This window comes from Paenibacillus sp. FSL R7-269, from assembly GCF_000517865.1.
Classification (GTDB): domain Bacteria; phylum Bacillota; class Bacilli; order Paenibacillales; family Paenibacillaceae; genus Paenibacillus_AQ.
Window position 1 is genome coordinate 1 of sequence record NZ_ASPS01000030.1, and the last position, 115,343, is coordinate 115,343.

Here is a 115,343-nt window from a genome sequence, read left to right on the forward strand (position 1 = left end):
CAGGCATTATTTTGACGATCCCTACGCTGTTCATCACACTGCTTGGTTTATATATAACATTGACCCTATTTTAAACTCGAAGGAGATTGAGACTTATGGATAAGAAGACCATTTACTTTTTGTGTACAGGAAACTCCTGCCGGAGCCAGATGGCGGAAGGGTGGGCCAAGAAATATTTGAGCAATGACTGGAATGTTTACAGTGCCGGCATTGAGGCTCATGGTTTGAATCCGAAAGCCGTTCAGGCGATGAGTGAAGTAGGTATAGATATCTCAGGTCAAACATCAGATATTATTGATCCGCAGCTGCTGAATAGCTCTGATCTCGTCATTACATTATGTGGAGATGCAGCAGATAAATGCCCGGTTACTCCGCCACAGGTGAAACGGGAGCATTGGGGATTCGACGATCCGGCGAAAGCTCAAGGAACAGATGAGGAGAAGTGGGCGGTCTTCCAGCGGGTTCGTGATCAAGTGGGCGAGCGCATCAAACAATTCGCTGAAACGGGTGAATAGTCACGATGGTGGAGTAACTGCTGCTAATGAGATAGGAGAGAATTATAATGGTAAATTATCATGAACTGATTGAAGGTAAAGTATATATTGGCGGGGAGAATGCACTGCTTGATACCCTCTATGAGCAAGAGATTTCAGATGTGTTTGATTTAAGAGACACCGGCACCAAAGCAGACGGTTTCCCTGAGCAAGTAACACGTCACCATTGTCCAATTGTAGAGGATGAGAGCGGCCAAGAAGGTTCTGTACAAGCAGCGATCCAAGCGGTAACAGCAGCAGTGAATAACGGGAAGACAGTCTATTTCCATTGCGCTGGCGGACGGAATCGTACAGGTACGGTTGCTACTGGCTTATTGCTTGAATTAGGTCTTGCTGCAACTGTAGAAGAGGCTGAGGCTTTGGCCAAGGAAAAGCGTCCGGATATTAACATTAAGTCGGATATGCGTGAGATGCTGAGGGGCTTTTATCCATCCAAGTAAATTCCGTAGAGATTAGTATGTAAAACGATCAGTTCTTGACTACATGGTCAATAACTGATATATTAATCCCATGAGCAGACCAAGAGAATTTGATGTCGATCGTGTATTACACCAGTCTATGGAAGTGTTCTGGAATCAAGGCTTCAAAGCAACTTCTTATGAGGACCTTACTCGTACCACAGGAGTCAAAAAGCAAAGTTTGTACTGTGTTTTTAAAGACAAGCGATCGTTGTTCCTGAAGGCGATGGCACTTTACCGTGAACAGGTTGTATCGAAACTGAAAGATATTGAAGCCCTGGATTCGTCTCCCGGTGATAAACTGGATGCCTTACAACATTCCCTTTTAGACGATGAAACTGGCTGCAAAGGGTGTCTAATTGTAAATGCATCACTCGAATTCGGAACAGATGACGAGCAGGTCACACGCGAAGCTAAACTCATGGTAGAAGAGATTCAACTAGTATTAGAGAAGATCATAAGTAGTGGCCAGAAACAACAGTTAATTTCCAACCGGTATACGAGTATAGAGCTTGCATCTTACCTAAATAACACCATCCTGGGTGTGAGAGTTATGCAAAAATCAGGTTTATCCCGTGAACAGATCGAGACGGTTCTGCGTACTTCATTTGGCATGATCGTGTCTTGATCTTTTTTTTGTGTAATTCTTGACTACGAAGTCAAGAATATTTAATTCGGATTAATACACCACGAACCCTTGAAAGAGGTGGGGCTTTTCGTTAAAAAATCGTGGATTGATTCATTTGGAAGCAAGTGAACAGATGTATAAATTAAAAAACAAAATTTAGGAGGAATATCAATGAAATTATTAACGAATCGAGTTGCCTTGGTGACAGGTGCAGGAACGGGTTTGGGCAGAGCAACAGCAATACAATTGGCAACCGAAGGAGCCCAGCTTGTATTGGTAGGAAGACGCGAGAACAAATTAAAAGAAGTCGCTACTATAATATCTGAAAACAATGGTGCTTCATCTGTAATCATTAGTGCTGATGTTACAAATTTGGAAGATGTCAACAGAATTCGTGAACAGGTCATTGCAGAACTTGGGAAGCTAGATATTATTATCAACAATGCTGGAAGAACTGGCGAATTCAGTCCAATACATGATATGACTTACGATACCTGGGATCATACAATTAAACTTAACTTGTATAGTCAATTTTTGATGACTAATGCTTTTCTTCCATTAATGAGAAATCAACAATATGGACGAATAGTATCAATATCTTCAGTAGCGGCTAATGCTGCACTTGAAGGATTAGGAGCATATTCTGCTGCAAAAGCAGGATTAGAAGGGTTAATGAGAACCGTTGCCTTGGAAGAAGAAAAACACAATATATTAGTTAACATGTTTGATCCAGGCGTTCTAAAGACAGAACAACACCCTCTTGGAGAAACAGACCCCGCAACAGTAGTACATAAAATTATCAAGTTGGCATCGTTACCGGAAAATAGTGAAAGTGGACAAGTCATTAGAGCTTGAATTAAAGCATCAATGGATGTTTATCATTCGTTCATTTCACATCCATTTCTCCCGATAGGGTAGCTAGTAAAGCTTGTGATCCATCGAATATCCAAAAAAATATGAACTGATTAATTACGTTAGTTCATATATAGAGAAGCATGATTATTAAACAACTCACTCGAGTTGTTTTTTTGTGGCCGAAATAGGGGATTAATCGCCAATGGGACCAAGTACTTGTCCTACAAAGGACTATGTTCTTGTCCTGCGACAACAGACCAAGAACATAGTCTCACATGAACTTAGCCTGCTTATGACATATGTACAAAATACGGGTTTTGTGAAGAAGTTAAAGGTAACTTTATAATTGCTTACAAAAATAACTACCGCGGCTTCATCAGCGGTAGTTTCATTTTAGTTATTTTGAATTTGTGACCTTGTCTAATTTAAACTGAGATAATTGGTAACCATTTTTTAATAAATACAGATATCCATCTCCAGCATAATAATATTCCAATTGTTTCTCATCATCATCATATGGAATATGATACATAATGTTGAGTGTAATTGGATCTAGAATATCCATCCAATTCTCAGAGTGAACTCTGATTTTATTATCTGTAGTATTTAAGACTACATTCATAGGATCACCTAATTGAATTGGCTTTTTTACAATGAGTCCTTTTGCTCCAAAAACACTTAACTCATTATTCTCATATATGGCATAATTCTCGCCTATGGATTGAACCGAAGCATCTCCAGCTATATTTTTTCCCCACAAAGTCTTGCCTTTTGAATCTATCGCGATTAATCGATTCCCTGTTTTTGGTAAGTTCATACGCAGGAGTATATTACTTTTATTTATACGCCAGGACATTTCGTCAACGTATAACCCTGCTCCTGCAGGAGGCGTATAAGTAAACAATCGATTTAACGTTGGGCCAAACACTTCAAGTTTGGATTTTCCAAATGGCCCTGTCTGCGTGACAAGATATTGGCCGTCTATAACCGAGTACATTTGTGTTAGTGATTTCTCCCCCGTCTTTTTTCCGTTTTGACTATATGCATAAGCCCATGGTGTGCGGTTACCTTTTGAATCTACTTTATCGGAGTTTATTAACTACACTGTACCATTGTTCATTGCGTATAGGTTCTGGGCATCCGGAACGTTTATCACCCAATTTTGCTTTCCGTAGGAGTTAACAGAATATAATCTTGACCCACCCCCGTCTTTCACCAAGGCATAGATAGAACCGCTCTGACTGTAGGTGAAATCAGAAGTAGTCCATGGATAAGGTATCCCTTTTTTATAAAAATCAAATGACCATTTTTTCTTACCTGTAGTCTTATCTACGGCTGAAACTACACTAACCATCCAGCTTTTTGTCTCAGAATTCACAAAGGTATTGGTATGAATATAAACTGTATTGGTATTAGGCACATGGTACGGTGCTTGTAGGAACATATCCAGTTCAGATTCATTTGAGATGTTCCATAATGGTTTCAAGTCACTACTTGGTGAGATGCTGTTAGCAGCCGATACTCCACTAAATAAATAGAATACTGCAAAAATAGTGATTAAAAAGGTGCTGGTTACTCTCTGTTTGCGCAATTGCTTTTCCTCCAATTAATTTGATAAAGTTAACATTATCATTATTATCCAACTTTTCTCTTGTTTCAATCTTTAATTTTAATGAGTTATACTAAATCCAATAACCAAATTGGATATCGGAGGATTAATGAAGATGAGAAAACTCGTTCTATTTCTGCACGCTTCGCTTGACGGTTTTGTAGAAGGCCCGAACGGCCCAATGGATATTAGCTGGGTTGCCTATGATGCTGATCTGGAGAGCCACGCGAGGGAAATTCTGAGTACTGCGGACACGGTCATTTGGGGTCGTGGTACATATCAAATGATGTATAGTTATTGGCCTTCCGTCCCAGCAGATCCCTCCGCTTCGCAGCACGAACGGGATCATGCGGAATGGATTGAGAAGACAGCCAAAGTGGTCTTTTCCACAACCCTGGAGAACGTTGAATGGAATAATTCCAGACTGGTCAAAGAGAACGTCGAGGAAGAGATCCAGCGTCTCAAAGAGCAGCCAGGTCAGGATATCGTCATTCTCGGCAGTCCCCGGTTCGCACACACTCTTATGCAGCTTGGCTTAATCGATGAGTATAAAATTACGGTCTCCCCCGTCGTGATCGGCAGCGGCTTACCGTTATTCCAAGGTATCCGGGAGAAGACTAATCTGAAGCTTATCGAAAATAAGACGTTTGATTCTGGTGCCATAGGCCTCGTATACCAGACCATTAAATGACCTCGTCACTATTCTGGTTCAGGCAAATGTACTATCCAGCTTCACCAATCGCTCCACGAACACCTCGTTCGCTCTGCTGGGAACATGACCGGTCAGCCGCACAATCGAGAAGTCTCTTTCAAGGCTCAGGCCTTGCACAGGAATTTCTATGAGCTTACCGGTCTCGATCTCCCTGCGGACCACCCACTTCGAGAGAATAGAAATCCCCAGTCCGTTAGCGACAGCCTCCTTCACTCCCTGACTGCTGTTGATCTCATACGAGCGCTTCATTCTTAGACCAGCCTGTGCCAAAAAATGATTGCTGAACGAACGCGTCCCCGAACCGCTCTCACGCAGCACCCATATCTGATCCTGGAGTACGCCCACCTCCACCGCGCCGGTTCGTGAGAGCGGGTGATTCTCAGCAGCGACGATAATCAGTTCGTCTTTCATAAAATGAACAACCTGCAGATCCGCCGCCTCGATGCTTCCTTCAATCAGCCCCACTTCAATCTTATTCTCCCGCAAGGCAGAGACAATCTCCGTTGAATTCGCAATCGTCATCCCCATGTCCACATCGGGATATTGCTTGGCGAAGGATGAGAACAGCCGGGGCAACACATATTCGCCAATCGTAAAGCTTGCCCCGATATGTAAGCTTCCGCTCACGGTATCATGCAGCCGGGCCAGATCGAGCTTAACAGACTCATAGAGATTCAGCATTTCCTTCGCCCGTCTATAGAACAGCTCCCCTGCTTCCGTCAGCTTCACCCATTTGGGCGAACGGTTCATGAGCTTTACGCCGAGTTCCTTCTCCAGATTACGGATCTGCAGACTGACCCCAGGCTGTGACAGATGCAGAAGCTCTGCCGCCCTGGAGAAGTTCCGCTGCTCCACAACCGTTACATAGACCACCAAGGATTCAAGCATGATCGTTCGCGCGCCCCTTTAAGATAACATTTTATTATGATATACATTTAAAATCCGTATTTCCCTAATCAATCATAACTGAATATAGTGTTTAAAGGAACTAAATTCAACCTATTGGACGTGACTTCGATGAATCTACACTTAGCTGTGCACATGGAAGAAAAGAAGAAGCTGGGCTTTGCGCTCGGTATCGCCTTGCCTCTAATGCTGGCCCTGTTCGCCAAATACGTATCCGCCTTCCCCTTCCTGTGCATTATGGGGCAATTAGTCATAGCTATTCTGCTCGGAATGATCTGGAGAGCCACGCTAGGCGTTCCAAGTTATTTAACACCCGGAATCTCCTTTACCTCCAAAAAGCTTTTGCGGTATGGCATCATCCTGCTGGGCATGAGACTTAGCCTGAAGGATATCCTTCAGGCTGGTCCCAAGGTGGTGCTAATCGCCTTGGTGTGTATCGGGTTCACGATCTGTACGGTGCTTGGTCTGGCGAGATGGTTCAAGGTAGAATCCAGACTGGGGCTGCTGACGGCCTGCGGCACGGCGATCTGCGGAGCAGCAGCGGTAATAGCCATCGCTCCGCAGCTCAAAGCCAGTGACGAGGAGACGGCGATCAGCGCGGCAACCGTTGCAATCTTAGGCACCATTTTTACACTGACGTATACCCTTCTCTACCCTTTCCTTACCCTGACTCCACTGGGCTACGGCATCTTCTCAGGGGCCACACTCCATGAAATCGCTCATGTCATTGCAGCAACCGGGCCGGCCGGCAAGCAGGCGGTTGACCTGGCCATCATCGTCAAATTAACCCGTGTCACCATGCTGGTGCCGATCGCTGTAATCATAGGAATCTGGGCCAAGCGCAAAGAGCGGCAGGAGAACCCGGAGTCCGGACCATCCAATTGGAAGTCTGTACCGGTTCCGTGGTTCATCCTGGGGTTCCTGCTAATGAGCACCGTCAATACTTTGCAGATCATTCCTGAAGCAATCACGGATAAGCTTATACTTGCTGCGTATTTCCTCATTGCAATGGCTATGGCAGGCCTGGGTCTGAACGTAGATTTGGCTGCTTTTAGACGCATGGGCCTAAAGGCCTTCGGAGCCGGATTCATTGGATCTGTTCTGCTATCCGTGTTAGGCTTCCTGCTGGTGAAGGTCTTGAAATTGGGTTAATCATTAACCCTCTTACAATATACAAATAGCAATAACAAACCGCCCAATACTGCACAGATATAGTACGTCCAAGCATAGGATAACCAGTCAGCAACGGGGCCCATCACTACTCCGCCAAGCGATACGCCGAGATCCGCCATAGCAATAAACAGGCCGATCAACACGTTACGGTTAAGCTCCGGGAGTACAAATGTCAAGTAGGTCGTTAAGGTAGGGTACAGCAACGCCTGGGCAAGTCCCATGAATAAGGCGCCGCAATAAAACACGGCAAATCCGCTGATAGAAGACAGGCCTGTGCATAAAGACGCTGCCGTGAGTGCAGTCATAATCCATGCCACAAATGCAGGATGCCATTGTCCGTCCGAGGGGATCTTTTTGCGCAAAAAAAATCGTGCGGCAACAATCATGGCTGCCTGCAGCATTAAATATACGGCAGCACTGCCATGATCAATCTGGGCTGCATACAAAGGGATGAAGGTGGTCACTGCGCCAAATACAATGGATGCCGCCAGCATCAGCACGCTGCAACGGAATAAATCCGGATTCGTCAATAGCTGCCCAAACGACCCCCGCATGCCGGATTTCTGAACAATGGGCCGATGATCTGCCCCCGTCTGTATCGTGGCGCTGAATCCTACAGCTCCTGTGAGTACAGCGATTCCAATCAACACCACTGTGAAAGTGCTCATCTCCCCCGCTTCCCAGATGTTCACTGCGAGTAAAGGGCCTATTACACCGGGCATTGATGCACAAAGCGAATACATAGAAATACCTTGTGAGCGATCCTTCTCCGGCAGAACATCAATGATGCCCAACTGCAGGGACATCGAGAAAAAAGCTGTGCACACCCCTTGCAGCATCCGGGCGAGAAAAAAGCCGCCTAAGCCGGTAAAGGTATATAACGATAAGGCTAGTGCGTTAATCACCAGAATGACACGCAGTACTTTAACAGGCCCCCACTGATGAATAACCTGGCCCGCCCAGGGACGGAGGAACATGGTGGTGAATAAATACGCCCCCATCACGATACCAATGGCCGAATTGCTGGCCCCCAGGGATTCTCCTTTTAAGGGAATGATTACGTTCAGAATGGAGTTCGCACTGAAATACAAGAGTGTTAATGCATATAAGCGCAGAAAGGGCCAAGCGAGGGCTCCCTTCACCATATTCTCTCCTTCCGTTTCTCCCCGCCGGCATTGCAGCCTTCATCCTGGCCTGCCAGTTCTAATGCCATGTGCAGCATGATTGAGGCGTATTCCGAGCGGACTTCAGTTAACTGCCCGGCAGACACGATCTCTTCAATCTGCCCGTCACGGATAAACATCAAGCGGTCACACAAATAGACGGCTGCCTGGATATCATGTGTGATGAAGATGTAGCTCATGCCGTAGGATGCCTTCAGCTCCTTCAGCAGCTCCAGCACCTGAAATTGGACGGAGGCGTCAAGCGAACTGACGGCTTCATCCAGCACAATGCACTTCGGTTCTGTGGAAATGGCTCTGGCAATACACACCCGCTGCGCTTCTCCCCCGGACAATTCATGAGGATACTTGCTGCGGTAAGAGGAATCCAGTCCAACCTGGCGCAGCAGGAAGTCTATTCTCAGCCTGATGTCCCCGTCCTTCCACCCGTACAGCTTAAGCGGCTCGGCCAGGGCTTTCTCTACCGTATAGTAGGGATGAATAGAAGAAGTATAGTCCTGAAATACTGCACTAATCCTCCTCCTTCGGCCTGAGCGCTCTGCTATATCTCTGTCTTCGAAATGAAGGCTTCCCTTATCCGGCTTCTCGATGCCAAGCAGCAGCCTTCCCAAGGTTGATTTGCCGCTGCCGCTCTCCCCGATAATGCCCAGCACCTCATCCTTCTCCAAGACAAAGCTGATATTATGTAACACCTTCTTGGGGCTGCGGGATGACCTTCTCCCGCCTCCATAGGATTTCTCCACCTGACTAACGGTCAACATGCTGATGCCCTCCCATCCTGTGCCTGAAATGCCGGTTCAGCCTCTGCTTCGCATCCAGGAGATGTCTGGTATATTCATGCCTGGTCCCCGAGAAAATGTCAGCCGTTGTTCCGCACTCCAGAATTTCGCCGTCTCTCATCACCACGATATCGTCAGCGATCCGCTGCACAATGCCCAGATCATGGGAGACGAAGATCATGGCGCAGCCTGTCTCCTCCCGCAGGGCTATCAGCTGCTCAAGCACTTCAAACTGCGACAGCGTGTCCAGCGCCGAGGTGGGCTCATCGGCAATAATCAGCGTGGGCTCAAGAACAATCGCCAGCGCAATCATCATCCGCTGCAGCATTCCTCCGGATAGCTGATGCGGGTATTTGTTCATTAGCGCAACCGGATCATGCAGCCTGACGCTCTCCATGGCCTTGGCCATTCTGGACGTGATCTCAGTCCGGCCCCAGCCATAATGCTGCCGAAGTGTATCTCTGAAATGGCTTCCGACCGGGCTTGAAGGATCGAACGCCCGCATGCCTTGCTGCATAATCAGACACAAGTGCTTGCCTCTGTGCCTGCGCATATCCGCTTCGGACAGCTCTGCGAGGTCAACCCCGTTCAGCCGAATACTCCCTGACTGTCTCATGTTGAAGGTATTCAATCTCATGATCGCCCGGCAGGTGACAGACTTGCCGCTGCCGCTCTCTCCGACAATAGCCAGACAGCGCCCCTGCCTCACCTGAAAGGAGCTGTCAGAGACCACCACCTTGCCCGTCGTATCGTCCCATATCCGCAAATTCGAAACATCTAGTATGTTCACTATCGTTATGCCACCTCTTCTCCCTTCGGTTTGGCCGGGAACAACCCCAGGCCACGGAGTGATTTGCGGGTGCTGCTTTGCAGCTTGGGGTCGAGTGCTGCTTGAAGGGCGTCGGAGCAGAAATTAACCGCCGACACCACGATTACGATCGCAAGTCCCGGGGCCAGCATCAGCTCAGGCCGGGAGAACATGACCCCTCTTGCTTCATTCAGCATCATCCCCCACTCCGCGTGAGGTGCCTGAATGCCCAGACCGAGAAAGGACAGCCCGGAAATCTGCAGGATCATGGTTCCAAAAGCACTGCTGGAGATCACTGCAATATCCGGCAGCGCTACAGGCAGGATGTGCCTCCATATGATCTTAACGTTGCCCATCCCTATTGCCTTAGCAAATCTGACATAATCAGCTTCAGCAAACTGCATCACGGAGGTGCGGATGACGCGGGCAAACCAAGCCCATTTCATGATCACGAAGGCAATCAGAATATTCTGGATTCCCGGCCCCAATATACCGACTACAGCCAGCGACATGACGTATCCGGGAAAGGAAAGCATGATGTCGCAGACTCTCATGATCATGTGATCCGTCTTCCCCCGGAAGTAGCCTGCCAGAATTCCGAGAACGCCCCCGAAGGACAAGGAGACCAGAAGCGCGGCAAAAACCCAAAGCACACTGGGACGAATACCATAGATTAATCTGGACAGCACACAGCGTCCGAGATGATCATTGCCCAGCAGGTACTGCCACGATGGGGATGCGTAGCGCAGCTCCATATGGACTTGTTCCGGGCTGTGAGGAGCAAACCAAGGAGCGCAAATGCCAAGGATTGCGACCATTGCAGTGACCGTCAGTGATAAGGCGGCCAGCTTGTCGCTCCACATTTTACGATAGACAGTCATCTAGAACTCCTTCCTCAGCCTTGGATTCAGCGCTGCATTGATAAGATCTGACAAGGTGTTGAACAGCACGAAGGACGCTGCGAGCACCAGGACATAAGCCTGAATAACCGGGAAATCCCGCCCCAGTATGGAGTTCACGGTTAAGGCTCCAAGCCCCGGCCAGGCGAAGATGCTCTCTACCACAACGGTGCTTCCCAGGATAACCGGAACTGCCATGCAGAACACCGATACCGCGACCTGCATGGAATTCTTAAGCATGCGAAGTGTAATCTTCCGCTCAGGCAAACCGCATGCCCTTGCATATAGCGTATAGTCCTCATGTAGCTGGCTCAGCATGGAGCTGCGGATGATACGGAAGTAGATTCCCGCATAACTGACAGTCAGCACCGTCACGGGCAGGATATAGCCGGCGGATGAATCCATGCCGCTGGTCGGAAGCCAGTCCAGCTTGACGGAGAAATACCAGATCATCATGGCTGCAAGCCAGGCAGACGGCATAGATGTCAGGAAGAAGGAGACACCGCGGACCGAGCGGTCCAGCAGCCGGCCTTCTTTCAGCGCACAGAGAATTCCCAGACCCACAGATAATGCCAGGATGACAATAACGGATACCATCGTCAGCTTCAGCGTATTAAGCAGAGCCGGGCCCAGCAAAGACCACACCGGAGTCCCCGTAATATAGGAATCGCCGAAATCCAGCCGCAGGCAGGAGACCAGCCAATCCGCATAACGGATCAGAAACGGCCTGTCCATCCCGAGTGCTGCTTCAGTCTCCGCAATTAACGTCTCCGTAATCTGCGGCACCCCCTGAGAGCGCAGAACCACCTCAGCCGGATTCAGCGGGGACAGATGATTCAGCGCAAAGGTCAGGAACGAAATAATGATCAGCAGCGGCGCTGCCAGCAGTGTCCTTTTGAGAATATATCCGCTCATACAGACCTTCCTTTCCGCCTCCGGCTTATTTGAAGCTCATACGCTCGAAGGGAAGCTCAAATTGCGTTTGCTTGAAGCTGATGCCCTGCAGGTTGCCGGGAGCGACTACGGTAAGATTGCCGTTCGTTAACGGAATGAATAGGGCCTCTTCATGAACCGTTGTCAAAATATCTGCATACAGAGCTTTGCGCTTCTCCTCATCCGAGGTTACCATGACTTCTTCAATTTTGCCCTTGAGCTGCTCGGCCCGGCCGATGCCTTTGATGGCATGGTAATACGCGGTTTCCGAAGTGAATGCAGAGACTGTGCTTTGCGGGTCATAAGCAAGCCCCCAGGTCTGGTTGAACAGGAGGTCATAGTTCCCCGCTGCTCTGCGGCTTGCAATGGAGGAGGAGTCCTCACCCAACAGCTCCAGCTTCATGCCTATGCTTTTGACGGTATTCTGGATCAGCTCGGCCTCCGTCTTCTGGGATAACGAAGCGGCATCATAATATAATGTCATGGACAGAGGTTTGCCCCCCTTCGTGCGGGTCTCTTCGCCGGAGCGGGTCCAGCCGGCTTCTTCCAGGAGACGCTCTGCTTCCTGCAAATCGTAGGCCCGCGGTTTCAGTCCGATATCCGCATAGTTCACATTGGAAGAGAACAAGGTCCCGGCGGGAGTTTCCTTGCCGCTGAAGATTTGCCCGGCGATCGTATCCCGGTCAATGGCGTGCCAGACCGCTTCGCGGACGGCTCTATCCTGCACGGGACTGTCTGCTTTGCCGCTATTGGCCACAATCATTTTCGTATTCATCGGCTCACTTCTCACGACCTGATAGACTCCGGATTCGGCCAGCCGGTCCATAGCCTCCGTATCGATACTGTCCGTTCCGCGGTCATCGGTGAACACAAAGTTGACTTCCCCCTTTTGCAGGGCCAGGAAGGTTGTTTCCCCGGTCGGCAGCACCTTGGCCGTGATTTTGGAGATGGCAGGTGTACCGTTCCAATACTTAGTATTCGCTTCAAACACCGCATATTGGTCCGTCCGGTGTTCAGCAAGACGGTAAGGGCCCGTTCCATGATAGCCTTTCACCCCATCCTTGGTTTCTCCATTCAGGAAGTCCTGCGGGGACAGGAAGACATACGGTCTTGTCATGGATAGCTCAAGCAATGTCGGGTAATACGGCTCTGACAAGGTCAACTCAAAGGTATGCTCACCGGTCACCTTCGTTTCTTTGATTTTGTCTGACAGCTTGATCCAGGTATGCTTAGCGGCATTATGCTGCACCGCATCTATATTCTGCTTCACCGCTTCGGCATTAAACGGCTGCCCGTCGTGGAAAGTCACACCCTGTCTCAGATGGAACGTATAGACGGTCCCGTCCGGGGAGATCTCCCAGGATTCTGCAAGCAGGGGCTGGATACCACCCGGTGTATTCTCAACCAGCGATTCGTAGACCATTCCTTGAGCCGGCATGGAGCCGGGATACAAATGCGGATTCATATCGTTGATATCCTTCACCGTGGCGTATACCAGCTCCTGACCGGGCTTACCCGCTTCCGTCTGCCTGTTCTCTGCCGCGCCGCATCCGGCGAGCAGCATCACTATCGTAACTGCTGCCACAAAAATAGTAGATCTCTTTCTCATCTGAACTCCCCCAAGTTGAATGATTAGTATAGTTTTGTATTGCTGCAGATCCGCTCAATATCGCCGGCAAATGACTGGACATGGAACGCTTCGGAAACGGGCTGTCCCTGGAGCACCTTGGCTGAACGCTTCAGTTGTTGCTCATACCGTTCAATAAATGTATCAATCGTGGGACAACTCACCTTCACATGCTCTGCGATGCCCTGAATGATCTTAATGCGGTAATAATCCTCCTTGGGCATCCGCGGGATATCCCATGCTCCATCCTTGTTCATGAATACAGATTGAATGGGGACAGCGGAGAAGTCATAGTATCTTCCCTCCGGGTCCGGATCCGAGAACGGGTCAATCAGGAGAGAGGCGTAACGGACATATACGAGGTATTCCTGATGGATCGGCTCCAGCGACTCGAAGCTTTCAATCATGTGCTGCGGCAGACTCTCCGCTCTGACCGGATAATTGTCGACCGTCATGAACTTCAGCAGATTGACGCTTGGCAGGTCGAGGGCATCAAGCAGCGCTGACAACTCTCTCCAGCACTCCACCATTTCGTGAATTAACTGGGGAGTAATTGGCCCCTCCGGGAATAACTTGTATACATACTTCCGGCTGTGATCTTGGCCAAATATGGCCTTAAGCGAGAATGAATTCATGAAGAGCGGCGGATGAACGAATAAGGAGATGTTCCTGCTCTCCGCCTCCAGCGGAGACTTCATGACAACCAGAGCAATTCCCAGACGTTCGTAGAGCTGCTTCAGCAGGTGGAGATGATGGGACGCGGGCTGTGATGAACCAATGAAAACTTTTTTCTTAACCCCGGTAGTTATCGCACGGTTGGAAGGTACACCGTCAATCCAGCGTGTATCACCCAGATAAGTGGAACAGCTTATAATTTCGGCCTTGGAGCCCGTCTCCTGTATGTAATGGTGAACCAGACGGTTGGAACCCAGCGTCGGAGACACCAGAATGACGCATTTCACATGCGTGAGCAGTTGTGTATCCAGGCTGCGCAGTACCTCCAGATAGGCATCGGCGGTGACGGATACAATGAGGGTATCCCATGTCCCCTTTACCGCCCTATAGTCCTGAAAAACCTGATCTGCACGGCATTCACCTGCCATCCTGCGGTGTGAATCATTCTGTGCGGTAGTGAACAACCGATTACCGTCTGCGTGAAGCGCGGCCATCAATGACTCAGACCTGCGGGAGATTCTCCCGGCGATGCCTAGATAGGAGTCGAAATGCTTCTTGAACAAGACCGCCAGCTGAAGGGTCACCGGTCCGGTCCCGAGTAATAATACACGTCTGAATTCGTCCACATGAAGCCTCCTCTCTTACAATGTTGGCTGAGCCTTGCAATATAGCGCGACATCAAAGACCTGATCAGGACACAGAATTTGTTCAGATAGCTTCCACTTGGTCTCATCCACAGCTTCCATCGGGTAATTAAACAGTGACTTTAGGTGGTTACCATACCTAATAGCTACTACCACTTGCCCGCTGGTTAATGCATACAACCGGTCCAGCAGATCGTACTTCTCCGCCACAGTGGAGCTGAATATGATGTGTGTCGCTTGCTTCAACTCAGCCTTGAACTGAATAACTTCCCCTGTTAAAAGACGTAATGGCGAATGATTCCCTATCTTCTTCAGCACTTCATTGCTCAATTGCACAGCTTCCTTGTCAATGTCTATTCCCAGAACTTCGGCATTCGTACGCCTGCCTATCAGCATGGGCGTCATCGGGAAAGCTCCCGAGCCAACCATCACTACCCTGGATGTGGATTCCACCTGAAAGCTGCCGAATTCACGCTCAATGCTGGATTCAATATTAGTGAAATATCCGTTTCGCTCTTCCACGCCGTTCAAGACGTGTAGGGCACGACACTTCTCCATGATGGCAACACACCGTGCCGATACTTCTCTTAATTCTGCTGTTAGCTGCGTCACCTCCTTGGAATCTTGTTGTTCTATCTCTGCCCAGATTTCCTGATGGCGGGGATTCATAATGAATCCGGTGTAGTCGTCTATGATCTTCGTGAGCTCCAGATTTTCAGCGGAAGTACCATCATACGCATCAGCGATTCTCCGGAACCTGGCTGCAAATCCATAGAGTGTAGTTAGAAGCATGTTCAAACCTCCCCTTCTCTTCTACAATGATTACAGGTCGATATAGGCTGTTCCTTCCGCCACGATGTTGACATGGCCTGAAATACTTAAGCCGACAAGTTGTTCTTGCTCCAGCTGTGCCGATACACTGATGATACCTCCGGGCTGCTGAATGGCCCCTTCGAAGGAGGACTTGTTCTTCCAAGCCATATAGGCACCAAGAGAAGCGGTCCCCGAACCGCAGCCTCTCTCCCAGATCATACTATCCAGCGCTGGGATATAAATCAGCGGCAGAAGCTCGCTTGAGCTTGGCTTAAACAGCAGGATGCCAATCAGCTGATTGGACGATGTAATTTCAAGCAGCTTGGCTAAGCTATGAGCCATTCTTTTGAACGGGTTCGTAAACTGACGGACCTCGACTACCACATGAAGGAAATCGGAGTACTGGATCAGACCCACCAAATATTCATTGCCGCTATACTTGAATACCTTGGTTTCCAGCTTCAGCGGGATGGGCATCCTGGCCTGACACAGGTAACTCTCTGCTGTTCTCGTCACCACGCAATCAACCAGTTGATCTGTGCCTGAAGCCTCCAGTGTGATAGATTGGCAGCCGGAGGGGTGAAGGTCCTGCTGGTTCGCCATCAGTACAGCCAAGGCCATACAGGCATTTCCGCAAAACTCGCCGCCGGCCATTTGGAGCGAAGCATCTGCATCCGGACGGGCTTTCTTCTGAATGAACCCCACCTGCTCGGCATTTACGTTGTCGTAAGACATCATTCTTACCGCGATCGGAGCGTATTCATCTTCCTCATGGCTGCTCTTAACCAAGATCGTCATGTTTTGAGTAGGGCTTACTTTAACAAAGGAGATTTCTCTGCGCATCGCTCACACCCTTGCAGTTTTGAATTTTATTTGTAATGATTACGATTATCAATGTAAATTATAATCAACCTGCCTAGTCTGGTCAACACATTTTTGTTCAGTCTCTGAGAATTATTAGAAGCAGCAAAAAGAGCCTGCCCATCGGCAGACTCCCTTGTCAGAACGCCCCTGCATCAATCCCACTCAAAAGCTCCCGTATACAACTGATAATATATCCCCTTCTCTGAGATTAACTGTTTGTGATCCCCCCGCTCCTTAATCCGCCCCATGTCCATCACCATGATGGCATCGGAATTCCGTACCGTGGACAGGCGGTGGGCGATGACGAACACAGTTCTGTGATCCATTAGATTATCCATCCCCTTCTGTACCAGGGCTTCCGTCCGCGTATCGATGGATGAGGTCGCTTCATCAAGAATCATCACCGGCGGATTGGCAATGGCTGACCTGGCAATCGCCAGCAACTGGCTCTGGCCCTGTGACAGCCCATTCCCGTTCCCGTCCAGCTGAGTCTGGTATCCGTCCGGCAAGCGTTCGATGAAGCTCGCGGCATAAGACAGCTTAGCTGCCTGCATAACCTCCTCGTCACTGGCCTCCAGCCGTCCATAGCGGATATTATCGGCCACCGTGCCGGAGAACAGATGCGTGTCTTGCAGAACGATACCAAGGGACCGGCGCAGGTCCGCTTTGCGGATACGCTGTATATTGATGCCGTCATAGATGATCTCGCCTTGCGTGATATCGTAGAAACGGTTCAGCAGGTTGGCCACGGTCGTTTTTCCGGCACCTGTAGCGCCTACAAAAGCAAGCTTTTGCCCAGGCTCCGCAGATAAAGTAATCTCCTGCAGCACCTGCTTCTTCCCGTCATACGTGAAGCCTACCTCCTTGAATTCCACCTTCCCGGCAAGCGGCACTGTGGAACCATCCTCCAGCCTCCATGCCCATCCGGTGCCTTGCGGGTCTTGCTCCAGGGTAACGCGGCCCTGATCTTCTTCCGGCTGTTCGTCCATTAGGTTGAAGATCCGCTGTGCGCCTGCAAGCGCCACTACAAACATATTGATCTGGGAGGAGATTTCAGCAATCGGCATCGTGAAGTTACGGGACAGGCTCAGGAACGCCGCAATACTTCCCAGCGTCAAGCCTTCATTCCAGCCGGAGATCGACATGGCCCCGCCCGCTATTGCCACCAGCACATAGATTAGGGTAGCAAGATTGGCGTTCACCGGCATCAGAATATTCGAATATTTGTTGGCTGTCGTGGAGCTATCGAACAATTCTCGGTTCAGGTGCGCGAACTGTTCGATGGATCGCTCTTCACGGCCGAACACCTGCACTACCTTTTGCCCGTGAATCATTTCTTCAATATATCCGTCCAGTGCGCCAATAGATTCCTGCTGCCGGAAAAAGTGGTGTGTCGCCTTCCCTCCAACCTTCTTGGTAATCCATAGCATCACCAGTGCGCCTAATACCACTACAATCGTCAGCGGGACATCCAGATACAGCATCGTGCCAAGCACCACTATAACCGTCACAACCGTAGAGAGCAATTGCGGCAATCCGTCTGTGAGCATCATATTGAGTGTATCTACGTCATTCGTGTAGTGACTCATAATGTCTCCGTGCTCCTTGCGGTCGAAGTACTTAACCGGCAGCTTCTGCATATGAGCGAACAGATGGTCACGGATTCTTTTCATAATGAGCTGTGAGACCGTAATCATCAGCCGCTTGGAGATAAATGTGCTGATGACACCGGCGGCATAAATGACAGCCAGAATGGCCAGTGCCTGGAACAAAGCGTCAAATACCGGATGCTGATCGCCCAGCAGCGGTGTGATGAAGTCATCGATGAGCAGTCTCAGGAACGTAGCGGAAGCTACAGATACCGCAGAACTTACCAGCACCAGCAGAAGGGCCAGTGAGGTTCTGAACTTGAAGAGCTTGAAGTAGGCCAGGAGCCGCTTAATCGTTCTGCCATAATTAATGTTGTTCATGCTGTGCTTCCTCTCCCTTCGTCTGTGTGTTGTAAGCTTCCTGATAGATCGTACTCCGGCTCAAAAGCTCCTGATGCGTCCCGATATCCGCCAGCTCCCCGTCATCCAGCACAATAATCTGATCTGCATCTTCCACAGACGCGATGCGCTGGGCAATGATGATCTTGGTCGTATCCGGAATACTCTCCTTGAATACAGTTCGGATTAATGCATCTGTACGTGTATCCACTGCACTGGTCGAATCATCCAGAATCAGGATTTTGGGCTTCTTCAGTAGAGCTCTGGCAATACATAACCGCTGCTTCTGCCCGCCGGATACATTCGTCCCCCCTTGATCCAGCCGGGTATCATATCCGTCAGGGAAGGACGTGATGAACTCATGGGCTTGTGCGGCCTTGCAGGCGTCGATCAGCTCTTCGTCGGTAGCTGCTTCATTCCCCCAGCGCAGATTGTCCTTGATGGAGCCGCCGAACAGTACATTTTTCTGGAGCACCATAGCGACCTGACTCCGCAGCACATGCAGATCATAGTCCTTCACATTCGTTCCGCTAACGAGTACTTCACCTTCGGTAACATCATAGAGACGCGGAATGAGCTGCACCAATGTAGACTTGGCACTGCCCGACCCGCCGATCATGCCAATCGTCTGTCCCGGGCGAATATGCAGGTTGATCCCGGATAATGCATCCTTCTTGGCCTTACTGGAGTAACGGAAGGACACGTTACGGAACTCCACCTCGCCTGTATGCAGTTCAGTTACCGGGGAACCCGGACTTGTGATGTCCGGCTGTTCATCCAGCAGGTCATGAATACGTCCGGCAGACGCGCGGGCAATAGCAACCATTACTACAACGATCCCCAGCGTCATCAGGCTCATCAGAATTTGCATGGAGTAAGCGAACACACTGGTCAGTTCTCCGGTTGTCATATTGCCGCCCACCACCAGCTTGGCTCCTACCCAGGAGATGATTAGCATCACCCCATACAGAATCACCTGCATAAGCGGCAGCTCATAGGCGAGGATGCGTTCGGCTTTGGCCATCTGTGCGAAGATCCTCAGCGACACTGCCTGGAACTTGGAGATCTCATGCTCCTCCCGCACATAAGACTTGACCACCCGAATGCCGCGGACATTCTCCTGAACGACCTTGTTGAGCGAATCATAGCTGTCGAAGGCCCGTTCAAAGAGCGGAAAGGCATACTTCAAGATGAGCATCATCCCTGCCGCAAGCACCGGAACAACGACGATGAACCAGGTAGCAATAGTTGGACTGACCCGGTAGGTCATAATCGTGGCAAATATAATCATTACGGGGCTGCGGAACGCAATCCGTATAATCATCAGAAATGCATTCTGCACATGCGTGATATCCGTAGTCAGCCGGGTGACGATCCCTGAGGTCGAGAATTTATCCATATTGGAAAAAGACAGCCGCTGCACATGACGGAACAGGTCTTCCCGCAGATTTCGCCCGAAGCCGGACATCGCAGTGGCTGAGTGTTTACCGGCAAGTGCGCCGAATACCAGGGAGACCAGAGCGAACAGGATAAGAATCAGACCATACTTCACGATCTGGTTCATCTGCCCCCCGGTAATGCCCTGGTCAATTAACTCAGCCATGAGCAAGGGAATCAGCACCTCCATGGCAACCTCTCCAAGCAAGAATATAGGAGTCAACCATGTATCCTTCTTATACTCCCGCACACTTTGCAGTAACTTCCTGATCATAAGCATTCTCCTTCTTTGTAACGAACAAGTTGATTAACCGTAAGAACAGAGGTTATTATAAACTGTATAGTAACTATACAGTCAACCCGTCATTTAGAAGGAGATGAAGATGGCTAAACCTAAGAATGATTTGATGTCTATTAGCGCCTTTTCCAAGCTGTCCCGTGTTCCGCGCAAAACGCTCATTTTCTATGATCAGATCGGCTTATTTAAGCCTGCCTTCGTGGCTGACAACGGCTACCGGTACTACATCCGCACCCAGTTGGATACCATTGGTGTCATTTATCTCTTCAAGGAGCTGGGCATGTCTCTGGAGGATATCCGGGAGTATCTGGAGCACCGTTCTCCGTCAAGCACCCTGGAGCTGCTGCGGAAGCAGGAGGAGATTGTGAAGCTACAGATTGCGAAGCTCACACAGGCTAGACAGATGATCCTCCAGCGCGCGGATAATATCGATCACTCTCTGAATGTGGACACCAGCCGGATATCTGTCATCCACCAGGCCCGCAAGCCGATTCTGCGAAGCCGCCGTGTCCATGACTCGAGGCGGGAATTAAACGAGGAGCTGTGGGATGATTACCAGGAACGTCTGCATCTCGAACATGCACCTGCCGGATATCCGGGTGGAGCGATTATCTGTAAGGAGGATCTGCTAAGGAGGGACGGGGATATGATCTCCTATATGTTCTGCTTCATCACAACAGAGCATCACGAACAAGAATATATGCCGGAAGGCTACTATCTTGTGTCTTACACCCGGGCTGATTATGAGGATAGCGAGAAAATTTATCCGCAGATTTTTGATTACATGGACAAGAATCATTATGTTATTAAAGGAGATGCTTACGAGGAATTCCTGCTGGATGAGATCGTTATGAAGCATCCTGAGGACTATCTGGTGCGGGTGATGGTGCATATCGAGGAGCCAGCCAAGTCATAAACCCCTACCAAAAACGGCGACCCGCCCCGGTAGATTCCAGGGCAACGTCACCGTTTGTTTATAATATAAGGATTAGTGATCGAATTAATTGCCAGTCATCTTCTGATACGTGCTCTCCGAAATGGTTCTTCTGGCGGTTACGTATCTATCCTTGTAGTAGCTCGAAGACAGCTTGGTGATGGACACTCCGTTATTGCTGGAGGAATGTGCAAATTTGTTGTCGCCCACATAGATGCCTGCATGCGAGATGCCGTTGCCTCCGGTGTCGAAAAAGACAAGATCTCCCGGACGTAAATCGGACTTGGCTACATATTCGCCTGCACTTGCCTGCGACTTGGATGTTCTCGGAAGATCTAAGTTGAACTTGCCAAATATGTATATTATAAATCCGGAACAGTCAAACCCTTCAGATGCCTTGGTGCCCCCCCATTTATATGGAGTTCCCATAACATCATTAACCTCTTGGTCAAGCCTGGTGCTGTCATCCGCAGATGCTTTTTCAGATCCAAACGATAGCAATAGTACAATACTCAGTAGCCACACGATTCCTTTTTTCAAAAAGAACTCAGTCTCCTTTCTTGCCGGCTAATGCTGCCTGACAGTTATTAATTTTTTGTAACTATTATGAATGATAGTGTAATATTCTCCGTTCGTCAACCCCTTCGGTGTTTTTTGAAAGAGTTTACATTCCCAGGCGCAGGTTAATCTCGCGTATCCGCGCAAGTGGAACCTTCGGCTCGCGCTCCGCAGTCATTAACCCGTTGACCTCATCCTGAACGTCCGTAACCTGCGTATAACAGTACCCGGAGATGAATGGAATGGCCTGAATCGCACGGGTTAAGCTGCCGAACCGCTCCAGAAAAGCTTCCTCGCTATCCACCTGATGTCCATACCCCCAGCCGTGCTCACTCTGGAAGGCAATCCCCCCATACTCGCTGATGATAACTGGCTGCCCCTTATAGCTATACCCTTCTGCAAAAGCAAACTTCCATTCGTTATACGTGCCGCTGCTGCCGGTAATAGAGTCTTTATCCTTGTAAGTTGCATATAGCGCTTCACCCCGCTCCACATAATCATGCAGCGTCAGAATGTCAGACACGGTATGCTCCCAGCCGTCATTCGTAATCACCGGGCGATAAGGATCAATAGATTTGGTCAAATGATAGATCCCTTCCGTGAATGTCTGCTGCCGGACGTCATGAAGGATATTCTGCACTCCCCACGATTCGTTAAAAGGCACCCAGGTGATAATGCACGGATGGTTATACTTCTGCTGCACGACCTCCAGCCATTCGTTGGTGAAACGCTCCAGCGCCTCGTCGTTATATTCGTAAGCAGCCGCCATCTCTGACCAGACCAGTAGGCCTTTGACATCGCACCAGTACAGGAACCGGGCGTCCTCCACCTTCATATGTTTACGCAAACCGTTGTAGCCCATCTCCAGAATTGCCTCAATATCTTGAATCAGCGCTTCTTCAGACGGCGGAGTCAGATGGCTGTCGGTCCAGTAGCCCTGATCCAGGATCAGTCTTTGATACAGAGGGATGTTGTTCAGCAGGATCTGGCTGCCCTTGATTGAGATGCTGCGCATGCCGGCATACGAGCCAACCCGGTCAAGCTCCTGCTCACCCGCATACAGCACGAATTCGATGTCAAAAAGGTTCGGGTTCCCCGGTGACCACAGGTTCTGCAGCCAAGGCCCGTTAATGCCTTCCATCATGCTGACTTCCACCGTCATCCAAGCTCTGTCCACCGACAGGCTAAGCTTATTTACCCGCTCCCCTTGATACGTAATTTCGGTCTCCAGCCTGAGATTCCGGGCTTCTGTCAGGCCGTGTACACGGTAATCCAGCCGGAGCATTTGGCGGTTAATGTCGGGTGTCATTTTCACGGAATCCAGCCGGGTAGCGTGGACATGCTCCAGCCAGACGCTTTTCCAGATACCGGTGGTCTGAACATAGAACGAATCATGGTTTCGGCCCGCCCAGCGCTGCTTCCCCCGGGGCTGTAGACAGCTGTCGCTGTCGGTCACCATCAGCACAATCTCGTTCATGCCATCCTGACTGAGCAGATCGGTAATATCGAAGGAGAACCGCACATACGCCCCCTCATGCTCTCCTGCGTACCCGCCGTTCACCCAGCAGACCGCTTTATAATCCACGCCTTCAAAATGCAGCACCGTCTGCTTCCCTTCTAGCGCATGGGACAGAACCAGATGCTTGCGGTACCAGATCCGGGGGTGAAAGGTCTCCTCACCGATGCCGCTGGCCGCTGTCTCGCAGGTGAATGGAACGTTAATGGTATGTGTGGCCGGAAAATGGTCCATCCAGCGCGCCGCAACGCCTGCATTGTCATCATCGAAGCTAAAGTCCCATTCTCCGTTCAAATCCAGCCACTGGCTGCGGACAAATTGGGGTCGCGGGTAGCCCAGGGTATAGAATTTCGTCGCTGCTTTCATCGTTGTTCCAGTCATCTTAGAATTAACCCTCTCTCTCGTTACTGAAGTATTCTCCATATTCACTACCACAGAGTACTCCCTTGTCCCGGGAAAGAAAATGATTTATCCTATCTATTGACTGATCTATCCTTCAAAAAGGCGGAAATGTATATGTTCATCCTAAAACGGTGCGGTTCGAATGTAATTCATCCGGAGGGCATGACAATTGACCGCCCGGAAGGCTCCGGCGATTATGTCTTCGTATTCTTTCGGAGCAAGATGGAGCTGAGGCTTCAGACGCGGAGCGTGTATGCTGAACCGAATACTTACATCATCTATAACAGAGATAGCCATTACTTCTACAGAGACGCTGAGCTGCCGCTGGTGCATGACTGGTTCCATTTTGAGCTGGAGGGGGCGGATGCTTGGTTTGACCGCTTGAAGCTGCCGCTGGACACCTTAATGAAGGCCCATGACCCGCTCTATATCACCAGAAAAGTGAATGAGCTGCACTGGGAGAATCTGCAGAACGGCAGCTTCCGCCTGGAGATCATCGACTCCATTGTTCGTTGCCTGTTCATGAAGCTTAGCGATATGCGCCATCACGTGGAGGCCAGCCAGCCGGTCAGCAAATACTATGATGCGTTCCTGAACCTGAGAAATGAAGTGCTCAGCTCCCCCTCCACCTGGTATTCTGTCGAACAGCTGGCGGAGCGGATGAACATGAGCCCGTCCTATTTTCAGCAGATCTATAAGCAAATCTTCGGCATTCCGGCCGTCAGCGACATCATCCTTAATCGTGTGGGCCATGCCTCCTATTTACTGAAGAACACCACGTATACCGTCAGCCAGATCTCTGCGAGTTGCGGTTATGAGAATGATGTCCATTTCATGCGGCAGTTCAAGAAGTTCACCGGCCAAACGCCGAGTGAATATCGGGGGAAGGGCTGATGGCGAAGGAAGAGTGGCTCGGAGTTATCGGAGTTAGAGGCTCTTATGCAGTTTTTGAGCTAATGCCAAGCTCCGGTTACTTCGGGTCTCCTCCTTTTTCGCCAGCTCAATATAATTAATCTGTTCCCGCTTCAGGTAATCGGGCTGATCCAGGAATGTGCTGAGCATCTGATGTTCTTCAAGAACCTCCTTAATGTATGCGGGTACAACAATTGCACGGGGTTCCACGCTCTGTGTGAGTGTGACATGCAGCATGTCGCCCAGCTCTTTACGGACCGCCCTCCGGATGAACTCATTGTACACAAAATAATGCCCGTTCCTGGACGGCAACAGCGTATGCTCGAACTCATGCCCGCCTACGTCGATATGTACAGGTATTCTGCTATTAGTATGGAATGCCTCTTGGACGGAATACGGAAAATACACGACCTTCCATTTCATTTTACCTTCCAGCAGCTTAATCTCACCTTCGAATTCATAGACCATTAGGCGAAGCCTCCTCCGTATTCACAATTCCGTAATACACCAAATCCTCATAGGCATGAATCTTATGTACTTGATCTTTCAGTGTACCTTCATAGGTCATTCCGCATTTCTGCATAATTCTTCCTGAAGCCGGATTGGAAGCGAAATGCCGTGCATAGACCTTGTGATACTTCTTCTCTGCAAAAGCAAATTCAATAACCGCCCTGGCAGCCTCTGTTCCGTAACCGTGCCCCCAATGGGCTTCGCCAATCCAATACCCGATTTCACCGTTATGGTGGGACTGATGATTGGATAACCCAATCGCTCCATATAGCTGGCCGTCTGCTTTGTCAGTGATTGCGAAGTCATACATCTTGTCCAGGTCAAAGTTCTGTTCATGATTCGCGATCCAGTCCACCGCACACTCTATTGGATAAGGATACGGAAGGGTCAAAGTACTCTTGTATATATTGTAATTGTTACAATGATAGCTGACATCTGTTGCATCCGTTGGTTTGAATAGGCGCAGCAGTAACCGTTCAGTTTCAATCGCCCGTTCGGCCCGGTGATATATCATTTAACTTCTCTCCCTATCAATTCATTTGGAGTTGTTATGTAAGATGCAATTAAGAAGTTAACAAAAAAGCAAAAGAAGTGGAGGGGAAATTTGGAACTGTAGGAGCGATAGCGTACGCCTGAAAGCTTTCCGCAGGAAAGCTCGCATCGTAAGCATAGGCTGTATTTGGATTTCTACCGCGAGAAGCGGTTGTAATCAAGGAAATCCAAATACAACAGCGGCCGGAGGGCCAAACATTCTCTGGAGTCACGGCAGTCCCATAGCAGAAAAAACATAAGTTCAATCTATTCGGTTAAGAAATCCACATGATCACAACAATAATCAAAGCAATTACACCCACCGCAATAACCATATCAGAGATCTGCCGCCATAATCCCAAAGGCCCTTCACGATGAAGCTTCTGTTCATTGACGTCATGGTTGGCTTTGTGCCCGCCGGGGTCATTCGAATAGATAGGGGGTCCACCGCCATTAGAGAATTCAGTCATAAGAATCGCCTCCCTTTCCCCCAATTATACACCATTTAATCTCATTTATGGTAACCCGAAAGACTTTGGCATAGCTTACATTTGAATTTTGGTTGGAAATATCCTATTTTAAAAAGATAGAGTTTCAGCAGTTAACGGAAGAGGCGAACACAGTATGGGCGATATACATGAGAGGATGTCAGCGGGAACCCGGGCTTTAATCGAGGATACTTTCCTCCAGCTCATGGAGCAGGAAGGATTTCACAAGGTGAGCGTACGCCAGCTGGCGCTTAGAACACATATTAACAGGGGAACGTTCTATCTGCATTTTACGGATAAATACGATCTGCTGGAGCAGCTTCAGCTGGAAATACTGACAGGTCTGGAGCAGGTGATGGTTGTCAAAATCGTACGTGAAGAGATGTCCGAGCATTATCTGAAGGGCTTGCCCTATCCGCCCCTGGTGCAGATCCTTGAGTATCTGCAGCAGCACGGCGAGCGAATCCGCTTATTTCTCGGGGCTAAAGGGGGTGCGGCATTTCCGGGGCAATTCAAGGACGTTATTAAGCGCAGCTTCTACCGGAAGCTGGAGATGAATGGCGTATTTGCCGACCACCCGGGGGTTCCTCCAGAGTATCTCGCTGCGCATTCCGCGTCTATTTTTCTGGGAATTACGGAAGAATGGCTGCACAGCGGGATGCCTTATACTCCGAAGGAGCTGGCGGTGATCTATAATGAGGTCTTATTTATGCAGTCGACTCTGATCGCGAAGGCTTAAATTGTAATCAATACCTTACCACGGAGCTTACTTGCCTCGCTCATAGCATGGGAGGCAGCCAGCTCGGCCAGCGGCAGTCGCTCAGTAATCCACAGCTTCAGCTTGCCCGCATCCACCAGCTCTGCAACCCGTGTCAGCAGCGTACGATCCTCTCGTGCAAACAGCTGATGTGCCTTAACGCCAAGCTGCGCTGCCAGCGCTTCGTCCGCAGGATTCACCGCCGAGATCAGCGCTCCTCCCTCTTTTAGCAGCGGCAGCCATGTGTTGAGCACCTCGGTATTCTCAGGGGACAGATTGAGGATCAGATCCACCTTGTCCTTCAGCTTGTCCGCGACGCTATCCTTGGTGTAATCAATAATCTCGTCAATCCCCAGCTCCCGAAGCTTTGGCATACTGGCCGCAGAGGATGTCCCTATGACATACGCCCCATGCTGCTTGGCGAATTGCACTGCGTAGCTGCCTACCCCGCCAGCGGCTCCGGCAATCAGCACACGCCCACCCTGCGGCAGGTTGCCATGATCGAATAACCCCTGCCATGCGGTTAAGACGCCAATCGGCAGCGCGGCAGCATCGGATAACTCCAGGGAGACTGGCGCCAGCGCAACATACTGCGCTTTGGTGACCACATACTCTGCGGCAGCGCCGTCACGGGACATATCCAGCGCAGCATAGACTCTGTCCCCCGGCTGAAAGTCCGTAACCTCTGCTCCTGCTGCCTCCACCGTACCCGACACCTCAATGTTAGGAATGTACGGGAATTCATGCGGGAAAACGGCTTGCAGGTAGCCCTTGCGGATTTTGACATCTGCTGCATTGAACGCTGTCCCTGCCACCTTAATCAGAATCTCGTCCGCTGCGGGAGAGGGGACCTGTGCATCTTCATACCTTAGCTCTTCTAGCCCTCCAAATTGATGTATCCGAATCGCCTTCATATGTCTAGCTTCGTTCATTTCCGATCACTCCTATAGATGAATTGGGAATCCGCGTACCGTTGAAGCAATAAGTGTACTGTTCCTGTAACTCATTGTAGGCTCCCGCCCAGGGGGATACAATCAACAATCAGGCCTGAAGTGTTCATTCTTCGCTCTGGCGGGTAGTAGATAATTAGGGAAGGAGCAATGCCTATGGAACATATGGATACGATCGATCTCATCGCCATTCTGGCTCTGGTGCTGGCGCTACTGCTTATGCTCAGTGTGTTCAGTCTGAAGAGACGTGTGAACGAGCTTGAGTCCCGGTTAGCGCAAAGAGATGCTTACGGCGGAATGTCCTCTCCCCCAGCGAGCAGTAGAGCTACTGACATCCCGGCTCCCCTGTTCGTGCAGAACCCGGAGCTGGCACCGGACCTGGAGCGGAGAATCCGCCTGCTGATGGCCGAAGGCAAGAAGATCCAGGCGATCAAGGTCATGCGCGAAGCGCGGAATCTGGGCCTGAAGGAAGCCAAGGACTTCGTAGATAACCTGGAACAAGGCGGAAACTTCCGCTAGGTGTATTATGTATGAATAATCAAGAATGACCTCAGACTGCCACTGGAGTGTGGAAGTTGAGGTCATTCTTGTGATGAAGCTTATACCGGCAATGTAGCTAGATATCTTTGTGCATATAAATCCGCAGAGAGACTAAATAAGAAGCATAGATAATCACGAGATAGGCCAGGACGCTGATGGCAACAAGCAAGACATTATCCAATCTGCCAGTGCTAATCCATTCGGCAAGTGCCGGAAACCGTTTAGACAAGCTGGTAATTGCCGTGAAATTCAGCATGATCACCATTATAAAGATGAAGTTGACGATCTGCATCCCTTTTTGTCCCAGCCAGTAATACAGCGGCAGATAAAATGAGGCCAATAAAGGGAACGCGGCAGTAGCTATTCCCAGCTCTCTCCAGCGCAGCGGTTCATCCAGCTTGCCCATCGTAAAAGCAACCAGATACAGCAGAATCGTACAGGTCAGGCTGAACAAGGAGAATGGAATCAGCGTCATATATTTAGCCTGAATCAGCCGCTGTCTCGGGACCGGGAGCGTAACCAGAAACTTCTGATTGTTATGCTGCATATCGATGGTACAGGAGTTAATGAGCAGCAGCATAGCCGGAAACAGCGAGAACACCGTATAGGATTCAGCGTTCATATAACCCATAATCAGATAATAGGGAATCAGCAGGAGGATAAACTTCCGGGTAAGCATGAAGTCTTTACGGATCAGAGCTATGGAGTTATACATGTGCTTCACTTCCTTTTACCGTATAGTACATAATCTCTTCCAGTGTAGGTGTCTCGCAGATTGCAGTGTCCCTGAAATAACGTTCCCCTTCCGCACGGTTGCTGATCAGCCCTTCGAAGCCCAGCCCGTTCTCCCGCAGCCCCACGAACCACCGCCGGACATCCCGGTCCAGCAGTTCCTTCCCGCCTTTGACCAGCAGATAGCGTTCGCCCAGACTCTCCTTCATCTCATTGAAAATAATCCGTCCTTCGTTAATGAATGCAATATAGTCGGCAATCCGGTCCAGATCCGTAGTGTTGTGGGTCGAGAACAGAATCGACTTGTGCTCATCCTGGATATGCTCACTGAGCAGCTCCAGCATCTCCCGGCGAAAAATCGGATCAAGTCCCGAGGTCGGCTCATCCATAATCAGCAGATCGGCACCATGGGACAGGGCGATAGCGAGGGAGAATTTGATCTTCATCCCCTTGGACAGATCCTTGATCTTCTTACCCGGCGGAAGCTTGAACAGCTCCTGAAACTTCACATATGTATCATTATTCCACCCGGGATAGAACGGGGCGATGATACTCTTCATCTGCTTAACGGTCAAGTGCTCATAATAGATATTCTCATCCGAGACGTAACCGATACGCGCCTTAATAGCCGCCAGGTCCTGCTGGTTGTTCTGGCCGAACATCAGAATGTTGCCTTGGTCCGGGTAAATTAACCCCATCATCAACTTGATCATTGAGGTCTTACCTGCACCATTCGGGCCGATCAGCCCGGTAATGTAACCCTCCTTGATAGGTAGCGAAATATCCCGCAGCTCAAAACGGTCGTAGCGCTTGGTCACATGGTCCAGCTCAATTACATTACTCATTCCTGTTCCTCCTCATAGAGCAGCTTAAGCATCTCCGCGAGTTCAGCGTATTCCATGCCCAGCTGTCTGCTCTCGTCAATAATTTCCTTCAGCTTGCCCTCCACCATCCGCAGCCGCTGTTCCCGGATATATTCCTGATCGGCCCCGGAGACAAAAGATCCCTTGCCGACAATCGAGTTGATCAGCCCCTCCCGCTCCAGCTCCTCATAAGCCCGCTTCGTGGTAATGACGCTAATCTGCAGCTCTTTCGCCAGTAAGCGGATCGATGGCAGCGGCGTACCCGAGACCAGCTCGCCTTGGAGAATCATCTGGCGGACCTGTCCCACAATCTGGGCGTAGATCGGTTCGCCAGATGTACTTGATATCACGATATTCATGCAGCAGCATCAGCTTCCTTTGTGTATTATGTATTTAGTGTATATAATTAATATATACACTATGCGCAGTTGTGTCAATCCTTTAGTGTCATCCCCTTAATTAGCCAATCATCCCCTGAGACCGCAGGAAGTGACAGACGATCTCGCTCTGCAGCCTTACTCTTAAGGCATAATCCAGGCTCCAGCAGGTCTCTACGGTCACCGCCCGGGCGCCGAGCAGACGCTGGAAGGCCATCCGGGAAGTCCCTGCACGCTCCCTATGCCGTATGTTGAAGCGGTAAGCTCTATTCGTGATCGTCTGATTCATCCGCATCACAATTTGCTTCGCCAATCCATGCGCCCGGCTGACCGGGCTGATGAGCAGAGTCTGACCGACCCGCTTCGGATTCAGCTCAGACAGCCCGTTTGCCTCATGCAGATCCAGTACCCACGAGGGACGGTAGCGCAAGGCAAGCTGCCATACGGCTGCCGACAACGGATGACGGGCCGGGGCACCTTGTCCTCGCGGGAAGGTACGGTTCAGGTCAGGATTCCCGCGAATCCCCTTGCGCCGTGCGATTTGGTTCACCAGCGGGACGATAATCAGCTTCCCTGAGCGCAGCATCAGATTCCCCCGGCTGAGCCGGCTGGCAATGCCCTGCGCTGCGCGGCTGCTCGCCGGCTCATTGCCGTGAACACCGGAGATTATCATGAATACAGGTCCGGGTACACCGCTGCTAATGACATAATAAGGTGTGGCATAGGGCGTTCCTGCCGCCAGCGTATGCTTCTCTACAGACACTGTGGTTCACCTCGCTCTGGATGATGTGGATCATGTGGATGATGGTATACAAGATTTTGGACATTACCAACGGTTACTCTGTAATGTAATGTATGCGGATTACCTGCGGAGGATTGGACGAATAGGACAGCAAAATAACCCCACAAAGTGGAGCTTTAGCGTAGGTGATAGCTCAGGAACCTTGCGGGGCCCCCCCAAAAAAAGCCGGACAAGTCCAATATGGACGCATCCGGCTTCTTCTCTGGATGCACCATAGTACTAGCGGGTGTCAAGTAGAAACGGCTTCGTAGTCCTTTTAAAGGATGGTACCGTTTCAGCGAGAAATAGAAGGGTAAGTTATCGTGTGAAACATATAAATTCTTATATTTTAATAAAATACGACCTGGTTCTTCCCGGCAGACTTCGCCTCATAGAGAGCCTTTTCCGCCTTGGCAATGAAGTCAGACGGACGGTCAGAGGGAACCGGTACCTTCAACAGGCCGCCTATGCTTACAGTGACCACACCTTCCTCTTCAAACCGATCACGGGGAATCTGCAGATCAGAGATGCCTTGACGGACGGATTCGGCTAATTGCTCTGCCTGGGAGGTCGACGCCCCCACCATCGTAAGGATGAAGTTCGCCCCGCTGAAGCGGGCCACGAAGGTGCCGTGCGTTATGCTGATAATATTCAGCACATCCGCTACCGATTGAATACAGAGATCGCCGCCTTTCAGCCCGTGTACAGCATTGTAAGCATGAAAATCATCGATATCAATCGACAGCAGCAGCAAAGGTTCCCGGGTATTCAGTGTATCCTCCAAGCGCTGATCCAGCTCATGCTCAAGCGCCTGCCGGTTCGGCAGATCGGTCAGGGAATCCGTGGTCAGATAGCTTTGCATCTGGTTGGCCGCATCGACATAGGCTTCGCCCTTCGCCTCTGTACCTGTTCCGGTGTTAAGCACTGCCATAATGGACGGTCTGCCGCCATGAATAACCGAAGCCAGACTCAAGCTTACCTCCAGCGGTTGCCCGTCTCCGCTCAGGAATTGGCCCTGATCAGATACGAACTGGGTTACATTCTGGCTCAGGTCTGAGAAGTGCTGCTTCAGGGCTGGCCGGTAGGACTCCTGCACATAGTTCAGGAACGGCTGCCCGATCAGCGATTCGCCCTTCTCTTCACCCATCAGCTCCACTGCACGGTTATTGCAGTAAGCAATCACATCATCGGTAATCATGAAGAAGGCTACCGGAGACAGATCCATCAACTGCAGATACCGCTGTTCATTATGACGCAGACTGCGGGCGTTCTGCAGGGCCTGCTCTTCCGCCTGACGCAGCTGGTTCTCGGTCTGTCCGCGCAGAATAGATTTGAGCTGCGGCAGAATGTTAAGATGCTGCTCTCTCCACGGAAGTGAGGTGGACTGAACAACCTGCCGCCATTTCTCAAAGGATTTGCGGGGAGACAGGCGTTGTCCGTCATTCTCCTGAATGACAGCCTTAGCCGGATCTCCGGCCCAGTCCACAATCTCCACCACCTCAGGCCTGAACCAAATCATGTAATTCTGATGTCCTGGAGTGAGGGCGAGATAGATGGAACCAGAGGCCTTGTTCTTGTAAGCTTTGGCTGATTCATATTCCAGACTGAGCCTGGAGGTGCAGTAGGTGTAATCCTTCGACTTCCCTGCCAGCCAACCGGCAAGCTCCCGCACCTGCTCCTGGGAAGGCGTGGCTCCGAACAGCATCAGCTTGTCCTGATAACATACGGCTGCACCGGAAGCCTCCATCATACCCAGCAGTGTCTGTTCTTCATCGCCGAGCTGTTCAATCATCCGGGAAGAGCTGACGTTACTTGTGAAAATATCGACAATTCTCATCGCCTTGGTCCGCAGTTCGAGCTCCGTCTGATAGTTGTCGAGTTGTTGACGCTGGTACAGTTCACTAGAGAAGAAGGCCCCGAGGAAATTACACAGATTACGGATACGGTGCGGGACATACTTGGGGGAATAGTGATGACAGGTGATGAGTCCCCAGAGCTTGTTATTATTGATCAGCGAGATGGTGGTTGTTGCGCCTACCCCCATATTCTGCAAATACTCGATATGGAGCGGAGACACACTACGGAGGATGGACAAGCTGAGGTTCAAGGGCTTACCGGTAAGCGGCTGCAGCACCGGGGTGATTGGAACCGGAACATAGTTCACATCCACGATCGTCCGCAGCCAGTTGCGCAGATACAGCTCACGCGCCTGCTTCGGAATGTCAGAGGCGGGATAATGATGGCCCAGGAACGGCTCCAGCCCCGCTTCCCGGGCTTCGGCAATCACCTTGCCGTTCCACTGCTCATCGAACTCGTAGATCATGACCCGGTCATAGCCAAGCATCTCCTTCACCTGCTCTGCGGCGGCCTGGCTGGCTTCCAGCCGGTTCGCCGCATGCTTCAGCCGTCCGAAGAAGGTGCGAATCCAGTCGAAGTCGTTGGTGCTGTCGCTCTGATCGATAGAGGCAGGCTCCAGTTCAACGATCATCAACCCTTCACTTTCGTGAAGGATGCAGAAGAAGTCCTGCGGCTCACCCGCGACTTCAATCTGTATTACAATATATTGCAAATCAGCAGTTTCTTTCGCATTCACGCTGCGTGTAAGCAGCATCTCCAGCTGATCCGGGCCTACCAGGTCAGCCATAGGCGTGCCTAACAGGGCTTCGGAATCTTTTCCTAGTAACGCATCCGTATTCAGACTGGCCTGGACAATCTTATGGGCTGTGTCCTGAGTTACGGCCAGCAATACGCCATGCGGCTGAATAAGCCCGGGAATATGGATCGGCTCCTTCTCGCAGTTATTAAGATCTACGGGTTCCTTAGGGTCCAATCCTGCTTCGTTCAGCAGGGTCCGGTTCAGCGGCTGATTCTCATGCTCTGTATTAAAATCTGACATATGTGTAAAGCCTCCATTGAAGTAAATGATTTCTAAGCTGTTATGGCGTAGGTTCATTCTATCTTACTTTGGGCAGCAATAACAAACATAAGCTTGGTCTCCACAGCCTGTTTTGGCTTCTATTACAGTCTTGGTATAATTATGTATAATATGGATAGATCAAGCATAACCTTTGACGGCTAATCCATTCCTATACCCCGAGGTGACCATAATGCGGCGAACTAAACGTTCTGGGAGGGAGATTGTTTCTTTTCTGCTAAGCGCCTTCTCCATAATGATCATTGCCTTCTTCATCATCCGTTATGTGCTTCAGACGGTTTCATTCGCACCTTAATATCTGCGCAACGCAAAAAGGAGCATTTGGGGGAAATGCTCCTCTTCGGCTTGCATATACCATGTATTAGGTTACACTTCCGGATGAACTTTAATCCGAAAGTCTTACCAATAATTTACCTTAAAAACCTCAATAATACAAGTATTTCCTTCTAAACCAGTGAAAATGCGTCTAATTCATAACTGCGTTTCGCCGCTTGGCTGCGCATCCGGGGATTTGAGGCGCAGCGGGCTTTGCCGCCTGATCTATACGCCCCTTATAATGAACCTACTCTTGCGCAGAGAATAACGAAAAAGAAGGAACATTCACATGGATGCTAATCCCCTGTTACAGCGTAAGACCGCACAATTTACACATCTCGTTACCGAAGGCACTCATTATGAGGTCGGACGCGCCTTGGGCGCCCATCATAAGAATAATTCCGCCATGCTATCCTTCTTGTCCTCACCCTTCATGGGAGGCTCCCCGCTGACACCGAATGCAGCGGACAAAGCCATGGAGAGCTTCGAGCGCTACTGCCCTGGCTTGAATGAAGAAATTCAGGGCTTCGCCGATGAGACCGGTATTGAAGCTGCCCATGTCGTATTCTATTATTCCTATTTCCAGGCACCGGGCCACTGCACACAGGCAGCCTACCGAACTGGAGCAAGTGCGGATCAGAGCGGACAGATCTATCATATGCGTAATTATGATTTTGGCTGGGAGGATGAGCCGTATAATCAGCTGCTGCTCAGCCTGGCCCGGGTGAAGGGCAAGCTGGCACATACCGGCTTTGCGCTGCAACTGTTCGGACGTTATGACGGGATGAATGAGGCAGGACTTACCGTAACCACCACCTCGGGGAGAGTCCGGCCGGAGATGACCGGGGAGGGCTTTGTTTTTCCAGGCGTAGTCCGGGCCCTGCTGGATCAATGTACTACTGCGGAAGAATCGGTCCAGCTCATGCGCAGCATACCGGTGGCTGACTACAGAAACTTCCTGATCTCTGACGCCCAAGGGAACATCGCCCTCGTAGAGACAGCTGGTACCGAGAAAGCGATCCAGTACCACCCGGCTGCTGACAGCTTAAGCGCAAGCCAGCTTGTACTCTCGGCGAACCATTACACCCTGCCCTCCATGCAGCTACATAATCAGCAAGTCATGGAGAACTCATGGACAAGATATGACGCGCTGCAGGCAGCACTTATGGACGACAACACACCTATCAATCCTGTAGCAGCCATGAAAGCCGCCGCAGGACGCGAATATCCTGAGGGAATCTGCTGTCACCATTACAGCGAAGGCTTAGGCACCTTATGGTCCATGGTGTGTGACAACACAGCCCGCGAGCTGCATATCTGCTTCGGTTCCCCGCAGCTGAACGGCTGGAGAACATTCGGGTTCCATGACCCGGTGGGAATGCGTGTATTCGAGGCAGTGCTGCCGGACAAGCCGTCCGCAGAGGGATTCTGGACCCGTCCCAGGTAAGCTCCCTCTCACTCTTGCTGCTGTGACGCCTTCTGCAGGATAGACTGCACAAAAGCGGTCTTCCCGTCACAATACGAATCAATGTCATTACGGTACTCTTCAGCCAGCCGCTGCTTGACCGCCTGATATTCCTCCCGGGCAACGGGATGGCTGCGCAGATAATCACGGAACATAATATGCTCCACGTAACCTTTGCCATCCTTGGGACATACATACAGATGGTATTTCATGAATCCGTCATCCTGGTGGCTCTTGAAGGCTTCCCTGCCCTCAATTCCCAGGTTGCCCTGATGCTCATAACCGAACGCCTGCAGTCTGCGGATGATACCCGGCAGCTGGTCATAGCTCTCCATCACCAGATCGATATCAATCACAGGCTTGGCCCACAGTCCTTCAATCGAGGTGCTGCCCACATGCTCAGACCGGATAATCAGATCCCCGGTGATCTCCAGCATCCGCGCCTCAATTCTGCTATACTCCGCCTTCCAGGCCGGATCATACGGAACCACTTCAACAACCTTGGTCTTCTCAGCCATCATCCTTCTCCTCCTCATTTTTGTCCATTCGCTATAGTTATACAATAAGTCTAATGATAGAATAATAGAATCCTTTTAATAATGACGGAAAGAGTGGAAGTATGCGAATTGGATTTTTTGACTCCGGCATTGGTGGGTTAACCGTGCTTCATCAGGCGCTTAAGCTCTTGCCGCAAGAAGACTACCTCTTCTATGCAGATACCAGCCATGTACCCTATGGGGAGAAGACGAAAGACGAAGTCAGGGAATACATCCTGCAAGCGGTGGATTTCATGGCCAAGCAGCATATAAAAGCGTTGGTGGTCGCTTGTAACACAGCCACCAGCATTGTGATCGAAGAGCTGCGGCAGCGGTATGACTTTCCGGTGCTCGGAATTGAGCCGGCAGTGAAGCCTGCGGTTGAACAATCGGAGGGTAAGCAGAAGAAGGTGCTGGTACTTGCCACCCGCTTAACGCTGCAGGAGAAGAAGTATCATGATTTGGTGCACCGTATCGATCATGGGGAAATTGTTGACAGTCTGCCGCTGCCCGGGCTGGTTGAGTTTGCGGAGCATTTTGATTTTGACGAAGAGAGAATTATTCCCTATCTGACAAGTGAGCTGGCACACCTGGACCTTAAGCGGTACAGCACGGTGGTCCTTGGATGTACCCACTTCCCCTACTTCGAGGGAAGCCTGCGGAAGATATTCCCGGATACGGTTGACTTCATCTCGGGCAGTCACGGCACCGCCAGACACCTGATGCGGATTCTTCAAGCGGGGGCACGGATCAATGAGGGGATGGGCGATATCCTTTTTTACAGATCCGGTGTACAGGTAGATGATCCCGCAATGTTATCCAAGTATGAGCGCCTGTTCAAACATCTGGATGACATTGAACAATCAATTAATCTGAGCAAAGGGAGTGATCTCACTTGAGTCACTATTCAACAATAATGGAGAGATTACGCCGGAATCCGCTGAAAAATGTAACGCTGCTCAAAATGATGACGGCTTATCATGCTCAGATCGACAGTGTGCTGATTGAGCAACAGGAGGAGTGGGGCGTGCTGCTGCTTATGCCTGCCGCCACCTTCGGCTATGATCACCGGACCTACCCGGAGGCTGACACCATTGTGCTGATGGACTACAGCAGTCCTGAGGTCTTCCCAGCCCTGCTCAAGCGGTTGCCGCGTGACGCCAAGTTGGTCTTCAAGCTTCAAGAGGATGCGTACCGGGAGGCGCTGGAACCGTATTTCACGCTGCGGAGGGTCCGTAGTCTTTACTCGTATTCTTCGGCCGAAGGCCAGAGCTTCAGCGCAGATGAAGCCTGCACGGTCAGTGAAGCTATCGATGAACGGCTGCTGCCGCTGTGGATGACAAATGATTATTCGCTAGAGGAGATCACGCAGTATTTTGAAGACGGGGCTTTCGCTGTGACGTTATTTGACGGGGATACGCCACTCAGTACATGTATGGTGTACCGTAATGAGGAGCGAATCTGGGAGATAGGCGGCGTACGTACCATAGAAACTGCCAGACAGCGAGGATTAGCACAGCGCGTCGTCCGCACAGCAGTCTTCCACACCCAGAAGCGGGGCTACGTTCCCAGGTATCAGGTGCTGGAGAACAATCTCGCCTCCATCCGCCTCGCCGAATCCATTGGCCTAACCCGCGCTGTCACTCTGGAGCACTTGGTTAATTATTGATGGTTGAATAGGAGCATTAGCTCACTACCCATGAAGGAGTTAGATGATGAATAATCCCCCTCCGCCCTATGGCGAACAGAATTACTACCAGCAGTACCCGAAGCCTCCGCAGGATCGGACGAACGGCAAAGCGGTTGCAGCACTGGTCCTGGGTATTCTCTCCATCGTAATACCTTACGTCGGCATCCTGTTCGGGATTACCGCAATCGTTCTGGCTTCACTTGCCTTCAAGGAGATCCGTTACAGCTATGAGCAAGGCCGGGGATTGGCGATTGCCGGACTGGTCTGCGGAATAGCCTCTACTTTTATTTACGCCATTCTCATCATTATGTTTGTTGTAGCTATTCTGTTATTCAATAGTGCACAGACTACGATGGGGTATGGGTTATAACTAAGTTTATGCTGGAGGAATATATGAGAACCTATGAATTAGACCAAAGTGATTTTGAACTAATAGAAATGGCAATGAACGTACTGGAAAAGAACTTTGATGACGGGGTCTACAACCATACAGTGGGCGGGGCAATACGCTGTAAAAATGGAAATGTGTATCTTGGCGTTAATTGTTATGAAATTCATGGTTCTTGTGCGGAGTACATAGCAATCGGTGCAGCTATCACTGCTGGCGAAAGAGAGTTTGAAACCATCGTGGCCACTCACGATAAGGCACACAACCACTTATTAGCTCCATGCGGAAACTGCCGCCAGATGCTTCTTAATTACTGTCCTGATATCAAGGTAATTCTAAATGATGAAGCGGGAAATCCAGTGAAAGTGGAAGTTAAAGATTTGCTGCCCCTTTCTTATAAGCGCATTATAGTCAGTGATTAAGTCTTGATCTGCAAAGTAGCATCTAGTACAGCATCAGATTTCAAAGGGTAAATATGCATTTTAAACCCAGTGGTTCGTGTAGCGAAACTTATCCATCCAAAAAACTAACGGACCGGAGTAACCTTATCCCCACGAAAACGCCACTTTTTGCAGCGTAACGGACTCAGTGGGCCTTATTATCTCTCTACGAGACGTTTTGGAGCCGAAGTGTAAAGGATAAGGCCTGTGGAGTCCGTTACTTGCCATAATTGGCGACTTCCTTCCCAAATAAGAGCGCCTCAGTCCGTTACGCTAAGCCAAAGACCCCTAAAGAACAATTCCTTATTAGAATAGTTTTTATTTTAAAAGGATATTTACTATTATCTACTATTTTTATTCTGATTCTGTATTAGGAGGTAGGTAAATTATGCAAGCAAGCGAAAGGTACGTTTACCACATTGTAACCCGAAAGAAGATGGCCCTGAATCAAATCATTAATTTTGACAACCAGCAGAAAAACACCTTATATCGTTTCTTTTTCGAGCAAGAACAGTTGAACTCCAAAGGGGAAGACGTTATGCAGATTCTGCACGGCAATTATACTGATGACGGTTTGAAATTGGATAAAGAGGATGCGGATGTTACGGTTAAGTATGCGGAGCAGACCATCAGAGCGGTTCGGGAGGTTATCGTTGAAATGGTAAGGCTACAGGAACATCCTGAGTACCCTTCACGTTTGTCTTGCTTATACGCAGCAAAGAGCTATGAAGACGCCCTGATGTGGAAAAGCATATTCGATTCGTACCACCGGAAAGTGCTGCAGATCGTTAGACTTAAAGTCACTGGAGCTATTTTTGAAGGGGACGGCAGTCTATTGCCCAAGGAAGACGGGGCCCCATTCTCCCGTAAAATCGAACAAGCCAGAGAATACTGGAATGGCAATCTCAATAATGCGCTTCCAGAGCTGTTGATTAACGGAAGAATCGAAGTTGCAGAGATCATCACAGAGTACCCCTGCTCCTAAGAATGCTGATGCTCTCCGCTTGGCGGTATTCTGTGGGGGTGAGCTGGTATTTCTTGCGGAACATTTGGGTAAAATGGCGCATGTCCTGGTAGCCTACCCGCTCCGCGATCTCGGCCAGCTTCAGCCCCGGATTCAGCAGCAGCAGCTTCGCCTGCTCCAGCCGCAGAGAGGTGACGTATTCCTTATACCCCTGACCTGTCTTCTGCTTGAACAACTGGCTGAAATACGCCGGGTTCAGGAACACCACCGAAGCAATTCTCTCCAGCGACAGCTCCTCATAGAAATGCTCCTTAATGTAGTGCAGCGCCACTTCAATCGCCTTCTCCCCACTCCCTTTGAGCGGCTCAAGCGGCGGCCCCTGGAAGGCCGAAGCCTCACGCATCCGTTTCACGATCTGCGGCACCGTATGGAAGTCACAGCTCAGCCCGGAATAGATCATCTGAAAAGGGATTTTCAAATAATGCGTCAGATGCGTCTTCACCGCCTCCTGGAACTGCTCTACCCGCACAGTCTCGCCCGGTGTGATCAGGCCCAGCAGGTGCTGGCGGTCATAGCTGACCACGAAGCCCCGACCATACCGCTCGATTAGCTCGGAGAGAACATTCTCCACAATGAAATGCTCCAGACGGGCACTCTGATCCCCCGGCTCCAGTTGAATCATGACCAGATAGAAGGAATGATAATCTTCAATGAACGCGTCGATGTCCAGATTCCCGATATCAAGCCCCGAGGCCAGCCGCTGAAAAACACCCTCGCGCAGAAACCGCAGACTGGCCTTCAGCCGCTCGCCTTGCCGTGAGATTTGGTTATCCTGCTGAATTTCAGTTGTCAGGCTGTCGATCAGCTCGGTCAGCTTATGCTTGCCGATCGGCTTCAGCAGATAGTCGCGCGCACCCAGCCGGACCGCTTCCTGGGCGTAGGAGAATTCGCTGTGGGCAGAGATGACAATCCATTTCACATACGGATACCGGCGCTTCGAGATCTTCATGAATTCCAGCCCGTTCATGCCCGGCATCAGAATATCGGTCAGCACAATATGAATATGCTGCTCCTCCAGAATCTTCACCGCTTCCTCCGCCCGGTCAGCCACGAACACCTGATGCTCTGCACTAATCTGCTTAATCGTGCGATTGATGCCTTCACGGATGGCCCGTTCATCATCGGCTATAAGAATATTCACTTCAGCAGCTCTCCTTCCACTGGAATAGGCAGCACGATCGCCACCTGCGTCCCCTCTCCGGGGAAGCTCTGAATCTGCAGACCGTAGCCCTCTCCAAACATGAACCGCAGGCGGCGGTGCAGGTTCTGGAGTCCGATCCCGCTTTTGCCGCCTTCTCTGCCACTAGCGCCAGAATGATCGGGACCTTCCACATGCAGCGATTCTTGTAGCCTTGCAAGCTGCTCCCCGTTCATTCCGGCCCCGTTATCCTCCACAATCAGCTCAAGATGATCGCTCTCTTGCCGGGTGTATACCTTGAGAATCCCCTGACGCAAGAGCGGCTCCAGTCCATGCTTGACCGCATTCTCAATGACCGGCTGCACCGTCATCTTCGGGACCCTGATGTTCAGCCAGCGTTCATCGATATCGGTCACGATTACGAGGCGGCCCTCCAGCCGGATCGAGATAATCTTCAAGTAATGCCTGATCTGCTCCAGTTCCTCGCTCAGGCTTACATCGGCCCCGTCTTCCCACTGGCTGCTGTAACGGAACATCGAAGACAGAGAGAGCACCAGTTCGCCAAGCTGTTCATTGCCCTCCTCATCCAGCATCCAGTAGATCATATCCAGCGTATTGTAGAGAAAATGCGGGTTCACCTGAGACTGCAGGGCATGCAGCTCCGCATTCTTTTCGCTGACCGAGGACAGCTTGACCCGCTCAATCAGCTCCTCGATCCGCCGGACCATCCGGTTGAAGGAAGCAACCAGAATGTTAATCTCCTGATACGAAGAGACCTTGACCATGCCCCCGAAATTCCCCACCTCCACCTGCCGCATCTCGCGGATCAGCTTCTTCAGCGGCGAAGAGATGGTCTGCGATACGATCGATGCAATCAGCGTAGAGACCAGAATCAGCGCCGAGATCACGATCAAAAGATACTGCTTCAGCTCCACCAGTTCCACATTTAGATCCTGGTCCGGCGTAATACTCATCACCCACCAGCCCGAGAAAGACAATTTGGACGCCACAACCAGTTGCCCGCGCTCCTGCTGAACCATCACATGCTCCGTAGCGGGGAGCTTAGGCAGATGGGCAGCGTCCGGCTGCGGATCGGTGGCCGAGGTGACAAACCGTCCATCCGGCGACATCAGGTAGACCTGGCTGTGCGCGCCCAGCTTCAGGTTCTCCAGCGCATCCAGCACCGGCTTCGGGTCCGTCTCATACAGCACGATGCCGATCGGCTTATGCTCATTCAGATCATAGAGCTGCCGCCCGAAGGCGAAGACCGGGCTGTCCTCCACCTGGTCGATCAGGGAGTGCGGGTACACCCCGAGCCAGACCATTTTCCCCGAGGAAGCCTGCAATTGCCGGTACCAGTCCTCCTGCCTGTAATTCGGGTCGACCACATTCATATAGTTGCCATAGTTATAGATCTTGCCGCGGTCCGTGATCACATGGATACCCACCAGATCGTCACGCGAATAAAAAATCGAGCCAATGATATTCGTCACCGTCTGCTCATTGATATAGGCGACCGCCGGCCCGTCCGTCTTCTCATTGATTAAGCGGATCATCTCGAAGTTATTGCTGAGCGACTTGGACAAAGCGTCATACCCTTTATAGAGAAGCGTGAATAAGCCTGCGCTCTGGGCGACGTTTTTTTGCGACAAATCACCGATCTTCTCATGCAATTGGTCTGTAGTCCGGTTATAGTACAGCAGGCTGACAATAAGCAGAATACTAGACATGCAAAAAAGAAACAGCAAGAACAACCGATGATGTATGGAATGAAAGCCGAGCTTCATAAGCCTCTCCCCTTTACGCACCCTGTTCTGCCGTTTCCTATTATAGAACTTTTCCATTTTTATGCAATGAGGGAATTCGGCATGCCGTACCTATCCCTTGACCGCTCCGGCCACCATCCCTTTGGTAATCTGATTCGACAGGAAGAAGTAGATCAGAATGACCGGCAGCGCGCCCATTACGAGGAAGGCCCCGATATTGCCGTAATTGACCGAATACTGGCTCACGAAGGTGTAGACCCCGAATGGAAGGGTTTTGAGCCTCTCTGACGAGATGAACGTGGCGGCCAGGATGTATTCGTTCCAGATGTTGATGAAGGTTAGGATACATACGGTCATGACCGGCGGAATGGACACCGGCAGGATGATGCTGCGGAAGATCCGGTACACACTCGCCCCGTCGATGAACGCCGATTCTTCGATCTCATGTGGAATAGCTCTCATGAAGCCGCTCAATATGAACACGGCGATGGGAGTTGAGAACGCGATATACGGCAGAATCAGCGACCAGTGGGTGTTGAGGATATGCATATTTTTGAAAATAATCATCAGCGGCAGCAGCGTGGCCTGCATCGGAATCATCATCCCCATCAGGAAAATGGTCATCACGACATTGCCGTATTTCCACCGGAACCGGGAGATCGCGTAGGCCGCCATTGAAGCCAGCAGAATGACACATATCATCGTAAGGCCGGTAACGAACACGCTGTTCGACAGGTACTTCAGATAGCTGCCCGAGGTGTAAGCCTCGTAGTAGTTATGCCACTGGAATTTTCGCGGAAAAGAAAAGAAGCTCCCGTCCTGAATCTCCTCATTCGTCTTCAGGGAATATAACAACAGCCACAGCAGCGGGTAGAGCTGGGTAATGACAGGAATGGCAAAAAGAAGATACACGATTCCTTTTTTAAACATACGCATGGTCCGCGCACTCCTTTCCTACTCGAATTTTCGCTCAAGCCGGTTGAATATCGTGTTGATGATGCCGGTAAAAATGAGGCAGACCACCACGAGGAACGTCGCAATCGCGCTGCCGTAGCCATACTTGAAGGACAAGAAGGAGCTGTTATACATATGGGTGGAGATGACATCCGTTGCATGAGCCGGACCGCCGCCAGTCATGACCATAACCAGGTCGAAGGCTTGCAGGGACCCGATGAACGCCAGGATAATCGAGATTTTGAAAATCGGGATGATCAGCGGAAGCGTAATGTATCGATCCGCCTTGAAGCCGTCCGCTCCATCAATCCGGGCCGCTTCGTACAGCTCATCGGGAATGTTCTGCACCCCGGTATACTGGATCAGCAGATGGTAGCCGAAATACTGCCACAGGGAGACCAGATACAGAGAATACATGGCGATATTAGGCTCAGTCAGCCAGTTATGCGTCCAGCTCTCCAGCCCCAGGGACACCAGCACACCGTTCAGCATGCCCCCCATCGAAGTAGGATTATAGATGGTCTTCCAGAGTTGTCCAATAATAACGACTGATAAGATGACCGGCGTGAAGTAGATCGACACCAGCGTATTGGCTCTGCGCAGATAGCGGTTAAGCAGGATCGCCATCCCCAGACAGAGCGGGATTTCCAGCATGGATGCCACGGCGTACAGCAGCGTTCTCCGCACAGAGGGCCAGAACACCGGGTCATGCCAGAACATATTTTTGAAGTTGCCGAAGCCGACGAACTGAGCGGTCGTTAGACCGTCCCACTTCAATAAACCCGTGTAGAATGAGACCAGTATGGGAACGAATACCAGGCACACATAGAGCAGCAGACATGGCACTATGAAGACGGCGATTGTGTATGCCGGCACCTTAAGAACTTTCATCTTTCCCGCCTCCTAATCAAGCAGATTCTTCTTTGTCTATTAATTCATCCAATTAATAATTAATGTTATTAACTTATTAAAGTGCATGATAAACCCGATGCGAAGTAGCCTGATCGGCTTGCTTCGCATCGAGTAGAACAGCTGTACGATTACAGGAAATGCGTTAGGTTGGACAAAACCACTAAGGACTTAAGCTTATTTATTCGCTTCAAATGCGGCCTGATGCTCTTTGGCTACCGCCTTGGAATCCATCTTCTGCACGAACAGGTTCTGAATGCTGCTGAGGTGGACTTGTGAAGTTGCTGGATTCATCGTGTTGTCGAAGGACAGATCGCCGCCTTTTACTTGGTTGAACAGACCGGCAACAGTGATAGCCAGCTCGGAGTAACCGGCAGCTTTCAGGTCACCGTCTACCTTTTGCCCGATACCTACAGCATTCTTCAGCTCGAACTGTTTTTTAGGGTATTCAGAAGCGAAGAAGTTCAGGAAATCCTTCGTTTCCTTCAGATGCTCGCTGTTTGCAGACACGGCAAATGCACTGCCAGGTGCAAGCATGAATTCGTTCGGATCGCCTTTACCGTTAACGGTAGGAAATTGGAAGGCTCCCACTTTACCGGCTACAGAAGAAGCATCATTAGCTCCCGTCTCCCAAGTACCGATAACCCACATGGCCGCCTTACCGGATCTGAAAATATTCCCGCCGGCATTCGCATCGATGGAAGTCGCCCCGTCAGGGAATGCGCCTGCCGCTACCAGTTGCTGGAACGCGTCTACCGCTTCAACAAAGGCAGGATCTTCAAATGTTTTCTTACCGTCAACTACGTCTTTCAGGAAGCCGGGGCCACCGTTAGTGCGCAGCAGAATGTTCATGAACAGGAACGAGCCGGTCCAGGAATCCTTCTCACCGATGGCCAGTGGAGTAATCCCTTTGTCTTTTAAGAGCTTAACGTCCTGGAGTAATTCTTCAAAGGTAGCCGGAGGCGCTGCAATTCCAGCTTGGGCGAACAAGTCTTTGTTATAGTAGACCACTTCGATATTGTTGCCGTCAGGAAGCGCATACACACTGTTGTCGAAGCTGTAATAATCGAGCAGGCCCGATTGGTACGTGTCTTTCAGTCCATTCTGATCGAGTACATCATTCAGCGGGGCTAATAATCCTGCATCTACAAAGGGCTTCATTTGGGCAGCAGGGTTAACCATCGTAATATCAGGTATTTCTTTGGAGGCTGCTTGTGTTTTCAGCTTCACCTTCTGTTGGTCCGTGTTCAGCGTATCCAGCTCAATCTTAACATTAGGATGCTCTTTCATGTACTGGTCCGTCAGCTCGTGGATCATTTTGTAAGATGGTGTTGCAGGGTCAGGGTAGATGTTCTGGAAGGTAATCGTTACCGCTTTGTCCTTCGGTGCGTCTGTAGCTGCGGCATTGCCGCTGCCTGTGGCGGTGTTCGGTGCGGCGGTGTCCTTAGCCTTGGAATTGGCGTTGTTGTCCGAGTTCCCGCATGCGGCAAGGCTTACTGCCATTAGCGCGGCGAACGCGACGGTGGCGGTTTGCTTCATTTTTCTGTTGACCATTCATTAAAGCCCCCTCTGTCGTGATAAGCTAATTATCATCAGGCGGAGCGTTTCGGGCAAGGTGGGAACTGCAGAAATGAGGTTTGTTTTTTCTAGGGTATGCTTGGGCAGGCTTCATTCATCAGCTCTTTCTCTAACATCTGCTCATCGTCTTTCACATAGCCGCAATCTTCGTAGGTCTGAATGGCCGCAGCGTTCTTTCTACCCGTCAATACCTTGACCCGTTTCACTCCGCGCACTCAAAGCTCGTCTTCCAGACAAGTGATGATGGCTCTGGCAGCTCCTTTTCTCCGGGCGGTATCTTGCACATAAAGCTCTGTAATTTCTCCATAAGGCTCCTCATAGCAAAAGGAATACAGGCTTTGGGCGCAGCCAAAACCCACGATGGCACCGTTCAACTCGGCTACGGCAATACATTCGTTACGGTTAGTATGTAGATGTTCAACAATTTGGGCCGGGGGTCTGCGGACGCCGCCGTTGAACTCTTGGTTGAGTCCCGACAGTGCCTCAGCATCTGCTATGGACGCCAGCCTTACACTTATAAGTGAATTCATTTGGAGTCACCTCGTTTGTTTATATATAGTCATTTATGTTTGCTCGACAAGAAGCTGTCCCAGAAGCCATGAATTGACTGCTTGGGACAGCTCTTAAATAGGAGTAAGATTTACGTAAGCACTTGGGTGGACGCTCCGCTGTTTAAGCGAAATTCAAAATTATTCTTCTACACCGGCAGATAGATTCTTACCTGCTAAGTCCGGCTTCGCGTACATTTTATTCAGAATGGCTGTCTGCACGATGATGAATATCCCGCCAACCACCCAATATAACGGCAAGGCTGCGGGTACCTGAAACGAGAACAGTCCCATCATGACCGGCGACAACCATCCCATCCAAGCCATTTGGTTGCCCGGGCTTTGCTGATTCTGTACAGCTGCAGATTGCGATACACGGAACTGCACGTAATAGACCGCAGCGGCAATAAGCGGCAGAATCATATCTGCGGTCCCCAGGTTGAACCACAGGAAATCGTGTGCGGCAATCTCGGGGGTACGGCGGATGGCGTAATAAAATGCCAGGGTGATCGGCCATTGGAGCAGCATCGGCAAGCACCCCATACTTAACGGGTTGAACTGATGCTTCTGGTAGAGCTGCATCATTTCGGCCTGCTGTTGTTTTGCGGCATCGGCGCTGACGTTGTTCTTATACCGTTCCTTCAGCTCCGTTAACTCCGGCTGGAGGACGGCCATCTTGGCTTTCATGGCTATTTGCTTCTTCGTCTGCTTCATCATTAGCGGCAGGATCGCAAGCCTGATGATGAGAGTCATCAGCACAATCGATAAGCCGTAGTTTCCTTGGAATGCATCTCCAAAGAATTGGATTAAGTACGAGAACGGATAAATAAAGAAGTGGTTGAATATCCCCGGTGAATCCGCCAGAATCGGGCTGGCCTGGGAGGCTGCTGAGCAGCCGCTAAGCAATATGGCCGTAATAAGTCCCATTGCTAGGACGAGAATGGGCTTGGCCCATTTTGGATACAGGTTCATCTTGTTCATTGTTGTCCTCCCTAATTGAATGTATGGATCTCAATGTGGGAAAGGACGGTTATCTTCGTCATCAGGTGCTTCTCTTCGCCTGGCGGTTCGTGCGATCCAGCGCTGAATACTGCTCGGCTGCGTCAGTCTGACCGCTACCGACCAAGTTAAACCGGGTGCAGTAAGTTCATGACCCCAGTGGATCTCCTGCACAGAAAAGTAGGTAAAGGGAATCGACACTATCGAATAGATCAGAGCGATGGAGAATGCCAATTGAATCAAGTCATAGAAATGCTCCAGTCCGGTTCACCTCCGCCTGTATGCGTGATAATGGAATAAATTGAAAATGATTATACGTCTATACGTCAGAGTGAAGGTGTGGTTCCACGATTCTGGGTAATACCAGCGAATCTTACTAACCTCTTAAGCGTAATAGCTCTAATTCTTGAAGAACTTCCTTTACGTCACAGCTGGAATTCAAGCTATGGATCATCTCTTCCGTAATGGGGAGATCCTCGTAGATTTTTGCAACAACCTCTAAGGATAGGGATAATTCAAAATAATCTGTTGCAAATTCCACAAAATCCTCTGGTGTATGGAATATACAGCCCAGTAAAAAATCAGAACCATCGCTTTCACCTTCTGGAATCTCAACGTTTCCTTTGTGCCAGCTAGTGTCACTGCTTTTACGCCAAATGCAAAAAGTCACATCTTCTTTTTCAATCGCAGCATCATCAAGTAATGGTAATAATCCCTTTGGGACGTCATCATAAATTCCTTGCCATACTTTATGTTCATCTTGTGCGTATGGACTTAATTCAGATTCGTGATCGAAACCTTTTATGATGGAGCCTTCATTGGAAAACAAAATAAATAAATGATCCCCTGATCCATTATCTATTTTCGCCATAGACACACCATCATTCCACTCTTGATTGAAACTATGGTAACGAAGCCATTCCTCCTGACAAAGAATAATATTCAGTGAAGCTTGGATTTTCATTAGCTTTTGTAAAATTGTTGGATCCGGTAAACGCTCTAACGCATTTGCTTCCATAGATTCCTCACCCACCCTATAATAACTTCCGTGGATAAACAAGAAGCAGCTGATCACGATAGGATCGACTGCTTCTTGTTGTATAAGCGGGATACATCTCCGCATATTGGCTATCGCTATATCAATTTATGCCGGAGGCTGCCGCCACTGTTTGATGACATGGACCAGACCCGGCACATCAAGGCCATCGAGCGAAAAAGCTTTGCGCAGCAGGTCATGCGGGATGAACTCATCGTATTTGCCGAGGTAAGGGGCTTCATCCGGCTTCAGGAGCGTGAGTGCATCCGAAGCCGCAGCGGTCTCGGCGATGATCTCATCCTCCAGCTTCTCTGCATCCACTTTACCGGCGACCACCATATAATATGGTTCCATCGGCACGACTGAACGCAACCCCAGTGGCTCCTTCAGATTGTTCTTGAGCAGGCGCTCCAGCGTACGGAACTGGCGGCTGCCAGCCCACGGAAGGATGAACATGGAGTCTCCTCCCGCAGGCAGAACTGAACGCGTCAGCAAGCCGCTCTCCTTGGCAAGCCTCCGCGCCCGTTCCAGTCTGGCGGCCGCGCTTGGCGCAAGGTAAGGGTATAGGGCCGTAGATCCTAATACTTCCCGGATCTTCGTCATGATCCGGGTATGGACATCTCCGCCTGCACCGAGCCATAAGGTGTCCACTTTGCCGCGTGAGCCTTTGACATAGACGGCCTTGTGACGATTGTCCACCTCTTCAACCTTCCACAGCTTGCCTGCCAGTGTGAAGCAGTAGCCCGGAGGAGGCACGGTGGTAATGGATCCAATCTCTTCCGTCCCGTTATAGACAACATGCTCTTCATCGTCTTTGAATACCGCATAGAAGCGGAAGTTGTTGACGATCTTCTCGCCTGCCATTCCGATCAGCAGGCTGCCCTCATCCATCTGCTCGATATGGCCCATGCCCAGCATGTACTCCATGAAGTCATCATAATCCGCGGGATCGATGCTGCGGAAGGACGGCAGGCTCAGCACAGCCTCCTTCAAGTCCTCCGGCTCTGCTTCCCCCATGCTCTTCAGAATGCTCATCGTCTGATGATACAGCAGACCGACCGGCAGCTGGCGCACGACCAGAGGCTCCACCCATTTCTCGCGCACGTACAGCTCGATTACGGCAATGGCCCGCAGCAGCGTCCACGGCATGCGCGCCGGGAGCTGCGCCTCCTCGTCCTCCTCCTCGGGCGTGACGAAGATCATCTCGGAGGCGGCGTCCCCGCGCCTGCCCGAGCGGCCCAGCCGCTGCACGAAGCTCGCGCAGCTATAAGGCGCGCCGAGCTGGAGTACCCGCTCCAGCTCGCCCAGATCAATCCCCAGCTCCAGCGTCAGCGTCGCTGCAGCTACTGCCGGCCCCGCGCCCTCACGGAGCGTGGCCTCGGTCTCCTCGCGCAGCATAGCGGAGATGCTTCCATGATGCACATGGAAGACATCCCGCTCGCCGCGCTTAGCGGCAATGCGCCGCATCTCCAGGATGGCCTCTTCGGCATCGCTGCGGCTGTTCGTGAAGATCAACGCTTTCTTAACATGCGTGTGATCGTAGATGAACCCGTAATACGCCTGTCGCGCCCGCTCCAGGTGCTCAGCCTCCTCCTCATTCCGCGCATCCGGGAACGAGAAATGCTCCACGCTCAGCCGCAGCTTGCGTCCACCCTGCGGCGCGCTGACCTCCACGCTCTCGCGCGTGCCTGCCGCCAGCCACTCCGTAACGGAGGCGTAGTCGCTTAAGGTCGCAGAGAGGCCGACCCGCCGCGGATGACAGCCCGCCATCCGCGAGATCCGCGCCAGCTGGCTCAGCACCTGAATGCCGCGGTCCGCACCCATAAAGGCATGTACTTCATCGATGACGATGAAGCGCAGATCATGGAACAGGGCCGGGATCGCATTCGGGCGGTTCATCAGCAGACCCTCAAGGGATTCCGGGGTAATCTGCAGTACCCCCGAAGGGTTCTGCATCAGCTTGGTCTTGTCCGCCTGCGGCACATCGCCATGCCAATGCCAGACCGGAATGTTCCCTTCACGCAGCAGATCGTTCAGCCGCGTGAACTGGTCGTTAATCAGCGCCTTCAGCGGCGCGATATACAGGATGCCTACAGAGGCAGACGGACGCTCGTACAGCTCCGTGAGTGCCGGGAAGAAGGCCGCTTCAGTCTTGCCTGAGGCCGTCCCTGAAGCGATCAGCAGATGATGCGGCGTGTCAAACAGCACCCGGCAGGCATCGACCTGTGCCTCGCGCAGCGTATCCCAGCGGTTCTTGTAGATGAATTCCTTGATGAACGGGGCCAGCCGGTAGAACGGGTTATCACTCATAGGTCGAACTCCGCCAGGAAGCCGTCCAGCTCATTCTGCTCTGTCTCAGCGGGCCGCGAAGTCCGCTCTCCGACCAGCTTCTCGAATGAAAGCTCCGGATGCTGGTGCAGGGTATGCAGCAGATCCATGAAATCACGCACCACCTCGCGTGCGGTGAGCAGTTCATCAGCTCCCAGCCGGTTGACCGCCTCTTCCATGAAATGCACCAGCTGCTCCTGCGTCAGTCTTGCTTCATATCCGTAGTGCAGCGCGTGGATATCCCGCAGCTTCTGGAGCAGAATCAGAATCTCTTCGTGGGAGAGCATGTCTAGCGCGATAATCGGCCCTGTGTAATTGTTCAGACCGTTGCCTGCGTACCGTCCGGCCACCAGCCGGGAACGCAAGGCCTCATAGCTGAACAGTCCGCGCCGGTGGTCCTCCACGAACTGCGGCGTACCGCCAACGAAGATTCCCAGCCGCTCTGCCTTGCCTTGCATCGTATCATTGAACATGGTCAGCAGCTTCTCGTAATTGCTCTGCCGCGAGATGCTGTTGGTAATCTTGTAGAGGTTCACCCCTTCATCGATGAACAGCAGCAAGCCCTTATAGCCGATGGCTCCGGTGAATTCCGCCCACAGCTTCATATAGTCATACCAGTTGTCATCATCGATAATGACACCAACGCCGAGCGCCTTCCGCGCTTCCGTTCGGGTTGGGAACTCTCCCCGCAGCCAGCGCAGGGAATCCTGCTTCAGTCCGTCATCAGCCAACTTATGTCCGTTCCAGTAGGAAGCCAGCACCTTGGCGAAGTCGAAGCCATGCACCAGCCCTCGCATCTCGGAAGCTACCGAATAGATACGCTGCTCAACCTCATCGCCCAGCTCCTGCGCATCAGGGCCGTAGCCCTTCTCCTGCATCACCGCCTGCTGCAGCGTCATGATCCACTTCTGCAGCATAATCTCCAGTGCCCCTCCATCCGGGCGGGTCCGGGTCGAGAGATGGCTCATCAGCTCGCGGTAGGTGGCGAGCCCTTGGCCCTTCGTGCCGACCAGCCGCCGCTCCGGTGACAGGTCAGCATCAGCAACCACGAAGTCACGGTCCATCGCATAGTTGCGGATGATCTGGAGCAGGAAGCTTTTGCCGCTGCCGAACTTGCCTGTAATTAGCTTGAAGGCGGCTCCGCCATCAGCGATGTTCTCCATATCGCGGAGAATCGCCTCCACCTCCGGACGGCGGCCGACGGCGATATGTTCAAGCCCGATCCGCGGTACAACTCCCGCTGTCAGCGAATTGACGAGCGCGGTGGTCATCCGCTTCGGTATTTTGAGTGGGTTCATTTTACGAATTTCACCTCTTTATATAGTCCAGCATGGATAGACATTCTTCGGTCAGCTCTTCCCCGTCAATGATGAGGTCTCCCAGACTGTCCATTGCCAGCTCATTAATCTCATCGTAGAGCAGTTCTGCCATCGTCCCTGCTCCCGCAGCCAGCCGCTGCACCTTCACAGAACCGTCCTCCTCTGCCAGAGCCAGCACGGCCTGCCGTTGCAGCGGAGTCAGCTCTGAAGCGAACAGTATCCAGCGGTCTGCTTCGCTATCAGAGTAAGGCGGTGGGGAAGCGGTAAGCTTCTGACCAGCTGACAAGTGGGTACCTGGAAGCTCTTCATGACCCCGCTCTATTCGCTCACCACCAATCATCGCGACCACCTGCTCTTCAGCTCTTGCAGAGCTATCGGAAATACTTTCCGCATTTGCTGATACAGCTGGTGCAACTCTTGCATCCGTGTTCGCAACACTTTTCTCGCCCGCTGATTCAGCTCTTCCCAGTACTTCCGCATCACTTGTTACATCTGCTGATCCGGTGCTTTCATGTACATCCGCATCACTTCCGGCACCGGCCAATCCGGCTCCTCCAAGTGCTCCTTCAGACTCAATTATCCATTCTGCGTCATCTTCCTGCCCCCGTTCCCCGGTGTCTTCCACCGTAAGCAAGGAACGCACCACCTCGGAGTCGCTTGCCAGCTGCTCCAGCTTCTGCTGGTCAATAACCACCGCCGGTCCCTTCTCTTCCTGCTCCGCCTTGCGGAATTCACGCTCCAGGAACCGGGTGACGAGATCATCCATATCGGCATCGACCCGTATATCCTTCAGTCTTCCCCGGTAGCCCATCAGCGCCCGCAGCTTATTCTCGGTCAGCCGGAACAGTCGGGTAATCAGGCTGCGCAGCGGCGGGGACTTGCTCACCCGGATGACAGGCACAAGAACAGAATAGCCATACAGGGAGATATCGTATACCGCACTGCGGAACAAATAACGTTCACGGACAACAGGCGGGGCGGGCGGGAACATCGTGATCAGATTAGAGTCGTGCTTCCGCGCGACATAGGCATCGATTAAGGCTACAACCTGGGGAATGTAACGATCCGCAGCGATTTTACCCTCGCCGGTGTAGAATTTCGACTTGCTGATATCATAGTCCGACATCACACTCAGGACCTCGATGCTAAGCTGCTCCGGGGCAGTAGACAGGCAACGGACCAGCTCAAGCTCCGCCAGATCCCCGGCCAGCCCGCGCGAACGGGCCACGATCTCCGAGAGCGGAATATCCAGCTTATGGACAAAAGAGAAATCCGCAATCCACCCGCCAAGGTACTGATCCAGACGTTTGTAACTATCGCGGTAGGCCTCCCACAACAGATTGAGCTGACGGTAGCCTTCCTGAGGCTCATCCCAGCCCACGCCGTTAATCAGCTCATAGATATGCAGGAAGATATAAGAGAGATCGGTCTTCGGGTATCTCCCCTGCCGGACTTCATCCCGCCAGAAAAAATACCATCTGCTCTGCGCGCCGGTCATATGCCCGTAGGTGGGCCAATAGCTTTTGAACGGGACGAACAGCGCCGCAGGCTCCTTATGCTCTACAAGCTCACGTGCACGCTGGACGAACTCACTCTCTGTAGTGGTTACCGGCTCCACACTCTCTTCCATATCCCAGAGCTGGAGCTGGACTGTATCGTAACCGGAACCGGACGTCTTCTTCTTAACCGGCTCTGACTTAGGCTTCCGGCTGCCTTCATCTACAGTACCGCGCGGCGGAATCGCCACATTCTGCTCCGTACTCTCCCAGACCAGCTCCGAGAAATGCAGGCCCTGCCTGTCTTTAGCCATGCTTCATCGCCCCACCCGTATGTCTTCGTAATTCTCACATTATATCATATACCCTATGCAGCGGATGCAGGCGTTCCAGTCATGTGCAGGAATACGTCCACCCTCCAGCGTCCTGCCATAAATCAATAAAAAGACCTTGAGAGACTAACTCCTCAAGATCTTGGATGAGAGCGCCTGTCACCGCACCGCAGCTTAATGTTGCCTGCCGGGCAATGAGAACGTTCGTTTGTGTCTCCATAAGAATATACTATACTCACCCTGCGGGCTGCAATAGCGGAGCAAGGCTGCTGGGGGTTAACTTGTACTTGTACTCACACCTGTTCCTTCGCCCCACCCTCACCCCTTCAAATAATCACTCGGGCTGCGCCCGGTAATCATCTTAAACACCTGGCTGAAATAGGCAGGGTTGTTGAAGCCGACCATCTCACTGATCTCATACACCATATGCTGGCCGGATTGCAGGAATTCAATGGCCCGGTCCACCCGGTACTGGTTCAGGTAGCTGACGAAATTCTCACCGCTGATCCGTTTGAACAGCTGGCTTAGATATTTCGGATGCACATGCAGCTCCTGCGCGAGGCCCATGAAGCTGATCTCCTGGGTATAGTGGGCTTCCACATAGCTTTTGACGCTCTCTACCAGCCGGTTCTTCTTGACGTTCATCTCGGTAAAAGCTGCGGTCAGGAAAGCCGGGATCATCTGGCCCATCCACTCCGTCAAGCTTCTCCAGGTATAGTAGCCCGTCACCGCCTGCAGGAATTCGGACATGCTCATAGGGGGAGTGCGGCCTGGGCAGCAGGCATTCCAGTAATACATCAGCGTAGTGAACAGACCGACACACACCGTCTGTATATCCTGAATGTTATTCTGGTCATCCTGCCGGAGTCTGCCGAAGATGATCTCCCAGGTCTCCCATATTTTTGAGGAATCCCGGCACAGCAGCACTTCATTCCACTCTTGGAGCAGCCGGGAATAGTCCTCCAGCGTCCACGGGTTGCTGCTTGCACACGGCTCATAGGCGTAGATGGGACTGGTCTCCTGAAACTCTGCGGAAGCAAGCGCCTCTCTGCTCTCCAGATACGAATCGATCAGTTCATGGATGGCAGACTTGACCGAACCAATGCCGGCATAGGCCTGAAGCTGAATGTAATTCCGGATCTTATCCATCGTCTCCTGAACCACTTCCTTCAGAACGGGGATCGGCTCTCCAGCCTCACGGTCCAGCACCAGTACCACCAGCAGATCGTCGGAGTAGTCCAGCACATGCCCCTGCACAGAGAGATGACCTGCAAGCTTGTGCTGCAGCGTCTCCCGGCAGATATTACCGGCTCCGAAGCGCAGCAGCTGCCATTCGCGCTCCTTCAGCTTATGCAGCGGCGAAGGCCGGTTAAGCTGGATGCTGGCCGCCGCCAGCCGCTGCGGACGGGTAATCTGCAGATATCCGAGCCGTTCCTCGGAGCATTCCTCCGCACTGTAGCGGGTGGTCAGCAGCTCCATAAGCAGGCGTTCCCGCAGAAAAGGAAGCGTGCGGCCGATTTCCTGCTGATAACGCTCCTCCAGCCGCTTCTTCTGCTCGCCGGCATCCAGATCCAGCAGCACAGCGCGGAGCACAGCTTCGATCTCGTCTACCCGGGCCGGCTTCAGCAGGAAATGGCTGACGCCCCAGCGCATCGCCTGCCGGGCATTCTCGAATTCCTCGTAGCCGCTCAGTATAATAACCGGCAGCTCCGGTGCCAGCTCCCTCAGCGCCTCTGTAAGCTCCAGCCCGCCCATGCCCGGCATATAGACATCGGTCATCACCAGATCGGGGGAGAGCCTGCGGAACAGCTCCAGCGCTTCATGGCCGTTGACCGCTGTTCCAGCCAGGGTAAGGCCCAGCTTCTCCCAGCCCACATGTCTCGTAAGGGCTTTCAGAATATGCGGGTCGTCATCCACCAGCAGGATAGAGCGGCTCATAGCTGATCGCGCAGCAGCCGCTCCAGCTGCTCCTCTGTCTCAATGACTGGCAGCGTAATCATAGCCGCAACCCCTCTCTCCGGCCGGTTGGCCAAGTATAGTCCGTACGGTTCCCCGCAATACAGCTGAATCCGGCTCATCACATTGCGGGTGCCGATGCCGCTCACCTGCTCCATCGACCAGCCTTCCTCTAAGCCCCTGCCGTTATCCAGCAGTGTGATTTGCAAGTAAGGCTGGCTTCCCGGCGTCTTGATCTCCCGCACCTCCAAGTGAATCTGCAAAGGGCCGGAGCCAGGCTCCCGGCTGCCATGAATAATAGAATTCTCAATCAGCGGCTGGAGAATAACCTTCGGAATGAAATAACTCCGTACCGCCGGGTCCGCAATCGACTCCGTATACTCGATGGCAATCGGCAGCCGTTCCTGCTGGATGCTCACATAACACCGCGCATGCTCCAGCTCGTCACGCAGACGGATGAGCATTCTGCCGCCGCTCAGGCCGATACGCAGCATTTTGCCCAGCTGGGTGATCATGTAGCTGATATCCTGGGCGTCGTAATCCATCGCCTTCCAGTGAATCATATCCAGTGTGTTGTACAGGAAATGCGGCTTGATCTGGGCCTCCAGCAGTCCGGCCTGAGCCTCCCGCTTCGCGGCGCTCGCTTCCCGCTCACTCTGCACCAGCTCCTGCAGCCGGTTCACCATGTGGTTGAAGCCGTAAGACATCTGCGTGTATTCCTCCGTCAGCGACTCACTCATACTGGCCCGGAAATCTCCGCGCTCCAGCTTCCGCATCTCCTGAATCAGCCTGCGCACCGGACGGATCATATTGCGGATGAAGAAATACGCCAGCAGCGCCGACAGAAGCAGACAGAGCAGGCCGATCCCGATTACCTGCCTGTCCGCCTTCCGAACCTCCTGCAGCAGCTCACGCGTCGGGATGACCTGGACCAGCCGCCAGGAGATCGTGCTCGGTCTGGAGAACAGGACGAGATAGGACTGCCCGTCCTTTTTCAGCAGCTCATAGCCTTCATTGCCCTCATACGTATGCCGGTAGAGCCAGTCTGCCTCCAGTACAGCCTTACCGGCAGAGCCATTCTCCTTGTTCACCAGCAGCAGGAGATTGCCGCTTGTATCCACCAGATGGATCTGGCCGTCCAGCACAGCAGGAATGTCCTTGAACTGCTTCAGGATATCGTCTGCGGACAGCCGGATATAGAGGTAGCCGATCGTTTTGCCTTCATTTCCGAACAGATGCTGGATATGGCCGATTAGATAAGGCTCATCATCACCGCCGCTGCCCTCCAGGGGAACCCACAGCGAATCCGCCTGCTTCAGCTGGGGATACCAGCTCTCGTTCCTAATCGAAGAGACCGGAAAGACAAGATCCGTCGAGCTTTGCGGCACCCCGTTGAACAAATCACTGTAAATCTCAATCGAGCTTACCCCTTCGTTCAGCACCAGCGAATGCTGGAGAATCTCCGTAATCTCACGCCTTCTGGAGATCATCTGATACTTGGAGGCAGGCGTGTTCTCCAGCCCCTCAATCACGCTCTTGTTCGCTGCAATGGAGTAGGCGGTGCCCGACACATTGGTCATGAAGTCGAAGCCGCGCTTCGTGCTCTCATTCAGCAGGGCAAGCCTGGTCGTGCTGATCTCGCTGAAGGTTACGTCCGAGAAGGTCCGGTACGCTAGCAGGACTATGAATCCGAGAAAAATCAGATTGAACGTAATAATACTGGCCGCCATCAGCGTGGAGAGCTTGCTCCGCCTGATCCGCAGCAGCCAGGTGCCGAGCATTCTTTTTTGCATCTGCCCCATCCCTATGCTTTTCCCACGATTCTATCCTTTCAGGCCGGATGTCGCAATTCCTTCCACGAAATACTTTTGCAGTGTGATGAAGAGAATGAAGCACGGCACCAGCGACAATACCGACATGGCGAACATCGGACCCCAATCCGACTGCGAGCTGGAGTCCAGGAACAGGCGCAGCCCGAGCGGCACTGTGTATTTCCCGATATCGCTAAGGAAGATGAGCTGGCTGAAGAAATCATCCCAGGTCCACATAAAGGTGAAAATCATCGTAGTAATCAGCGCAGGCAACGCCAGCGGAATAATAATCCGGCTGAAGATTTGAACAGGCCCGCAGCCGTCAATCGTTGCCGCTTCGTCCAGCTCCTTCGGTAAGCCGCGAATGAATTGTACCGTCAGGAAGATAAAGAAGCCATCCGTCGCCATCCACTTGGGCAGAATCAGCGGCGCGAAGGTGTTCACCCAGCCCAGGCTGTTAAACAGGATGTAGCGCGGGATAAGGGTCACATGCAGCGGCAGCATAATCGTCATCAGCATCAATGCGAAGCCCACTGCCTTGAACCGGAAATTCAGCCGCGCGAACGCATAAGCCGCCATGGAGCAGGTGATCACATTGCCGAGCACTGCCCCCAGAGAGACCAGAGCCGAATTCTGCAGGAATTTGGCGAAGGAGCTGCCCTGAAAGCCGAACCAGCCGCTGACATAATTATGGAAATTCCATTGCCGGGGCCAGAACCAGATTTCCGAGAAAATCATATTCGCCGGCTTGAACGAGCTGCCCACCAGCCACAGCACCGGGTACAGCATAACAAAGGCGATCAGACAGATGATGAAGTGCTTGAGCCAAACGGCACTTTTCGATGTGCTGCCTGTATCCATAACTTATTTCCCCCCATCTTCATAATGCACCCACAGCTTGCTGCTGCCGAATAGCAGGAGTGTGAATATCCCGATCAGCAGCACCAGTGCCCAGGCCATCGCCGAAGCATAGCCCATCTGGAAGAACGAGAAGCCCTTCTTGTACAGGTACAGGGAATACATCAAGGTGGAATTCACCGGTCCCCCGCTGCCGTTACTGATAATGAAGGCTTGGGTGAACGACTGGAAGGCGGTGATCGTCTGCATGATGACATTGAAAAAGATTACCGGAGACAGCACCGGCAGCGTAATATGCAGGAATTGCCCTACCTTGCCTGCACCGTCCACCGAAGAAGCGTCATAATATTCCGGCGGCACCTGTTTCAGTCCTGACAGGAAAATGATCATCGACGAGCCGAATTGCCATACCGACAGCAGGATTAGCGAATACAGCGAGTATTTGGGATTCGATACCCAGTCAGGCGCCTGTATCCCCACCATGGCCAATAGCTGATTCAGCAGCCCGCCGCCGCCGAGCATCTTGCGCCACAGCATGGCAATAGCGACACTACCTCCGAGCAGCGTAGGGATGTAATAGACCGTCCGGTAGATGCCGAGGCCCCGTATTCCTTTGTTGAGGAGCAGGGCCACGGCCAGGGCGAACATCAGCTTCAGCGGCACAGACACGAATACGAAGATGAAGGTGACTTTCAGCGATTGGATAAATAACGGATCTGCGGTGAGCATCGTCCTGAAGTTGTCCAGACCGATCCATCTGGAGCTCTCCAGAATACTGTAATCTGTAAAAGAAAAATAGAGTGAGGCCGCCATCGGCCCCAGTGTCAGGCACACTAGCCCCAGCAGCCAGGGCGACAGGAACAGGAGGGCAACCCCGTTCTGGTTATAGCGCAGCTTTGTTTTACGCCGATTCATGCCTGCTGGTCTATCTACTGTCATCAGATCTGCACTCAATGGCTCTCTCGCTCCTCTATATTTATTTGGCCTTGTCCAGTATGGCGTTAGCACCGGAGATGAACTGTTCGCTTACCTGCGGAATGCCGGCCTGACCGAAGGAGATCTGCTCGCTGGCACTCTTGAAGTTCTTATCAATCTCCGAGAAGCCCTGCGGGTACGGCGGGTCAATATCACTGGAATGCTTGGAGACCACATCGATAAAATCAAAGATTAACTGCTCTTCTGCTGTAAGCGACGGCTTCAGCTGCTCCCGGACTGCGGAATTGACCGGCACTCCCCGTTCAGCCCCCAGAATAGCAGTGCCTTCCGGGTCATTGACCATGAAGTCGATGAGCTTCGCTACCTCCTTGGGATACTTGGTCTTGGCATTCCCGGAGATGAACTGGCCGGGCTTCAGATATTCGCCGATCTTCTGCTCGCCTTCCATATGGGGAATCACCTGCATCTTCAGCTTCTGGCTCTGGTCCTTCAGCACATTCTGATAGGTAATCAGCTGGTTGGACCAGGCGAAATCAAGGGCGGACTGGCCAACGGACAGCGGCCGGGTCTCCAGCGCATTCGTCATCGCGGCAGTCACCTCTGCCGTTGTAGCACCGCCGCTGTCCCGCAGCCCCTGCCAGTAATTGAACCATTCATCGATGACCTCCTGTGAGACACCAAGTTTGTTCCCGGCGAACAGGCCGCTCCCGTTCTGGCGGACGAATACCTCGAAGATGTTCGTGGTGCCTGAAATATCCGGCGTCCCATAGTAGCCGTCGCCCTTCTTCTTAGCAATCGCATTTGACATCTCCGCAAAATCCTTCCACGTCCATGACTCCTGCGGCTCCGCAATTCCCAGCTCCTGAAGCACAGAAGCATTATAGATGACGCCGGGAGCGTTCACTCCAAGGGTAACGGCATACAATTTGTTGTCAATGCTTCCTGCCGAGAGCATGCTGCTGTCATGGTCCCCGGTCCGCAGTGTTCCATCCTGGGTGTAAGGCGTCAGGTCAAGCAAGGTGCCGCGCTTGGCGTAATCGGACAGGAACGCATAGTCCATCTGAATGATATCCGGAGCATTCGAGCCTGCTACCTGAGTAGACAGCTTATCGAAATAACCGTCCCAGCCGGAATATTCCGGCTTAATCGTGATGCCCGGATTCTTCTCCTCGAAGCGCTTGATCATCTTGGTGGTCAGATCGTGGCGTGTCTGTGAGCCCCACCAGGTCATGCGCAGCTCAATTGCAGGTGCCGAACCCTCTGATTTGGAAGAAGCCTTGGCTCCGTCCGGTGCATTCGCACCGCCGGATGAGCATGCAGCCGTAGTCATCAGCAATATTGAGCTTAGAAGCAGTACAAGTCCTTTTGTCCCCTTGATTGTCATCTGTTGCCTCCTCAAATTTGTGAAGTAAGCGGTTACATAAATGATTATACGGAACGTCCTGCATAGGGTAAATCCAGAAAAGTAAGGGGTTATATCAAATAAGTAAGACAAAAGCCAGCCGGAAGATTCCGGCTGGCCTGTTAGTCCTGGTTAGCTCTGTTAAGTATGCATCTATTCCGTAGCAGTCTACTCTAGCTCCAGTCCCTTCGTTTCTTTCCCCAGGAACAGTACCGCCAGGGCGCCGATTACAATGGTAACGAAGAAAATCATGAAGATGGAGCCGATCCCGACTGCCTTGCCGACCATCAGGCCGACCAGCGTAGGAGCAATAATACCGCCAATACGTCCAAAGGAGGTGGCGAGTCCCACACCTGTGGAACGGATCTTAGTCGGATACAGCTCAGGCGTATACGCGTACATCCCGCCCCAGGCTCCCAGATTGAAGAACGACAGGCAGATCCCGGCAGCCATCAGCATGCCCTCGGTCGTTGAATTCCCGAACCAAGCCGCGCTGACGGCTGTCAGCAGCAGGTAGATGACCAGTACGAATTTGCGGCCGTATTTCTCGATGAAATAGGCGGCGGTGAAGTAACCCGGTAATTGGGCGAGTGTCATGATCAGCACATACTCGAAGCTTTTGACCAGACTAAAGCCCTTCAGCACCATCACCGTCGGCAGCCACAGGAACATTCCATAATAAGAGAAGACCACGGTGAACCACAGAATCCACAGCATGATGGTCGAGCGGCGGTGCTCTGCCGACCAGACTGCCGCTATACGCTTCTTCAACGGCACTGGAGGAGCTTTCTTGATCTCCGCGAACTTCGGTGAGTCATCGATTGCCCTGCGCAGATAGAGCGCATATAGCGCCGGTACCGCCCCAATGGCGAAGGCGACCCGCCAGCCGTAATCCGGAATGACGAAGTACGCAATCAGCGCCGACAGAATCCAGCCGAGCGCCCAGAAACTCTCGAGCAGCACAACAGCCCTGCCTCTTTCCTTAACCGGCATGCTCTCGGATACCAGTGTCGAAGCCACCGGCAGCTCTCCGCCCAGCCCGAAGCCGGCAATGAAGCGCAGCACGCACAGTACTGCATAGCCTGCGGCGAAGGCCGACAGTCCGCTTGCAATCGAGAAGATCAGCAGCGTCCAGAGCAGCACTGATTTGCGGCCGAAGCGGTCCGCCATAATCCCGGCTGCAGCTGCACCGACGGCCATCCCCACTGAGTTAATGCTGGTTAAATAGCCGATCTTTTCCGGTCCCAGCGACCATTCCTTGGCCAGTGCAGCCACGACGAACGAGATCATCCCTACATCCATCGCGTCGAACATCCAGCTTAGACCTGCACTGAAGAGCAGCTTCCGCTGCTTCGGATTCTGCAGCAGCGACATTTGATTCCACATGACTTAAGGCCCCTCTCCCCTGATTCCCGCTAATCCAATAATTCCTGAATAGTATCACTTACACATTCTAGAAGCGGATGGTTCAAAAATCAAGGAATAACACCGCATTGAAATATTGCCGGGCCATCGCCTGAAAATAACAGGTCTGCACCGAGATCGCAGCGATCAGCAGCATATTCTGCACTGCATCCCGCTGCCCTCTGCTCAGGTGGCTGAGCCGCTTCATCATTCCGTCCATGGCCGACTTGATTCCGCTGTCCGATCTCCACTGATATTCCTTGGGATTCCCGGTCAAAGCCTGTCCCTCAGCCGGCATCGGGGAACGGCTCTTAATCTCCTCGAACAGCTCGGCATACCCGTGATACAGCTGGGCTGGCTCCACCAGATCGTCGTCATCACGTTCAGGCGCCAGGAACAGCATACGGAAGAGCTGCCTGATGCTCTCGAAATCAAGCGCAGCCTTCAGATCATCTATTATAAATAGAATGGCCGCCTGATTAATGGAGTACTTCTTCCCTTCACGCGGGGACCCGAGATATTCCTTGAAATCCCGCTTCACCCAATTCTGCATAGCAGAGACGGATAACGTGGAATACTCAATCAGTCCGCCAAGCGAAGCAATTTCACCCAGGGACAGCCCTTTGACACCGCTGCCTTTGATCAGCTTTTGCAGAATCGGGGGGATATCCGTAGACAGAAAAGCGGGCAGACTTGTCCCCTCCCGCACCTCGTCACGGTGGAACTTCGTCCAGGCTTCCTGCAGAATATGGAGCGGCTTCCGCTCCGAGTTTGGCCCTAGAGACAGTAATAGTCCGGACATCTCTATCCGGCTAAGTGTAAAAGCTTCCATAGCTGGCAACCCTCCACCATTTGATATTTCACTGAAAAGTTCGTACAATAGGTTCATATGAACTCATAATATGAGTATAACCTATTTTAGGGACGAAAGGGATGGTAAAGATTATATGGGTATAGGACTTAGTTTGACGCTCGTGGCAATTTTGATTATTTTAACCGCATTTTTTGTAGCGACGGAGTTTGCAGTAGTGAGATTACGGGGAAGCCAGGTCAGCCAAATGGTGCTGGACGGCAAGAAGAACGCACTGGCAGTACAGCGGGTAGCCGCTAACCTGGATGGATATTTGTCCGCCTGCCAGCTCGGTATCACGATTACTGCACTCGGGATCGGGGCATTGGCAGAGCCTGCTTTTGAGCAGCTGCTCATTCCATTGTTTGATCTGGCTGGTGTGAGCCATAACGTTAGTAAGCCCATTGCTTTTGCATTGGCCTTCATTATCGCCACCTTCCTCCACGTCGTGGTCGGAGAGCTTGCACCGAAGACCGCCGCTATTAATATTCCGGAGAAAATTGGTCAGATTACCGCACCGCTGATTATTTGGTTCTACAGAATATTGTACCCTTTGATTTGGATTATGAACGGTTCCGCCAACCTGCTCGTCCGTATGTTCGGCATGAAGCCTGCCAGTGAACACGGCGACGCGCACAGCGAAGACGAGATCCGCCTGATCCTGTCCGAGAGCTATGAGAGCGGCAAAATCAACAAAGCGGAATACGGTTATGTTAACCGGATTTTCACCTTTGATGAGATGCTCGCCAAAGAAATTATGGTTCCCCGGACAGATATGGTATGCCTGTTCACCGATCATTCGCTGCAGGAGAATTTCGATATTATCCGCAAGGAGCAGTATACCCGCTTCCCTGTAGCTGACGGCAGCAAAGACAATATCATTGGTATGATCAATACCAAGCAGCTCTACCTGCAATACGATAACAATCCTGATTTCGATTTCAAAAGCCTGATCCTGCCTCTAGTGACCGTATCGGAAGTTACGCCAGTGAAGACCCTGCTGACCCGTATGCAGAAGGAGCGCGTGCATATCGCCCTGCTGCTGGATGAATACGGCGGCACCTCCGGCCTGATTACGATTGAGGACATTCTGGAAGAGATCGTCGGTGAGATCCGCGATGAGTTCGACGAGGATGAACGCAGAAATGTAGAGAAGCTGAGCGACACTCATTATCTGTTCGACGGCAATGTCTCTCTGCTGGAGGTCAAGGATCTTACGGGACTTGATTTCCATGATGAAGAAGTCACCACAATCGGCGGATGGCTGTACAGTCACCTGGAAGAGCCTGTGGTCGGCAAAAGCCATCAATACGAGCATGTCACCCTGACTGTCCGTGAGATGAACCGCCACCGTATCCGCAAGGTGGAGATCCTGATCGATCTTCCGGTCACCGAAGATTCGGATGTACACAACGATTAAGGCGTACAGATAAGCTGCAACAAGTAAGGCGCTCCCCTTGAGTTACTGGGGAGCGCCTTACTTCATTCTTATAGTTAATGCAATTAACTATATACTTTACCCATATAGTATTCATCCACCCATTGCCCGTCTACCAGTAGCGATTTTTGCTTCAAGCCCTCGATTTCAAAGCCCTGCCCCTTATACAGCGCAACCGCCTGTTCATTATGCTGCATCACCGTAAGCTCCAGACGCACCAAGCCGCACTGCCTGGCCCATTGGTCCATTTCTTTGAACAATGCGCTGCCGATGCCCCTGCCCTGATACTGCTTCAGGATACCGGTAATAATATAAGCACTGTGTCTATTGCGGCTGAAGCTCCCTCCTTCGACTGACAGGTATCCTGCAAGCTCACCGTCTGCTTCTGCTCCCAGAATAAGCGAGTTCTCCGCTTGATGTAAGCCTCTAATCATGTCTTCCACCTGGGGAATGGCGCTCTGCCTCTCGCCCGGGGCCAGGAGCATAAAGGAGGTTTCCCCGTCCAGACGATGCTGGAGGGTCAACAGCGCCGCTGCATCCCCCGGGAGCAGTTCCCTTAGTTTTACGTTCATTCCCTTTCCTCCTGCAATAAAGAGCGAATCATATCTTTGTATAATTAACGTGATTAACAAATATAATTAACCCGATTAACTAAGTGACGGAGCGGCAGATCATCAGCACATTTCCGTCCGGGTCCTTGAAGTTAAACCAATGGTCATTCTCAATATCCGTAAGGATCTCCGCTCCGCTGGCTTTGACATAATCATAGGCGGCATCGATGTCCTCTGTAAGCAGATGGAAGGTTGGTACCTTCAGTACGGCCTCGGCTGTGAAAATAATGCTGTCCAGCACGATCCCCGGTCCCTGCATCGGCACATCATACAGATGCCCGAATAATACCTCGCCGTCCAGCGGCAGCCCCAGCAGGCTGCAATACCAGTTTCTGGACCTTTCGATATCACTAACCGGAATGAAGACAGCGCCAACCTGATTGCGTATCGGACTTGTCACAGCAGTATAGCCTCCTCATATAAGTGCAAGTTGTTGAATCCTATAGCCTATAATGATTTCGATAAAATATGTCAATATCCTGCCTGCTTGGTGAAGGGAATAGATGTTATGCTATAATCTTGTCAGATCCTATCCCTATTGTCAGGAGAATGAACTTGGCTAACCTTTTCTTTGGGCATCTGAAGCTGACGCCGCCCAAAATACTATCTCTCGGCTTTGTGGTCCTAATCGCTGCCGGAACCCTGCTGTTATCGCTGCCCGCTGCTTCCACCGGCGGAAGAATCTCATTCATTGATGCGCTGTTCATGGCAACCTCGGCGACCTGCGTAACCGGTCTTGCCGTTATCGACACGGGAACACAGCTCTCGACCTTCGGACAGATTGTGCTTCTCGTACTGTTCCAGTTCGGCGGTCTCGGCTTCGTAACGATGGCGACGCTGATCACTCTGGTGCTGAACAAACGAATTTCATTGAAGGAACGCCTCTTGCTACAGGAATCCATGAACCAGAACTCCATGCAGGGGATCGTCAAGCTGATCCGCCGGGTTCTGATCTATTCCCTGGTGATTCAATTAACCGGGGCCATTCTGCTGGCTGCCCGATTTGTAGTGGATATGCCGATAGGCAAAGCAGCTTATTATGGACTTTTCCATAGTATCTCTATCTTCAACAACGCGGGCTTCGATTTGTTCGGCGATATTCACGGGCCGTTCAGCGGCTTAACCCGCTATGTAGAAGATCCTGTTGTGAATATTACCTCCATGCTGCTGATCTTCCTTGGCGGAATTGGCTTCATCGTCTTATCCGATGTGATTGATTATCCTAAGCGCAAGCGGCTGATGCTGCACTCGAAGGTCGTGCTGGCGACCTCAGCCGTGCTGATTCTGGTCGGAGCCATTGTCTTCTTCTGGCTGGAGCTGAACGCTACACTGAAGCCGCTGCATGCCGGAGGCAAGATTATGGCCTCCTTCCTGCAGGCTATTACGCCCCGTTCTGGCGGCGTGACCACCATCGAGATTCCATTGCTGCGGGAGTCTACCCAGTTCCTGATGATTCTGCTGATGTTCATCGGGGCGGCTCCCGGCTCTACCGGAGGCGGAATCAAGATTACCACCTTTGCCATTCTGGCCAGCACCGCCTACGCCAAGCTGCGGGGCAAAGAGGATATCGTCATGTTCCGCCACCGGATCTCGAAGGAGAATGTCTACAGAGCCATTACCATGACACTGCTCTCACTGATGCTGGTGGTTATCTCCACGATGCTTCTGTCCGTAACAGAGCGCGCAGATTTCCTGAGCGTACTGTTCGAGGCAGTGTCCGCCTTTGGCACCTCAGGCATCACCATGGGACTGACCACAGAGCTAACCACGATCGGCAAGGTGCTGGTGATCATTCTTATGTTCGTGGGCCGGACCGGGCCGCTTACCCTGGCCTATGCGCTCAAGCCGAAGAACAGCAAGGAGCTGTACCGTTACCCCGAAGGCAATATCACCATCGGCTAAGGGACGGTAACTATTGAAAAAATGCGACCCTGCTCGTCCAAGGCAATCTGCCGGGACGGGGGTCGCATTTTTATATCCGCAAGTAAGCTTAAGCTTCCTCTTCCGGGATCTCCTGGGTATCCAGCGCTGCATCCAGCAGCTGATTGTACAGATCATCGTCATTCTCCAGCAGCGCATCCACTTCCAGGAACTGCTCCTCACTCCCCGGCTCACCGGCGAAGCTCAGGCTGTAATCCCATTCGGTTCCACGGGAACTGTAGAAAGTAATCTCATAAGGGGAACGGTGATTCTCTAATGTAAATACCGTTCTCCCCACAAAACTTCTATCCTCTACCCGTTTCATTTCTGCTTTGGTGATTTCCAGGTTCATCCTCTTTCCTTCCTTTCATCTGATCATGCCCACAATATCCAGTATAACATTGATATGTCAGCAATTCTCTTTCCTTTTGCGCTGTAATTGACTTTTTTCATCCGGCGGTTAATAATTTAGTACAATGCTTATATAGAGCTAAAAATAATGGTAATGGAGGAAATGTCAATGACTGAAACAGAGCTTCAGGACAAGCTAAGTAAATACGCTGATTTAGCAGTACAAATCGGTGTGAATGTTCAGCCGGGACAAATCCTGGTCGTGAACGCCCCGATCACTGCAGCCGAGTTCGTCCGCCTGATTACGGCCAAGGCGTATGCCATCGGCGCCAGCCAGGTTAAGGTGAACTGGAGTGACGAGTTCATCACCCGCCAGCAGTTCGAACATGCCGCACCCGAAGTATTTACCAAGGCCCCAACCTGGTTTGCCGGTGAAATGACCGAGTTTGCCGAGAACGGAGCCGCCTTCTTGTCGGTCATTGCCGAGAACCCGGATGCCCTCAAAGGCATTGATCCTGAGCGGATTGCGAACTTCCAGAAGACCCGGGGCGCAGCGCTTACGAAATACCGTGAATTGCAGATGTCCGACAAGGTTAGCTGGAGCATTGTAGCGATCCCGTCCCAGCCTTGGGCAGACAAAGTCTTCCCTGAAGTCCCTGCTGACCAGCGTGTAGACAAGCTGTGGGAGGCCATCTTCCATACTGTCCGTCTGGACCGTGAGGACCCTGTTGCCGCCTGGCAGGAGCATCTCGACACACTTGAGTCGAAGGCAAATGTTCTTAACGCGAAAAAGTACGCCAGCCTGCATTACATAGCACCTGGAACTGACCTTAGCATTGAACTGCCTGAAGGCCATTTATGGGCGCAAGGGGACAGCATCAATGCCAAAGGTCATTCTTTTGTCGCCAACATGCCGACGGAAGAAGTGTTCACAGCTCCGCTGAAAACCGGCGTGAATGGTACGGTCCGCAGTACGAAGCCGCTTAGCTACGGCGGGAATGTGATTGATGGCTTCTCGATCACTTTTGAGCAAGGCCGGATTACCAGTGTAAGCGCTGAGCAGGGCCAGGAAGCTCTCGAATATCTGATCAGCCTGGACGAAGGTGCCAAATATCTGGGGGAAGTCGCACTGGTGCCGCATAAGTCGCCGATCTCGGAATCAGGCATTCTCTACTTCAATACCTTGTTCGACGAGAATGCCTCCAACCATCTGGCTATCGGCACCGCCTATGCCTTCTGTCTGGAAGGCGGCAAAGAAATGAACCAGGATGAACTGACCGCCCGCGGCCTCAACAACAGTGTGACTCACGTTGACTTCATGATCGGCTCAGCCGAGATGGATATCTACGGAATTACCGCTGATGGTACGCGCGAGCCGGTCTTCCAGAAGGGCAACTGGGCCTTTTAAACCCCCTTATAGACTAATGCATTTCATTAGATAACGAATGGAGCTGAAGCTATTGCTGGATTTCAACCAAAAGCTGGAGAATTATGCACTGCTCGCTGTAAAGATCGGCGTTAATATTCAACCCGGCCAGACCCTTGTCGTGAATGCGGATATCGTATCGGCTGAGTTGGTCCGCCTGATTGTACGCCAGGCCTATGAAGCAGGTGCGAAGCTCGTCAAGGTTAACTATTCCGATGAATTCGTCACCCGTACCCGTTATGATCTCGCACCGTCCGAGAGTTTCCTTGAGCCGCCGAAGTGGCAGGCTGATGAGCTGGAGGATCTGGCACTGGGCGGCGCGGCGTTCCTGACAATCATCTCCGCGAATCCGGACTTGCTTAATGGTGTTGATGCAAGCCGTATTGCGAACCATCAGAAGACCGCCGGTCAAGCTATGGCTCCTTACCGCGAGATGCTGATGGCTAATCAGGTCAGCTGGACCGGCCTAGCCTTCCCATCCGCCTCTTGGGCCGCAAAGGTGTTCCCGGACGCTGCGCCTGAGCAGCAGATCGAATTGCTCTGGGACGCCATCTTCAAGGCTGTGCGCGCAGACCAGGAGAATCCGGTGCAGGCCTGGAGTGTCCATCTGGCGGGCCTGAAGCAGCGCTGTGAGCTGCTGAACACCAAGAAATACCGCAAGCTGCACTACACGGCTCCGGGCACTGATCTGACGATCGAATTGCCTGAAGGCCATATCTGGTGTCAGGCCGGTGCGGTGAACAGCCGCGGAATGTCCTTCCTGGCGAACATTCCGACCGAGGAAGTGTTCACCGCTCCGCTGAAGAGTGGTGCGAACGGCACAGTCCGCAGCACGAAGCCGCTTAGCTATGGCGGCAACATCATCGACCGCTTCAGCCTGACTCTTGAGAATGGTAAAGTTACAGACTTTACTGCTGAAGTGGGCCAGGAAGCCCTCGCTTCCCTGCTGGCAATGGATGAAGGTGCTGCCTACTTCGGTGAAGTGGCTCTCGTGCCCTTCCACTCCCCGATCTCGGAGAGCGGTATTCTCTACTACACCACCCTATATGACGAGAATGCTTCCTGCCATCTGGCACTTGGCGCTTCCTACGCCTTCACCCTGCAGGACGGCATTAACATGACTAAGGAACAGCTGGTGGACAAGGGCATGAACCAAAGCCTCACCCATGTCGACTTCATGATGGGCTCCCCGGAGATGAACATCGACGGAATTGCCGATGACGGCTCCAAGGGCCCGATCTTCCGTAATGGAGACTGGGCGTAAGCTTAATCATTGTACTATGAATGAGACCCTGCTATTTCCTCTTGAGGAATGGCAGGGTCTTTGAGTTGAACTGAGATAAAAGCAACCCAAACAGCCCAAATGTGAACATTCTGTCAAAGAATTTTCACAATATTGTTGAAATTAGTTCACAAATATGTCACAATACAATTATAGATAGTGTTTACAGTGCCAAATGAGAAAGATTGTAGTCCATGAAAAATCTAAGGAGGGAATTCTGATGAAAGAATCTTTCAATCATGACAACACCGATTCTACGGAAACAGAACGTCTGGAAGTCCAGACTCCCAAAGACTTAAGTATCGTCGCCTCCGACGCCATCAAGTACACCGCCTATATCATGCTGCTGTTCGGATTCCTGTACTTCCTGGTTGCCTACCTTGGCCCTATGCTGTAAGGCTGCTTCAATATACACAAGATATGCAGGACAAACATATATTCGTAAGCGCTTACGGCCGGTCTGCTCCTGCGGGAATGAGATTAGCCGTTTTTATTTGTTCACCATCATAAAAAGTCAAAAACGGCAGCCCTCTTCACGTAGAGGACTACCGTTCTTTAAATGGATACCAAAGGCATTTTTACTTATTTCCAGCCCAGCGCCTTGTTGATCCAGGCAACCGCCTCCAATGCCCATGCCTCTTCCATACGTGAACGCAGCCAGACTATCGCCTCTTCTCTCGATCCCTCAAAGGGCGGAATGCCAGCTTCATGCATCCAGTGCCCCGAGGTTTCAAAAGAGGTGCTGTTCCAGCCATTCGGCTCTCCTTCCGCATTCACCCGCTGCTTCACGCCGGAGATTACGATATCCAGAGACCCTTGCAGCTCCGTCACCGCATTGTCAAAAGCCGTCTTCTTCTCCTTGGCCTTCATATCCGCCATGGAGCGCAACTGGCGTGTCTCTATTCCCTCGTTCGCCCGGATAAGCTCCAGGAGAGTCAGCGCTTCTCTCGTGGACAGGCCGCTCTTATACCGCTCCTCGAGAGACTGCTGAGGCCCGGCCGCTGCCAAGTACGCCGGAAGCCACTCGCGGGATACGAGCACGGCTTTTTTCTTGATGAATTTTCCGTAGCCGGCTAAGCCTTCTCCGGGAAATCTGACCCGCCAGCGCCAGGGGTCCAGCTCTGTATCGGTATGCCAATTCTCCGCCAGCGTCAGCCCGTTCACGGACGGATGCCCCGGGATCAGAGGGGCTAGCGGCACAATCCCCAGTCTGGCGACTACCTCAGCCATCTCTTCAAAGGTGGTTACATTCTCTTGCTTATCTGCTTCGCCCACGTAATTCAGCCTCCTAAATCAATCTGGCTTGTACACCAAATTAAGCTTATCACTATAGACGAGCAAATTCACTTCAAAGTAATTTGTTTTAAAAATATACCATTCTCATCACAGCCAATCTGGAAATGATGGTCCTGTAAAATCCAGGCATCTGTTTTTTCAACAAAGAAATGAAAGGTTAATCACATTTTTTAACTTCCCCCCGATAATTAGCCATTCTAAAACTGGCACCGCATCCACAAGAGGCTTTGGCATTAGGGTTATTCATGGTGAATCCGCCTATCATTCCGCTTTGTTCATAGTCAATTTCAAGACCGTTAATATATGGAATACTCTTCGTGTGAACTAATATACGGAATTTATCTTTATTGAACACCACATCCTCCTCTGTTTGCTGCTCATCCAAAACAAGGGTATAAGATAATCCGCTGCATCCCCCTTCTTCAACGCCTACTCTAAGAAAAGAGTGCCTTGTATCAGCATTTAACAAGATTTCGGCAATTTTCTCTGCTGCGATCTCACTGACCTCAATGTTCATCTTCATTCCTCCTATACAAGCTTAATTTAGTCTTGGCTACCCCAGTCCATTAGACAAGGTATGAATGTCGCGAGAGCCGCTCCTTTTGGTGTAAGTTCATACATGGTTCGTGTAGGACGCTGCGGACTGGTTCTCTTGACCAGATTATGATGTTGAAGCTCCTTTAAACGCTGAGAAAGGATTCTTTGCGTAATAGAAGGAATACTCCGGGTCATTTCGCTGAATTTCTTCGGACCGTAAGAAAGAGTGAATAAGATATGGATCGTCCATTTAGACCCGATGATGTCATAGGCTATAAAAAGTTTCTCCGTATCCTCAGTGGACAATGATATTTACACCCTCTTTCTTAGGTTCAGTCTTACTAATGGATTGCGGTGAAATCCGGGTGCTGGCAATCATACTTATGACGATCAACAAGAGATGGAAGCCCATGGCTACAATTAAGCCGGATTGCAGTGACATTCCAGCAGCCTGACATACGACAAGGATCGAACCCCCAATCCCGATCACTACACCGGGTGTAAAAGAATCCGCAAATTGCAGATTTGCCGAGGTTTGGCCCGCACCGCCTTCCCCGGCTTGGGAAAAGGCTACAACACCGCTAACCGGATGTGCCAATCCAATACCGACCCCGGCGATAATCTGACCCATAACGGCAACGGCAACAGAAACAACCGGTATCCAAAAAACGATGGCAATCCCTACGGCAAGCAGAAATACCCCCAGAATGATTCTCATATGACGTCCCCGGCCCTGATCTGCCGCATCCCAACGCCCTTGCAGATACGAAATGATACACCAGCTTAATGCTGCACTCGCTACGATTAAACCCGCCTGAGAAGGGGTTATTCCTTTCACCTCAATGAGGGCCAATACCAGGAAATTCTGTGTGCTGGCATAGGCAGCGAAGAACAATCCGCGTGTTGCCAGAATCGCCGGCATCCCTCTCCGCAGCGTAAGTGTTCCCTTCGGCAGCAATTGACGGAGCGGTACTATCATACCTGCGAGGCCAATCAGGGCGAAGACAAATCCCTTCATACCCGGAAGCATACTTAGACCAACCAGGAAAAGGCCAGTACCCATCGTTAAGAGTAACGCCATCCAAGTAGATGAAGATCCGCTAGCCCCTCCCGACTGCTGCACTTTCAATTTCCTGAAAGCCGGTAAACTAAGCACCGCTGAAACAACCAGTACAGGTAAAATCCCCCAGAAAACAAACCGCCAGGACCACTGATCTGCTATAAGACCTGCTACGTATGGACCGAGCATAGACGGAAGAACATAGGCTGTTCCAAAGGCTCCAAGTATTTTGGCACGTAATTCATCCGGGTAACTTAAGGAAATAGCCGTATACACACAAGTCATCATAGCTCCGGCACCCAAACCTTGCAGGGCCCGTGATCCAATCATGATATACATATCTCCTGCTGTTGCCGCAGCGACCAGTCCTGCGATAAACAATAGAAGTGCATAAGTGAATGGTGCAGCAGGGCCTCTTTTATCTATGATTCGACCGACGACCAGCGTTCCGATAATCTGCGCAAGCAGATACGTACTGAATATCCACCCGAACAGGCTAAGACCGTTCAAGTCTCCAGCAATCGAGGGAGCAATGGTGGTTACGGACAGACCTTCGAATCCCACGGCCATCACTGACAAGATAATTCCTATGGATAGTGCAAAGTAACGCGGGCTGAAAATACTTTGATGATTAGACGGCATGAATGGTGACCTCCAAGAAAGTTTGGTATGTATACATCGTATCCGGATACTTAGTAAACATTTTTGTTTATAATGTCTACGCTACAGTCCGCCTTTGACTTTGTCAACATTTTTATTTAAAATGTAGGGAGTGATGCAGCTTCAATAGCTGCAAAAAGGAGGCGCACCATGAGCCCGAATCAAATCAAAAAGGATGTCTCCACCAGTACCCGAAGAGCGATCATTAATCTGTTAAAAGAGCGTGGGGGCTTGGATGTTATGACCCTCTCCTCTCATTTCTCACTGTCTGGAATGGCTATTCGCCAACATTTGAATGCGCTGAAGGAAGAAGGATTGGTTACGAATGTGGAAGAAGCACGTCCCATGGGCCGGCCCACCAAGCTATGGATATTAACACCCGCGGCTAATCGTTTTTTTCCAACCGGATATTCGGATTTATCCATCAGTCTCATTCAGTCGATGAAAGAAGCTTTCGGTAACGAAGGGTTGGACAAGCTGCTGGATGTTCGAAATAAAAAGATGCAGGCACAATATCTCCAGCATCTTGGTGCGGCATCGGATGTTAGAGAGAAATTGGAGAAACTGGCCGAGATTCGAACGAATGAAGGTTACATGGCCGAGGTGAAGGAGCAGGAGGATGGCAGTCTCTTATTCATTGAGAAACATTGCCCGATCTGTGAAGCGGCGGCTGTGTGTACCGGGTTATGCAAGAATGAATTGCATTTATTTAAAACCGTTCTAGGCGAGGACGTTCATATTGAACGGGGGGAGTACATTTTAAAAGGAGGAAGAAACTGCATTTACACCGTTAGGCCCAATCAGCCGTGACAACAAAGAGCAACCTCACTCGGAGATTGCTCTTTGTTGTTATTTCAGGCTTGCTTCGTCCGATCCCATACACCGGATTCCCGCAATATAGGTATTAATCAGCCGGGTGAGCGTGACATTCAGGTCCAGTGGCATTCCAAATCCGCCCTGATGCTCCAGGGTAGACAATCCATGCAGGATACTCCGTAATCCACGGACAGCATGCAGATTGCCTTCCTCATCCAAACCGAACGCGGATATCAATTGGATGATGAGCGACAGAATCTTTGCACTCGCCGCCTCCAGAGCAGTATCCCCCTGTTCGGGTGCTTGGAGCGTCGTCTGGTACAGCCCCGGGTGTGCTCTGGTGAATCTGATATAGGCCTGACTCATCGCATGTACCGCAGCTTCTCCGCTAAGCCCCTCCGTTGCCTCCGATATGACCTCATACAGTTGCTCCAGACCATATACCGCCATCAGTGTACGCAGCCCCGCCAGCCCGTTGATGTGATTATAGAGTGACGGGGAACGGACACCCAGCTTCGCGGCAAGTGCAGCCAGCGTCACTTCTTCGATCCCGTATTCATCCGCCAGTTCTGCGGCAGCCAGCACCAGCGTGTGTGTGTCCAGACCTGCTCTAGCCATGTATCCTCTCTCCTCTCTTGAATTGCCCTTCAGCCTCCGCAGCCGCCCGCTTCATCGCCTCCACCGGAGCTATAAGCAGGTCACCGTGTCCTACCGCCAGTACAGGAGGGGCAAGATCAATCAGCCTGTAAGCACTGACCAGGGCCTGTTCGGGACTCCAAGTCGCCATGGCCGGAAAAGGAAACCAGGCGACCTTCTTGCCGGACACCGCCGTGGCCCGGAAGGTCTGGTATGCATCACCAACGATCAGCGCTCCACTGCGCCGGTCCTGAAAAGACATCGATCCCGGCGTATGTCCGGGAGTGCTGAACGCCATCAGCGAACCGATCCTATCGCCGTCATGCAGCAGAATGTCGGGCCTGGTTACTATTTTGGCGGGTACACTGCCCTTAATAGGAGTCTGTAGCTCACCTGCTCTTAACGAGCGGTCACCAGCCAACAATGCAGCATCCCGCTCCGAAATATAGAGTTTAGCCTCCGGCACCTGCTTCTTCAAGGCATCAAGCGCCCCGACATGATCCATATGACCATGAGTCAGGATGATGCGGGTCAGTGGCTTACCTAGCTTGGCGACCTGACTTAGAATGCCTTGCAGACTGTAGGACATTCCCGCGTCTATAAGGGTAAGCTCCTGTTCTTCTTCAATCAAATAGCAATTCACTGGAAAAATACGCGGCAGCCACGTAAGCTGATGCAAACCGCCTTCTTTTGTCACTCTCATTGTAACTTCCTCCTCAAAACTAATCTTATTAGTTTAAATATAAACTAATAAGATTAGTTTCGCAAGAGATATTTACTCATACGAAGTGAACTGGTTAGACAGCAGTGTGGCGAATATCTCTGCTCATGCACGTTGTGGTTGGTTTTCCGATTACATTTGCCCCACGTATCCCTTTCCGGCCCATTATCTTCTGAACAGCCAAAAACACCACCCGCAACGGATGGTGTCCTGAACGATCAGTGTTATCGATTTTGTCTATGCCCGTCTGTACCAGTCTCCCGATCAGCCAAACCGGCCCATAATGTATTCCTGCGTCATCTGGTTCTCGGGGTTCGTGAAGACCTTCTCGGTCTTGTCATATTCCACCAGGGAGCCGAGATAGAAGTAGGCGGTGTAGTCCGAGATCCGCGCGGCCTGCTGCATGTTATGGGTGACGATCACGATGCGCAGCTCCTCCTTCAGCTCCTTGATCAGCTCCTCCACCTTACCGGTTGATACCGGGTCAAGGGCCGAAGCCGGCTCATCGAGCAACAGGATCTGCGGGTTGACCGACAGCGCGCGGGCGATACACAGACGTTGCTGCTGTCCGCCAGATAACGCCAGAGCGGAATCCTTCAAGCGGTCTTTGACCTCGTCCCACAGGGCGGCGCGGCGCAGGCTGCTCTCCACGATTTCATCCAGCGCCTGTTTGCCCTTGATGCCATGATATTTCGGGCCGAAGGCGATATTGTCGTAGATTGATTTATAGAACGGATTGGGCTTCTGCCAGACCATGCCGATCTTTTGCCGCAGCTTGATTACATCCGTGCCTGTAGCATTGATATCGACACCGTCAATCCAGATGCTGCCCTTGGTCGTAGAGCCGGAGATATCGTCATTCATCCGGTTCAATGAACGGAGAAAGGTGGATTTCCCGCAGCCCGACGGGCCGATCAATGCGGTAACCGTATTCTGCGCAAAAGGAAGGCTAATCCCCTTCACCGCCTCATACGTCCCATAATAAATACTCAGATCCTCCGTTTGAAATGATTCGCGCACCACTGGTTCCGCTATTCCCATCTCTTACTCCTCCTAAAAGTTCTGATAGCTTACACGTTCCGACTCTTCTACGCAAAACCCGCTTCGGAAGCCTGTGTCCTCCCTCTGCCTAACAAGCCTAGCTCATTCTCTTGGATGCAGTAAGCTTGCGGTAGATGAATCTGCCGAAATAACGGGCAGCCAGATTGAAGATTAATACGGTCAGCACCAGGACGGCTGAAGCGCCCGCTGCGATCTGAAGCGCATCCGGTGCCAGGCCTTCACTGTTGACCTTCCAGATATGCACCGCCAGCGTCTCCGCCGGACGGAACGGGTTGAGCGGTGAGGAAGGGCTCAGCGGATTCCAGTTGCTGAAGTCCAGGCGCGGGCTGCTCATCCCTGCGGTGAACATCAGCGCAGCCGCTTCGCCGAACACACGGCCAGCCGACAGAATCGTACCGGTGATGATAGTCGGCAGCGCTACCGGGAGCAAGACCGAGGTAACGATTTTCCACTTGGATAATCCGAGCGCGAAGCCCGCCTCCTTCTGCTGCTTAGGCACTGTGCGGAAGGCTTGTTCCGTAATACGCACCATCAGCGGAAGGTTGAAGAAGGTTAGCGCGAGCGCGCCCGAGATCAGGGAGAAACCGAGATTGAAGGTGTTGACGATCAGCAAGAGACCGAACAGACCCACGATGATCGACGGGAAGGAAGACAATACCTCCACAACCAGACGGATGAAGTTGGTCAGCTTGCCGGGACGCGCATACTCCGCCATGAAGATTCCGGCACCCAGCCCCAGCGGCACGGTGATGATCAAGGTCAGCACCAGCAGGAACAGGGAGTTGAACAGCTGCGGCCCGACGCCTCCGCCTGCGCGGATCTTTTGCGGCGCCGAGGTCAGGAAGTCCCAGCTAATATGATTGAAACCGCGGATCAGGATATATCCGAGTAAGCTAACCAGGATGGCTACGATCAGCAAGGCCAGGGTTACTATAACGGCAGTGGCTACTTTGTCAGCAGTTCTAGGCTTCAAATTTTATTTCTCCTTTCGAGCATTCTCACCAGCAGGACGAATACAAAGGTCATCAGCATGAGCACTAGCGCCATACTCCACAGCGCATTGTTCTGCGGTGAACCCATCGTTGTATTCCCCATACCCAGCGTGATGACACTGGTAAGTGTGGACGCAGACTCGAATAGTGAGTGAGGCACGAACGGCGCGTTACCGATAACCATCTGCACAGCAAGAGCCTCGCCGAAGGCGCGGGCCATACCAAGCACTACACCCGTCATAATCGCAGGGAAGGTCGTCGGGAGAATGACCCGGGAGATCGTCTGCCAGCGTGTGGCACCGAGCGCAAAGGATGATTCTTTCAAGTTTTGCGGCAATGAAGCAAGCGCGTCTGCAGCCACGCTGGTAATCGTCGGCAGAATCATGACCGACAGCACTAGCGCGCCTGCAGCCACCCCGATGCCCTGTCCGGGCAGCGTATCCCGCAGAAATGGAACAATGACGCTTAAGCCTACGAAGCCGTAGACAACGGATGGAATACCTGACAGCAGCTCAATGACCGGCTGCAGCAGCTTTTTACCCCAGCCCGGTACAATCTCCGTCATGAAGAGCGCCGCGCAGATGCTGAGCGGACTTGCGATAAGCGCAGCCAGCAGGGTAACCAGGAAGGAACCCGAGATGAACGGGAAGGCTCCATAGGATGGCGTGTCTGCTTCAGGCGACCACTTCGTGCCGAACAGGAATTCTGAGACCTTGACCTCACCGCTCACGAAGTTGGCCACGCCTTTGGAGGCTACGAAATAGACCATGGATACAATGATGACAATGAGCAGCAGCACGCAAAAGGACATATAAATACGTCCGATTAAATTTTCTATATGATGTTTTTCCAGCCGCTTGTTAGTTGGTTGTCCCCTCAAGATGCTCCCTCTTTCTAAAGTGAAAAGAGAGGCAGAAGAGATCCGCCTCTAATCACATTAAAGTTTAAATCCAATCCTAACTGTGAACCGGTGAAGCTTATTTAGGTGTTACAGTACCTGCCACATCACGCGATACCTGCATTTTGGAAGCCGGGATGTAGCCAAGCTCTACAACGTCTCCAGTCTGTACTTCATCCGTCAGGAAGTAATCCAGGAACGCTTTTACAGTCTCATTAGGTTCACCGTTAGTGTACATGTGCTCGTAAGCCCACACCGGATATTTACCGGCCACTACATTGTCTACAGAAGGCTCAACGCCGTCATAGTTCAAGGTTTTTACAGAATCATCGAGGTAGGACAGTGCCAGATAACCGATCGCTCCCGGTGTTTCGCCGATCATTTTCTTAACTGTACCGGAGGAATCCTCTTGAATCGAGCCCTTCAGATCCTCGGTTTTGGTGCCAAGAGCGAAGCTCTCGAAGGTAGCACGGGTACCTGAGCTTGCCGGACGGTTGATGATCTGGATGGCCTGGTCTGCGCCGCCGACCTCTTTCCAGTTCGTGATTTTACCTGTAAAAATATCGATCAGCTGCTGCTTGGTCAAGCTGTCTACGCCTGCCTTCGGGTTGCTAACTGCTGCAATCGCTACAACCGCTACCTGATGATCAACAAGCTCAGCCGCTTTTGCCGCATCCTTCAGCTTCTCTTCAGCAAATACATCTGAGTTCCCGATATCGACTTGCTTCTCAGAGACCTGCGTCAAGCCGGTTCCGCTGCCGCCGCCTTGAACCTGAATGTCTACGCCTGCATTAGTCTTCATGAACTCCTCAGCTACCTGCTCTACGAGCGGCTGAAGTGCTGTGGAGCCTGACGCCAGGACCGAACCGCTTAGCTTCGTACCGCTGCTGGATTCTGTGTTTGTGGCAGCTGGTGTATTTCCTCCGGTATTGGTTGTTGCCTTATTTCCCCCGTTGTTTCCGTTGCCGCATGCTGAAAGTGCCAGTACGCTGGTAAGAGTCAAAGCCATGATCCACGATTTTTTGAATTGCATTGTTTTTTTTCCTCCTAAAGGTTTTGTGAGTGTCTGCTGCGTTCCATCTGCTTCGTACAAAACTCACTCGGGAAGCATTATTGTGTGTCTATCAGCGTCTCTTCTGACTCTTCTTATTCTAGGACCCGTTCGTTAGATAAAAGTACTGAGTTTGTAAACCGGAGGATAAAAGTTATAATATAAATTAAATAGTTAAATAGATAAAATCTATATCGAAACAACAATAGGGTTTTTTTTGCCCCATCCCCGGAGGAATCTTCATGAACCTTGTAAAGCTGCAAATCTTAGTTCTCATCGAAAAATATAAAAAAGTAACAGATGTAGCTGCCGAGATGAACCTTAAGCAGCCTACCGTCTCCTTCCATATGAAAAGTCTGGAGAGTGAGCTGGGCGCTTCCCTGTTCCAGTACCGGAGCGGCCGGGTCCTGCTGACGGATGCCGGACGGGCCTTGTATCAATATGCGGTCCGCATTGTCTCGCTAAGCGCGGAGGCCGAGCGGACGGTCAAGCAGTTCACCTCACTCGCCTCGGGGAATCTGGAGCTTACCGCCAGCGATATCCCTGCCAGTTATCTTGTGCCCAAACTGCTGTCCCAATTCACACAGCAGCATGACGGGATCGATATCTATCTGTCCGTGCTCCCGGATGACGTCATCCGGGAGCGTCTGCGCAGCCGGGAGATCCAGCTCGCCGTACTGCACAGTGCAGAGGGGCAAGACGATACCTTCCATACGCAAGTGATTGCTGATGAGGAGACGGTGCTGGTCTTTGCGCCGGAGCATCCCTTTGCCGGGGAGCAGGAGCTGACCGCCCAAGCCGTAGCCCGCGAGCCCTGGGTGCAGCATGAAGCCGCCTCCTTCCTGCGCGGAATCTCTGACCAGTGGGCACAGCTTAATAATGTTAGGGTCTGGAACCATGCGGTGCTGGGCTCGCCGGAGGCAGTCAAGGGGATGCTGTACACAGGCCAAATGGTGGGGGTGTTCTCCCGTTCCGGGATTGAGGCTGAAGTTGCGGCGGGCCGTCTGGCCTACGCCAAGCTGCCGGGAATGCTTCCGGCTGACGGGTCTTTTGTGCTGGCTTGGCGCAAGGATTATACACTCTCTCCGCTCCAGCAGGCTTTTGCCGGGATGGCGGCGGGTTATGTATGAAAAAACGGTATCCCCTGAGCGCCTGTGTAACTGCGCTAACGGGGATACCGTGTAGTGGTGAACCTTATTATCTTTTGACAGCGACCAGGGTGAAGGTCTTGGGAATTCCCTTATCGTACACATCCGACGACAGATTAGGCTCCTCCACCAGCTCTCTTATCACCAGTCCGCTGGCTGCGGCAGCAGTAACCAGCTCGCCCAGCGTCCAGCGCCGCCAGTAGACGACATTCGGCTTGACCGCCTCCGCCGCTGCTCCTGAGGACGGCATATATTTGGAATAGGACACCTGCTTCTCTTCAAGCGCCGTATCAAAATAATCCCCGCTCACCTTATGCTTGCGCACCTTGGCCGTCGACCCCTTGGAGGAGATCAGCTTGGTCGTTACCGGATGGAAATCCCGCAGCACGAACGTCCCGCCGGGTGCCAGCAAGCGGTATGCCGTAGCCATGAACGGAGCCAAATCCGTAAAATAATGAACAATCCCCATTTCGGCAAAAACCGTATCATAAGAGCCGTTAAGATACGCTTCCGGCAGCTCCAGGACATCCGACACGATATAATCAAGCTGTACCCCGGCCGCCTGCGCGAGTTCACCGGCATAACGGGCATTGGCCTCCGAGAAATCCGCGACAGTCACCTCAGCGCCCAGCAGTCCCAGCGCCACCGCTTTCATGCCGTTAGAGCCCATCAGATTCATGATCCTCCGGCCCTTCACTTCACCGAGATAGGTATTCAGCGGATACAGCTTCCCCGCAGGGTCCTTAGACAGCTTCTCCGCAGCCTCGGCAGGGGTTCCGAACCGGCTGGTCCAGGCCGCATAGGTATCCTCATTCCACAGCTCCTCGCTGGTAGGTGGCGCTTCCTTATTAAGGCCATCCGGTTCATTCTGATTAGGTTCATTCATTGCTTTCGTTACCCCTTTATCTATGTTCTATAAAATGTAATCAAACCGCCTAGGAAGCATTCGGCAGAGACTGCCGGAGCTTCAGCGCTTTCCTGCGCCCGGCATACAGATAGACGCCCAGCCCGGCCATGACCAGCACCCCGCCAGCCCACTGCAGGCCGCTAAGCTGCTCACCCAACAGCAGGAATGCCAGAATGCTCGCGCCGACAGGCTCTCCCAGGATATTCATCGAGACAGTAGTCGCAGACGTATATTGCAGCAGCCAGTTGAACAGGATATGGCCGAAGACGGTTGGCACTACCGCCAGCAGGACGAAGATGCCCCATTCCCGGGCCGGATAATCGAAGAACGGTATGCCGGTCACGAGATTGTAGACGGCAAATACGATGGCCGCAGCGATAAATACAATCAGGCTGTACAGATAGGACGGCATACGCGCCACCAGCTTTTGTCCAAGCAGCATATGCGCGGCTACCGCTACGGTTCCGCCAACCGACAGCATGTCGCCCTTCAGATTCTCAGCAGACAAGCCAATGTCTCCCCAGCCGATAAAAGTAACGCCGAAGATGGCAATCGCCATCCCCAGAATGGCAAAGATCGAATTACGCTCTTTATACAGTATGTACGCACCGAACATAATGAATAACGGCTCCAGCGCCATAATCATCGTCGAGCTGGCTACCGAGGTATAACTCAGCGAACCCATCCACAGCAGAAAATGCAGGGCAAGCATGACACCGGACACTCCCAGCAGCAGCCAGTCCTTCCGCCGCAGCTGAAAGAGTGCCCCGCTATAGGGACGGGCGAACGGCAGCATCAGCAGCGAGGTGAACAGCAGCCGGTACATCCCTTGGACCGATACGGGCGCGGAGCACCATTTAATGAAGATAGAAGAAAAAGAGATGGCCACAATTCCGATTACCATCAAGAGAGGCACGGGAACGGGCGGTTTATTAGTACGCATAACAGAACGCCCCTTCATAGGATGTAAGACTCATTATGTTAATTTAACGTAAATCGGAGAAAAATGCAGCATTTTTTCATTTCCAACGCAAAACAAAGGCGCAGAATCCGCCTCTGACGGGTTCCATGCCTTATATTTGTTCAAATATAAGAAATTATATGTTTCACACAATAACTTATCCTTCTATTTCTCGCTGAAACGGTACCGTCCTTTAAAAGGACGGCAATGCCGTTTCCACTTGTCCTTATCCGTGCAGCAGCGGGGAATACATCATCAGTGCGTGGTTCTCGGCCACCGCTTCGTCACCGGCCAGCTCTCCGCTATGCGTCAGCACCCTGCGGCGGATTGCGTTGCGCCGGATATACCCGCCCCATGGCTCCAGGCTGATACGGTGCCCATCTTCATAGACTTCATAATGGTAGAGCTGCTGTCCTGCACAGCGCCATTCCCCGTACAGATGCGTCTCATCCAGATGCAGCTTAAGCTGATAAGCATGCTCTGTATCATTGCGCAGCTGAAGATCCAGATAATTATAGGCACAGGTAGCCCCGCTGCCAAAGGGCTGGGTCCGCTGCTCATCGGGAAAGACATCATAGCTGTGCCGGTGTCGTTCGGTAACGGTCAACGGGGTATGCAGCGTCATCCAGTAGATCAGATTGGACAATTGGCAGAGCCCGCCGCCTGTGCCGGAACGGAACCCGCCATAGTGTAGCACCATTCCGTCCAGGTAGCCTTTTCTTCGCGTCGGTTTGCCGATCCTGCGCCAATAAGAGAAGCTCTCGCCTGGTTGTATGACAAGCCCGTCAAGCTTCGCCACCGCGAGCCTCAGGTTCACGATTTTGTTGTGCTGAAGCTGCATATCGACATTGCGTAATTTGCGCAGCAGCGGTGTAGCATGGCTGGCCGCTTCGTACGGCAGAGCTTCACTGCGCTGTTCTGTAGCCAGGCGGCCGCTGGCTGTGATCCATCTCCAGTATCTTTTCCAGGTAAAATACCGCTTCCCTGCAAACAAACGCAGCTTGGACCGCCGGATGGGCTTCATAGCCTGCATCGTCATTGCTTCTACCTCCCCCGTGTAGCTATTGTGCCGATTCTATAATTATATTACCCTTCTACTCTGGAAGCTTCTCAGAGATTACCAGAATAAATGTAGCAAGCGGTCCCAGCAGCAACGACAACAGAAACCAGTTCATTCCGCTCCGGTTCTTTCCTTGCGCCAGTCCGGCATTAATCAGAGCCAGTGTACCCCAGCCTGCGTAATAACCATTCTCCATTATAATTCCTCCTCTGTTTCCTGCAAATAGTAAAAGACCGGGCCTCCCTGCTCAGGAAGCCCAGTCTTAAGTATAGCTAATTTTTATGAGAAAATCTTACTTCCCCCGCTTATTATGCCAGATCAGGGCATGCAGCTGCGGCAGCACCCGTGCACGGTTCATCTGCGGATCGGCAATGACTAGCTGGAACAGCCATTCCAGCCGCCCCAGCAGACGGCCGGAGATGTCGCCTTCCTCGGTGACGTTATCGTTGCCCGGCTGCAGGAACAGCGGAACCTCTGGGTATCTGAAATGTACCTTACGGGCATATTCATAATCCTCCCGGTTAAAAACAACCACCTTCAGGCTATGCGCAACCTTGCCGTTATAAGCGACTCTATGCATAATCTCATCCAGCTTATCCCAGTCCGTATGCATCCCGGAGCTGGGCGGCTTGGGGCTGATCGTCAGCACATCCACCTCATGGAACCAGTCCTGCCACCGGCTGCCCTGCGTCTCTATCGCCGCCTGAATGCCTCGTTCATGGAGCAGGGAGATGAACGTTCCCATCGCCTCCCCAATTAACGCCGGGTTCCCGCCGGAGATGGTGACACAGCCGAAATTCTCTCCGGCCAGCTCCTGCAGCCCGGAGAGAATCTCCTGTGGCGTAAGCATCGTCACTTTATCCTTGGCCGAGCCGTCCCAGGTGAAGGCGGAATCGCACCAGCCGCAGCGGTAGTCGCAGCCGTAGGTGCGGACGAACATCGTTTTGACGCCGATAACCGCCCCTTCCCCCTGAATCGTCGGGCCGAACATTTCAATCACGGGAATTCTACTCATAATCACAGCCACCATACAGACGGTACGCCGGTCCCTCCTCGGGAAGATCTGCTGCCAGCACCTCAGCCCAGGAGGTAGGAGTCTCCCATAGCTTGACTGAGTACACCGGCAGCGCCGCCCGTTTCAGCTCATAGGCAATGTAGGTAGACAGATTCTCCGCTGTAGTGCGGAAGGAGAGCAGTGCGACTTTGGAGCTTGTCGCCAGCAGCGTCTCCAGCACAGGCTCATTGCCCATGGCCAGAAAAGCATGATCCAGCCGTTCCACCACCGCCCCCTGCACAGCCGCCTTAATATCGCTGAAGTCAATGACGAACCCCTCATCCGACTGCCCTTCCTCAGCGGACGGTACACCCTTCAGCACTACCTCCAGCTTGTAGGTATGCCCATGCAGATTGCTGCATTTCCCCTTGTGTCCGATAAGCTGATGGGCGGCGTCGAAGGTGAAAATTTTGCAGACGGCTACTTCACCCCGCATTATAGTCCCGCCTCCTGACGCTCTGCCTCATATTGCTCCAGACCGCGCTGACGCAGGAGACATGCCGGACAGGTGCCGCAGCCGCTGCCGATGATTCCGTTATAGCAGGTCAAGGTCTGCTCCCGCACATAGTCGAACTGGCCCAGCTGGTCTGCCAGCTTCCAGGTTTGCTTTTTGTCCAGCCACATCAGCGGGGTATGAATGACGAATTCCGCATCCATCGACAGATTAAGCGTAACATTCAGCGACTTCACGAACACATCACGGCAGTCCGGGTACCCGCTGAAGTCCGTCTGGCAGACCCCGGTGATAATGTTGGAGTAGCCAAGCTGCTTGGCCAGAATGGCCGCGAAGGACAGGAACAGAAGATTACGTCCATCCACGAACGTACTGGGCAGCTCTTCCCCTTCACCTGCGGTGATGTCAATATCATCCCGGGTCAAAGCGTTCGGAGCAAGCTGGTTCAGCAGCCCCAGGTCCAGAATATGCTGCTTCACACCGAACCTTGCGGCTATCGCCTTGGCAACTTCAATCTCGGCCGCATGACGCTGATTATAATTGAATGTGACGACCTGAACCTCCTGGAATTCCTGCAATGCCCACGCCAGGCAGGTCGTGCTGTCTTGGCCGCCGCTGAAGACGACTAATGCTTTTCTATTTACCATAATGATCTCTCCTCCTGATGGCTCTGCGAAGCTGGTTCCTGCGGATTAACGGTTGTCCACTTTCTCGGGATACAGATCATGATTCATCAGCCGGTGCTCGGCCATCGCCTCATATTTGGTTCCCGGACGCCCCCAGTTGCAGTAAGGATCGATGGAAATGCCGCCGCGCGGCGTGAATTTGCCCCACACTTCAATATAACGCGGCTCCATCAGCGAGATCAGATCATTCATAATAATGTTGACACAGTCCTCATGGAAATCGCCATGATTACGGAAGCTGAACAGATAGAGCTTCAGTGACTTCGATTCTACCATCCGGATATCCGGAATGTACGAGATATACATCACCCCGAAATCCGGCTGGCCGGTCACGGGACACAAGCTGGTGAACTCGGGACAGTTGAATTTGACAAAATAATCCCGGCTGGGATGCTTGTTATCGAACGCCTCCAGAATTCCCGGATCATAGCCGAACTTGTACTGCGTGCCTTGGTTGCCCAGCAGGGTAACCTCCTGCATTTCCTCTTGCGTTCTGCCTTCTGACATGACAAAAAACCCCTCTCTTTTCCCTAGGCTCATAGCCTGAACTGGAAAGAAGAACGAGATTTCGAAAACCTGGCTCTACTAAGATAGCTTAGTTTTTTATAGAGGGAGTTCGCGAACCTCTCCTGCGCGCGGCGCAGATTCCTTCTTTATCTTGGTGCGTCTTGAACTATACCATGATTGCAGCGGGCTTGACAACCCTCACAGCTGATCCAGAATCAGCGAGCACAGCAGTCCCATCGCAGCGATGAACCCCGTGAGCGGCCCCCCTTCTTCGTAGGCTTCGGGCATCATGCTGGAGGACACCATGGCAATAATTCCTCCTCCGGCAAAAGAGGCAATCACCGCTTCCGTATAACTGCTTGCGTGATCCATGAACGCATACCCAGCCCCTGAGGCCAGTGTGGAGATAGCGAGCACGCCGAGCCACAGCAGCATAATCTTGCCTTTGCCATAACCGTCCTGCTTCAGTCCAGCTGTGCTGGATAAGCCTTCAGGAATATTGCTGATGAAGATAGCAATGACCAGCAGTACGCTAACGCCCTGACCCGCAATGAGACTTGCGCCGATCATGATCGATTCAGGAATTGCATCCAGTACCGTTCCGGCAAAAATAGCCAGACCTCCGCCCTTGGCGTCGCTCTTCCCTGATGAGGCTCTGGCTGAGCGCTTGCGTCCGGCTCCGCCCTTGCGCGAGATCAGCCAGTCGAACACCGTGAACACCAGTGCCCCGGCGGTGAACCCGATAATCGTCGGGGCCAGCCCGCCGTCACTGGCAGAATCCTCTAACAATTCATACGCCGCCGCGCCGATCAACACCCCGGTACCGAACGCCATAATGAAGCCGATCAGCTTGCTTCGAATACGCAGGAATAACGCCAAGAGAGCGCCAATCAAGACCGCCGAGCCGGAGACTGCGCCCCATAATAATGCGTTCCCCATTCGATTCACCTTCTTATAAGATATTGGCATCATTACAATGCATAAGAATAGTTTACACACGAATGAAGAAAGGCAAACACCCTGCATAGTACAACTAAATTGCACGGATTCATTTGTATTGAAAGGGGTAACTTAGAAATAACAATCTCTATTAACCGAAGGATGGGATCATACTATGGAAGCAAACGTACAGAAGCTTATCGATTGGCTGGAAGCCCGCAAGGATACAACACTGGTCATCGAAAAACGGGAGCTGGAGGATCTGGACACTGTCCATTTCAAGCTGGAGACCGTAGACTACCGGAACGCTGACGATGTCATTGATGATTATCTGGACAGTGCGGTCATTCTGCGCGGTACAGGCAGTACCCTGAATGCCGATGGTGAGCTGGTGCCCCTGCCGCAGCCGGGATATGAGCTGGCAGTGAGCGGGCTACAGCTTCATGAAGTGTCCGAAGCCAAGGTGGACCTGCAGACGAGCCGGGCGATATATTCGCTGGCTGTAAGCTGATTATCCGGCGGCTCCGGCCGTAAGAATCTAAAGAGGGTGCAGCTCTAAGCCAACATACCGGCTTAGGACTGCACCCTCTTTTCAAATATAAGAATTTATGTTTTTTGCGCTATAAATTATCCTTCTATTTCTCGCCGAAACGGCACCGTCCTATAAAAGGACAGCAAAATCGTTTCCACTTGGCAAAAACTATCGCCTATAATTCTTCCCCGATAATCTCCACTTCCGTCTCCAGCTCTACATCGAACTTGTGCTTCACCGCTGAGCGGACATGCTGGATTAATCCGATATAATCACTGGCCGTTGCATTGTCGGCGTTGACAATGAAGCCCGCATGCTTACGCGAGACCTCTGCGCCTCCGATGCGCGTACCCTGGAGTCCGCTCTCCTGAATCAGCTGCCCCGCGAACCGGCCCGGCGGCCGCTTGAAGACACTGCCGCAGGACGGATACTCCAGCGGCTGCTTCGATTCCCGCAGATAGGTTAACTCATCCATGGACGCCTTAATCGCGGCAGGATCGCCTGGAAGAAGCTTGAATCTCGCCTCCAGTACAATATACTGTCCGCTGGCGAAGATGCTGCTGCGGTATCCCCATTCCAGCTGATCGCTGTGCAGGGTGAGGAGCTGGCCATTCTGATCGATCACAAGCGCACTGTGCAGGACATCCTTCACTTCACCGCCGTAGGCTCCGGCATTCATATACAGAGCCCCGCCTACCGTGCCGGGGATGCCGCAGGCGAATTCCAGACCGGTCAGCTCCTGCTCCAGCGCATAGCGCGAGACATCGATAATCTTCGCCCCGCACTGCGCATACAGCAGCCCGTCACGGATGCCCATCCCGGACAGATCCGAGGTCTGGAGCACGATGCCGCGGATGCCTCCGTCCCGGATAATGACATTGGAGCCGTTGCCGAGAATCGTAAGCGGGATCTGATGATCAAGGGCATAGGCAGAGATGATCTGGATCTCTTCATATGTAACCGGGGCAGCCAAGATATCCGCTTCGCCGCCCATGCGGGTATAGACCAGATCCTTAAGGCTCTCACGGCGCTTCAGCGAGCCTGCTGTTACTAGCGGCTGCAAATCCTCATATATGTTGTCAATATTCATTCTTCATACTCCTAACTCTATGAACAAGATAATGGTGGTGCTTATTGCCGGGCCATCACGGCTTCAGCAACCACAACTTTAACAACGAACAGGCTCCCTTGTCAATGACAGGAGCCTGTTAAGAAGCTGCATATAGCAATATTATGCTTCGAAATTCCCAATTATACCCTATTTGATAGCCGCCGTGCTCTCGGAACGGAATTCCTCCCGCCGTGCGGACCGTTCCTCCTCCTTCATCCGGGGACAGGTATAACACAGCCGCCCGCCCTCAGTCCTGTAATACATGCAGCAGCGGTTACGCATCTGAACCGTCTGCTGCGGGTCCGCGAGCGATTCGATTCTCCGCACCTTCACCTGGAACGGATTCCGCGGCATCCCGAATACGGCAGCAGGCAGCTCATCCTTCAGATAGGCGTAATCCTCCTCCAGCCGGCGTAGCTGGAGCGGATCTGTAAGCTCAGCAGCAAAGGCTTCCGCATAATAATTGAATTTGGTCGGCATCTGTCCCCAGATCTCCCCATGCGAAAGGCCGCTCACCTGTGAAGCCATGCGGATCAGCGGCACGGCTGTGCTCTGGTAGAAGCTGGTGAGCACCTCATTGCGCCAGGCCTTCCGTTCAGGCTCATCCGCAGGAGCTTGTCCCATCCCCCATTCACGAAGCGAGAAGGCAACACGGCAGTAGCCGTCTGCCGGAACGAGATGCAGCTGAAGGTTCCGTAAGCTGAAGTCCGGTACACATAGGTAGCCGGTCACGGAATACTGGACCGCGAGTGCAATAATGCTCAGATAACCACCGAAATACGCACCGGCCGCTTTATCGTCAAGCGCCTTCATCAGCGGCCGGTAAGCCTCCATGAAGGTCCTCATCCCCGCCTCTTCTGCCAGTTCTGCAGCGGCGAAGGAATACACGGCTCCTTCGGGTACCTTAGCATGGAGATCGAACTTGGAACTATATTCTTGCCTCAGGAATTCATTCATGTTCCTCTCCTACAGCCCGGCAACTTTGTACGCAGCCAGCTCGTAAGGCAGACAGAGCGGCACACCTGTACGCGGATCAGGCACAATATCCGCCTCAATGCCGAATACCTCACGCAGCACTGCCGGTGTCATTACCTCATTCGGAGCGCCTTCACTGATCACATTGCCGGATTTGATCGCTACCATATGCTGCGCGTAACGGGAGGCATGGTTCAAATCATGGACAACCATAATGATCGTCCGGCCTTCCTGCTCATTCAGCTTCTGCAGCAGCTGAAGCACCTCCAGCTGATGGGCCATATCCAGGAAAGTCGTCGGCTCATCAAGGAACAGAATCTCCGTCTGCTGTGCCAGCGCCATGGCGATCCAGGCCCGCTGCCGTTGTCCGCCGGAGAGCCGGTCAATCGGCCGGTCACGGAATTCATTCATGCCGGTCAATTCAATCGCCTCGGCAATAATGCTGCGGTCTTCAGGCGTCAGGCTGCCGAAGCCCTTCTGATGCGGATACCGACCGTACCCTACCAGCTCAGATACCGTTAACCCGTCCGGGGCAGTAGGATTCTGCGGCAGAATCGCCAACTGGCGGGCCACCTCTTTGGTGGACAGATTGTGAATAGACTTCCCGTCCAGCATGACATTGCCGCTCTTCGGCTTCATGATCCGGGCCATCGTCTTCAGAATCGTGGACTTCCCGGAGCCGTTCGCTCCGACGAGCGCCGTAATCTTCCCTGTCGGAAGCGACAGATTCAGCCCCTTTACAATCATTGTCTCCGCATATCCGATGCTCAGCTGCTCTGTATTTAAACGTTCCGACATGATAACACTCCTCGTATAAATGTAATGGAGCAAGGCTCCTCTATTATAAATATGGCTATGAAACAGACAAGCTCAATTATTGCTTATAGATTGATGATATTGATTCTCATTATCTCTGTCAACTAAAACGTAAAAACGGCCGCCTCCGCATGAAGCAGAAACAGCCGTCTTTCTATAATCTTCTATATTATTTATGCAGATGGAAAGGAACCGTGGCGATGACAATATCCTTCTGATTCATCAGATAAGAGCGGATGAACAAGCTGGTCTGATTATGCAGCACCGCCTGCCACCAATGCTTGGTAACGAATTGCGGAATCAGGACGGTAATATGATCCGTTGAAGAGGTCTTCCATTCTACTGTATCGATGAATTTCACCAGCGGGCGGATAATACTGCGGTAGCGGGAGCGCAGTACGATCAGGCGTACTCCGGGGTTCCACTCCTCCCACTTCTGCTCCATCTTGTGAATCTCTTCTTCATCAAAGCCTACATATACAGCGACCACATTATCAGTCAATGACTTCGCATAGCTGATCGAATGTAGTACTGCGCGGGTCACACCGGCGACCGGAACGACTACGGTGCTTCCTTTGATACAAGGCTTATCGGTAGCGGGACAGATCCGCAGCTGATCGGCAATATTCATATAATGGCGGTGAATCCGGTGGAACACGATAATGACGACCGGCAGGAAGATGAAGGCCATCCACACGCTGGAGAATTTGGTGATAATGAAGATCATGGTGATCGTTAACGTGGTGAGCATCCCGACCGTATTCACGGCGAACTTGCTCTGCCAGCCTTGCGGCTTCGTTCTGTACCATTGGACCATCATGCCTAGCTGCGACAGCGTGAACGGAATGAATACCCCTACTGCATATAATGGAATGAGTCCTTCCGTATTCCCGTGAAATGCAGCTACGAGCACTGCCGACATGACGCCGAGGAAAATAATGCCGTTGGAGAAGCCAAGCCGGTCGCCGCGCACCATGAAGGCATGGGGCAGATATTTGTCTTTGGCGAACATGAACGCCAGCAGCGGGAAGGCCGAGTACGCCGTATTGGCTGCCAGGAACAGGATAACCGCCGTAATCCCCTGAATGAAGAAGTACAGCCCGCCACGGCCGAAGGTAGACTCGGTAATCTGTGAGACCACGGTGGCCTTCTCATCGGGCATGATGCCGTACCAGTAAGCCAGCAGCGTAATGCCTGTGAACATAGCTCCGAGAATGAGGCCCATGAGCATCAGCGTTTTGGCTGCATTTTTCTCCGCCGGCGCTTTGAAGTTAGGAATGGCATTGGAGACCGCCTCTACCCCGGTTAGGGCCGAACAACCGGAGCTGAATGCCTTCAGCAGCAGGAACATACTGACATTGGAGACTGCCGTACCAATCTCAGGAACGTGTGCATGAGCCCCGCCGGTTGCATATTTGAAGATCCCTGCGATAATCAGCACGAAGATGGAGACGACGAACAGATAGACCGGGATGGCGATGAACGAAGCCGATTCGGTCACCCCGCGCAGATTAACAATCGTTAAGAGTACGATAACAGATACCGCTATGAGGACACTATGATTATGCAGATTTGGAAAAGCTGAAGTGATCGCGTCCGTCCCCGCCGAGGCGCTTACCGCCACCGTCAGAATGTAATCCACCAGCAGCGAGCCGCCGGCCAGAAGCCCAGTATGCACTCCAAGATTGGTTTTGGCTACAATATAAGCTCCTCCGCCCTGCGGATAAGCGAATATCGTCTGCCGATAGGACAGAATCAGAATAGCCAGCAAGCCCAGTACGGCTAATGCAATTGGCAAGGAGTACCAGATGGCGGTGAACCCGGCGGCCACCAGTACGATTAGAATTTGTTCTGTTCCGTAGGCTACAGACGAGAGCGCATCAGAAGACAGGACAGCCAGTGCTTTCACCTTGGATAACTTTTCATGATCGAGTTCGTTCGACTTCATCGGACGCCCGATCAATAGTCGTTTTACCTTGCTTACCATTGTAGTAACAGTTCCTCTCTTGGTTAAGTTGAAAATGGGGTTTCCCTGCGCTGTTTTCATAAGTGGATTTCATAAATGCAGGCACCAAAATAAGCATACGGAAATGATCCGCATGCCTAATGTGCATGGTCATTATCCCACTAGTGGCTTACGAGGTTAGCTGGCGGATTCGGACTGTGGTAGCCCTACGGTTACAGCCCTTGCGGCCTGCTCCGATTCACCCCTTTTGGCCTTGGCCAAAGTGTGGTTCCCCCGTTTTTCCTTCCGGAAAATTCAGCGCATATTCAACTTCTCACAAGGACTAATATTAAGCTACAATACGTCTTCCGTAAAGCGTGGAAACAAATGAAAAAAGAATGAAAAGCACTCAAAACAACCAAATTCATCATCCGGTATGTCTTGATCTTTCATTCTCTTTCATTATCCCTTTAACACGTGATTTTACAGGGTTTTTGTATATTATTTTTCGCTAAAATTAAGGGGATTCTCTTCTCTTCCTTCTGCCCGTCAGCTTCTTACTCTGCAGGCTCCTCTTTCCGTCCTGTCCAGAGCAGAATGGAGATTAAGACAAAGGCTATAAGTGCAAGCAGAGGGATCGTAACAAATCCGAACCAATTCAGATAATCCTTGTTGCACGGTACGCCGATGGTGCAGGGAAGCACCTTGCTGAGCGCCGGAATTTTCTGCTCTGCATAATGATAAATAGAGATACAGCCGCCGATCAGACTAAGGGGAAGCACATAAGGAATGATCCGCTTGTCCGCCCGGTAGGTGGCGATCCCCAGCAAGAACAGCTGCGGGTACATGAAGATCCGCTGGAACCAGCACAGCTTGCACGGCTCGTAATGCAGGACCTCACTGAGATACAGGCTTCCCGCTACAGCCACCACACAGACGAACCAGGCCAAGTAGAGACAATTTCGCCGGCAGAAGGCAGAGAAGGCTGTCATTGGGCAGCTCCCGCTGCTGCTGTAGCTGCTTGAATCTGAGCGTCAATCTCCTCCATATTGAAAGGCTCCTTCACCTTGATGCCGTTCACGAACAAGGAAGGTGTATTCGTTACGCCCGCATCCGTGCCAAGCTGAATATCCCGGTCCAGCTCCTTCGCATAGGTGCGGTCGTCAATATCCTTGCGCAGCAGGTCATAATCGACCGGCAGCTCCAGCTGCTTGGCGAGACTCACCATGAAGTCAGGCGTAGCCCACTCCTTGTCTTCATTCCCCTGGTTGGCATAGATCGCATCGAAGTATTTCCAGAACGCTTCCTGGTTCTGATGATACACCGAAAGCGCTGCCAGGGAGGCCGTTCTGGAATCCTTGCCGATGAAGGCCAGATTCACGAAATAGAAGGCTGCTTTATTCTGATCTACATAACCCTGAACGATCTGCGGTTTGATCACACCGGTGAACTGGGCGCAAGCCGGACATTTGAAATCGCCGAATTCCACAATTTTAACCGGAGCATCCTCCTTGCCAAGCCGCATCATTTCGCTGTAATTGAAGGCAACCGGCTTACTGTCTGTACCGGCAGGAGAAGAGTCCTTCGAAGCAAGTATGAATAAGCCTACAAAAATAATAACGACGATAGCCACCGTACTCACGATCAGAATTCTCGTTTTCTGCTTCTGCTGTTCCTGCTCTGCCCTGCGCTTCTCCTGCTTGCTCATTTGGGGAGCCATGACATTGTTCTTTTTTGTTTTGCTCAAAGAGAGTTCCTTTCCGTCCTCAGGACTGTCGTGATAAAAGAATAGTTACTTTCAAATTATATAATGTTAACTCTCTTGTTGGCAATCGCTGCTTATACGGCTTCGTTCTCCTCTGCTGACTCCCCGCCCCCTGTATCCTTGCCGAAGAATACCTCCGGGGAATGCTCCTGCGACTGCAGCTTAATTCTGAAGAAGAATTGTGTACCGCCTCCCTCTGCCGGTTCTGCCCAGATCTCTCCTTGCATCAGGTCTACAAGCTTCTTGCAGATCGCAAGGCCCAGACCCGTTCCGGGGTATTTGCGGGTATGCGACGCGTCCACCTGCGAGAAGGACTGGAAGAGCAGCTGCAGCTTATCCGGGGAGATGCCAATGCCGGTGTCGCGCACCATGAATTGCAGCGCCTGAGCGGTCTCCCTGACGCCATAGGACTCCACCTTAACCGTTACCGTGCCGGATGGCGTGAATTTCACCGCATTGCCGATCAGATTGATCAGAATCTGGCGGATACGCGCAGCATCCCCGGTGAACTTGTCGGGAAGCCCCTCTTCGATCACAAGCTCCAGGGATAACGGCTTGTCTTGCGTGCTCACCACGAACAGATCCATACAGCCCTGGAGAAGCGCCTTCAGCCCGAATGTATCCTTGGTCAACGAGAGACTATCCGCCTCCAGCCGGGAGATATCGAGAATATCGCTCATCACATGCAGCAGAGCGTGGCTGCTTGTACTCTGAAGCCGCAGGAGCTCCAGATGCTCGGGATTGCTGATCTCCTCGGCCAGCAGCTGGTTGACACCGATAATGCCGTTCAGCGGTGTGCGAATCTCATGGCTCATGGTGGCAAGGAACTCGCTCTTCATCGTCACAGCACTCTCCGCGGCATCCCTGGCCTCCAGCAGCTCATACTGATACTTCATAAGGGCTGTCACATCCTCGGCCACAATATAGACCCACTGCTCCGTATGATGCAGCAAAGGAAAGACGGTGACACTGCAGATCAGCTGCTCCCCGCCTTTGCTCCGGACCTTCAGCTCAAGCTTAGAGGACTGGCCCCGTGACGCACGTGTTACGGCATCCCGAACAGCCGCGTCATCCCGTTCGCTGTACAGTATCGCCTTATAATTCCCCAGTTCTTCTCTGCTATATCCGGTAATGTCCCGCAGAGCAGGATTAGCACTGATAATCTTCTTGCGTGCAGGATCAATACAGATCACCATATCAGGGTTATGCTCAAACAGCGCAGTATACCGCTGCTCATTAAAAGCTGCTGACTGGAGTATCCGCTGCCGGTCCCTGTACAGCAGAGCAAGGACGATCGACACAATGAACAGGAAAGAGCCGCAGAGAATCATTCCCAGTATGGAATCCTGCAAATAGAGCACTTGTCCGGCAGCACTGGTCTGTTCTCTTATCGGGAATGAAGCGCCCGCCATGGCAGCGTAATGGATGCCTGTGAACGCGCCGGTCAGGGTCAGGACAAGCAGCAGTTTTTTGAAGCTGAACATATTGTAGGCCTGCTCCAGCCACTTCGGATCATAGGATGCGGTGACCACCGGGACGATCAGGGCGAACAACACCGCCAGTGTAATAGAGAAGGCGCCTTGCTCATACGTTGCCGTAAGTCTCATCGACAGAATGCCGCTGAAATGCATAATCAGGATGCCGCTGCTGAACAAGAGGCCGCCCAGAGCCAGATAGACCCTGCTGCGGGTGTGCGGGTTATTCAGCATAACTAACAGCATATAAGAAGCTGCGACGGGGATCACTAGAGAGAACGCCAGCAGAGGCAGATTATACGATACCGGAACGCCCATTTCCATTGCCCGCATCCCGATGAAATGCATGCTCCACAGGCCTGTGCCAAGCACCAGGGAGATGAGTAGAATGAACCGGGAGCTCCGCTGGCCGCGAAGCAGGCGTTCCGTCAGATCGAGCGCCGTGAAGCAGGAGAGAAAGGCTACCGCAACCGACAAGAGGACAAGCAGATCATTGTAAGTGTTCAAAGGATGCTCCAACGCTCCCGCCCCTTTCTTGAGTCGGATATATTACATGTATTTACACTCCCTTACCCGCCTTAAATCCAGCCGAATCGCAATAACGCCAGAACCATTCATCCATATAATGACAAAGAACCTTATAATGACAAAAAAGCACAGCGCTGTAGTAGCGCCATGCTTATAGTATATGCAACAGCTTATGCTCCGGCTTCTTCCGTCAATAACTGCAGCTTCAGCAGCTTAATCCGGGAAATCCGCTTATTATCGGTTTCTTCGACCACGAATAAATGATTGTCGAACTCAATAGACTGGCCCTTTTGCGGCGGATTGACCTCCAGCTTGGAATACAGCCAGCCGCCGATCGTATCATAATCATCAGTCTCCATATGGATTCCGAGCTTGTCGTTAATCTCTTCAATCAGCATCAGTCCGTCTAAAGAGAACTCATCCTCTCCCAGCTGCTCAATGCCGGGCCGCTCCTCGTCGAACTCATCCTGAATCTCACCGACAATCTCTTCCATAATATCCTCCAGTGTAACCATCCCCGAGGTACCGCCGTATTCATCAATAAGAATGGCGATCTGGGTCTTGGCACGCTGCATGACCTTCAGGAGGCTGCTGATCTGAATCGATTCCGGTACCGTCAATATCGGACGGATCAGTTCATTATAGCTCGGTGCCTTCTCCCGAATCATATCCTTGATATGAATGAAACCAAGAATATGGTCCTTGTCACCGTCACAGACCGGATAACGGGTTCTCATGCCATCGAAGGCAATCTCCAGATTCTCCTCCGTCTCCAGATGCGTGTTCAGACAGATCATCTCGGTACGCGGAATCATAATCTCCCGGGCCATCGTGTCGGCAAATCCAAAAATATTATCCACCAGTGTCATTTCTGTGTTGTCGATCAAGCCGCTTTTGTTACTCTCCTGCATCAGAATGCGGATTTCTTCCTCCGTATGCGCAGTAGCCAGCTCGGAAGCCGGTGTCAGACGGAAGATCCTCAGCAGTCCCCGGGCAAGCCCGTTAACCACCCAGATGAATGGAAACATGATCCGGTAGAACACATTCATCGGTCCCGCAGTTAACAGAAGCACCGCCTCAGCCTTATTCACAGCAATGGTCTTCGGTGCAAGCTCGCCGAGTACGATATGGAGAACCGTGATGAACATGAAGGCAATAATCAGGGAGATGACAAATACGGTCGTTTCATCAAAGCCCAGACCTCTGACCAGCGGCCCCACAATCGTGGCCACGGCCGGTTCTCCCAGCCAGCCCAGTGCAAGTGAAGCAAGGGTTACCCCAAGCTGGCAGGCCGACAGAAATCCATCCAGATTATGGACAATGTTCCTTGCCGCCAGCGCTCTCTTGCTGCCTTCCTCAATCAGCGATTCAATGCGCCCGCTGCGCACCTTCACCATCGCGTACTCCACCGAAACGAAAAAACCGTTAAGCAGCACAAGCAAAATAATAAGTCCTACATGTAATATACCGGGTAAAGGGTCGCTCAATTTATACTCCTATCCACCGTAATCTGTACGGCTGGATAGGCCCACCTCCTTCGTTTGCTCAAAATGTCAGACTCGATTACGCTAAGAGAACCCTTGCGTATCAATTCCCCAATGCCCTCATCTCCTATACAAAATCACGGATTATAAATAATACTTTCATTATATAAATATATTAGGTGAAACAGCAAGCATGCGTGTCCCCTCGAAAAATACAGCATATGTACGTACGGGAGCATAAGTAACGGCTGACCGCCTTCAAACCAAGGCGGACAGCCGTTTTTGGATGATTCTATGGATAAATGCCCGGAAAAGCGGTTTAGCAGTTGCGTACTCCCAGCGGATTCCCGATTACACCCGGATATTGATAGACAAGCGGCTCTTCGAAAGTGGCGTAATCAAAGTTAACCATCAGCAGCACCACCCGCTGTCCGGTAGCCCGGTCGCTGATAATCAGGTGGTCACGGCCCGCAGCTTCAAGCACCCCGGTGTAGACCTTGGCATTCCAGTCCTTGTTATTCTCATATGTGAAATAGAAGGTGCCCACCTTGCCAAGATTCAGGCGGAAAATATTCTCCACATAGGACTGTTCAAACACGGGTGCAGCTGTGGAGACCACCGTGCCGCCGGGCATCATGGGACTTCCGCTGCTTACCTGAGGCGGCATGGCGGCCATGGTGCCCATATTCCCCATGTTTCCCATGTTTCCCATGTTTCCCATGTTTCCCATTTTACCCATATTCCCGATGTGTCCCATGTTATTCATATTGTTCATATTGTTCATATTGCTCATGTTATTCATGTTGTTCATGTTATCCATATTGTTCATGCTGCCTGCGGGATTGCTGCCCATCATATAAGGAACTGGGCGGTACGGTTGAACGATCATGTACGGAATACCTCCTAAAGTGTAATAATTGCCTTGTCTTGCCTAGTATACTGCCGGACAATCTCCCTGTGTCGGAGTGAAGAAGCAGTGGGCCTTGTAGCGTCCGGTATTCTGCTGATTGTACCAGGTCGCCGGGCAATCACCGACCGGGCGGAAGAACCAGAGCGCATTCGAGGCCGGCCAGGTTCGCTCCCCGTTAATCGCTCGTTTCGCCAGCCGGATATCAGCCTCCCGCGCCCGCTGATAGAAATATCCCTTTTGCGGGGCTTCGAAGCCCCCGGGGCTCTGGTACACCATGTCGTTCACACTGCGGATGTTGTTGAAATCCAGACAGTTGCCGAGAATCCGGTTCACGCCGACATTGCCGACCATCAGCATGCCTGACTCCCCATCCTCTTCAGCTTCTGCCCGCATCAGCCGTGCAAGCACTCTTACGTCCTCCGAGTTTGTTTTGATGACAGCCACGCGTTCTCCTCCTTGCATACATTTCATTGACGGGTGAGGCTATGCAGACTATTGTTTTCTCCGTTGTTCTTTTGCTGCTCGCTGTATTGTATGTGTATTCGCCCAGGAGGTGACAGTCTGCACCCAATTTTCTGCCGCTTCCTCATCCGTCCCTATGTTGGCGACACGCCAAAAACCCCCTTGCTCCACAACGGGAACTAGGGGGTCACAATAACCATCTATATTACATTTCCATCTTCTTATCTACTCCGCCGTGGAGTAATGAGGGCGCCGCTGAAAGCCATGATACCGTGTGCCCTGATAGGTCAGTATACCTTGATCCCCCTCAGCGCTCATCCCGTATTCCTGTCCCTCCACCTTGAATTCTCTGCGCACCCCATCTTCAGCTTCATAGGTCAGATAGTAGGTGGTGCTGGTCCGGCTGGAGAGGCTATCCTCCTGGGACTGCTGTTGGCGTACTTCGGTCCGCTTGCTCACGATACGGGCGGGAATGGACTGCAGGGGGGCTTTGTTGTTCCGGCTCCACTGAAGCAATCCCCGGCCAGCAGACACAGCGATGATCCCCACGACCAGAGCGAGAAAGACCGGCAATACCGTTCCTGTAAAATCGAACAGCCAGGATGGATCACTCCCCGTTCCCATTGTCTCTTCCCCCTTATTCCCAAGTAGTTAGCACACCTGCCCCTATAGGCTTCTCTACATGTATATGCCCCTTGTCTGCAAGACAGCACCGGTAGAAACGCAAGTAGAAACGGCTTCGCCGTCCTTTGAAAGGATGGTACCGTTTCAGCGAGAAATAGAAGGATAAGTTATCGTGTTAAACATATAAGGTCTTATATTTGCAAAAAGACCATTCAGGTTCCAGTACTGCCGGGAACTTAAATGGCCTTCTATAATACCCGAGTGGCGGTTACATTAAGCATGTACGAGGTCTAACAGTTGTCTGGTTTCGTTCGTTTCTTCCGGCATCATGCCGTTCTCTGCCCAGCAGGCTTTGCATTGTTCTTCAGTCTGGCACAGGTGAGCGTCATCGCAGTTGTAGCACAGTTGCATCAGGTTTCTAGTCATATAATCCGTTTCAAAAGTTGTCATTGTAATCTCTCCTATTCGGGTTGAAGGTTTGTTTGAAAGTTTGTGAAAAAATGAACTTGCTTTCTATGTGTTAAATATATCACAGGAATCAGAGTTTGTCATGTGATTTTTTTCACATTTTTAAAGAAAATTTTAAATAAGATTTTTCCTTATATTGTAGAGGACTTTAAGCGGATTTAATGTGAAAAAAAGAGGCTATCCGTCAGAACGGATAACCTCTTGCAGAGTATTACATTACACGCCAGCTCTCGCCGCCATTGGTGGTCTGAAGCAGGATCGACCTGCGGTCTTCTTCCTTAGAGATCAGCAGCCAGCCTACATCACTTGAGATGAATTGCAGCTTCACTACCTCCGGATACTCCAGGAGCTTGGACTGCAGCACCGTGCTGGCCGGGAGGGCCGTCCAGGTCACTCCCTGGTTCACCGTCTTATAGAGCAGGTTGCCTTCCAGCGACCAGCCCGTCATGGCATTCAGGAAGTCGGGTGCCACCTTCCGGTTCATCCCAGAGAGCACCGGCCGCCCGAATGTGGTGAACTTCCAATTCTCTCCCCCATTGGCGGTAAAATAACCGTTAAAGCTCATACTGTCTTCTTTGTCCTTCTGACAGCCGACCGGCATCCAGCCCCCGGCCGCATTCTCCCCGAAGAATTCAGGGACACCCGTAACCACCCGGTCACATCCGGCAAAGCTATCATTGACCAGGAATTCCGAACCGGGTACCCAGGTCGCCCCTCCATCCCTGGTCATATAGATCTTGGGCAGAGCGCCAGTCTGCAGCATAACAAACCCGCGGCTCTCATCATTAAAGATCATCCCGGTCGTGACCCCGGCATGCGGAATCGAATTACTCGGCAGATTCGGATTATACTGCTCATTCTGCATCATCAGACTCCAGGTGGCTCCGCCATCCTTGGTAGCATACAAGGCTTTGCTCTCTTTGGTGGCACTAGCATCCCACTTGGTCATAAGCCAGCCGTTCAGACCAGAGCTGAAGTATATGGAGGACAGCTTGTTGGAATCGGGGAACGCAGAGATCTGCCAGCTGTGTCCCCCGTCTGTGGTACGCAGCACCACGGTCTCGGTGGAGCCGAACGAACTGCGGATAATCCAGCCATGTTCGGGGTCGGTGAAGAAAATCTCTTTGCCGTAGACCGGATTGTTCAGAAACTGTACATTCGTAGCTGGTGAGATATTCGCCCAGGTCTTGCCGTTATTGAGCGTCATGTACATTCGCAGCTCGTTGCGCGTTACCCCCCAGGCCAGTCCTGCCGAGGAGGTGAGCAGCCGGAAGTCTGTCAGCCGCGTCTGAATCTGATATTTCTTTGCATTTTCGGGTTCCACATTCTTGTTATCCGGGGTGATGACCGTAATCATCTGCCCTTCTTCCGGCGCTTCAGTCGGCTGAGGAGGCCGGGTAGCCTCCGGTTTAGGGGCGGACGAGCAGGCCGAGAGAACCAGCAGAGCCATAAGAAGCATCAATGCCACTCTTAGAACCTTGGAATATGAAGCTTTGGCTGACAATGCGCTCTCTCCTTTTCTTCTATAATAATGATTGTTTAAAAGATTATTTCTTCGTATTCAGATTACTGCGTCTATAGCCGTACAGTGCGTAGATGACCAGCCCGATTGCAACCCAGATGATGAAGCCAATCCAGGTCTCTCTGCCGAGATTATACATTAAGTAGCCACAGGCTGCCGCACTAAGGAGTGGAACCAGCGGAACCCAAGGAACCCGGAAGCCTCTCTTGAGATCTGTCTTCGTCCGGCGGAGCATAATGACCCCGAGTGACACAACCAGGAAGGCAAATAAGGTACCGATACTCGTCAAATTTGCCAGCCTGTCCAGGGGAACGAGGCCGGTAAGCACAGCGATCAGGCTGCCGACCATCCAGGTGCTGCGCACCGGAGTATGCGTCTTGGCGCTAACCTTGGACAAGCTCTGCGGCAGCAGCCCGTCACGCGAGATCGCGAACAATAGCCGGGTCTGGCCGAATAGCAGAACGAGCAGTACGGTGGTCATCCCGGCTATAGCTCCGATCGAGATCAGCCCGGCAATCTTATCCTGCCCGACGAAACGCAGTGCAAATGACACCGGATCACTGACGTTAAGGCTCTGATAAGGCACAATACCCGTCAGAACCAAGGATACGGCGATATATAAGATTGTACAGATAGCAAGGGATGAGATAATCCCGATCGGAAGATCGCGCTGCGGACGCTTAACTTCTTCTGCGGCGGTTGAAATGGCATCAAAGCCGATATAGGCAAAAAACACAGTAGCCGCGCCGTTCATCACGCCATGAATCCCGAACGGCAGGAACGGCGTCCAGTTCTCCGGCTTCACATAGAAAATACCGGTGATGATGAATAACAGCACCACGGAAATCTTGATTACAACCATCACTGCGTTAAAACGGGCTGTCTCCTTAACTCCCCGTGTCAGCAGATAGGAAATCAGCAGGATAATGATGACGGCAGGCAGATTGATAAACGTTCCCTTATCCGCATTATACGCTCCAGACAAAGCTGTCGGCAAATGTATACCGAAGCCCTCCAGCAGCCCTTGGAAATAACCGGACCATCCGCTGCTTACCGCCGCGGCAGCAACCCCGTATTCCAGTACAAGATCCCAGCCGAGCAGCCAGGCTAGTAATTCACCAAAGGCCACATAGCTGTAAGCATAAGCACTGCCGGATACCGGCAGTGTCGAAGCAAATTCAGAGTAGCACAAGGCGGACAACACACAGGCAATCCCTGCGATGATGAAGGACAGCACCAGTCCCGGGCCGGCATGCTCCGCAGCAGCCACACCCGTCATTACAAAGATCCCGGTGCCGATGATGGCTCCTACTCCAAGCATCGTCAAATCCATGGCGCCCAGTGTCTTGCTAAGCTTCTCCGCTCCGGCATTCTGGGGAATGGCCAGCGGTTTTTTGCGGAATAAATCCATACTTCAGTTCGCTCCTGTCAAGTGGTTGAGTGGATAATAGAAAAACTTTTGTTAGCTTACCCTATTTCGGGTAATGGATGAAAAGCGGACAGCTTGAAAACACTATCCCTAGCGATTATGATGGATTAGATTGGACAGCAAGTGGAATGGCTCTGCCTTCCTTATACTACCAAAATACAAATGCTGGAGGAGATTTAACCATGGCCCCATTTAAGCCCAATCGTGTTGTAGTCATCGGTACCGGTGCAGTCGGAACCACTACAGCCTATACGCTGCTGCTGCGTAAGCGCATGCCCGAGCTTGTTCTGATCGATGTGAACCACCAGAAGGCGCTTGGTGAAGCGCTGGATATGAACCATGGTATGCCTTTTGTAGGAGGCGTGAAGCTATGGGCCGGTACCTATGAGGATTGCCGCGAAGCCGACATTATTATCGTCACAGCCGGAGCCTCCCAGAAGCCTGGTGAAACCCGGATCGACCTGCTCCGCAAGAACATCTCGATCTTCAAAGATATCATTCAGAAAATCACGAAATACAACCATCATGCGATCCTGCTGATTGCGACTAATCCGGTCGATATCCTGTCATACGCTACCCTGAAGATCAGCGGCTTCGACCGCAGACGGGTTATCGGCTCAGGAACGGTACTGGACAGCGCCCGCTTCCGGTACCTGATCGGAAAGCATAAGGAGATTGATCCGCGCAGCATTCATGGACAGATCATCGGGGAGCATGGCGATTCCGAGCTGCCGGTCTGGAGTCTCGCCAATGTCGCCGGGATTGATCTGGGCTTCGATGAAGCCGAACGCAAAGAAATCTTCGAGGATACGAAGAATGCCGCTTACGAGATTATCGATGCCAAAGGATCGACCTCCTACGCCATCGCGCTCGCACTGGACCGCATTGTAGCGTCCATCCTGAACAATGAAGGCTCCGTTCTGAATGTATCCACATTGCTGAACAACTACAACGGCGTCTCCGATGTGTTCCTCGGCGCTCCGTGTGTTGTGGACCGCTCCGGGGTGCGTGAGGTACTGGATCTTCCGCTCAGCGAAGAAGAACAGAGCTTATTCCAGCAGTCCGCTGACAAGCTCAAGAGTGAAATTGCCAAGCTGGAGCTATAATTTCAGCCGAAACAAGCCGGCCGCCAATCCGCAGGATTGGCGGCCTTTTTTTGACATCCAAGCATCCAAGCATTTACAAGCCGCGAAGACGCGTTAAGCGACTAAAGTGATTATGCGGTTGATTTCACAATCCGTTTTTCCCTTTCTCATGGTAGCAATTCATAGACAAGTTGTCATCCTAAAAATGCACATTCCATGTAATTTATGCGTTAGGGTATGAACAAAAGTTCATAGTTCAAGTGATATGAATGCTGGACAGGCAGATTACAGGCTGCCGCTTAGCTTATCAGCGCTGCTGATTTGCAGTCGGGACATCGCCTCTTCCTTCTCCCGGCTCGTGATATGCGTATATACTGTAGTTGTCTGAATGGACGAGTGACCCAGCAGCTCTTGCACCGTCCGCAGATCCGCACCCTTTCGCAGCAGCATGGTGGCAAATGAATGCCGCAGCTTATGGCTCGAATAGGTACGCTGCTGGGAAGAGGGCAGTTCACTCTGGAAGCGGCTGAAGGTATCCGCAGCAATGCCTTGAATTCCCCGGATCGACAGTCTGCGGCCCTTCTGCGAGATGAACATGGCCTCCTCTTGGCTGCGCCAAGGGACCAGCCGGTCGGCAATCGCCTGATCGAGATAAGGGGCTACATCCTCCGGAACCGGAATGCCCCGCCATTTGCGCCCTTTGCCGAAGACCCGCAGGGAACGTCTGTCTACATTATAATCACTCAAATTCAGCGTATGTACTTCCCCTACCCGCAACCCCATGTAGGACATAAGGAGGAAGACCGCCAGATTGCGGCTTCTGTACTTGCCGTCAACCGCCGAGAGGAACCGCTCCAGCTCTTGCTCCTCCAGATAGACCGGCTCACGGTTTTTGTCGGTCTTGGATTTCTTGATTCCTGCCGCCGGGTTAATAGATAACAGCTCCAGCTCCGACAATGCCTTGAACAGACAGTTGACCGAGGCATGCTTGCGGTTACGGGTGGAATCGCTGACTCCCCGCTCACGGACCGAAGTCAGGTAGGACACCACATGAAGCTTTTTGACCGTCCCCAGCTCCCTGCCGTTCAGGCTGTCCAAGAATTCCCGCACATCGGCAAGGTAGGATTTCTGGGTGTGTGCTGTATAACCGGCATCCTTCATCCAGATCAGGAAAGCCTCCAGCTCTTCTTCGTATGTTAGTTCCAGCTCGTTCATGATCTGTCCCCCTCCCTCTTAAGTACAACTATTATATCATTCCTCCGCAGCAGCTTCTCTCCATCCGGCAGCATGCTTCTCTACCATTCCGAGGAACTCGCTGAACGCAGGAGACTTCCATTTCTTGTTATGGTAAGCGATCTGGGTAGCTACCCGCTGCGACTGGTCATTCCAGTTCAGCCGGCCCAGCTTGCCTTCCGCCAGCTCGCGCTTCACCGTAATCTGCGGCAGAAAAGAGAGGCCGAGACCGGCCATCACGCACTGCTTGATCGCTTCAATGCTCCAGAACTCCAGCTTCGGATCAGGAAAGACGCCGTGGCTGTTCAGATGACGTTCAAACAAGGTGCGGTAGGTGCAGCCCGCCTCGGTATGCAGAATGGTTACGTTCTTCAACTGATGCGGCTCCACTTCAGCAAGCTCCAGCAGCGGATGATCCAGCGGAGCCACCAGAGCCATAGCTTCATGGATCAGCGTCTCACAGTACATATCCTTATACTCTGTTTCCGGCTGCAGCAGGAAGGCCAGATCCAGCTCCCCGGAGCGGATGAATTCGGTCAGCTCCCAGCAGGCCCCCGGCTTCAGGGTAATCTGCACCTGCGGATAACGGCTGCGGAAATCCTTAATAATGCCGGGAAGCCTGAAGGCCGCCAGGGATTCCGGTGCGCCAATCCGCAGCGAACCGGCAATTTCGCTCTCAGAGCGGAGGGCATTCTCAGCCATCGTGTGCATTTTGGAGATTTCTTGAGCATACGGCAGCAGGCGGCGGCCTGCATCGGTAAGCATAATCTTTTTGCTGATCCGGTCGAACAGGGGTTGCCCCAGCTCTGCTTCCAGCGCCTGTATCTGAGCGGTAATGCTGGACTGGGCATAATCCAGCTTCTGCGCAGCGCGGGTGAAGCTGCCGGTCTCTACCACAACGAGAAAGGTGAACAGATGCTTAGATTCCATGGCGGACCTCCTTTGATCCATCGGTTTTTCGAATGGATGTTATTTGATAATTCCGTTTTTCCAATGGATCTATTATCTGATACTCTATAACTAAATACAAGGAAAGCGGGATTATACATATGAAGAAACACACTTCTTTAGGGCGTACCATCGGCATGCCTCAGGCAATCGCCTTATACATCGGAGCCGTCCTTGGCTCGGGGGTATTGATTGTACCCGGACTGGCAGCCGAGATAGCCGGCCCTGCTTCGCTGCTGGCCTGGGGCTTCATGACCTTACTCATTCTTCCGCTTGCCTTATCCATGGGCCTGCTCTCTGCCAAGTTCCCTAACGCCGGGGGCGTCTCCCATTTCGTTACACTAGCCTTCGGGCCGAAGGCCGGGGCCCTGGTCGGCTGGTTCTTCCTGATGTCCGTTCCGATCGGCGCGCCAGTCGCCGCATTGACTGGTGCAGGATATATGACGGCAGCGATGGGCTGGGGCGATCCGGCGAGAATCGCTCTTGCCGCCGGGATGCTGATGATTGGACTTCTAACGAACTGGATTGGTATGCAGGTCGCCGGTAAAGTACAGATCGCTGTGGTGATTGCAATTATTGCCGTACTGGTCTTCTCTTTTGCCGCTGCGCTTCCGGGGATGGAGCGTGCTCACTTCACTCCATTTGCGCCGCATGGCTGGATGAGTGTCGGGCAGGCGGCGGCTATCCTCTTTTGGTGCTTCATCGGCTGGGAAGCTGTTTCGCATCTGTCCGAAGAGTTCAAGGACCCTGAACGGGCTGCGGTCAAGGGTGTAACCATCGCGGCCATCATTGTCGGCATCCTGTATTTCCTCTCGGCACTTGCTACCGTAGGTACGCAGAGCTATCTGCACGGCGGGGCAGATAGCTCCCTGCTCTGGATCATCAGCCAGCCGCTGGGGGCATGGGGTGGCTTCATCGCCGGGCTTACCGGTCTCTTCATCTGCACGGCGACAATCATTGCCTATGCAGGCGCAGCTTCACGCGTGGCTTATGCCTTGTCCCGGCAAGGCTATGCTCCGGGCTGGATGGGCCTTTTATCGAGTCGTTATCAGACGCCTGTGGGGGCAATCGGCTTCCTAACGCTCTGCTTCACCTTGATATTGTCGCTCTACGGCAGCGGAGCACTCTCGATAACCACGCTGATCACTTTCCCCAACGCCACCTTCATTCTTACCTATATCGGAGGCTGCGCCGCCGGAATCCGCCTCTTGCGCGGCAGCCGTACGGGCGTAACGATCAGCTTCATTTCTTTTGCCGCCACACTGGCTGTGTTCCCGTTTACAGGCTGGGCGATCCTCTACCCGCTGCTGATTACGGTGGTCTTTGCCGGGGTGGACTATTTGAGATACGGGGTAAGGCGTGTGGGGGAGCCGTGAGGGGAATTTAAAGTCACTTCCTTCCAACACAAACAGGCCGCGCCCATCCATGGCAGGACAGGCGCAGCATTTCTTTTATAGGCGATGAATTTCAGCAGCTATGGGGTCCACTGAACCGGAATCCGCAGACGGAATTGCTGTATATCCTCCGGATAGGAAAAGTACCGGGCCATAATCTCAAGTTTATCGGAGGACTGTACGGGCGGAAAAATCAGCTTAAAGGCTAATTTATCCCGGCTAATACGCACCGGCTGTCCTTTGGGGAAGATTGGATGTCCCTGTTTCTCCTCTAAGTAAAGTGAAGTGATCTGGCTCATCACCTGACTGGCCTCATAATATACAACCGTCTGCTTCTCCTCATAATCAATGGAAGTCACCTTCACCGTTCCTCCTTCATTGCCCTTCAGGGTTATAGGAAATGATCCATTCAGACGCTGGCGGTCCTCTGTCTGCTTCACTGCTCCATTCTCTAGTGGTTCAATAACGATCAGGGTCACATGGGCTGGCTTAGGATTTAGCACTGTTAGCGGTGAGAAGTTAAAGTAGTAATAATCATTGGTTGCGCCTCCTCCCTGATCCGTGTACAAGGTTCCTATATCATCCTGGAGTATAACGTTCAGCTGATCACGAGGGTACAGATTCCGCACAATCACTTGTGTATTGACTGGGCCAAGGGTCAGCTTCTCCAGCGTATATAATGACTTCTTGTAAGTGAAATTTAGATCTTTGGGATACACGGTTGAAGTCAGCGCTGCACTCTTACTTGCATCCAGCGGGATGGTGAGATCCCAATTTCCTTTGGTGACTCCGATTGCATTAATGGTCATGTCCAGTGTCAACTGCCCGGGCAGATCCTTATCTCCAAAAGATTGCCGGGTGGTCCCTACAAAGGTGTGATCTCCTGTAATCGTAAAATCATGCGTGTAAATAGACTGCGGTTCGTGGCCTCTCAGATGTAGTTCATAGTAGACTTCCGCGTCCTTCTCTGAAATCGGCGGTGAGGACGCCGGATAAGTCACTTCGTAATTAAGCACCAATTGAACACCGTCATAATACACCTCTGCCATCTCAAAAGTGATCCCCCGATCCTTGGCCTCAAGGCCCACGGGACTGCTCAGCTGCTTCTGCTCTATAACTTTGAGGTTTGCTGTGTACACACCTTTGGCATACAGATAATCGAAGAACGGAATGACGCGTAGCGCCTCTGCTACCGTGGGCGAGATGAATCCGATCCCAATAATTGATCCGGCTGTAACCGTCAGCGCAGCTGTGACACTGATGATCCACTTCTTGTACGATGATAACTGGTGTCTGCCCCTTGGAGCTTGCTTTACTCCTCCTGTATGTAGTTGCCACAATTCATCAAAATGAACAGAAGAAGGCATACTGTGTATCATGTGTTCAGCTTCCTTTTGTAATTGTACGATTACTGCCTCAGATTCAACATCCAGCCTGTCCTTAGCTGTCGTCATTTAAGACCCTCCTTCATCATCAGCACGCAGGGGTCAAGTTCACCGCATTCTCTCAACTTGCGCAGTGCCGCATGAAGCCTGGATTTACAGGTTCCCAGCGGAATACTTAATACCTCTGCGGTTTCTGGAAGCGATAATCCGGCATAATAGTGCAGGGTGATCACTTCGCGCAGCTTCGCGGACAGTTGGCTGACCGCCTGCCATAATTCCAGCTGATTCTCACTATGCAGAGCGAAGCTCTCGGCGGAGTGCTCTTTTCCCTCTATAGGAACGCCCGCCAGCAGTTGTATCCACGTCTTCCTGCGTAACAGATTACGGGACGTATTGACGGCAATCCGGTACAGCCAAGGCCGAAGCGGCCTGGAGGGATCGTACAAATGGTATTTTGCAAAAGCACGCAGAAAAGTCTCCTGGGTAATATCATCGGCCAGCACCCGCTGCTTGGTCATCATAAGGGCAATCCCATAAATATAAGAGGAGTGTACTTCAAACATGTCCTTGGCCTGTTGTTCTGTGATGGGATAATCCTTCACGCTCGCTTCCCCCTTTCATACTGGATATACGCTTTGACCCGGGCTATCCGTTCGCTTTACGTTTCAGAAACTTGTCAGGCGGTTATGGATGAGGAGAGCTAGACCTAATCTGCTAGAAGAAGGAGACTGTAACCTATGTCTGATTATAAAAGAGTGATTCTTGAACCAGCAGCTCAGAAATTCGCCGATGATAATGCCAAGCCTCCCTTCCTGACCGATCTGGGTCCGGAAAAAGGCCGCGAAACGGTCAACACCGTGCAGGCTGACGATATCGAAAAACCCGAGGCAGATCTTCAGGATCTGACCGTAACCGGCGGCCCCGGCGGTGAAGTGAAGGTCCGCATTGTTCGTCCAGTAGGAACTTCCGGCACTTCCCTGCCGGTGATTCTCTATATTCATGGAGCAGGCTGGGTATTCGGCAACAGCCACACGCATGACCGGCTCATCCGCGAGCTGACTGTGGGTACGGGCGCTGCCGTGGTATTCCCGGAATACAGCCTGTCCCCGGAAGCCAAATATCCTACAGCCATTGAAGAAATCTACGCGGTCCTGGAATGGATTACCCGTGAAGGCTCCATGTACGGACTGGATGCAACCAGACTGAGTGTGGCCGGAGACAGTGTCGGCGGCAACATGACTGCTGCCATCACCCTGATGGCCAAAGAACGCAGCGGTCCGGCTATCTCTAAGCAATTGCTTTTCTATCCGGTTACAGATGCTTCCTTCGATACCGAATCGTATCATCAGTTCGCGGAAGGCTATTTCCTCCAGCGCGAAGGGATGAAATGGTTCTGGGATCAATATACCACCGATCCTGAGGAGCGGGCACAGATTACGGCCTCTCCGCTACGGGCCAGTCTGGACCAGCTTAGCGGTCTGCCGGAAGCCCTGATTATCACAGGTGAAGCCGACGTGCTTCGTGATGAAGGGGAGGCCTATGCGAATAAGCTTCGCGAAGCAGGCGTTCCCGTTACGGCTGTGCGTTTCCAAGGCATTATCCACGATTTCGTGATGCTGAACGCGCTGGCAGGCACTAAGGCTAACCAAGGAGCTTTGCTGCTGGCAACAGCTTGGTTGAAGCACTAAGTTACTAGAATATATCGTTATCCAAGCGGAAACGGCTTTGCCGTCCTTTTAAAGGACGGTACCGTTTCAGCGAGAAATAGAAGGATAATTTATCGTGTAAAACATATAAATTCTTATATTTCAAAAAATTCAAGCCCGTACCGGAGAATTCCAGTGCGGGCTTGATTACATATATGAGGTTGCCGGAACCGGCAGCAGTCCGATTGAGAACAACCTTCGGTCCGTTTATTTCCGCTGGGAATAGAACTCCGCTGCTTTGATCAGCATATCCTTCAGTGAACTGAAGGAAGTAGTCTTCGATACATGCTCATCGAGCTGACCCTGCGGGAGCGATTTTATCTCCTCTGCCGAGCCGGCAGAGAATCCTCCTTTTTGCAGCAGATCCTTCAAGGACTCGAAGGGAGTGAACTTTTGCAGAAAAGAACTTGATAGCAGCTGCTCCAGCGGCAGCTTCTGCAGCAGTTGCTCGACAGGCAGCTTGTCCAGCGGTAATTTCTGCAGCAGCTCGTAGGCACGTCCTTCTTTAAGGGAACCGACTACTCCTTGTATTTTATCGCCTAAGCCTCCAATGTTAAATCCCATAAGGTCAACCTCCTGAATAACTGTAGTTGATCCTTATTACCCCGAATTCAGATCAGCGAATTATATAGGTTGACATAATATTGATTATGTTACTCTGTGGCACTTTTCAACCTCACTTGCCTGAACGCAGAAACTCCCCGATCCTCCGGGTGGCTTCTAACAGGCGTTCTTCTTCCTCAACCAGTGCGATCCGCACATACCCTTCCCCTTGGCTGCCAAAAGCATCTCCCGGAATGACCGCTACTCCGGTTCTCTGCAGCAGATCATGCGCGAAGCGGCGCGAACTTCCGGCTTCTCCTGCACTTCCATAGGCATCCGGCAGTCTTGCCCAAATAAACATAGTAGCTTCCGGCGAGGGTACCGCCCAACCTTCAATGTGTAGCGCCTCTACCACAAGATTCCGCCGCCGCTCATATAGCGAAGCCACTCCTTGTTCTGGCCCGGAGACCATCGCTTGCTCCAGCGCGACAACCGCCGCTTCCTGAATCGGCTCGAAGACGCCGTAATCTACATTGCTTTTCAGCTCCCGCAGCGCCCCGACGGCCTGAGCATTACCCGTCATGAAGCCGATGCGGCAGCCAGCCATGTTGAAGCTTTTGGAGAAGGAATGAAATTCAACAGCGGTGTCCCGCGCCCCAGGCACCTGGAGGATGCTGATCGGCTGATATCCATCGAACCCCATCTCTGAATACGCCAGATCATGCACAACCAGCACATCCCACTTACGGGCAAGCTCCACAAGCCGCTCCATATATGCCAGATTCACCGTAACCGAAATTGGATTGCCGGGAAAACTGAGCAGGATAAAAGCCGCTTCGCGCCAGACCTCCTCAGGAATACTGTCCAGATCCGGCCGAAACGTATTCTCCTCCAAGAGAGGCAGCATCCAAGACCTAACCCCTGCTATGGCGAGCGCCCCTGAATAAATGGGATAACCAGGGTCCGGCACAATCGCCAGATCGCCGGGATTACAGATGGCCAGGGCCAGATGCGAGAGTCCATCCTGCGATCCCATCAGGGAGACGATTTCCTCCTCCGGATCTACCTCCGCGCCAAATCGCCACTGCATCCATCTCGCCGCCTGATTACGGAACGCCGCACTTCCCTTGGACGACGGATAAGCATAGCTATCCTCCCGCAGTACCGCATCGCTTAATGTCTGACGAATCCCGGGCAGAGGCCCCCGGTCCGGACTGCCAATTCCAAGATCGATGATGTTAAGTCCCGATTGCCGGGCTTCCGACTTCCAGGCAGCCACCTCGGCAAAGATTGATGATCCCAGATGAGCCAGCTTGTCTGATCTCCATTTATGCTGCTTGCTGCTTTGAATCAATGGACTCCCTCCAGCGAATGTTTTTTTAAATAGTATAGCATGGGTTCCAATCCGAAGAGGAGAAAGAACAGACACATTCTCTGCAATACTCTTTACATGGATTATAATACCATTAATAATATATTATTCTACTAAAAGCACTCTATTTAAGGTGACAACTAGTGCGAGAAGACATATAAAAGTCGATCTGAAGTGAAACAGCGTATAATTTATGTTATACGCTGTTTTTTTAGAGTAGAAAGGGCCGTTTTTCTGCTGAACAAATATGATTTGTTGATTCAGTATGAATTCATTCAGCCTCTTCAGTTATGTAATCCATGTTGGACAGTCCTGTTCGTACACAAAGTCCCCAGCCAAACTGCTCTGTGTTCATCACTTCGGCGTAAATGGTGTTCATTCCGGCTTTCCACTGAACAGGCACCCTGGCATAATCTGAATAGATACGCCCATCACTCACAGGAGGATTCCAACACCAGGTTCCTTGGTAGATTTCTTCTTCATTAACCCACAAATGCACTTGGTCACTGAAACTGAGCGTTATATAACTCTCTGCTTCTTCAGCAAGATGAAAGGTACTTCTTGCCCGCACCACACTCCCTTGCTTAGCAGTGAAGCGGCGATTGAAGTTCAGGATTCCATTTTCTTCTACAACGGCTTTATTCCAGTCGTCCCCAGTTGTTGCAGAAACCATCCATTCGGTTACAAAGGTATCGGCGGACAGCTGCTTTAGATCAGTTTCCCTTCGCGGGATTGGGGCTGGTTGTATTTCTTCGATGACAAGATTGCGTATGTAACAAGGGGCGAATCCCCAGAACCCTATCCTTCCGGCAGGAACTCCGTGCTGAAGATTAGGAATCACCAGTTGAGGAGCGGAATCTTCACCCATATAGACCCTTGCACCTTCCGGCTGCACCTCCACGGCAAAATTCACCCATTTCCCCGTCGTATTGGGTAACGGCTTCTGATACTTAGGGCCATTGTGAATTTGCCAGGTCATTGAGCCATTCATAACGGGGTCGTATTGAATTTCGATTGGAGCCAGATAGACCAGCTCATAATTACAGGCATCTTTAGCACCGAATAGAAGTCCAACAAAACCTATTTCTCCAGGAATCGCAACCTCAGCTTGAAGACGATAGCAGGGAAAAGTAATGTCCTCGCGAAGAAACACGGCGGAACCTGCTTGTTCGAGATATGCCGCTTGACGGCCCTTATAGCTTCCCGTGCGGACGCTATAGTCTCCCCATTCAAACCGCTCCAAATCATTCCAAAGGGTAAAAGATAATGGATTCATTTGTCCTCCTCTGTTGATTTGAGATCTCTTATTATAGGTAGAAATTCCTTTATGATTGCATCCACATCCTTCCCATTCGTATTCAGCTTATGTGTATTCAGTTCTTTGTAGTTCTCTAACCGGTTGATGCTATTCTCGATTTCACTCTCGCTTCTTCCATCCTGACGCATACGCTTTATTAACTCTTCTTCAGAACACATTAGCGTAACTTTTATTAGCTCATATCCCTTTCCCTTTAAGCCTGCAAGAATTTCCTCTAATATACTTTCCTTATGAATCACCCAAGAGAAGAATACGTACTCGAACATAGAATTGTCAAGGTACTGATTGAGTATATAATGAATGTTATTCATTACCATAGTTTTGTTCTCTTCGGTAACCTTCCAAGGGTTCATTTGCCAGCACCAATCTCCATCAAGCCACACCGAATGTTGTAATTCTTTATATAGCTTACTGACAATCGTACTTTTTCCGACTCCCATGGTTCCGTTTACGATGACAAGCTTTTTCATAATGCCCTCCTTCGAATGATTTTTTAGCTAAATAAGGCATAGGATAGAGTATTACTGATGAAAGTGGGAACTCACATGTCCAAAAATAAGCGTGGCAAAGCACTTTACACTACCCCCTCGCGGGCCAGGGGCACCTGTCCGATTTGCGGAAGCACCCGAATCAAGCTTTTGTATTTCGGCAAGGGCCCGGCGGGTGAGAAGCTGACAGTCTGCAAAAAATGTGACGGCAAGCAGCAGCAAGCGGTCTGAACTAATGCCCCTCATT

Annotated in this window: 117 protein-coding genes and 2 riboswitches; of the genes, 28 read left to right on the top strand and 89 right to left on the bottom strand. The window is 51.7% G+C overall.

The genetic code is table 11. The annotated features are described in order from the left end of the window. The first annotated feature begins 95 nt into the window (after positions 1-95). From arsC to C162_RS14955, 4 genes are all read left to right on the top strand, one after another. Positions 96-515, top strand: a complete 420-nt coding sequence (arsC, locus tag C162_RS14940; RefSeq protein WP_036695298.1) for an arsenate reductase (thioredoxin) — start codon at positions 96-98, stop codon at positions 513-515. 47 nt (positions 516-562) lie between these two features. After that, a complete protein-coding gene (locus C162_RS14945) occupies positions 563-994 on the top strand; it encodes a protein-tyrosine phosphatase family protein (protein ID WP_036695300.1) in 432 nt (143 codons plus the stop codon). 70 nt (positions 995-1,064) lie between these two features. Then, entirely contained in the window at positions 1,065-1,640 is a 576-nt protein-coding gene (locus C162_RS14950) for a TetR/AcrR family transcriptional regulator (RefSeq protein ID WP_036695301.1), read from the top strand. Positions 1,641-1,811: 171 nt separating this feature from the next. After that, positions 1,812-2,495, top strand: a complete 684-nt coding sequence (locus tag C162_RS14955; RefSeq protein ID WP_036695302.1) for an SDR family NAD(P)-dependent oxidoreductase — start codon at positions 1,812-1,814, stop codon at positions 2,493-2,495. Positions 2,496-2,892: 397 nt separating this feature from the next. Here the strand turns inward: C162_RS14955 and C162_RS36910 are convergent, their stop codons facing one another. Next, on the bottom strand, positions 2,893-3,492 hold the full coding sequence (locus C162_RS36910) for a hypothetical protein (RefSeq protein ID WP_235218439.1): 600 nt from the start codon (positions 3,490-3,492) through the stop codon (positions 2,893-2,895). 102 nt (positions 3,493-3,594) lie between these two features. Then, entirely contained in the window at positions 3,595-4,086 is a 492-nt protein-coding gene (locus tag C162_RS36915; RefSeq protein WP_235218440.1) for a hypothetical protein, read from the bottom strand. 133 nt (positions 4,087-4,219) lie between these two features. On the opposite strand from C162_RS36915, the gene C162_RS14965 reads away from it, so the two are divergent. After that, positions 4,220-4,795 carry a dihydrofolate reductase family protein gene (locus tag C162_RS14965; RefSeq protein WP_036695303.1) on the top strand — a complete coding sequence of 192 codons (576 nt, stop codon included), beginning with the start codon at positions 4,220-4,222 and terminating at the stop codon, positions 4,793-4,795. An 18-nt stretch (positions 4,796-4,813) separates the two neighbouring features. Here the strand turns inward: C162_RS14965 and C162_RS14970 are convergent, their stop codons facing one another. Continuing rightward, positions 4,814-5,704 carry a LysR family transcriptional regulator gene (locus C162_RS14970; RefSeq protein ID WP_156949633.1) on the bottom strand — a complete coding sequence of 297 codons (891 nt, stop codon included), beginning with the start codon at positions 5,702-5,704 and terminating at the stop codon, positions 4,814-4,816. 129 nt (positions 5,705-5,833) lie between these two features. Between C162_RS14970 and C162_RS14975 the strand changes: the two genes are divergently transcribed. Further along, positions 5,834-6,874 carry a YeiH family protein gene (locus tag C162_RS14975; protein WP_036695305.1) on the top strand — a complete coding sequence of 347 codons (1,041 nt, stop codon included), beginning with the start codon at positions 5,834-5,836 and terminating at the stop codon, positions 6,872-6,874. Here the strand turns inward: C162_RS14975 and cntE are convergent. From cntE to C162_RS15030, 11 genes are all read right to left on the bottom strand, one after another. Next, on the bottom strand, positions 6,871-8,037 hold the full coding sequence (cntE, locus tag C162_RS14980; protein WP_036695484.1) for a staphylopine family metallophore export MFS transporter CntE: 1,167 nt from the start codon (positions 8,035-8,037) through the stop codon (positions 6,871-6,873). The two genes, C162_RS14975 and cntE, sit on opposite strands and share 4 nt — an antisense overlap. Then, the gene (locus tag C162_RS14985) at positions 8,034-8,837 is read right to left on the bottom strand and encodes an ABC transporter ATP-binding protein (protein WP_063829025.1); all 804 of its coding nucleotides are present in this window, start codon (positions 8,835-8,837) and stop codon (positions 8,034-8,036) included. The genes cntE and C162_RS14985 overlap by 4 nt, the downstream gene beginning before the upstream one ends. Next, positions 8,824-9,645, bottom strand: coding sequence for a staphylopine uptake ABC transporter ATP-binding protein CntF (cntF, locus tag C162_RS14990; RefSeq protein ID WP_036695306.1), 822 nt, complete (start codon positions 9,643-9,645; stop codon positions 8,824-8,826). Before cntF ends, C162_RS14985 begins: the two co-directional genes overlap by 14 nt. A gap of 5 nt (positions 9,646-9,650) precedes the next feature. Beyond that, positions 9,651-10,544 (bottom strand): staphylopine uptake ABC transporter permease subunit CntC, encoded by an 894-nt coding sequence (gene cntC, locus C162_RS14995; protein ID WP_036695307.1) that lies wholly within the window; start codon positions 10,542-10,544, stop codon positions 9,651-9,653. Beyond that, a complete protein-coding gene (gene opp1B / locus C162_RS15000) occupies positions 10,545-11,477 on the bottom strand; it encodes a nickel/cobalt ABC transporter permease (RefSeq protein ID WP_036695308.1) in 933 nt (310 codons plus the stop codon). A 25-nt stretch (positions 11,478-11,502) separates the two neighbouring features. Then, on the bottom strand, positions 11,503-13,104 hold the full coding sequence (gene cntA, locus C162_RS15005; RefSeq protein ID WP_036695309.1) for a staphylopine-dependent metal ABC transporter substrate-binding lipoprotein: 1,602 nt from the start codon (positions 13,102-13,104) through the stop codon (positions 11,503-11,505). Between the two features lie 23 nt (positions 13,105-13,127). Beyond that, on the bottom strand, positions 13,128-14,423 hold the full coding sequence (locus tag C162_RS15010; protein WP_036695310.1) for an opine metallophore biosynthesis dehydrogenase: 1,296 nt from the start codon (positions 14,421-14,423) through the stop codon (positions 13,128-13,130). A gap of 15 nt (positions 14,424-14,438) precedes the next feature. After that, positions 14,439-15,233 carry a ribosomal RNA methyltransferase FmrO domain protein gene (locus C162_RS15015; RefSeq protein ID WP_036695312.1) on the bottom strand — a complete coding sequence of 265 codons (795 nt, stop codon included), beginning with the start codon at positions 15,231-15,233 and terminating at the stop codon, positions 14,439-14,441. Positions 15,234-15,263: 30 nt separating this feature from the next. Further along, positions 15,264-16,097, bottom strand: a complete 834-nt coding sequence (locus C162_RS15020) for a diaminopimelate epimerase (RefSeq protein ID WP_036695313.1) — start codon at positions 16,095-16,097, stop codon at positions 15,264-15,266. 173 nt (positions 16,098-16,270) lie between these two features. Next, positions 16,271-18,088, bottom strand: a complete 1,818-nt coding sequence (locus tag C162_RS15025; RefSeq protein ID WP_036695314.1) for an ABC transporter ATP-binding protein — start codon at positions 18,086-18,088, stop codon at positions 16,271-16,273. Then, entirely contained in the window at positions 18,075-19,817 is a 1,743-nt protein-coding gene (locus C162_RS15030) for an ABC transporter ATP-binding protein (protein ID WP_036695315.1), read from the bottom strand. Before C162_RS15030 ends, C162_RS15025 begins: the two co-directional genes overlap by 14 nt. 109 nt (positions 19,818-19,926) lie before the next feature. Here C162_RS15030 and C162_RS15035 point away from each other — a divergent pair, with 109 nt between their 5' ends. Continuing rightward, complete coding sequence (locus tag C162_RS15035) at positions 19,927-20,757, top strand: MerR family transcriptional regulator (protein WP_036695316.1); 831 nt, start codon at positions 19,927-19,929, stop codon at positions 20,755-20,757. An 84-nt stretch (positions 20,758-20,841) separates the two neighbouring features. On the opposite strand, the gene C162_RS15040 is transcribed toward C162_RS15035, so the two are convergent. Next, positions 20,842-21,315, bottom strand: a complete 474-nt coding sequence (locus C162_RS15040; protein WP_036695317.1) for a C40 family peptidase — start codon at positions 21,313-21,315, stop codon at positions 20,842-20,844. Positions 21,316-21,439: 124 nt separating this feature from the next. After that, positions 21,440-23,230, bottom strand: coding sequence for a glycoside hydrolase family 2 protein (locus C162_RS15045; protein ID WP_235218441.1), 1,791 nt, complete (start codon positions 23,228-23,230; stop codon positions 21,440-21,442). A 135-nt stretch (positions 23,231-23,365) separates the two neighbouring features. On the opposite strand from C162_RS15045, the gene C162_RS15050 reads away from it, so the two are divergent. Next, positions 23,366-24,145, top strand: a complete 780-nt coding sequence (locus C162_RS15050; RefSeq protein ID WP_036695318.1) for a helix-turn-helix domain-containing protein — start codon at positions 23,366-23,368, stop codon at positions 24,143-24,145. A 33-nt stretch (positions 24,146-24,178) separates the two neighbouring features. Here C162_RS15050 and C162_RS15055 read toward each other — a convergent pair whose 3' ends face one another. The 3 genes from C162_RS15055 to C162_RS15065 form a co-directional block, all read right to left on the bottom strand. Further along, on the bottom strand, positions 24,179-24,631 hold the full coding sequence (locus C162_RS15055; protein WP_036695319.1) for a YdeI/OmpD-associated family protein: 453 nt from the start codon (positions 24,629-24,631) through the stop codon (positions 24,179-24,181). Next, a complete protein-coding gene (locus C162_RS15060; protein WP_036695320.1) occupies positions 24,621-25,187 on the bottom strand; it encodes a GNAT family N-acetyltransferase in 567 nt (188 codons plus the stop codon). The genes C162_RS15055 and C162_RS15060 overlap by 11 nt, the downstream gene beginning before the upstream one ends. A 292-nt stretch (positions 25,188-25,479) precedes the next feature. Next, positions 25,480-25,674: a hypothetical protein gene (locus C162_RS15065; protein ID WP_036695321.1), complete on the bottom strand. Its 195-nt coding sequence runs from the start codon at positions 25,672-25,674 to the stop codon at positions 25,480-25,482. A 154-nt stretch (positions 25,675-25,828) separates the two neighbouring features. Here C162_RS15065 and C162_RS15070 point away from each other — a divergent pair, with 154 nt between their 5' ends. Next, complete coding sequence (locus C162_RS15070; RefSeq protein WP_036695322.1) at positions 25,829-26,431, top strand: TetR/AcrR family transcriptional regulator; 603 nt, start codon at positions 25,829-25,831, stop codon at positions 26,429-26,431. On the opposite strand, the gene C162_RS15075 is transcribed toward C162_RS15070, so the two are convergent. Beyond that, a complete protein-coding gene (locus C162_RS15075) occupies positions 26,428-27,381 on the bottom strand; it encodes an NADP-dependent oxidoreductase (RefSeq protein WP_084648934.1) in 954 nt (317 codons plus the stop codon). The two genes, C162_RS15070 and C162_RS15075, sit on opposite strands and share 4 nt — an antisense overlap. A gap of 174 nt (positions 27,382-27,555) precedes the next feature. Here C162_RS15075 and C162_RS15080 point away from each other — a divergent pair, with 174 nt between their 5' ends. Beyond that, the gene (locus C162_RS15080; protein ID WP_051493523.1) at positions 27,556-27,918 is read left to right on the top strand and encodes a ribosomal protein L7/L12; all 363 of its coding nucleotides are present in this window, start codon (positions 27,556-27,558) and stop codon (positions 27,916-27,918) included. A gap of 97 nt (positions 27,919-28,015) precedes the next feature. Here the strand turns inward: C162_RS15080 and C162_RS15085 are convergent, their stop codons facing one another. From C162_RS15085 to C162_RS15105, 5 genes are all read right to left on the bottom strand, one after another. Further along, positions 28,016-28,654, bottom strand: a complete 639-nt coding sequence (locus C162_RS15085; RefSeq protein WP_036695323.1) for an ABC-2 transporter permease — start codon at positions 28,652-28,654, stop codon at positions 28,016-28,018. After that, positions 28,647-29,516, bottom strand: coding sequence for an ABC transporter ATP-binding protein (locus C162_RS15090; RefSeq protein WP_036695324.1), 870 nt, complete (start codon positions 29,514-29,516; stop codon positions 28,647-28,649). The genes C162_RS15085 and C162_RS15090 overlap by 8 nt, the downstream gene beginning before the upstream one ends. After that, positions 29,513-29,893, bottom strand: a complete 381-nt coding sequence (locus C162_RS15095; RefSeq protein ID WP_036695325.1) for a GntR family transcriptional regulator — start codon at positions 29,891-29,893, stop codon at positions 29,513-29,515. The genes C162_RS15090 and C162_RS15095 overlap by 4 nt, the downstream gene beginning before the upstream one ends. Before the next feature lie 100 nt (positions 29,894-29,993). Beyond that, a complete protein-coding gene (locus C162_RS15100) occupies positions 29,994-30,674 on the bottom strand; it encodes a succinylglutamate desuccinylase/aspartoacylase family protein (RefSeq protein WP_036695326.1) in 681 nt (226 codons plus the stop codon). Positions 30,675-31,041: 367 nt separating this feature from the next. Next, positions 31,042-33,588 (bottom strand): diguanylate cyclase domain-containing protein, encoded by a 2,547-nt coding sequence (locus tag C162_RS15105; RefSeq protein WP_036695327.1) that lies wholly within the window; start codon positions 33,586-33,588, stop codon positions 31,042-31,044. A 643-nt stretch (positions 33,589-34,231) separates the two neighbouring features. On the opposite strand from C162_RS15105, the gene C162_RS15110 reads away from it, so the two are divergent. Further along, positions 34,232-35,389, top strand: a complete 1,158-nt coding sequence (locus C162_RS15110; RefSeq protein ID WP_036695328.1) for a C45 family autoproteolytic acyltransferase/hydolase — start codon at positions 34,232-34,234, stop codon at positions 35,387-35,389. An 8-nt stretch (positions 35,390-35,397) separates the two neighbouring features. On the opposite strand, the gene C162_RS15115 is transcribed toward C162_RS15110, so the two are convergent. Beyond that, on the bottom strand, positions 35,398-35,928 hold the full coding sequence (locus C162_RS15115) for a GrpB family protein (RefSeq protein WP_235218442.1): 531 nt from the start codon (positions 35,926-35,928) through the stop codon (positions 35,398-35,400). Positions 35,929-36,026: 98 nt separating this feature from the next. Between C162_RS15115 and murI the strand changes: the two genes are divergently transcribed. The 5 genes from murI (at position 36,027) to C162_RS15140 (ending at position 39,446) form a co-directional block, all read left to right on the top strand. Then, positions 36,027-36,842, top strand: coding sequence for a glutamate racemase (gene murI / locus C162_RS15120; protein ID WP_036695329.1), 816 nt, complete (start codon positions 36,027-36,029; stop codon positions 36,840-36,842). After that, positions 36,839-37,612 (top strand): GNAT family N-acetyltransferase, encoded by a 774-nt coding sequence (locus tag C162_RS15125; protein ID WP_156949634.1) that lies wholly within the window; start codon positions 36,839-36,841, stop codon positions 37,610-37,612. Before murI ends, C162_RS15125 begins: the two co-directional genes overlap by 4 nt. 43 nt (positions 37,613-37,655) lie before the next feature. Further along, positions 37,656-38,003 carry a DUF4190 domain-containing protein gene (locus C162_RS15130; protein ID WP_235218443.1) on the top strand — a complete coding sequence of 116 codons (348 nt, stop codon included), beginning with the start codon at positions 37,656-37,658 and terminating at the stop codon, positions 38,001-38,003. A 23-nt stretch (positions 38,004-38,026) separates the two neighbouring features. Continuing rightward, complete coding sequence (locus tag C162_RS15135; protein ID WP_036695332.1) at positions 38,027-38,443, top strand: cytidine deaminase; 417 nt, start codon at positions 38,027-38,029, stop codon at positions 38,441-38,443. A 406-nt stretch (positions 38,444-38,849) separates the two neighbouring features. Beyond that, positions 38,850-39,446 (top strand): DUF2441 domain-containing protein, encoded by a 597-nt coding sequence (locus C162_RS15140; RefSeq protein ID WP_036695333.1) that lies wholly within the window; start codon positions 38,850-38,852, stop codon positions 39,444-39,446. Here C162_RS15140 and C162_RS15145 read toward each other — a convergent pair. The 19 genes from C162_RS15145 to C162_RS15230 all read right to left on the bottom strand — a co-directional run bounded on the left by C162_RS15145 (position 39,424) and on the right by C162_RS15230 (position 63,087). Next, on the bottom strand, positions 39,424-40,626 hold the full coding sequence (locus tag C162_RS15145) for a response regulator (RefSeq protein ID WP_036695334.1): 1,203 nt from the start codon (positions 40,624-40,626) through the stop codon (positions 39,424-39,426). The genes C162_RS15140 and C162_RS15145 overlap by 23 nt on opposite strands. Then, complete coding sequence (locus C162_RS15150; protein ID WP_036695335.1) at positions 40,623-42,410, bottom strand: cache domain-containing sensor histidine kinase; 1,788 nt, start codon at positions 42,408-42,410, stop codon at positions 40,623-40,625. The genes C162_RS15145 and C162_RS15150 overlap by 4 nt, the downstream gene beginning before the upstream one ends. Positions 42,411-42,500: 90 nt before the next feature. Continuing rightward, entirely contained in the window at positions 42,501-43,325 is an 825-nt protein-coding gene (locus C162_RS15155) for a carbohydrate ABC transporter permease (protein ID WP_036695336.1), read from the bottom strand. 18 nt (positions 43,326-43,343) lie between these two features. Next, positions 43,344-44,234, bottom strand: coding sequence for a carbohydrate ABC transporter permease (locus C162_RS15160; RefSeq protein WP_036695338.1), 891 nt, complete (start codon positions 44,232-44,234; stop codon positions 43,344-43,346). Positions 44,235-44,429: 195 nt separating this feature from the next. Then, a complete protein-coding gene (locus C162_RS15165) occupies positions 44,430-45,806 on the bottom strand; it encodes an extracellular solute-binding protein (RefSeq protein WP_036695339.1) in 1,377 nt (458 codons plus the stop codon). Between the two features lie 92 nt (positions 45,807-45,898). After that, on the bottom strand, positions 45,899-46,045 hold the full coding sequence (locus C162_RS36920; RefSeq protein ID WP_235218444.1) for a hypothetical protein: 147 nt from the start codon (positions 46,043-46,045) through the stop codon (positions 45,899-45,901). Then, the gene (locus tag C162_RS15170; RefSeq protein WP_235218445.1) at positions 46,046-46,360 is read right to left on the bottom strand and encodes a GNAT family N-acetyltransferase; all 315 of its coding nucleotides are present in this window, start codon (positions 46,358-46,360) and stop codon (positions 46,046-46,048) included. Between the two features lie 159 nt (positions 46,361-46,519). Beyond that, positions 46,520-47,359, bottom strand: a complete 840-nt coding sequence (gene yidC, locus C162_RS15175; RefSeq protein ID WP_036695340.1) for a membrane protein insertase YidC — start codon at positions 47,357-47,359, stop codon at positions 46,520-46,522. A gap of 394 nt (positions 47,360-47,753) precedes the next feature. Further along, complete coding sequence (locus C162_RS15180) at positions 47,754-48,395, bottom strand: hypothetical protein (protein ID WP_036695341.1); 642 nt, start codon at positions 48,393-48,395, stop codon at positions 47,754-47,756. Between the two features lie 126 nt (positions 48,396-48,521). Next, positions 48,522-50,723, bottom strand: coding sequence for a DEAD/DEAH box helicase (locus C162_RS15185; RefSeq protein WP_036695342.1), 2,202 nt, complete (start codon positions 50,721-50,723; stop codon positions 48,522-48,524). Then, entirely contained in the window at positions 50,720-52,039 is a 1,320-nt protein-coding gene (locus tag C162_RS15190; protein WP_036695343.1) for an ATP-binding protein, read from the bottom strand. Before C162_RS15190 ends, C162_RS15185 begins: the two co-directional genes overlap by 4 nt. Positions 52,040-52,049: 10 nt before the next feature. After that, positions 52,050-53,870, bottom strand: a complete 1,821-nt coding sequence (locus C162_RS15195; RefSeq protein ID WP_051493524.1) for a TerB N-terminal domain-containing protein — start codon at positions 53,868-53,870, stop codon at positions 52,050-52,052. A gap of 336 nt (positions 53,871-54,206) precedes the next feature. Then, positions 54,207-55,826, bottom strand: a complete 1,620-nt coding sequence (locus C162_RS15200) for a response regulator (protein WP_036695344.1) — start codon at positions 55,824-55,826, stop codon at positions 54,207-54,209. Next, positions 55,823-57,637, bottom strand: a complete 1,815-nt coding sequence (locus tag C162_RS15205; RefSeq protein WP_162174464.1) for a sensor histidine kinase — start codon at positions 57,635-57,637, stop codon at positions 55,823-55,825. The genes C162_RS15200 and C162_RS15205 overlap by 4 nt, the downstream gene beginning before the upstream one ends. Before the next feature lie 30 nt (positions 57,638-57,667). Continuing rightward, positions 57,668-58,516 (bottom strand): carbohydrate ABC transporter permease, encoded by an 849-nt coding sequence (locus C162_RS15210; RefSeq protein ID WP_036695346.1) that lies wholly within the window; start codon positions 58,514-58,516, stop codon positions 57,668-57,670. Between the two features lie 3 nt (positions 58,517-58,519). Continuing rightward, a complete protein-coding gene (locus C162_RS15215; protein ID WP_036695491.1) occupies positions 58,520-59,428 on the bottom strand; it encodes a carbohydrate ABC transporter permease in 909 nt (302 codons plus the stop codon). A gap of 61 nt (positions 59,429-59,489) precedes the next feature. After that, positions 59,490-60,833 (bottom strand): ABC transporter substrate-binding protein, encoded by a 1,344-nt coding sequence (locus C162_RS15220; RefSeq protein ID WP_036695348.1) that lies wholly within the window; start codon positions 60,831-60,833, stop codon positions 59,490-59,492. Positions 60,834-61,019: 186 nt separating this feature from the next. After that, positions 61,020-62,237 carry an MFS transporter gene (locus C162_RS15225; RefSeq protein WP_036695349.1) on the bottom strand — a complete coding sequence of 406 codons (1,218 nt, stop codon included), beginning with the start codon at positions 62,235-62,237 and terminating at the stop codon, positions 61,020-61,022. An 82-nt stretch (positions 62,238-62,319) separates the two neighbouring features. Next, positions 62,320-63,087 carry a DUF1836 domain-containing protein gene (locus tag C162_RS15230; RefSeq protein ID WP_036695350.1) on the bottom strand — a complete coding sequence of 256 codons (768 nt, stop codon included), beginning with the start codon at positions 63,085-63,087 and terminating at the stop codon, positions 62,320-62,322. 115 nt (positions 63,088-63,202) lie between these two features. Here C162_RS15230 and C162_RS15235 point away from each other — a divergent pair, with 115 nt between their 5' ends. Next, complete coding sequence (locus C162_RS15235) at positions 63,203-64,525, top strand: hemolysin family protein (RefSeq protein WP_036695351.1); 1,323 nt, start codon at positions 63,203-63,205, stop codon at positions 64,523-64,525. Positions 64,526-64,608: 83 nt separating this feature from the next. Here C162_RS15235 and C162_RS15240 read toward each other — a convergent pair whose 3' ends face one another. Together C162_RS15240 and C162_RS15245 are read right to left on the bottom strand one after the other, a co-directional pair. Continuing rightward, the gene (locus C162_RS15240; protein WP_036695352.1) at positions 64,609-65,115 is read right to left on the bottom strand and encodes a GNAT family N-acetyltransferase; all 507 of its coding nucleotides are present in this window, start codon (positions 65,113-65,115) and stop codon (positions 64,609-64,611) included. A gap of 79 nt (positions 65,116-65,194) precedes the next feature. After that, positions 65,195-65,554 carry a VOC family protein gene (locus tag C162_RS15245; RefSeq protein WP_036695353.1) on the bottom strand — a complete coding sequence of 120 codons (360 nt, stop codon included), beginning with the start codon at positions 65,552-65,554 and terminating at the stop codon, positions 65,195-65,197. A gap of 149 nt (positions 65,555-65,703) precedes the next feature. On the opposite strand from C162_RS15245, the gene C162_RS15250 reads away from it, so the two are divergent. Then, positions 65,704-67,056 carry a TrkH family potassium uptake protein gene (locus C162_RS15250; protein ID WP_036695354.1) on the top strand — a complete coding sequence of 451 codons (1,353 nt, stop codon included), beginning with the start codon at positions 65,704-65,706 and terminating at the stop codon, positions 67,054-67,056. 88 nt (positions 67,057-67,144) lie between these two features. Here C162_RS15250 and C162_RS15255 read toward each other — a convergent pair whose 3' ends face one another. Then, positions 67,145-67,426 (bottom strand): hypothetical protein, encoded by a 282-nt coding sequence (locus C162_RS15255; RefSeq protein WP_036695355.1) that lies wholly within the window; start codon positions 67,424-67,426, stop codon positions 67,145-67,147. A 162-nt stretch (positions 67,427-67,588) separates the two neighbouring features. On the opposite strand from C162_RS15255, the gene C162_RS15260 reads away from it, so the two are divergent. From C162_RS15260 to C162_RS35980, 3 genes are all read left to right on the top strand, one after another. Next, positions 67,589-68,833 (top strand): aminopeptidase, encoded by a 1,245-nt coding sequence (locus tag C162_RS15260; protein WP_179090455.1) that lies wholly within the window; start codon positions 67,589-67,591, stop codon positions 68,831-68,833. A gap of 52 nt (positions 68,834-68,885) precedes the next feature. Continuing rightward, entirely contained in the window at positions 68,886-70,115 is a 1,230-nt protein-coding gene (locus tag C162_RS15265) for an aminopeptidase (RefSeq protein ID WP_036695357.1), read from the top strand. Positions 70,116-70,353: 238 nt separating this feature from the next. Further along, entirely contained in the window at positions 70,354-70,530 is a 177-nt protein-coding gene (locus tag C162_RS35980; protein WP_156949635.1) for a hypothetical protein, read from the top strand. A 185-nt stretch (positions 70,531-70,715) separates the two neighbouring features. Here C162_RS35980 and C162_RS15270 read toward each other — a convergent pair whose 3' ends face one another. The 4 genes from C162_RS15270 to C162_RS15285 all read right to left on the bottom strand — a co-directional run bounded on the left by C162_RS15270 (position 70,716) and on the right by C162_RS15285 (position 73,668). Further along, the gene (locus tag C162_RS15270; RefSeq protein ID WP_156949636.1) at positions 70,716-71,408 is read right to left on the bottom strand and encodes an AlkZ-related protein; all 693 of its coding nucleotides are present in this window, start codon (positions 71,406-71,408) and stop codon (positions 70,716-70,718) included. A 178-nt stretch (positions 71,409-71,586) separates the two neighbouring features. Further along, positions 71,587-71,946 carry a HesB/IscA family protein gene (locus C162_RS15275; RefSeq protein WP_179090456.1) on the bottom strand — a complete coding sequence of 120 codons (360 nt, stop codon included), beginning with the start codon at positions 71,944-71,946 and terminating at the stop codon, positions 71,587-71,589. A 26-nt stretch (positions 71,947-71,972) separates the two neighbouring features. After that, positions 71,973-72,272 (bottom strand): winged helix-turn-helix transcriptional regulator, encoded by a 300-nt coding sequence (locus C162_RS37615; RefSeq protein WP_036695359.1) that lies wholly within the window; start codon positions 72,270-72,272, stop codon positions 71,973-71,975. Then, positions 72,262-73,668: an MFS transporter gene (locus C162_RS15285; protein WP_036695360.1), complete on the bottom strand. Its 1,407-nt coding sequence runs from the start codon at positions 73,666-73,668 to the stop codon at positions 72,262-72,264. The genes C162_RS37615 and C162_RS15285 overlap by 11 nt, the downstream gene beginning before the upstream one ends. A gap of 168 nt (positions 73,669-73,836) precedes the next feature. On the opposite strand from C162_RS15285, the gene C162_RS15290 reads away from it, so the two are divergent. Beyond that, positions 73,837-74,496, top strand: a complete 660-nt coding sequence (locus C162_RS15290; protein WP_036695361.1) for a helix-turn-helix transcriptional regulator — start codon at positions 73,837-73,839, stop codon at positions 74,494-74,496. A gap of 39 nt (positions 74,497-74,535) precedes the next feature. Here C162_RS15290 and C162_RS15295 read toward each other — a convergent pair whose 3' ends face one another. From C162_RS15295 to C162_RS15320, 6 genes are all read right to left on the bottom strand, one after another. Further along, complete coding sequence (locus C162_RS15295) at positions 74,536-75,120, bottom strand: TetR/AcrR family transcriptional regulator (RefSeq protein ID WP_036695363.1); 585 nt, start codon at positions 75,118-75,120, stop codon at positions 74,536-74,538. Continuing rightward, positions 75,113-75,841, bottom strand: coding sequence for an MBL fold metallo-hydrolase (locus C162_RS15300; RefSeq protein ID WP_036695364.1), 729 nt, complete (start codon positions 75,839-75,841; stop codon positions 75,113-75,115). Before C162_RS15300 ends, C162_RS15295 begins: the two co-directional genes overlap by 8 nt. Positions 75,842-76,123: 282 nt before the next feature. Further along, on the bottom strand, positions 76,124-76,900 hold the full coding sequence (pstB, locus tag C162_RS15305; protein WP_036695365.1) for a phosphate ABC transporter ATP-binding protein PstB: 777 nt from the start codon (positions 76,898-76,900) through the stop codon (positions 76,124-76,126). Positions 76,901-76,997: 97 nt separating this feature from the next. Then, positions 76,998-77,894 (bottom strand): phosphate ABC transporter permease PstA, encoded by an 897-nt coding sequence (gene pstA, locus C162_RS15310; protein ID WP_036695366.1) that lies wholly within the window; start codon positions 77,892-77,894, stop codon positions 76,998-77,000. Continuing rightward, positions 77,891-78,724 carry a phosphate ABC transporter permease subunit PstC gene (gene pstC, locus C162_RS15315; protein WP_442792440.1) on the bottom strand — a complete coding sequence of 278 codons (834 nt, stop codon included), beginning with the start codon at positions 78,722-78,724 and terminating at the stop codon, positions 77,891-77,893. Before pstC ends, pstA begins: the two co-directional genes overlap by 4 nt. Positions 78,725-78,890: 166 nt before the next feature. Continuing rightward, a complete protein-coding gene (locus C162_RS15320) occupies positions 78,891-79,844 on the bottom strand; it encodes a phosphate ABC transporter substrate-binding protein PstS family protein (protein ID WP_036695369.1) in 954 nt (317 codons plus the stop codon). 260 nt (positions 79,845-80,104) lie between these two features. Here C162_RS15320 and C162_RS15325 point away from each other — a divergent pair, with 260 nt between their 5' ends. Further along, the gene (locus tag C162_RS15325) at positions 80,105-80,992 is read left to right on the top strand and encodes a LysR family transcriptional regulator (RefSeq protein ID WP_051493531.1); all 888 of its coding nucleotides are present in this window, start codon (positions 80,105-80,107) and stop codon (positions 80,990-80,992) included. Positions 80,993-81,059: 67 nt separating this feature from the next. On the opposite strand, the gene C162_RS15330 is transcribed toward C162_RS15325, so the two are convergent. The 9 genes from C162_RS15330 to C162_RS15365 form a co-directional block, all read right to left on the bottom strand. After that, positions 81,060-81,896, bottom strand: coding sequence for a class I SAM-dependent methyltransferase (locus C162_RS15330; protein WP_036695370.1), 837 nt, complete (start codon positions 81,894-81,896; stop codon positions 81,060-81,062). 49 nt (positions 81,897-81,945) lie between these two features. Next, positions 81,946-82,860 carry a DMT family transporter gene (locus tag C162_RS15335; RefSeq protein WP_036695371.1) on the bottom strand — a complete coding sequence of 305 codons (915 nt, stop codon included), beginning with the start codon at positions 82,858-82,860 and terminating at the stop codon, positions 81,946-81,948. A gap of 244 nt (positions 82,861-83,104) precedes the next feature. Beyond that, on the bottom strand, positions 83,105-83,917 hold the full coding sequence (locus C162_RS15340) for a VanW family protein (RefSeq protein WP_036695372.1): 813 nt from the start codon (positions 83,915-83,917) through the stop codon (positions 83,105-83,107). Between the two features lie 55 nt (positions 83,918-83,972). Then, complete coding sequence (locus C162_RS36625) at positions 83,973-84,134, bottom strand: hypothetical protein (RefSeq protein WP_179090458.1); 162 nt, start codon at positions 84,132-84,134, stop codon at positions 83,973-83,975. 96 nt (positions 84,135-84,230) lie between these two features. After that, entirely contained in the window at positions 84,231-84,953 is a 723-nt protein-coding gene (queE, locus tag C162_RS15345; protein ID WP_036695494.1) for a 7-carboxy-7-deazaguanine synthase QueE, read from the bottom strand. Further along, positions 84,946-85,428 carry a 6-pyruvoyl trahydropterin synthase family protein gene (locus C162_RS15350; protein ID WP_036695373.1) on the bottom strand — a complete coding sequence of 161 codons (483 nt, stop codon included), beginning with the start codon at positions 85,426-85,428 and terminating at the stop codon, positions 84,946-84,948. Before C162_RS15350 ends, queE begins: the two co-directional genes overlap by 8 nt. Then, complete coding sequence (queC, locus tag C162_RS15355; RefSeq protein WP_036695374.1) at positions 85,428-86,093, bottom strand: 7-cyano-7-deazaguanine synthase QueC; 666 nt, start codon at positions 86,091-86,093, stop codon at positions 85,428-85,430. Before queC ends, C162_RS15350 begins: the two co-directional genes overlap by 1 nt. 45 nt (positions 86,094-86,138) lie before the next feature. After that, positions 86,139-86,639 carry a preQ(1) synthase gene (gene queF / locus C162_RS15360; RefSeq protein ID WP_036695375.1) on the bottom strand — a complete coding sequence of 167 codons (501 nt, stop codon included), beginning with the start codon at positions 86,637-86,639 and terminating at the stop codon, positions 86,139-86,141. Positions 86,640-86,721: 82 nt separating this feature from the next. Next, positions 86,722-86,765: riboswitch (PreQ1 riboswitch) on the bottom strand. Positions 86,766-86,837: 72 nt separating this feature from the next. Continuing rightward, a complete protein-coding gene (locus C162_RS15365; RefSeq protein ID WP_036695376.1) occupies positions 86,838-87,578 on the bottom strand; it encodes a ZIP family metal transporter in 741 nt (246 codons plus the stop codon). A 175-nt stretch (positions 87,579-87,753) separates the two neighbouring features. On the opposite strand from C162_RS15365, the gene C162_RS15370 reads away from it, so the two are divergent. Next, positions 87,754-88,089 carry a hypothetical protein gene (locus C162_RS15370; protein ID WP_036695377.1) on the top strand — a complete coding sequence of 112 codons (336 nt, stop codon included), beginning with the start codon at positions 87,754-87,756 and terminating at the stop codon, positions 88,087-88,089. Between the two features lie 196 nt (positions 88,090-88,285). On the opposite strand, the gene murB is transcribed toward C162_RS15370, so the two are convergent. The 14 genes from murB to C162_RS15435 all read right to left on the bottom strand — a co-directional run bounded on the left by murB (position 88,286) and on the right by C162_RS15435 (position 103,606). Beyond that, positions 88,286-89,200 (bottom strand): UDP-N-acetylmuramate dehydrogenase, encoded by a 915-nt coding sequence (gene murB / locus C162_RS15375; protein ID WP_036695378.1) that lies wholly within the window; start codon positions 89,198-89,200, stop codon positions 88,286-88,288. A gap of 168 nt (positions 89,201-89,368) precedes the next feature. Then, positions 89,369-90,178: a (2Fe-2S)-binding protein gene (locus C162_RS15380; protein WP_036695379.1), complete on the bottom strand. Its 810-nt coding sequence runs from the start codon at positions 90,176-90,178 to the stop codon at positions 89,369-89,371. A gap of 9 nt (positions 90,179-90,187) precedes the next feature. Beyond that, positions 90,188-90,994, bottom strand: coding sequence for an ABC transporter ATP-binding protein (locus C162_RS15385; protein WP_036695380.1), 807 nt, complete (start codon positions 90,992-90,994; stop codon positions 90,188-90,190). Positions 90,995-91,181: 187 nt separating this feature from the next. Continuing rightward, the gene (locus tag C162_RS15390) at positions 91,182-92,999 is read right to left on the bottom strand and encodes an APC family permease (protein ID WP_036695381.1); all 1,818 of its coding nucleotides are present in this window, start codon (positions 92,997-92,999) and stop codon (positions 91,182-91,184) included. A gap of 129 nt (positions 93,000-93,128) precedes the next feature. Beyond that, positions 93,129-93,288: riboswitch (cyclic di-AMP (ydaO/yuaA leader) on the bottom strand. Between the two features lie 226 nt (positions 93,289-93,514). After that, a complete protein-coding gene (locus tag C162_RS15395) occupies positions 93,515-93,949 on the bottom strand; it encodes a disulfide oxidoreductase (protein WP_036695382.1) in 435 nt (144 codons plus the stop codon). Then, positions 93,946-94,704 carry a DsbA family protein gene (locus C162_RS15400; RefSeq protein WP_051493533.1) on the bottom strand — a complete coding sequence of 253 codons (759 nt, stop codon included), beginning with the start codon at positions 94,702-94,704 and terminating at the stop codon, positions 93,946-93,948. Before C162_RS15400 ends, C162_RS15395 begins: the two co-directional genes overlap by 4 nt. A 92-nt stretch (positions 94,705-94,796) precedes the next feature. Then, complete coding sequence (locus C162_RS15405; protein ID WP_051493535.1) at positions 94,797-96,716, bottom strand: sensor histidine kinase; 1,920 nt, start codon at positions 96,714-96,716, stop codon at positions 94,797-94,799. Positions 96,717-96,895: 179 nt separating this feature from the next. Continuing rightward, a complete protein-coding gene (locus tag C162_RS15410; RefSeq protein WP_036695384.1) occupies positions 96,896-98,212 on the bottom strand; it encodes a hemolysin family protein in 1,317 nt (438 codons plus the stop codon). Positions 98,213-98,528: 316 nt separating this feature from the next. Further along, positions 98,529-98,930, bottom strand: coding sequence for a spore coat protein GerQ (gene gerQ, locus C162_RS15415; RefSeq protein WP_235218446.1), 402 nt, complete (start codon positions 98,928-98,930; stop codon positions 98,529-98,531). A 210-nt stretch (positions 98,931-99,140) separates the two neighbouring features. After that, the gene (locus tag C162_RS15420) at positions 99,141-99,563 is read right to left on the bottom strand and encodes a cell wall hydrolase (protein ID WP_036695386.1); all 423 of its coding nucleotides are present in this window, start codon (positions 99,561-99,563) and stop codon (positions 99,141-99,143) included. A 243-nt stretch (positions 99,564-99,806) separates the two neighbouring features. Then, positions 99,807-100,205, bottom strand: a complete 399-nt coding sequence (locus C162_RS15425) for a DUF2500 domain-containing protein (protein ID WP_036695387.1) — start codon at positions 100,203-100,205, stop codon at positions 99,807-99,809. Positions 100,206-100,478: 273 nt separating this feature from the next. After that, positions 100,479-100,655 (bottom strand): hypothetical protein, encoded by a 177-nt coding sequence (locus C162_RS36630; protein ID WP_179090460.1) that lies wholly within the window; start codon positions 100,653-100,655, stop codon positions 100,479-100,481. A 229-nt stretch (positions 100,656-100,884) separates the two neighbouring features. Then, complete coding sequence (locus C162_RS15430) at positions 100,885-102,177, bottom strand: WD40/YVTN/BNR-like repeat-containing protein (protein WP_051493537.1); 1,293 nt, start codon at positions 102,175-102,177, stop codon at positions 100,885-100,887. A 43-nt stretch (positions 102,178-102,220) separates the two neighbouring features. After that, positions 102,221-103,606: an APC family permease gene (locus tag C162_RS15435; RefSeq protein WP_036695388.1), complete on the bottom strand. Its 1,386-nt coding sequence runs from the start codon at positions 103,604-103,606 to the stop codon at positions 102,221-102,223. 200 nt (positions 103,607-103,806) lie between these two features. Here C162_RS15435 and C162_RS15440 point away from each other — a divergent pair, with 200 nt between their 5' ends. Then, positions 103,807-104,730 (top strand): L-lactate dehydrogenase, encoded by a 924-nt coding sequence (locus C162_RS15440; protein WP_036695389.1) that lies wholly within the window; start codon positions 103,807-103,809, stop codon positions 104,728-104,730. Between the two features lie 264 nt (positions 104,731-104,994). Here the strand turns inward: C162_RS15440 and C162_RS15445 are convergent, their stop codons facing one another. Together C162_RS15445 and C162_RS15450 are read right to left on the bottom strand one after the other, a co-directional pair. After that, positions 104,995-105,924 (bottom strand): tyrosine-type recombinase/integrase, encoded by a 930-nt coding sequence (locus C162_RS15445; RefSeq protein WP_051493539.1) that lies wholly within the window; start codon positions 105,922-105,924, stop codon positions 104,995-104,997. Positions 105,925-105,960: 36 nt separating this feature from the next. Then, complete coding sequence (locus C162_RS15450; RefSeq protein WP_036695391.1) at positions 105,961-106,872, bottom strand: LysR family transcriptional regulator; 912 nt, start codon at positions 106,870-106,872, stop codon at positions 105,961-105,963. Between the two features lie 119 nt (positions 106,873-106,991). Here C162_RS15450 and C162_RS15455 point away from each other — a divergent pair, with 119 nt between their 5' ends. Next, positions 106,992-108,266: an APC family permease gene (locus C162_RS15455; protein WP_036695393.1), complete on the top strand. Its 1,275-nt coding sequence runs from the start codon at positions 106,992-106,994 to the stop codon at positions 108,264-108,266. Between the two features lie 98 nt (positions 108,267-108,364). Here C162_RS15455 and C162_RS15460 read toward each other — a convergent pair whose 3' ends face one another. Both C162_RS15460 and C162_RS15465 read right to left on the bottom strand, forming a co-directional pair. Then, on the bottom strand, positions 108,365-109,738 hold the full coding sequence (locus C162_RS15460) for a DUF4179 domain-containing protein (RefSeq protein ID WP_036695394.1): 1,374 nt from the start codon (positions 109,736-109,738) through the stop codon (positions 108,365-108,367). Further along, positions 109,735-110,271, bottom strand: coding sequence for an RNA polymerase sigma factor (locus tag C162_RS15465; RefSeq protein WP_051493541.1), 537 nt, complete (start codon positions 110,269-110,271; stop codon positions 109,735-109,737). The genes C162_RS15460 and C162_RS15465 overlap by 4 nt, the downstream gene beginning before the upstream one ends. Positions 110,272-110,406: 135 nt before the next feature. Between C162_RS15465 and C162_RS15470 the strand changes: the two genes are divergently transcribed. Further along, positions 110,407-111,357: an alpha/beta hydrolase gene (locus tag C162_RS15470; protein WP_036695395.1), complete on the top strand. Its 951-nt coding sequence runs from the start codon at positions 110,407-110,409 to the stop codon at positions 111,355-111,357. 225 nt (positions 111,358-111,582) lie between these two features. On the opposite strand, the gene C162_RS15475 is transcribed toward C162_RS15470, so the two are convergent. From C162_RS15475 to C162_RS15490, 4 genes are all read right to left on the bottom strand, one after another. Continuing rightward, positions 111,583-111,939 (bottom strand): hypothetical protein, encoded by a 357-nt coding sequence (locus C162_RS15475; RefSeq protein ID WP_051493543.1) that lies wholly within the window; start codon positions 111,937-111,939, stop codon positions 111,583-111,585. Positions 111,940-112,051: 112 nt separating this feature from the next. Then, positions 112,052-113,272 carry an aminotransferase class I/II-fold pyridoxal phosphate-dependent enzyme gene (locus tag C162_RS15480; protein WP_051493545.1) on the bottom strand — a complete coding sequence of 407 codons (1,221 nt, stop codon included), beginning with the start codon at positions 113,270-113,272 and terminating at the stop codon, positions 112,052-112,054. Between the two features lie 289 nt (positions 113,273-113,561). Next, a complete protein-coding gene (locus tag C162_RS15485) occupies positions 113,562-114,566 on the bottom strand; it encodes a hypothetical protein (RefSeq protein ID WP_036695396.1) in 1,005 nt (334 codons plus the stop codon). Next, the gene (locus C162_RS15490; protein ID WP_051493546.1) at positions 114,563-115,078 is read right to left on the bottom strand and encodes an AAA family ATPase; all 516 of its coding nucleotides are present in this window, start codon (positions 115,076-115,078) and stop codon (positions 114,563-114,565) included. The genes C162_RS15485 and C162_RS15490 overlap by 4 nt, the downstream gene beginning before the upstream one ends. Positions 115,079-115,153: 75 nt before the next feature. Between C162_RS15490 and C162_RS36635 the strand changes: the two genes are divergently transcribed. Next, positions 115,154-115,327 carry a hypothetical protein gene (locus C162_RS36635; protein WP_179090462.1) on the top strand — a complete coding sequence of 58 codons (174 nt, stop codon included), beginning with the start codon at positions 115,154-115,156 and terminating at the stop codon, positions 115,325-115,327. The last annotated feature ends 16 nt before the right edge of the window (positions 115,328-115,343 follow it).

What these genes read in the sequence shown, in the direction of transcription:
- C162_RS15085 (WP_036695323.1), bottom strand. Translation starts at nt 28,654, where the DNA reads ATGTATAACTCCATAGCTCTGATCCGTAAAGACTTCATGCTTACCCGG.
- C162_RS15065 (WP_036695321.1), bottom strand. Translation starts at nt 25,674, where the DNA reads ATGACTGAATTCTCTAATGGCGGTGGACCCCCTATCTATTCGAATGAC.
- murB (WP_036695378.1), bottom strand. Translation starts at nt 89,200, where the DNA reads ATGAATATTGACAACATATATGAGGATTTGCAGCCGCTAGTAACAGCA.
- C162_RS15080 (WP_051493523.1), top strand. Translation starts at nt 27,556, where the DNA reads ATGGAACATATGGATACGATCGATCTCATCGCCATTCTGGCTCTGGTG.
- C162_RS15115 (WP_235218442.1), bottom strand. Translation starts at nt 35,928, where the DNA reads ATGATGGCTGAGAAGACCAAGGTTGTTGAAGTGGTTCCGTATGATCCG.
- C162_RS15160 (WP_036695338.1), bottom strand. Translation starts at nt 44,234, where the DNA reads ATGAAAGTTCTTAAGGTGCCGGCATACACAATCGCCGTCTTCATAGTG.
- C162_RS15195 (WP_051493524.1), bottom strand. Translation starts at nt 53,870, where the DNA reads ATGGCTAAAGACAGGCAGGGCCTGCATTTCTCGGAGCTGGTCTGGGAG.
- C162_RS15025 (WP_036695314.1), bottom strand. Translation starts at nt 18,088, where the DNA reads ATGAACAACATTAATTATGGCAGAACGATTAAGCGGCTCCTGGCCTAC.
- C162_RS14965 (WP_036695303.1), top strand. Translation starts at nt 4,220, where the DNA reads ATGAGAAAACTCGTTCTATTTCTGCACGCTTCGCTTGACGGTTTTGTA.
- C162_RS15075 (WP_084648934.1), bottom strand. Translation starts at nt 27,381, where the DNA reads ATGAACGAAGCTAGACATATGAAGGCGATTCGGATACATCAATTTGGA.
- C162_RS15385 (WP_036695380.1), bottom strand. Translation starts at nt 90,994, where the DNA reads ATGTCGGAACGTTTAAATACAGAGCAGCTGAGCATCGGATATGCGGAG.
- C162_RS15470 (WP_036695395.1), top strand. Translation starts at nt 110,407, where the DNA reads ATGTCTGATTATAAAAGAGTGATTCTTGAACCAGCAGCTCAGAAATTC.
- C162_RS15325 (WP_051493531.1), top strand. Translation starts at nt 80,105, where the DNA reads ATGAACCTTGTAAAGCTGCAAATCTTAGTTCTCATCGAAAAATATAAA.
- C162_RS15425 (WP_036695387.1), bottom strand. Translation starts at nt 100,205, where the DNA reads ATGGGAACGGGGAGTGATCCATCCTGGCTGTTCGATTTTACAGGAACG.
- C162_RS15135 (WP_036695332.1), top strand. Translation starts at nt 38,027, where the DNA reads ATGAGAACCTATGAATTAGACCAAAGTGATTTTGAACTAATAGAAATG.
- C162_RS15350 (WP_036695373.1), bottom strand. Translation starts at nt 85,428, where the DNA reads ATGCGGGGTGAAGTAGCCGTCTGCAAAATTTTCACCTTCGACGCCGCC.
- C162_RS15055 (WP_036695319.1), bottom strand. Translation starts at nt 24,631, where the DNA reads ATGGTCTATGAATTCGAAGGTGAGATTAAGCTGCTGGAAGGTAAAATG.
- C162_RS15050 (WP_036695318.1), top strand. Translation starts at nt 23,366, where the DNA reads ATGTTCATCCTAAAACGGTGCGGTTCGAATGTAATTCATCCGGAGGGC.
- C162_RS15060 (WP_036695320.1), bottom strand. Translation starts at nt 25,187, where the DNA reads ATGATATATCACCGGGCCGAACGGGCGATTGAAACTGAACGGTTACTG.
- queE (WP_036695494.1), bottom strand. Translation starts at nt 84,953, where the DNA reads ATGAGTAGAATTCCCGTGATTGAAATGTTCGGCCCGACGATTCAGGGG.
- C162_RS15445 (WP_051493539.1), bottom strand. Translation starts at nt 105,924, where the DNA reads ATGAACGAGCTGGAACTAACATACGAAGAAGAGCTGGAGGCTTTCCTG.
- C162_RS36625 (WP_179090458.1), bottom strand. Translation starts at nt 84,134, where the DNA reads ATGGAGAATGGTTATTACGCAGGCTGGGGTACACTGGCTCTGATTAAT.
- C162_RS36630 (WP_179090460.1), bottom strand. Translation starts at nt 100,655, where the DNA reads ATGACAACTTTTGAAACGGATTATATGACTAGAAACCTGATGCAACTG.
- C162_RS15460 (WP_036695394.1), bottom strand. Translation starts at nt 109,738, where the DNA reads ATGACGACAGCTAAGGACAGGCTGGATGTTGAATCTGAGGCAGTAATC.
- C162_RS15320 (WP_036695369.1), bottom strand. Translation starts at nt 79,844, where the DNA reads ATGCAATTCAAAAAATCGTGGATCATGGCTTTGACTCTTACCAGCGTA.
- C162_RS15165 (WP_036695339.1), bottom strand. Translation starts at nt 45,806, where the DNA reads ATGGTCAACAGAAAAATGAAGCAAACCGCCACCGTCGCGTTCGCCGCG.
- gerQ (WP_235218446.1), bottom strand. Translation starts at nt 98,930, where the DNA reads ATGGGAAACATGGGAAACATGGGAAACATGGGGAATATGGGCACCATG.
- C162_RS15155 (WP_036695336.1), bottom strand. Translation starts at nt 43,325, where the DNA reads ATGCGTATGTTTAAAAAAGGAATCGTGTATCTTCTTTTTGCCATTCCT.
- C162_RS15285 (WP_036695360.1), bottom strand. Translation starts at nt 73,668, where the DNA reads ATGCCGTCTAATCATCAAAGTATTTTCAGCCCGCGTTACTTTGCACTA.
- C162_RS15255 (WP_036695355.1), bottom strand. Translation starts at nt 67,426, where the DNA reads ATGAACCTGGAAATCACCAAAGCAGAAATGAAACGGGTAGAGGATAGA.
- C162_RS15210 (WP_036695346.1), bottom strand. Translation starts at nt 58,516, where the DNA reads ATGGATACAGGCAGCACATCGAAAAGTGCCGTTTGGCTCAAGCACTTC.
- C162_RS15180 (WP_036695341.1), bottom strand. Translation starts at nt 48,395, where the DNA reads ATGGAAGCAAATGCGTTAGAGCGTTTACCGGATCCAACAATTTTACAA.
- C162_RS15225 (WP_036695349.1), bottom strand. Translation starts at nt 62,237, where the DNA reads ATGTGGAATCAAATGTCGCTGCTGCAGAATCCGAAGCAGCGGAAGCTG.
- murI (WP_036695329.1), top strand. Translation starts at nt 36,027, where the DNA reads ATGCGAATTGGATTTTTTGACTCCGGCATTGGTGGGTTAACCGTGCTT.
- pstB (WP_036695365.1), bottom strand. Translation starts at nt 76,900, where the DNA reads ATGGGAATAGCGGAACCAGTGGTGCGCGAATCATTTCAAACGGAGGAT.
- C162_RS36635 (WP_179090462.1), top strand. Translation starts at nt 115,154, where the DNA reads ATGTCCAAAAATAAGCGTGGCAAAGCACTTTACACTACCCCCTCGCGG.
- cntA (WP_036695309.1), bottom strand. Translation starts at nt 13,104, where the DNA reads ATGAGAAAGAGATCTACTATTTTTGTGGCAGCAGTTACGATAGTGATG.
- queF (WP_036695375.1), bottom strand. Translation starts at nt 86,639, where the DNA reads ATGTCAGAAGGCAGAACGCAAGAGGAAATGCAGGAGGTTACCCTGCTG.
- C162_RS15335 (WP_036695371.1), bottom strand. Translation starts at nt 82,860, where the DNA reads ATGCGTACTAATAAACCGCCCGTTCCCGTGCCTCTCTTGATGGTAATC.
- C162_RS14975 (WP_036695305.1), top strand. Translation starts at nt 5,834, where the DNA reads ATGAATCTACACTTAGCTGTGCACATGGAAGAAAAGAAGAAGCTGGGC.
- C162_RS15260 (WP_179090455.1), top strand. Translation starts at nt 67,589, where the DNA reads ATGTCAATGACTGAAACAGAGCTTCAGGACAAGCTAAGTAAATACGCT.
- C162_RS15095 (WP_036695325.1), bottom strand. Translation starts at nt 29,893, where the DNA reads ATGAATATCGTGATATCAAGTACATCTGGCGAACCGATCTACGCCCAG.
- C162_RS14950 (WP_036695301.1), top strand. Translation starts at nt 1,065, where the DNA reads ATGAGCAGACCAAGAGAATTTGATGTCGATCGTGTATTACACCAGTCT.
- C162_RS15295 (WP_036695363.1), bottom strand. Translation starts at nt 75,120, where the DNA reads ATGGCTAGAGCAGGTCTGGACACACACACGCTGGTGCTGGCTGCCGCA.
- C162_RS15330 (WP_036695370.1), bottom strand. Translation starts at nt 81,896, where the DNA reads ATGAATGAACCTAATCAGAATGAACCGGATGGCCTTAATAAGGAAGCG.
- C162_RS15030 (WP_036695315.1), bottom strand. Translation starts at nt 19,817, where the DNA reads ATGATCAGGAAGTTACTGCAAAGTGTGCGGGAGTATAAGAAGGATACA.
- C162_RS15300 (WP_036695364.1), bottom strand. Translation starts at nt 75,841, where the DNA reads ATGAGAGTGACAAAAGAAGGCGGTTTGCATCAGCTTACGTGGCTGCCG.
- C162_RS15440 (WP_036695389.1), top strand. Translation starts at nt 103,807, where the DNA reads ATGGCCCCATTTAAGCCCAATCGTGTTGTAGTCATCGGTACCGGTGCA.
- C162_RS15455 (WP_036695393.1), top strand. Translation starts at nt 106,992, where the DNA reads ATGAAGAAACACACTTCTTTAGGGCGTACCATCGGCATGCCTCAGGCA.
- C162_RS15105 (WP_036695327.1), bottom strand. Translation starts at nt 33,588, where the DNA reads ATGTCAGATTTTAATACAGAGCATGAGAATCAGCCGCTGAACCGGACC.
- C162_RS15205 (WP_162174464.1), bottom strand. Translation starts at nt 57,637, where the DNA reads ATGCAAAAAAGAATGCTCGGCACCTGGCTGCTGCGGATCAGGCGGAGC.
- C162_RS15290 (WP_036695361.1), top strand. Translation starts at nt 73,837, where the DNA reads ATGAGCCCGAATCAAATCAAAAAGGATGTCTCCACCAGTACCCGAAGA.
- C162_RS15015 (WP_036695312.1), bottom strand. Translation starts at nt 15,233, where the DNA reads ATGCTTCTAACTACACTCTATGGATTTGCAGCCAGGTTCCGGAGAATC.
- C162_RS14985 (WP_063829025.1), bottom strand. Translation starts at nt 8,837, where the DNA reads ATGTTGACCGTTAGTCAGGTGGAGAAATCCTATGGAGGCGGGAGAAGG.
- C162_RS15380 (WP_036695379.1), bottom strand. Translation starts at nt 90,178, where the DNA reads ATGAATGAATTCCTGAGGCAAGAATATAGTTCCAAGTTCGATCTCCAT.
- C162_RS15490 (WP_051493546.1), bottom strand. Translation starts at nt 115,078, where the DNA reads ATGAAAAAGCTTGTCATCGTAAACGGAACCATGGGAGTCGGAAAAAGT.
- yidC (WP_036695340.1), bottom strand. Translation starts at nt 47,359, where the DNA reads ATGAACAAGATGAACCTGTATCCAAAATGGGCCAAGCCCATTCTCGTC.
- C162_RS15190 (WP_036695343.1), bottom strand. Translation starts at nt 52,039, where the DNA reads ATGAACCCACTCAAAATACCGAAGCGGATGACCACCGCGCTCGTCAAT.
- C162_RS15230 (WP_036695350.1), bottom strand. Translation starts at nt 63,087, where the DNA reads ATGGAAGCTTTTACACTTAGCCGGATAGAGATGTCCGGACTATTACTG.
- C162_RS35980 (WP_156949635.1), top strand. Translation starts at nt 70,354, where the DNA reads ATGAAAGAATCTTTCAATCATGACAACACCGATTCTACGGAAACAGAA.
- C162_RS15150 (WP_036695335.1), bottom strand. Translation starts at nt 42,410, where the DNA reads ATGAAGCTCGGCTTTCATTCCATACATCATCGGTTGTTCTTGCTGTTT.
- C162_RS15020 (WP_036695313.1), bottom strand. Translation starts at nt 16,097, where the DNA reads ATGCGCAGAGAAATCTCCTTTGTTAAAGTAAGCCCTACTCAAAACATG.
- C162_RS36910 (WP_235218439.1), bottom strand. Translation starts at nt 3,492, where the DNA reads ATGTACTCGGTTATAGACGGCCAATATCTTGTCACGCAGACAGGGCCA.
- cntC (WP_036695307.1), bottom strand. Translation starts at nt 10,544, where the DNA reads ATGACTGTCTATCGTAAAATGTGGAGCGACAAGCTGGCCGCCTTATCA.
- C162_RS15235 (WP_036695351.1), top strand. Translation starts at nt 63,203, where the DNA reads ATGGGTATAGGACTTAGTTTGACGCTCGTGGCAATTTTGATTATTTTA.
- C162_RS15045 (WP_235218441.1), bottom strand. Translation starts at nt 23,230, where the DNA reads ATGACTGGAACAACGATGAAAGCAGCGACGAAATTCTATACCCTGGGC.
- C162_RS15110 (WP_036695328.1), top strand. Translation starts at nt 34,232, where the DNA reads ATGGATGCTAATCCCCTGTTACAGCGTAAGACCGCACAATTTACACAT.
- opp1B (WP_036695308.1), bottom strand. Translation starts at nt 11,477, where the DNA reads ATGAGCGGATATATTCTCAAAAGGACACTGCTGGCAGCGCCGCTGCTG.
- C162_RS14945 (WP_036695300.1), top strand. Translation starts at nt 563, where the DNA reads ATGGTAAATTATCATGAACTGATTGAAGGTAAAGTATATATTGGCGGG.
- C162_RS15275 (WP_179090456.1), bottom strand. Translation starts at nt 71,946, where the DNA reads ATGAACATTGAGGTCAGTGAGATCGCAGCAGAGAAAATTGCCGAAATC.
- C162_RS15370 (WP_036695377.1), top strand. Translation starts at nt 87,754, where the DNA reads ATGGAAGCAAACGTACAGAAGCTTATCGATTGGCTGGAAGCCCGCAAG.
- C162_RS15130 (WP_235218443.1), top strand. Translation starts at nt 37,656, where the DNA reads ATGATGAATAATCCCCCTCCGCCCTATGGCGAACAGAATTACTACCAG.
- C162_RS15070 (WP_036695322.1), top strand. Translation starts at nt 25,829, where the DNA reads ATGGGCGATATACATGAGAGGATGTCAGCGGGAACCCGGGCTTTAATC.
- C162_RS15200 (WP_036695344.1), bottom strand. Translation starts at nt 55,826, where the DNA reads ATGAGCCGCTCTATCCTGCTGGTGGATGACGACCCGCATATTCTGAAA.
- C162_RS15485 (WP_036695396.1), bottom strand. Translation starts at nt 114,566, where the DNA reads ATGAATCCATTATCTTTTACCCTTTGGAATGATTTGGAGCGGTTTGAA.
- C162_RS15365 (WP_036695376.1), bottom strand. Translation starts at nt 87,578, where the DNA reads ATGGGGAACGCATTATTATGGGGCGCAGTCTCCGGCTCGGCGGTCTTG.
- C162_RS15390 (WP_036695381.1), bottom strand. Translation starts at nt 92,999, where the DNA reads ATGGTAAGCAAGGTAAAACGACTATTGATCGGGCGTCCGATGAAGTCG.
- queC (WP_036695374.1), bottom strand. Translation starts at nt 86,093, where the DNA reads ATGGTAAATAGAAAAGCATTAGTCGTCTTCAGCGGCGGCCAAGACAGC.
- C162_RS15220 (WP_036695348.1), bottom strand. Translation starts at nt 60,833, where the DNA reads ATGACAATCAAGGGGACAAAAGGACTTGTACTGCTTCTAAGCTCAATA.
- C162_RS15090 (WP_036695324.1), bottom strand. Translation starts at nt 29,516, where the DNA reads ATGAGTAATGTAATTGAGCTGGACCATGTGACCAAGCGCTACGACCGT.
- C162_RS15140 (WP_036695333.1), top strand. Translation starts at nt 38,850, where the DNA reads ATGCAAGCAAGCGAAAGGTACGTTTACCACATTGTAACCCGAAAGAAG.
- C162_RS15475 (WP_051493543.1), bottom strand. Translation starts at nt 111,939, where the DNA reads ATGGGATTTAACATTGGAGGCTTAGGCGATAAAATACAAGGAGTAGTC.
- pstC (WP_442792440.1), bottom strand. Translation starts at nt 78,724, where the DNA reads ATGTCCTTTTGCGTGCTGCTGCTCATTGTCATCATTGTATCCATGGTC.
- C162_RS15170 (WP_235218445.1), bottom strand. Translation starts at nt 46,360, where the DNA reads ATGAATTCACTTATAAGTGTAAGGCTGGCGTCCATAGCAGATGCTGAG.
- C162_RS15435 (WP_036695388.1), bottom strand. Translation starts at nt 103,606, where the DNA reads ATGGATTTATTCCGCAAAAAACCGCTGGCCATTCCCCAGAATGCCGGA.
- C162_RS15035 (WP_036695316.1), top strand. Translation starts at nt 19,927, where the DNA reads ATGGCTAAACCTAAGAATGATTTGATGTCTATTAGCGCCTTTTCCAAG.
- arsC (WP_036695298.1), top strand. Translation starts at nt 96, where the DNA reads ATGGATAAGAAGACCATTTACTTTTTGTGTACAGGAAACTCCTGCCGG.
- C162_RS15185 (WP_036695342.1), bottom strand. Translation starts at nt 50,723, where the DNA reads ATGAGTGATAACCCGTTCTACCGGCTGGCCCCGTTCATCAAGGAATTC.
- C162_RS15250 (WP_036695354.1), top strand. Translation starts at nt 65,704, where the DNA reads ATGAACTTGGCTAACCTTTTCTTTGGGCATCTGAAGCTGACGCCGCCC.
- C162_RS15395 (WP_036695382.1), bottom strand. Translation starts at nt 93,949, where the DNA reads ATGACAGCCTTCTCTGCCTTCTGCCGGCGAAATTGTCTCTACTTGGCC.
- C162_RS14955 (WP_036695302.1), top strand. Translation starts at nt 1,812, where the DNA reads ATGAAATTATTAACGAATCGAGTTGCCTTGGTGACAGGTGCAGGAACG.
- C162_RS15450 (WP_036695391.1), bottom strand. Translation starts at nt 106,872, where the DNA reads ATGGAATCTAAGCATCTGTTCACCTTTCTCGTTGTGGTAGAGACCGGC.
- C162_RS15215 (WP_036695491.1), bottom strand. Translation starts at nt 59,428, where the DNA reads ATGAATCGGCGTAAAACAAAGCTGCGCTATAACCAGAACGGGGTTGCC.
- C162_RS14970 (WP_156949633.1), bottom strand. Translation starts at nt 5,704, where the DNA reads ATGCTTGAATCCTTGGTGGTCTATGTAACGGTTGTGGAGCAGCGGAAC.
- C162_RS15240 (WP_036695352.1), bottom strand. Translation starts at nt 65,115, where the DNA reads ATGAACGTAAAACTAAGGGAACTGCTCCCGGGGGATGCAGCGGCGCTG.
- C162_RS15340 (WP_036695372.1), bottom strand. Translation starts at nt 83,917, where the DNA reads ATGACGATGCAGGCTATGAAGCCCATCCGGCGGTCCAAGCTGCGTTTG.